Annotated in this window: 91 protein-coding genes and 1 riboswitch (1 of these 92 running past the window's edge); of the genes, 28 read left to right on the top strand and 63 right to left on the bottom strand. The window is 40.4% G+C overall.

The window, feature by feature from the left end:
• Window positions 1-218: 218 nt before the first annotated feature.
• On the bottom strand, window positions 219-794 hold the full coding sequence (locus L2672_RS10470) for a GNAT family N-acetyltransferase (RefSeq protein WP_248995802.1): 576 nt from the start codon (window positions 792-794) through the stop codon (window positions 219-221).
• Between the two features lie 169 nt (window positions 795-963).
• On the opposite strand from L2672_RS10470, the gene L2672_RS10475 reads away from it, so the two are divergent.
• The 4 genes from L2672_RS10475 (at window position 964) to L2672_RS10490 (ending at window position 9,105) form a co-directional block, all read left to right on the top strand.
• The gene (locus tag L2672_RS10475) at window positions 964-2,160 is read left to right on the top strand and encodes an efflux RND transporter periplasmic adaptor subunit (protein WP_248995803.1); all 1,197 of its coding nucleotides are present in this window, start codon (window positions 964-966) and stop codon (window positions 2,158-2,160) included.
• Window positions 2,161-2,162: 2 nt separating this feature from the next.
• Window positions 2,163-5,345: an efflux RND transporter permease subunit gene (locus tag L2672_RS10480; protein WP_248995804.1), complete on the top strand. Its 3,183-nt coding sequence runs from the start codon at window positions 2,163-2,165 to the stop codon at window positions 5,343-5,345.
• 128 nt (window positions 5,346-5,473) lie between these two features.
• On the top strand, window positions 5,474-6,271 hold the full coding sequence (locus L2672_RS10485; protein WP_248995805.1) for a LysR family transcriptional regulator: 798 nt from the start codon (window positions 5,474-5,476) through the stop codon (window positions 6,269-6,271).
• A 119-nt stretch (window positions 6,272-6,390) separates the two neighbouring features.
• The gene (locus tag L2672_RS10490; RefSeq protein ID WP_248995806.1) at window positions 6,391-9,105 is read left to right on the top strand and encodes a bifunctional acetate--CoA ligase family protein/GNAT family N-acetyltransferase; all 2,715 of its coding nucleotides are present in this window, start codon (window positions 6,391-6,393) and stop codon (window positions 9,103-9,105) included.
• 460 nt (window positions 9,106-9,565) lie between these two features.
• Here L2672_RS10490 and L2672_RS10495 read toward each other — a convergent pair whose 3' ends face one another.
• Window positions 9,566-9,982 (bottom strand): VOC family protein, encoded by a 417-nt coding sequence (locus L2672_RS10495; RefSeq protein ID WP_248995807.1) that lies wholly within the window; start codon window positions 9,980-9,982, stop codon window positions 9,566-9,568.
• 113 nt (window positions 9,983-10,095) lie between these two features.
• Between L2672_RS10495 and soxR the strand changes: the two genes are divergently transcribed.
• Window positions 10,096-10,533 (top strand): redox-sensitive transcriptional activator SoxR, encoded by a 438-nt coding sequence (gene soxR, locus L2672_RS10500; RefSeq protein ID WP_248995808.1) that lies wholly within the window; start codon window positions 10,096-10,098, stop codon window positions 10,531-10,533.
• A gap of 271 nt (window positions 10,534-10,804) precedes the next feature.
• Here the strand turns inward: soxR and L2672_RS10505 are convergent, their stop codons facing one another.
• The 8 genes from L2672_RS10505 to apbC form a co-directional block, all read right to left on the bottom strand.
• Complete coding sequence (locus L2672_RS10505; RefSeq protein WP_248995809.1) at window positions 10,805-11,596, bottom strand: TatD family hydrolase; 792 nt, start codon at window positions 11,594-11,596, stop codon at window positions 10,805-10,807.
• Window positions 11,597-11,640: 44 nt separating this feature from the next.
• On the bottom strand, window positions 11,641-11,967 hold the full coding sequence (locus tag L2672_RS10510; protein WP_248995810.1) for a PilZ domain-containing protein: 327 nt from the start codon (window positions 11,965-11,967) through the stop codon (window positions 11,641-11,643).
• Window positions 11,968-12,041: 74 nt separating this feature from the next.
• Entirely contained in the window at window positions 12,042-13,055 is a 1,014-nt protein-coding gene (holB, locus tag L2672_RS10515) for a DNA polymerase III subunit delta' (protein WP_248995811.1), read from the bottom strand.
• Between the two features lie 21 nt (window positions 13,056-13,076).
• Window positions 13,077-13,709 carry a dTMP kinase gene (gene tmk / locus L2672_RS10520; protein ID WP_248995812.1) on the bottom strand — a complete coding sequence of 211 codons (633 nt, stop codon included), beginning with the start codon at window positions 13,707-13,709 and terminating at the stop codon, window positions 13,077-13,079.
• Complete coding sequence (gene mltG / locus L2672_RS10525; protein ID WP_248995813.1) at window positions 13,706-14,716, bottom strand: endolytic transglycosylase MltG; 1,011 nt, start codon at window positions 14,714-14,716, stop codon at window positions 13,706-13,708. The genes tmk and mltG overlap by 4 nt, the downstream gene beginning before the upstream one ends.
• Window positions 14,717-14,764: 48 nt before the next feature.
• Complete coding sequence (gene pabC, locus L2672_RS10530; protein WP_248995814.1) at window positions 14,765-15,589, bottom strand: aminodeoxychorismate lyase; 825 nt, start codon at window positions 15,587-15,589, stop codon at window positions 14,765-14,767.
• A gap of 33 nt (window positions 15,590-15,622) precedes the next feature.
• Window positions 15,623-16,261 (bottom strand): uridine kinase, encoded by a 639-nt coding sequence (gene udk, locus L2672_RS10535; RefSeq protein WP_248995815.1) that lies wholly within the window; start codon window positions 16,259-16,261, stop codon window positions 15,623-15,625.
• Between the two features lie 10 nt (window positions 16,262-16,271).
• Window positions 16,272-17,402 carry an iron-sulfur cluster carrier protein ApbC gene (gene apbC / locus L2672_RS10540; protein WP_420833152.1) on the bottom strand — a complete coding sequence of 377 codons (1,131 nt, stop codon included), beginning with the start codon at window positions 17,400-17,402 and terminating at the stop codon, window positions 16,272-16,274.
• Between the two features lie 142 nt (window positions 17,403-17,544).
• Between apbC and metG the strand changes: the two genes are divergently transcribed.
• A complete protein-coding gene (gene metG / locus L2672_RS10545; RefSeq protein WP_248995817.1) occupies window positions 17,545-19,617 on the top strand; it encodes a methionine--tRNA ligase in 2,073 nt (690 codons plus the stop codon).
• A 167-nt stretch (window positions 19,618-19,784) separates the two neighbouring features.
• On the opposite strand, the gene L2672_RS10550 is transcribed toward metG, so the two are convergent.
• From L2672_RS10550 to L2672_RS10565, 4 genes are read right to left on the bottom strand one after another with little or no spacing between them, the layout of a single operon-like run.
• Window positions 19,785-19,961 carry a Trm112 family protein gene (locus L2672_RS10550; protein WP_248995818.1) on the bottom strand — a complete coding sequence of 59 codons (177 nt, stop codon included), beginning with the start codon at window positions 19,959-19,961 and terminating at the stop codon, window positions 19,785-19,787.
• Window position 19,962: 1 nt separating this feature from the next.
• Window positions 19,963-20,979, bottom strand: a complete 1,017-nt coding sequence (lpxK, locus tag L2672_RS10555; RefSeq protein ID WP_248995819.1) for a tetraacyldisaccharide 4'-kinase — start codon at window positions 20,977-20,979, stop codon at window positions 19,963-19,965.
• Window positions 20,979-22,781: a lipid A export permease/ATP-binding protein MsbA gene (gene msbA, locus L2672_RS10560; RefSeq protein ID WP_248995820.1), complete on the bottom strand. Its 1,803-nt coding sequence runs from the start codon at window positions 22,779-22,781 to the stop codon at window positions 20,979-20,981. The genes lpxK and msbA overlap by 1 nt, the downstream gene beginning before the upstream one ends.
• A 36-nt stretch (window positions 22,782-22,817) precedes the next feature.
• On the bottom strand, window positions 22,818-25,520 hold the full coding sequence (locus L2672_RS10565) for a ComEC/Rec2 family competence protein (protein ID WP_338055591.1): 2,703 nt from the start codon (window positions 25,518-25,520) through the stop codon (window positions 22,818-22,820).
• Here L2672_RS10565 and L2672_RS10570 point away from each other — a divergent pair.
• The gene (locus L2672_RS10570; protein ID WP_248995822.1) at window positions 25,464-25,967 is read left to right on the top strand and encodes a DUF2062 domain-containing protein; all 504 of its coding nucleotides are present in this window, start codon (window positions 25,464-25,466) and stop codon (window positions 25,965-25,967) included. The two genes, L2672_RS10565 and L2672_RS10570, sit on opposite strands and share 57 nt — an antisense overlap.
• Before the next feature lie 88 nt (window positions 25,968-26,055).
• Here L2672_RS10570 and lolE read toward each other — a convergent pair whose 3' ends face one another.
• Genes lolE through L2672_RS10585 form a run of 3 tightly spaced genes read right to left on the bottom strand, consistent with a single transcriptional unit; the run spans window position 26,056 to window position 29,247 of the window.
• A complete protein-coding gene (gene lolE, locus L2672_RS10575; protein ID WP_248995823.1) occupies window positions 26,056-27,303 on the bottom strand; it encodes a lipoprotein-releasing ABC transporter permease subunit LolE in 1,248 nt (415 codons plus the stop codon).
• A complete protein-coding gene (gene lolD, locus L2672_RS10580; RefSeq protein WP_248995824.1) occupies window positions 27,296-28,003 on the bottom strand; it encodes a lipoprotein-releasing ABC transporter ATP-binding protein LolD in 708 nt (235 codons plus the stop codon). The genes lolE and lolD overlap by 8 nt, the downstream gene beginning before the upstream one ends.
• Complete coding sequence (locus tag L2672_RS10585; protein WP_248995825.1) at window positions 28,003-29,247, bottom strand: lipoprotein-releasing ABC transporter permease subunit; 1,245 nt, start codon at window positions 29,245-29,247, stop codon at window positions 28,003-28,005. Before L2672_RS10585 ends, lolD begins: the two co-directional genes overlap by 1 nt.
• A gap of 156 nt (window positions 29,248-29,403) precedes the next feature.
• Here L2672_RS10585 and L2672_RS10590 point away from each other — a divergent pair, with 156 nt between their 5' ends.
• From L2672_RS10590 to L2672_RS10600, 3 genes are read left to right on the top strand one after another with little or no spacing between them, the layout of a single operon-like run.
• A complete protein-coding gene (locus tag L2672_RS10590) occupies window positions 29,404-30,000 on the top strand; it encodes a hypothetical protein (RefSeq protein WP_248995826.1) in 597 nt (198 codons plus the stop codon).
• A 29-nt stretch (window positions 30,001-30,029) separates the two neighbouring features.
• Entirely contained in the window at window positions 30,030-33,554 is a 3,525-nt protein-coding gene (gene mfd, locus L2672_RS10595; RefSeq protein ID WP_248995827.1) for a transcription-repair coupling factor, read from the top strand.
• The gene (locus L2672_RS10600; protein WP_248995828.1) at window positions 33,544-34,560 is read left to right on the top strand and encodes a peptidoglycan binding protein CsiV; all 1,017 of its coding nucleotides are present in this window, start codon (window positions 33,544-33,546) and stop codon (window positions 34,558-34,560) included. The genes mfd and L2672_RS10600 overlap by 11 nt, the downstream gene beginning before the upstream one ends.
• Window positions 34,561-34,629: 69 nt before the next feature.
• On the opposite strand, the gene nagZ is transcribed toward L2672_RS10600, so the two are convergent.
• A complete protein-coding gene (gene nagZ / locus L2672_RS10605) occupies window positions 34,630-35,652 on the bottom strand; it encodes a beta-N-acetylhexosaminidase (RefSeq protein WP_248995961.1) in 1,023 nt (340 codons plus the stop codon).
• Window positions 35,653-35,851: 199 nt separating this feature from the next.
• Between nagZ and L2672_RS10610 the strand changes: the two genes are divergently transcribed.
• From L2672_RS10610 to L2672_RS10635, 6 genes are all read left to right on the top strand, one after another.
• Window positions 35,852-37,228: an L-serine ammonia-lyase gene (locus L2672_RS10610; RefSeq protein ID WP_248995829.1), complete on the top strand. Its 1,377-nt coding sequence runs from the start codon at window positions 35,852-35,854 to the stop codon at window positions 37,226-37,228.
• A gap of 144 nt (window positions 37,229-37,372) precedes the next feature.
• The gene (locus L2672_RS10615) at window positions 37,373-38,119 is read left to right on the top strand and encodes an HAD-IIA family hydrolase (protein WP_248995830.1); all 747 of its coding nucleotides are present in this window, start codon (window positions 37,373-37,375) and stop codon (window positions 38,117-38,119) included.
• Between the two features lie 143 nt (window positions 38,120-38,262).
• A complete protein-coding gene (locus tag L2672_RS10620) occupies window positions 38,263-39,966 on the top strand; it encodes a M28 family metallopeptidase (RefSeq protein WP_248995831.1) in 1,704 nt (567 codons plus the stop codon).
• Between the two features lie 345 nt (window positions 39,967-40,311).
• A complete protein-coding gene (asnB, locus tag L2672_RS10625) occupies window positions 40,312-41,979 on the top strand; it encodes an asparagine synthase B (protein WP_248995832.1) in 1,668 nt (555 codons plus the stop codon).
• A gap of 277 nt (window positions 41,980-42,256) precedes the next feature.
• Window positions 42,257-42,913: a nitroreductase family protein gene (locus L2672_RS10630; RefSeq protein ID WP_248995833.1), complete on the top strand. Its 657-nt coding sequence runs from the start codon at window positions 42,257-42,259 to the stop codon at window positions 42,911-42,913.
• A gap of 291 nt (window positions 42,914-43,204) precedes the next feature.
• Window positions 43,205-44,104 (top strand): LysR family transcriptional regulator, encoded by a 900-nt coding sequence (locus L2672_RS10635; RefSeq protein WP_248995834.1) that lies wholly within the window; start codon window positions 43,205-43,207, stop codon window positions 44,102-44,104.
• A gap of 26 nt (window positions 44,105-44,130) precedes the next feature.
• Here L2672_RS10635 and L2672_RS10640 read toward each other — a convergent pair whose 3' ends face one another.
• From L2672_RS10640 to L2672_RS10685, 10 genes are all read right to left on the bottom strand, one after another.
• Complete coding sequence (locus L2672_RS10640) at window positions 44,131-45,432, bottom strand: putative metalloprotease CJM1_0395 family protein (RefSeq protein ID WP_248995835.1); 1,302 nt, start codon at window positions 45,430-45,432, stop codon at window positions 44,131-44,133.
• Window positions 45,433-45,504: 72 nt separating this feature from the next.
• On the bottom strand, window positions 45,505-45,789 hold the full coding sequence (locus L2672_RS10645; RefSeq protein ID WP_248995836.1) for a flagellar basal body rod C-terminal domain-containing protein: 285 nt from the start codon (window positions 45,787-45,789) through the stop codon (window positions 45,505-45,507).
• A 95-nt stretch (window positions 45,790-45,884) separates the two neighbouring features.
• Entirely contained in the window at window positions 45,885-47,003 is a 1,119-nt protein-coding gene (thiH, locus tag L2672_RS10650; RefSeq protein ID WP_248995837.1) for a 2-iminoacetate synthase ThiH, read from the bottom strand.
• 2 nt (window positions 47,004-47,005) lie between these two features.
• Window positions 47,006-47,785 carry a thiazole synthase gene (locus tag L2672_RS10655; protein WP_248995838.1) on the bottom strand — a complete coding sequence of 260 codons (780 nt, stop codon included), beginning with the start codon at window positions 47,783-47,785 and terminating at the stop codon, window positions 47,006-47,008.
• Window positions 47,786-47,787: 2 nt separating this feature from the next.
• Window positions 47,788-47,991, bottom strand: coding sequence for a sulfur carrier protein ThiS (gene thiS, locus L2672_RS10660; RefSeq protein WP_248995839.1), 204 nt, complete (start codon window positions 47,989-47,991; stop codon window positions 47,788-47,790).
• Between the two features lie 3 nt (window positions 47,992-47,994).
• Entirely contained in the window at window positions 47,995-48,798 is an 804-nt protein-coding gene (locus L2672_RS10665) for a HesA/MoeB/ThiF family protein (protein ID WP_248995840.1), read from the bottom strand.
• Window positions 48,795-50,513 (bottom strand): bifunctional hydroxymethylpyrimidine kinase/phosphomethylpyrimidine kinase, encoded by a 1,719-nt coding sequence (locus tag L2672_RS10670; RefSeq protein WP_248995841.1) that lies wholly within the window; start codon window positions 50,511-50,513, stop codon window positions 48,795-48,797. The genes L2672_RS10665 and L2672_RS10670 overlap by 4 nt, the downstream gene beginning before the upstream one ends.
• Entirely contained in the window at window positions 50,513-52,501 is a 1,989-nt protein-coding gene (gene thiC / locus L2672_RS10675) for a phosphomethylpyrimidine synthase ThiC (RefSeq protein ID WP_248995842.1), read from the bottom strand. The genes L2672_RS10670 and thiC overlap by 1 nt, the downstream gene beginning before the upstream one ends.
• Window positions 52,502-52,824: 323 nt before the next feature.
• Window positions 52,825-52,924: riboswitch (TPP riboswitch) on the bottom strand.
• 57 nt (window positions 52,925-52,981) lie between these two features.
• Window positions 52,982-53,869, bottom strand: a complete 888-nt coding sequence (locus L2672_RS10680) for a dihydrodipicolinate synthase family protein (protein WP_248995843.1) — start codon at window positions 53,867-53,869, stop codon at window positions 52,982-52,984.
• An 11-nt stretch (window positions 53,870-53,880) separates the two neighbouring features.
• The gene (locus L2672_RS10685) at window positions 53,881-54,657 is read right to left on the bottom strand and encodes an aldolase (protein WP_248995844.1); all 777 of its coding nucleotides are present in this window, start codon (window positions 54,655-54,657) and stop codon (window positions 53,881-53,883) included.
• Between the two features lie 125 nt (window positions 54,658-54,782).
• Here L2672_RS10685 and L2672_RS10690 point away from each other — a divergent pair, with 125 nt between their 5' ends.
• The 3 genes from L2672_RS10690 to L2672_RS10700 all read left to right on the top strand — a co-directional run bounded on the left by L2672_RS10690 (window position 54,783) and on the right by L2672_RS10700 (window position 57,377).
• A complete protein-coding gene (locus L2672_RS10690) occupies window positions 54,783-56,252 on the top strand; it encodes an aminotransferase-like domain-containing protein (protein ID WP_248995845.1) in 1,470 nt (489 codons plus the stop codon).
• 122 nt (window positions 56,253-56,374) lie between these two features.
• Window positions 56,375-57,112 (top strand): 3-deoxy-manno-octulosonate cytidylyltransferase, encoded by a 738-nt coding sequence (gene kdsB, locus L2672_RS10695; RefSeq protein ID WP_248995846.1) that lies wholly within the window; start codon window positions 56,375-56,377, stop codon window positions 57,110-57,112.
• A 49-nt stretch (window positions 57,113-57,161) separates the two neighbouring features.
• On the top strand, window positions 57,162-57,377 hold the full coding sequence (locus L2672_RS10700) for a DUF2897 family protein (protein ID WP_248995847.1): 216 nt from the start codon (window positions 57,162-57,164) through the stop codon (window positions 57,375-57,377).
• Window positions 57,378-57,489: 112 nt separating this feature from the next.
• Here the strand turns inward: L2672_RS10700 and L2672_RS10705 are convergent, their stop codons facing one another.
• The 7 genes from L2672_RS10705 to thrS form a co-directional block, all read right to left on the bottom strand.
• Window positions 57,490-57,909, bottom strand: a complete 420-nt coding sequence (locus tag L2672_RS10705) for a hypothetical protein (protein ID WP_248995848.1) — start codon at window positions 57,907-57,909, stop codon at window positions 57,490-57,492.
• Between the two features lie 123 nt (window positions 57,910-58,032).
• Complete coding sequence (gene tsaB / locus L2672_RS10710) at window positions 58,033-58,740, bottom strand: tRNA (adenosine(37)-N6)-threonylcarbamoyltransferase complex dimerization subunit type 1 TsaB (RefSeq protein WP_248995849.1); 708 nt, start codon at window positions 58,738-58,740, stop codon at window positions 58,033-58,035.
• 41 nt (window positions 58,741-58,781) lie between these two features.
• Window positions 58,782-60,761: a DNA repair helicase YoaA gene (locus L2672_RS10715; RefSeq protein ID WP_248995850.1), complete on the bottom strand. Its 1,980-nt coding sequence runs from the start codon at window positions 60,759-60,761 to the stop codon at window positions 58,782-58,784.
• 135 nt (window positions 60,762-60,896) lie between these two features.
• Window positions 60,897-61,256 (bottom strand): 50S ribosomal protein L20, encoded by a 360-nt coding sequence (rplT, locus tag L2672_RS10720; RefSeq protein WP_011637486.1) that lies wholly within the window; start codon window positions 61,254-61,256, stop codon window positions 60,897-60,899.
• A gap of 18 nt (window positions 61,257-61,274) precedes the next feature.
• Window positions 61,275-61,469 (bottom strand): 50S ribosomal protein L35, encoded by a 195-nt coding sequence (gene rpmI, locus L2672_RS10725; protein ID WP_055023949.1) that lies wholly within the window; start codon window positions 61,467-61,469, stop codon window positions 61,275-61,277.
• A gap of 89 nt (window positions 61,470-61,558) precedes the next feature.
• Complete coding sequence (gene infC / locus L2672_RS10730; protein ID WP_248995962.1) at window positions 61,559-62,101, bottom strand: translation initiation factor IF-3; 543 nt, start codon at window positions 62,099-62,101, stop codon at window positions 61,559-61,561.
• Window positions 62,102-62,104: 3 nt separating this feature from the next.
• Window positions 62,105-64,033: a threonine--tRNA ligase gene (gene thrS / locus L2672_RS10735; RefSeq protein WP_248995851.1), complete on the bottom strand. Its 1,929-nt coding sequence runs from the start codon at window positions 64,031-64,033 to the stop codon at window positions 62,105-62,107.
• 327 nt (window positions 64,034-64,360) lie between these two features.
• Here thrS and L2672_RS10740 point away from each other — a divergent pair, with 327 nt between their 5' ends.
• A complete protein-coding gene (locus tag L2672_RS10740) occupies window positions 64,361-64,561 on the top strand; it encodes a CPXCG motif-containing cysteine-rich protein (RefSeq protein ID WP_248995852.1) in 201 nt (66 codons plus the stop codon).
• A 24-nt stretch (window positions 64,562-64,585) separates the two neighbouring features.
• Here L2672_RS10740 and L2672_RS10745 read toward each other — a convergent pair whose 3' ends face one another.
• Window positions 64,586-65,200, bottom strand: coding sequence for a riboflavin synthase subunit alpha (locus L2672_RS10745; protein ID WP_248995853.1), 615 nt, complete (start codon window positions 65,198-65,200; stop codon window positions 64,586-64,588).
• 29 nt (window positions 65,201-65,229) lie between these two features.
• Between L2672_RS10745 and L2672_RS10750 the strand changes: the two genes are divergently transcribed.
• Window positions 65,230-66,576: an MATE family efflux transporter gene (locus tag L2672_RS10750; RefSeq protein WP_248995854.1), complete on the top strand. Its 1,347-nt coding sequence runs from the start codon at window positions 65,230-65,232 to the stop codon at window positions 66,574-66,576.
• 43 nt (window positions 66,577-66,619) lie between these two features.
• Here the strand turns inward: L2672_RS10750 and L2672_RS10755 are convergent, their stop codons facing one another.
• From L2672_RS10755 to L2672_RS10775, 5 genes are all read right to left on the bottom strand, one after another.
• Complete coding sequence (locus L2672_RS10755) at window positions 66,620-67,399, bottom strand: ThuA domain-containing protein (RefSeq protein ID WP_248995855.1); 780 nt, start codon at window positions 67,397-67,399, stop codon at window positions 66,620-66,622.
• Between the two features lie 49 nt (window positions 67,400-67,448).
• Entirely contained in the window at window positions 67,449-67,760 is a 312-nt protein-coding gene (locus L2672_RS10760; RefSeq protein WP_248995856.1) for a GMC oxidoreductase, read from the bottom strand.
• A 7-nt stretch (window positions 67,761-67,767) separates the two neighbouring features.
• Window positions 67,768-68,166 (bottom strand): FAD-binding protein, encoded by a 399-nt coding sequence (locus L2672_RS10765; protein ID WP_248995857.1) that lies wholly within the window; start codon window positions 68,164-68,166, stop codon window positions 67,768-67,770.
• 29 nt (window positions 68,167-68,195) lie between these two features.
• Window positions 68,196-68,729 (bottom strand): gluconate 2-dehydrogenase subunit 3 family protein, encoded by a 534-nt coding sequence (locus L2672_RS10770; protein WP_248995858.1) that lies wholly within the window; start codon window positions 68,727-68,729, stop codon window positions 68,196-68,198.
• 144 nt (window positions 68,730-68,873) lie between these two features.
• Complete coding sequence (locus tag L2672_RS10775; protein WP_248995859.1) at window positions 68,874-69,644, bottom strand: IclR family transcriptional regulator; 771 nt, start codon at window positions 69,642-69,644, stop codon at window positions 68,874-68,876.
• Between the two features lie 217 nt (window positions 69,645-69,861).
• On the opposite strand from L2672_RS10775, the gene L2672_RS10780 reads away from it, so the two are divergent.
• Window positions 69,862-70,617, top strand: coding sequence for a phytanoyl-CoA dioxygenase family protein (locus L2672_RS10780; protein WP_248995860.1), 756 nt, complete (start codon window positions 69,862-69,864; stop codon window positions 70,615-70,617).
• Window positions 70,618-70,682: 65 nt separating this feature from the next.
• A complete protein-coding gene (locus L2672_RS10785) occupies window positions 70,683-71,789 on the top strand; it encodes an NHL repeat-containing protein (RefSeq protein WP_248995861.1) in 1,107 nt (368 codons plus the stop codon).
• Window positions 71,790-72,926: 1,137 nt separating this feature from the next.
• On the opposite strand, the gene L2672_RS10790 is transcribed toward L2672_RS10785, so the two are convergent.
• Window positions 72,927-73,730, bottom strand: coding sequence for an alpha/beta hydrolase (locus L2672_RS10790; protein WP_248995862.1), 804 nt, complete (start codon window positions 73,728-73,730; stop codon window positions 72,927-72,929).
• Window positions 73,731-73,780: 50 nt separating this feature from the next.
• Window positions 73,781-74,890, bottom strand: coding sequence for an alcohol dehydrogenase catalytic domain-containing protein (locus L2672_RS10795; protein WP_248995863.1), 1,110 nt, complete (start codon window positions 74,888-74,890; stop codon window positions 73,781-73,783).
• Between the two features lie 35 nt (window positions 74,891-74,925).
• Between L2672_RS10795 and L2672_RS10800 the strand changes: the two genes are divergently transcribed.
• Complete coding sequence (locus tag L2672_RS10800; protein WP_248995864.1) at window positions 74,926-75,777, top strand: AraC family transcriptional regulator; 852 nt, start codon at window positions 74,926-74,928, stop codon at window positions 75,775-75,777.
• Between the two features lie 35 nt (window positions 75,778-75,812).
• On the opposite strand, the gene L2672_RS10805 is transcribed toward L2672_RS10800, so the two are convergent.
• From L2672_RS10805 to L2672_RS10845, 9 genes are all read right to left on the bottom strand, one after another.
• A complete protein-coding gene (locus tag L2672_RS10805; protein WP_248995865.1) occupies window positions 75,813-77,117 on the bottom strand; it encodes an NAD(P)/FAD-dependent oxidoreductase in 1,305 nt (434 codons plus the stop codon).
• Window positions 77,118-77,138: 21 nt separating this feature from the next.
• Window positions 77,139-77,447, bottom strand: coding sequence for a 2Fe-2S iron-sulfur cluster-binding protein (locus L2672_RS10810; RefSeq protein WP_248995866.1), 309 nt, complete (start codon window positions 77,445-77,447; stop codon window positions 77,139-77,141).
• Between the two features lie 44 nt (window positions 77,448-77,491).
• Window positions 77,492-78,682 carry a cytochrome P450 gene (locus L2672_RS10815; RefSeq protein WP_248995867.1) on the bottom strand — a complete coding sequence of 397 codons (1,191 nt, stop codon included), beginning with the start codon at window positions 78,680-78,682 and terminating at the stop codon, window positions 77,492-77,494.
• A 198-nt stretch (window positions 78,683-78,880) separates the two neighbouring features.
• Window positions 78,881-81,229, bottom strand: a complete 2,349-nt coding sequence (locus tag L2672_RS10820; RefSeq protein ID WP_248995868.1) for a beta-galactosidase — start codon at window positions 81,227-81,229, stop codon at window positions 78,881-78,883.
• Window positions 81,230-81,331: 102 nt separating this feature from the next.
• Complete coding sequence (locus tag L2672_RS10825) at window positions 81,332-84,790, bottom strand: TonB-dependent receptor (protein ID WP_248995869.1); 3,459 nt, start codon at window positions 84,788-84,790, stop codon at window positions 81,332-81,334.
• 979 nt (window positions 84,791-85,769) lie between these two features.
• Window positions 85,770-88,139 carry an alkaline phosphatase D family protein gene (locus L2672_RS10830; RefSeq protein WP_248995870.1) on the bottom strand — a complete coding sequence of 790 codons (2,370 nt, stop codon included), beginning with the start codon at window positions 88,137-88,139 and terminating at the stop codon, window positions 85,770-85,772.
• An 87-nt stretch (window positions 88,140-88,226) separates the two neighbouring features.
• Window positions 88,227-89,339, bottom strand: a complete 1,113-nt coding sequence (locus tag L2672_RS10835; RefSeq protein WP_248995871.1) for a glycoside hydrolase family 117 protein — start codon at window positions 89,337-89,339, stop codon at window positions 88,227-88,229.
• A gap of 16 nt (window positions 89,340-89,355) precedes the next feature.
• Window positions 89,356-90,285 carry a sugar kinase gene (locus tag L2672_RS10840; RefSeq protein ID WP_248995872.1) on the bottom strand — a complete coding sequence of 310 codons (930 nt, stop codon included), beginning with the start codon at window positions 90,283-90,285 and terminating at the stop codon, window positions 89,356-89,358.
• A gap of 26 nt (window positions 90,286-90,311) precedes the next feature.
• Entirely contained in the window at window positions 90,312-91,922 is a 1,611-nt protein-coding gene (locus L2672_RS10845; RefSeq protein WP_248995873.1) for an MFS transporter, read from the bottom strand.
• Window positions 91,923-92,560: 638 nt separating this feature from the next.
• Here L2672_RS10845 and L2672_RS10850 point away from each other — a divergent pair.
• Window positions 92,561-94,957: a beta-galactosidase gene (locus tag L2672_RS10850; RefSeq protein ID WP_248995963.1), complete on the top strand. Its 2,397-nt coding sequence runs from the start codon at window positions 92,561-92,563 to the stop codon at window positions 94,955-94,957.
• Window positions 94,958-95,296: 339 nt separating this feature from the next.
• A complete protein-coding gene (locus tag L2672_RS10855) occupies window positions 95,297-95,914 on the top strand; it encodes a GntR family transcriptional regulator (RefSeq protein ID WP_248995874.1) in 618 nt (205 codons plus the stop codon).
• A gap of 447 nt (window positions 95,915-96,361) precedes the next feature.
• On the opposite strand, the gene L2672_RS10860 is transcribed toward L2672_RS10855, so the two are convergent.
• The 8 genes from L2672_RS10860 to L2672_RS10895 all read right to left on the bottom strand — a co-directional run bounded on the left by L2672_RS10860 (window position 96,362) and on the right by L2672_RS10895 (window position 109,222).
• Window positions 96,362-97,138 carry a SapC family protein gene (locus L2672_RS10860; protein ID WP_248995875.1) on the bottom strand — a complete coding sequence of 259 codons (777 nt, stop codon included), beginning with the start codon at window positions 97,136-97,138 and terminating at the stop codon, window positions 96,362-96,364.
• Between the two features lie 12 nt (window positions 97,139-97,150).
• Window positions 97,151-98,812: a tryptophan halogenase family protein gene (locus tag L2672_RS10865; protein ID WP_248995876.1), complete on the bottom strand. Its 1,662-nt coding sequence runs from the start codon at window positions 98,810-98,812 to the stop codon at window positions 97,151-97,153.
• A 119-nt stretch (window positions 98,813-98,931) separates the two neighbouring features.
• Window positions 98,932-101,697: a TonB-dependent receptor gene (locus L2672_RS10870; RefSeq protein ID WP_248995964.1), complete on the bottom strand. Its 2,766-nt coding sequence runs from the start codon at window positions 101,695-101,697 to the stop codon at window positions 98,932-98,934.
• 531 nt (window positions 101,698-102,228) lie between these two features.
• Window positions 102,229-104,601 (bottom strand): beta-galactosidase, encoded by a 2,373-nt coding sequence (locus tag L2672_RS10875; protein ID WP_248995877.1) that lies wholly within the window; start codon window positions 104,599-104,601, stop codon window positions 102,229-102,231.
• Between the two features lie 231 nt (window positions 104,602-104,832).
• A complete protein-coding gene (gene aldA / locus L2672_RS10880) occupies window positions 104,833-106,284 on the bottom strand; it encodes an aldehyde dehydrogenase (RefSeq protein ID WP_248995878.1) in 1,452 nt (483 codons plus the stop codon).
• A gap of 2 nt (window positions 106,285-106,286) precedes the next feature.
• The gene (locus L2672_RS10885; protein ID WP_248995879.1) at window positions 106,287-107,051 is read right to left on the bottom strand and encodes an SDR family oxidoreductase; all 765 of its coding nucleotides are present in this window, start codon (window positions 107,049-107,051) and stop codon (window positions 106,287-106,289) included.
• Window positions 107,052-107,078: 27 nt separating this feature from the next.
• Window positions 107,079-108,101, bottom strand: a complete 1,023-nt coding sequence (locus L2672_RS10890) for a zinc-dependent alcohol dehydrogenase (protein ID WP_248995880.1) — start codon at window positions 108,099-108,101, stop codon at window positions 107,079-107,081.
• An 11-nt stretch (window positions 108,102-108,112) separates the two neighbouring features.
• Window positions 108,113-109,222: a mandelate racemase/muconate lactonizing enzyme family protein gene (locus tag L2672_RS10895; protein WP_275975023.1), complete on the bottom strand. Its 1,110-nt coding sequence runs from the start codon at window positions 109,220-109,222 to the stop codon at window positions 108,113-108,115.
• A gap of 224 nt (window positions 109,223-109,446) precedes the next feature.
• Between L2672_RS10895 and L2672_RS10900 the strand changes: the two genes are divergently transcribed.
• Window positions 109,447-111,444, top strand: coding sequence for a CRTAC1 family protein (locus L2672_RS10900; RefSeq protein ID WP_248995881.1), 1,998 nt, complete (start codon window positions 109,447-109,449; stop codon window positions 111,442-111,444).
• Between the two features lie 112 nt (window positions 111,445-111,556).
• Here the strand turns inward: L2672_RS10900 and galK are convergent, their stop codons facing one another.
• Window positions 111,557-112,708, bottom strand: a complete 1,152-nt coding sequence (galK, locus tag L2672_RS10905) for a galactokinase (protein ID WP_248995882.1) — start codon at window positions 112,706-112,708, stop codon at window positions 111,557-111,559.
• A gap of 20 nt (window positions 112,709-112,728) precedes the next feature.
• Entirely contained in the window at window positions 112,729-113,778 is a 1,050-nt protein-coding gene (locus L2672_RS10910) for a UDP-glucose--hexose-1-phosphate uridylyltransferase (protein ID WP_248995883.1), read from the bottom strand.
• 311 nt (window positions 113,779-114,089) lie between these two features.
• Between L2672_RS10910 and L2672_RS10915 the strand changes: the two genes are divergently transcribed.
• Entirely contained in the window at window positions 114,090-115,127 is a 1,038-nt protein-coding gene (locus L2672_RS10915; protein ID WP_248995884.1) for an SMP-30/gluconolactonase/LRE family protein, read from the top strand.
• An 83-nt stretch (window positions 115,128-115,210) separates the two neighbouring features.
• On the opposite strand, the gene L2672_RS10920 is transcribed toward L2672_RS10915, so the two are convergent.
• Window positions 115,211-115,343 carry the end of an NADH:flavin oxidoreductase/NADH oxidase family protein gene (locus L2672_RS10920; RefSeq protein ID WP_248995885.1) on the bottom strand. Its footprint extends 1,172 nt past the window's final position, so 133 of the gene's 1,305 nt are visible here — the last part of the coding sequence; its start codon lies off the right edge, out of view; the stop codon is at window positions 115,211-115,213.

Genomic DNA, 115,343 nt, shown 5'->3' on the forward strand with positions numbered 1-115,343 from the left:
CTCGAGGATGACGTATAAGACCAACTGTCATTACTCAATGTGGCCAACCGTCATTCCGGCAATGCTTGTGGGCCGGAATCTGCTTGCATTAGCCAAACTGCAGATCCTCGATAAAAGATCTCGAGGATGACGTATAAGACCAACCGTCAGTACTAATAAGCCCAGCCGTCATTCCGGCAATGCTTGTGGGCCGGAATCTGCCTTTATAAAACACCCCATTAGAGCTCTTTTTGGTAAAATACACTTTCAAAATCACCTAGTGGATCATGAAAGATTTCTTTTTTTAAGAAAGTCATGCCCAATTTTTCCATCACCTTCAAAGAAGCAATATTCTCTTCATCTGCAATGGCGGTGATAAATTCTACTTCATCTTGTGTCGCCATTAAGTCCACTATGGCTTGGGCCGCCTCAGTAGCAATTCCCTGCCCCCAAGTGCAGTGTTTAAAGCGCCAGCCAATTTCAAGATTATTAAGTAAACGGTTTTGATTAAAAAAGTACATAGGACGAATTAAAATCCAACCTAAATAGTCATTCTCTAAAGACGATGACAAACCTGCCATATCTTTAGCACTAACTTTCCATAAGCCATGGCCTTTTTGAGGATTATAATATTGCTTAAACCGTGGCATAAACACATTTTCTATTTGTTCCATAGTGGTTTTCTTACCACCGTTAATATACTTGGTTACCGCAACATCTTGGTCTAATTCAAAAAGTAAAGATTGATCATTTAACGTCAACATAGACAAGGTTAAACGTGATGTTTCTATTACTTGTGGAATAGTTTGGCTCATAAGTCACTCTTTTATTAAAATTATATTTTTGTGATAAATTGACACACAAGTTTACACATTGAAGCAACATCGCAACAACAATTACATTATTATAAGCTTAAAATGAATCAAGCTAATGAAAGTTAGTTAGAAAAAGTGTTTACAACCTTGCATCTACAGAGGACGTACCGTGGCCACAAAAAAACAAATCTTTCTACCAATACTTGTACTAGGGTTAGGTATTGGAGCATTTGTAGGTATTTCTGCGCTGAAAAAGCCACCAGAAGAAAAACCTGCACTAGATACAACGCCATTAGTTTCTGTAGAAAAAATACAATTCAAGCCCATGACATTCAGTGTATCGTCATACGGTGTTGTTAGTTCAAAATACAATACTAATTTGGTGTCTCAAGTCAACGGCGAAATAACTTATCTATCTGATAAATTTGTGAAAGGTGGCTTTGTCAATGCCGGTGAGATTTTGGCTAAAATTGATGCCAGTGACTATGAGTCAGACTTACTTGACGCACAAGCCAATATTGCGTCGGCACAAGCAGCCTTAGTGCAAGAAAAAGCCAATGCCAAAGTGGCTGAGCGTGAATGGGCCAATATTAGTAACGGCACTCCTACTGATTTAAGCTTGCGTAAGCCACAATTAGCCCAAGAAATTGCCAAATTAAAAAGTGCTGAAGCGGGCTTGCACCGTGCGCAACGCAATTTAGAACGAACCATCATTCGCGCTCCATATGATTCCTTAATTGCTAGCCGCGATATTGGCTTAGGTTCTTATGTCAGTAAAGGTACATCAATAGGTTCGTTGTTAAATACTGATGTTGCTGAGGTTCGTCTACCGCTTGCAGATAAAGAAATTCAATATCTTGAAGAAAAAGGCTTAAATGCGTCAGTGACGCTTGTGGGCAATTTTGCAGGCAATAAACACCAATGGAAAGGCACCATTGTGCGCAGTGAAGGTGTAGTAGACAGCAAAAGTAGAATGACCTATTTAGTTGCAGAAATTGCTGACCCTTACGGTCTAAAATCAGATAAACGTGAATTACGCTATGGGACCTATGTCACTGCAACAATAAATGGTTCTAATGCTGGTGACGTTACTATTGTACCTCGTCATTTAATTGTAAATAGTAAAGTTGCCATTATGGATGAGCAAAAAACCTTACGTTATAAAGACGTGACCATGCTCAGACAAGACGGTTCTAAAGTTGTTATCTCTGACGGGTTAGAAGACGGCATGTTACTCATCACCTCTGCACTTGATTATCCCATTGAAGGAATGAAGCTTGCGCTTCCAGAAGATAAAGTCCTTCAAAAAGAGCCCGCCTCAACTGAACCAGAACAAACCACTATTGCTATGGGTAGTGAGGATTAATCATGGAAGATACCAATAAAGGCCTAATTGCTTGGTTTGCGCGTAATTCAGTTGCCGCAAACCTGTTGATGATTATTATCTTGTTAGGAGGCTTACTAACCGCTAACACTATCAGGAAACAATTTTTCCCTGCGGTTGAGATTAACTGGATCGAGTTTAGTGCCGTTTATTCAGGCACTGCGCCACAAGAAGTTGAAGAAGGTATTACGGTAAAAATTGAGCAAGCTCTCGAACGTGTTCAAGGCTTGAAACGAGTGATTACTTATTCTAACCGAAATATGGCCAATGGTTATTTTCAAATTGAAGATGAATATGACCCTCAAGTTGTATTAGAAGAAGTTAAATCTGAAATTGATTCAATTTCTACCTTTCCAGCAGGGATGGAACCACCAAAAGTCGAGCGCATTAAAATTCGTCAAGAAGTCATGTATTTAAGTTTATACGGTGATTTAAGTCAGCGACAATTAAAAGACCTAGGTGAGAAAATTCATGATGAAATGATGCAATTGCCCGGGGTTAATATTACTGAATATTATGGCGGTTTAGCCTATGAAATTAGTGTCGAGGTCAGTAAAGATCGACTCAGAGAATTTGGTTTAACCTTTAATGATGTTGCCGAGGCTGTTCGCGGATATTCACGTAATATGTCTGCTGGCCAAATTAAAGCTGAAAATGGCTACATCAACCTTAGAGTAGAAAACCAAGCTTATGTTGGGTATGAGTTTGAAGATTTACCTCTTCTAACTTTAGAAGACGGCACCACGATTTTAGTGGGCGATGTCGCTACCGTAAATGATGGCTTTGAAGATGGCATTCAATACTCTAAATTTAACGGTAAAAACTCAGTCACGTTTTTCATTGGTGCAGCAAGAAATCAAAGTATTACCGATGTTGCTGCAACTATTCGCAATTACGTAGAACAAAAACAAAAAGCACTGCCACAAGGGGTTAGTTTTGAACCTTGGGTCGATATGACCTACTACCTTGAAGGTCGTTTAAACTTAATGCTGGACAGCATGAAAAGTGGTGCCATTTTAGTTTTCTTAATGTTAGCGCTGTTCCTACGTGTTCGACTTGCTTTTTGGGTAATGATGGGATTACCGGTTTGTTTCCTCGGTACTCTTTTATTTATGCCAATGTCATTTATCGATGTCACCATTAACGTGATTAGTTTATTCGCGTTCATTTTGGTACTCGGTATCGTGGTTGATGATGCCATTGTGATGGGAGAAAGTGCCCATACAGAATGCCAAGAAACCGGCCAGAATATAGACAGCGTTATCCGCGGGGTAAAACGCGTGGCCATACCCGCAACCTTTGGCGTATTAACAACTATCGCGGCATTCTTACCCATTACCCTTGATGACGGGCCTTCTAGTGCTTTTGGCCAAGCCATTGGTTATGTGGTTATTTTATGTTTGTTGTTTTCATTAGTGGAATCAAAACTAATTCTGCCCTCTCATTTAGCGAATATGAAACAACCTAAAGTCGTTCAACCGGGTTCTAAAAATCCTTTAGACTGGTTACGTAACGGTGTTAATTTTATTCAAGCTAAGGTTGAAAAAGGCTTAAGTTGGTTCATTGGCCATATTTACCGCCCTAGCCTTACGGTTGCCTTAAAATATCGTTATACCGTGATTATGATTTTCATTAGCCTAATCATGATTTGTGCAGGGTTATATGCAGGTGGTTTAGTGCGCTTTATCGGCCAACCTAAAATTCCCCATGACTTCCCTCGAGTTAAAGTTGAAATGAATGTTGATGCGTCGGAAAAAGCCACCCTAGATGCCGCATTAGCCATCGAGTCAACCCTATATAACGTTGATAAACAACTGGTCGAGCAATATGGGCAAGGCATGATTGCTGAGATGCAAGTTGACCTTCGTGGCCGCACCAGTGCTGAAATCATGACAAAATTAGTTGAACCAGCATTACGCCCAATTAATACCTTTGAAGTAGCTGAATTATGGCGTCAACAACTCCCATTAATACCTGGGGTTAAATCATTTACCATTCAAGACAGTTTATTTGGTGGGGGTCGTGAAGACGGCGACATTAGCTTTAGGTTAGAAGGTAAAGATGAGCAGCAATTGGTGGCAGCCTCTTTAGCGTTAAAGGAAAAACTTAACTCTCTCAAAGGTGTCAGCGACGTTAACGACAGTCGCCAATCTAGCGCTAAAGAAGTTCAGTTTGCCCTTAAACCTTTAGCCCATAGCTTAGGCTTAACCTTGGCCAATATCGCTGGGCAAGTGGGGAATAGTTTTTATGGTTTAGAGGCTCAACGTATTATACGCAATGGTGAAGAAATTAAAGTGATGCTTCGGTACCCAGAGGAACAACGTAACTCTATTGCTTTAGTTCAAGACGTGTTAATTAAAACCAGCCAAGGTGCAGAGCTACCTTTATCTGAAGTAGCTGAAATTACAGTAGTTCAAGGGGTGAATAGTATCCGCCGTGAAAACGGTAACCGTACTATTAATGTATGGGCATCGGTTGACGCTGAACAAGCTGAACCCTTTAAACTAGCCAAGAATATTCGCGATAATTTCATTCCTGAATTATTAGTAAAATATCCTAGAGTGCGCAGTGAAGTATCGGGCAGCATTCAAGAGCAATTAGACAGTGCAGATACCCAGTTACGTGACTTTATTGTTTCAATGCTGGTGATTTATAGCTTATTAGCAATCCCACTGCGTTCATACCTTCAACCCATAATGATCATGTCGGTGATCCCTTTTGGGGTTATTGGTTCAGTGTTAGGTCATATCATTCTAGGAATAGACCTTAGTGCCCTATCAGTATTTGGCATTATTGCCGCTGCAGGTGTTGTGGTCAATGACAGCTTGGTAATGGTCGATTACGTTAATAACTCCCGTAAAAAAGGCATGGCGATAACCGATGCGGTACTTAATGCCGGCTGCCGACGGTTTAGAGCGATCATGCTAACTTCATTGACTACCTTTATCGGCTTGGTGCCCATTATGTCTGAAACCAGTATGCAAGCGCAGATGGTTATCCCGATGGCCGTATCATTAGCATTTGGGGTATTGTTTGCAACCGTGGTGACGCTATGTCTGATTCCATGTTTATATATTGCCATTGAAGACAGCAAAAATATGATGGGTAAGCTGTTTGATATGTATAAGCCTGCGAAACACACCGATGACATTGCACATACGCACTAATGGCTAAGCTTTATTAAACCTAGTTAAGTAAAATGCCAGCAGTTTTGTTGGCATTTTTATTTCCGCACTTTGGCTTTTAAAATACCTAGTATAATATGGGTTATCACTATAGTTAACATTGTGTTCCCATGGATTTAAATGCCTTAAGTGTATTTGTTACGCTTTACAAATCAGGCTCTACTCAACGTGCAGCAGTTATTCTTGGCCGCTCGCAATCATATGTATCGAAAACATTAGCACAATTACGACAAGATCTAGGTGACCCTCTTTTTATACGCACCGCCAATGGTTTTCAACCCACAACTTATGCCATTCAAATAGCACCTAAAATTCAATTGGCCATTGAACAAATAAACTCAGCACTAGAACCTGAAAAGTTCAATCCCATGCACATTGAGCATATTTGCATTCATGTTGTTGAACCCATGTTGGTAATTATAGGAAAGTCACTGGTTGAAACTATAAGAGAAAAAACTAACGCAATCATTGAACTTCGCCACTGGCGCAAACAAAGTAATGCTCTATTAATTGATGGTACTGTTGATATTGGAATTCACGGACTCAAAGAAAGACCACAACAGTTATACCAGAAAAAAATAGCTCAAGGCAGTGCGACATTATCAGGTAATTTGGCAGGCGAGTATGTAAAACTACTTGTTGAAGACTATAACGAACACATCGAACTTCATAAATCTACTGACCATAAGTTAGATGCGACCATACTTGTCGATAATTATGTTGTGTTAAATCAATTGCTAGAGCAACATTATACCTATAAGTTTCAATTGCCTAGTGATAATGTTAAACAAGAGATTGGGGTAGATATCGCATTAATTTGTAATGCTTCGCGACGTCACGAACAAAAAATCAAATGGCTATCCAATATTTGTCAAAATGTTATTCAACAAGCCATCCAAAAACCTTAATTTTGTGAGTTAAAACAAACGAATTGACTATCAATAGACTGATGAAATGTATCATACTGAATAATTAAATTTATCATTAAATAGCCTGTGCATCACCGTGTGTTTAAAAGGAGTAAGACATGAGTCAACGTAGCATTCTGGCAGTATTTAAACCTAAATCTGTAGCGGTAATTGGTGCGTCTGACAACCCAACGCGTGCGGGTAGAGCTATAATGCGTAACTTACTCACAGGTGGTTTTTCTGGCCCTATTATGCCCGTCACACCAAAATATACTGCCGTTATGGGTGTTCTAGCCTACCCGAGTATTGAGTCACTTCCAGTTAAACCTGACCTTGCCATTATTTGTACCGCGGCGCATCGCATCCCATCTATTGTTGAACGTCTAGCGCAATTCGGCTGTAAAACCGCCATTATTATGGCCAGCGGAATGGCCGATTTAGTCGACGATAATGACAACAACCTGCTTTATCAGACTCAACAGCATGCTAAACGGTTTGGCATGCGCATTTTAGGCCCAAACAGTTTAGGGATGATATTACCCAGCATAGGACTTAACGCCAGTTTAGCCCATGCAAGTGCCCAGGCCGGTAAAGTCGCCTTTGTGTCACAGTCAGCTGCCATTTGTACCACAGTGTTAGATTGGGCCAATAATAAAGGTATTGGCTTTTCCTGCTTTATATCCTTGGGCGATGCTTGCGATATAGATTTTGATGAATTACTTGACTACCTTGGCCGCGATAGCCGTACAACTGCCATTATGTTGTATATCGACTCTATCAAAGATAAACGCCGTTTTTTATCTGCTGCTAGAGCTGCGTCTAGAAATAAACCCATATTTGTTATTAAATCAGGCCGAAGCAATGAAGGCTCTCAAGCGGCTAAGTTACATACAGGTGGTATTCAAGGAAACGATGCCGTATTTGAAGCGGCTTTTCGCCGCGCGGGTATGTTAAGAGTGAATGACTTGATTGAACTGTTTGCAGCAGTAGAAAGTTTAGCCCATGCCTCGGTATTAAATGGAGAACGTTTAGCCATCATGAGTAACGGTGGCGGCCCTGCAGTATTAGCGGCTGATGAACTTATTCTGAAAGGCGGTAAATTAGCCACTTTGTCAGCCGATGTGACTTCATCATTAAACGATATTTTACCTAGCACATGGTCTAAGCAAAACCCAATTGATATGGTGGGCGATGCCGATGCAAAGCGTTATGCTAATGTGCTTAATGTACTGATGAATCAAGAAGATATTGATGCGATTCTTATTTTACACTCACCCTCTATCATGCAACAGAGTGAGTTAATTGCGCAGAGTATTATTGATACCTATTTACAGCATCCTAGAAAAAACAAGGTTAATATTCTTACTAATTGGAGTGGTGAAGACTCAGCCTACTTGGCTCGTAAACAATTTAATCAATCTAGCATACCCACTTACCGAACACCTGAAGGTGCTGTGCGGGCATTTATGCATATGGTTGAATACCGTCGTAACCAAAAATTACTTCAAGAAGTTCCGCAGTCAATTCCTGAGAATATCCCCACCGATAGCGTTACCGCCCGAAAACTATTGCAACAAGCTCAACAGAACAACCAGTTGGTATTAGGCACTAATCAAGTGAGTCAGATTTTAAAAGCCTATGACTTAACTACCATCGAAACCTGCTTTGTCAGCAATATTGAAGATGCGGTTAACATTGCCGATAAGGTTGGCTACCCAGTGGCGTTAAAGATTCAATCACCCGATATTCAATATAAGTCAGATGTTCACGGCGTTATGTTAAACCTCACTAGCGCCGAAGACGTTCATCAAGCGGCGCACTCTATTATAGAGCGAGTACATCAAGTTAATCCGCAAGCAAAAATAGAAGGTTTAATCATTCAAAAAATGGCATTAACCGCAGGCGCGCAAGAAATACGCGTATCCGTTATTAATGATCCGGTTTTTGGCCCTGCAATTTGTTTAGGCGAAAGTGCAACTGAGTGGGACCCCACTAAAGATGCCGCTGTAGCCTTACCACCACTAAATATGGCCCTAGCCCGTTACATGGTGATTCAAGCCCTAAAAGCTAACAAACTACGCGATCGACATTTACCATTAGGGCTTAACATGAATGCACTGTGTATTATGTTAACCCAAATATCACACTTAATTATCGACTGCCCTGAAATAGCTGAAATTGATTTTAACCCCATATTAGCCGCCGGAGAAAACATCACATTGCTAGATGTTGATATGCGATTACACCCAGCAGGCGCAGATAACTCGCAACGTTTAGCCATTTTACCCTACCCTAAAGAACTTGAAGAAACCCTGACCTTAAAGAATGGTCTGCAAGTCATGCTAAGGCCAATTTTGCCTGAAGATGAGCCAAAGCATATGGACTTTGACAACGCCTTGTCTGACGAAGACCGTTATAAACGTTATTTTGGAGTGAGATCAAAAATGACCCATGAAGAAATGGCGGTGTTAACTCAAATTGACTTCTCAAGAGAAATGGCATTTATTGCCACCACAAAGCTTGAAGACGGGCAAGAACTCACCTTAGGTGCTGTTCGTGCCTCTACCGACCCTGACAATACTGAAGCTGAGTTTGCCATGGCGGTTCGTACCGACTATCAAGGTATTGGTTTAGGTAAAAGATTATTGGAAAAATTGATTCATTATTACCGACATAACGATACTCCGGTATTAACAGGGTTCACCATGTTTGAAAATAGAAACATGGCAAACCTTGCTAAATCTTTAGGATTCGATGTGAGTTTTGATATGGACGAGCACTTAATCAAAATGCATATGGAGTTTAAGCCTCAAAACACACATGAAGATTGTTAAACTTTAAACAAAGCAGACCCTCGATAAAAAATCTCGAGGGTGACGGGGTGAGCGTCATTCCGCTAACACTTTTGAACCGGAATCTGTTTTATACTTGTTATTGAGCAACTCATTTAAGCTAAAAACTCAAACCAGATCAGACCCTCGATAAAACGTCTCGAGGGTGACGGGGTGAGCGTCATTCCGGTAACGCTTTTGAGCCGGAATCTAATTTATACTTGTTATTGAGCAACTCATTTAAGCTAAAAACTCAAACCAGATCAGACCCTCGATAAAAGATCTCGAGGGTGACGGTGTGAGCGTCATTCCGGTAACGCTTTTGAGCCGGAATATGTTTTATACTTGTTATTGAGCAACTCATTTAAGCGAAAAACTCAAACCAGATCAGACCCTCGATAAAAAATCTCGAGGGTGACGGGATAAATGTCATCAATTATACTCAGTAACACCTGTCATAATCTTATTTATACTGATTACGTAATGCAGGTATATCACTGAAATATTGTACAAATTCAACTTCCATTCCATCAGGGTCGATAAAATAGGCGCTTTTAGCATAAGGTTCATTACCGCCCCACACCCTTACTTCAAACCCGGCTTTATTTAACCTTTCAACTAATGACGATAGGTCATCGACAACATAAGCAAAATGCGCCACTCCTAAGGTTAATGACGTCAGATCTCGGTTTTCGCCAGTACCAGGTTCATTGAAGCTTAAATATTGATAATCGTCGCCAAAATGAACCCAATTACGCGGTTTTCCATACCACTCTGACTGTCCTTTACCACGAATTGTCCAGTGCGGCATGGCTGCTTGATAAAACGTTAATGTATTAGCAATATTTTTAACCACTATATTCGCGTGTTCTAAATGCATTCCTTTATCCTTAGTAAAATCAACACAGACACAGCATAAAACCTCAAGTTAACTTGAGGTAAAGTATTTTTTGAATTATTTTTAAAGTTAATAATTCAATACGGGAGATAACCATGCTGCAAGAGTACGATTTAACAGTGGGACAAGTGGCAAAACGCTGCGGCATAAAGGTATCCACCCTGCACTTTTATGAGCAAAAAGGCTTAATTAAGTCGTTACGAAATAGTGGTAATCAACGCCGGTATCAGCGAGATGTGCTAAGAAGAGTGGCCATTATTAAAGCAGCACAACAATTTGGTATCAGCTTAATAGATATACAAACAACCTTTGCCCAACTGCCAAATAAACGCACACCAGATAAAGATGATTGGCAGCAACTTTCGCAGCAATGGCGAGCTAAATTGAATAAACAAATTGCAGCAATGGAAGATTTACGTGACTCACTTGATGGATGTATTGGCTGTGGGTGCTTATCGATGACGAGCTGCCCTTTGTATAACCCTGACGATAATTTAGCAGATAAGGGAACAGGAGCGGTATTATTGAAATAATATTGTCAGCGTCATTATTGTCAAGTCATTGATAATAAGTCATTAAATAGCCAAATAATAAAACAATTAAAATAAAAGAAAAAAATCGCACAATAATTCGCCAAATTTGTAATCTGTGCCTATAATTTATTCAGAGATTAGTTCTCAACTCTAGCGCACGGCTCGTAAAGAGCCATTTCCCTAGACCCAAAACAATTGGATTGTTTTGGGTCATTTTTTTTGGGTGTTTATAGTCAAAACCGCATATAAATCTATAGCGGACAGCTAGTAATCAGCTTCTGCCAATTATTTTTGCTGCATCTTTGAATAAGTTAAAGAAGTTTTCAGAAGTATAATCGGCTAAATCTTGATACTTATCACCACGTAATTCAGCCACAAACTCTGCCACATCACGCACATAAGCTGGCTGGTTTTCTTTACCACGATGCGGAACGGGCGCTAAATAAGGAGAGTCTGTTTCAACTAATAATCTATCTTTTGGTACTTTGCGAATGACACTACGTAATTCACCCGCATTTTTGAATGTCACAATACCTGAGACTGAAATATAGAAACCTAAATCAAGTGCTGCTTTGGCCATTTCCCATGTTTCTGTAAAGCAGTGCAATACTCCGGCAACTTTATCGGCATTACCCGCTTTTAACATAGCTATGGTATCTTCACGGGCATCGCGGGTATGAACGATTAGCGGTTTATTAACTTCAACTGCTAAAGCAATTTGTTGCTCAAAACATTGCTGTTGGAGCTGTTTGGTTTCATTGGCATAAAAATAGTCTAACCCTGTTTCACCAATGGCAACCACTTTAGAGTCAGTTGCATATTGCTTAATTTGGCTGACATCTAAACCGTCTTGAACATCTAGAGGATGTACACCAGAAGACAAAAACACGTTGTCAAACGCAGCGACTTTTTGTCGCATCTGCTCAAAGCCTTGCTGGCGTACATTAACGCATAACAAGTAATCCACACCTTGGGCTTTTGCATTGTCCATAATGGCTTGCAAACTAGCTTGATCAGGGGCGGCTTTGAGGCGGTCTAAATGACAATGTGAATCTATTAACATAATAAATGATGTAGGTTATCAAAAGGATTGCAGAGCATACAGAGCTACATTGTACAGGTCAAATCACCGGAAGATAATTCTTGTGCTAGTAACTTTTCAATATGATGTTTATGGCTTTCAGGATCGGTTTTAATTTTAATTCCAATGCCAGCAGGCCGCCCGCCGGAGGCTCCAATAGGGTTAATCCAAACAACGCTGCCACGAAACTCATTAACTTGGCTGGTGTTTGGTAAGCGATAGGCAATCGTTAGCTCTTGACCTAAAAAGTGGCTCTCTGTGGTTGCCACAAACAGCCCTGCAGGCTTTATAAACGGCATGTAGGCACGATAAAGTTGATGCAAAGTATCGTAGTTAACCACCAAATCGACCATAGTATCTCTTAATTCTCTAATGAAATGATAAGCAAATGATGCAGTTACTGTTAGTTATAGTATACGCTCATTTCTTAGGTTAATGCTAGCACATGCTTGAATTGCAAAACATATTTTTGACACAAGGCTTGAGTATTCACATTTGCAGTGGTGGACAGCTTATGACTCATTGCCATCACCTCGCCTGCTAATGCAATAATTCGAGATTGAATCAATGGATTTAACCGTGCAGACTTGTCGGAGCTATCTGTCAGATTGATATTACTTTTTACAACATATTGTCTGAGGTACAAGTATAGAACCTTTAACGCATCTATCAATTGTAAATCGGTTAACTTCAATAAACTGTCATGTAAATGACCAGATTGAAGGCTTTTCGCCCAGTCTTTACGGTAATCGAGCAACTGTTGATAATGATTAGTTTGCAGGCTTTCTGCTAGTTTAATCGGCCCGCCGACAACACTCAAACACCAAGTCACATCATGGCGCTTTCCCTGTTCATCTGCGGCTGGTAATAAATTCTGAGCTTCTAACCAGACTAAAATTTGTTGCTTTGAGGGAGCTTTGAACGCCACTTTTTGACATCGACTGGTTATCGTCGGCAGTAAGTTAGCAACGGTATCGGTTTGCAATAACAGTAACGTGTCTTCGCCGGGTTCTTCTAAAGTTTTTAATAAAGCATTGGCAGCAGCAATATTCATTCGCTCAGCATGTTCTATTATTGCAACCCTTGCTCCAGACTGTTGAGCAGTATGGGTTAACGACTGACAAAGTTGACGAATTTGATCAACCTTAATTTGTGCACCGTCACTTTGAATACGATGTAAATCAGGATGGTTACCAGCATCACACAACAAACAGGCTTTACAATGACCACAAGCTCCGCCTTGAGTTTTATTAATACACAAAGCAGACTTGGCCATACTGTTAACTAACGCAACACCACCTAATGCCATATCTACGGCAATAAGCTGCGCGTGACTATGCTTATTTTGGCAACATAAATGACAAAACTGTTGGTATGGTGCTACTAACCACGGATATTGGCTTATATCTTGTGCTGAGATGTTGGCTGATTCATTTGTCACGCTTTTTGTTGGCCTTTTTATTTATTCATTAACTAACTGTTGGGTTAATTTCTGACGAATATCTTGATGCACTTTTTCCATAGTCTGACTGGCGTCGATAACGATTATTGACTCATCTTCTGCCGCATATTGTAAAAACGTGGCACGTGCCCGTTGAAAAAACGCAATATGCTGTTGTTCAATTCTGTCTAGTTCTCCGCGGGCAGAGGCACGTTGTAGCCCAAGTGACGGCTCTATATCTAAATACAAAGTCAGATCAGGCTTAAACCCTTGTAAACTCGCGTCACTAATTGCCTTAACAAGTGGCATCAGTCCACGTCCACCACCTTGATAAGCCAGTGAAGAAAGATTATGTCTATCCCCTAACACCCACTGACCTTCTGCTAATGTAGGCTTAATAACGTTGGCGATTAATTGGGTTCGTGCAGCGTAGAATAGCAAGCACTCAGCTTCGTCACATAGTGGATCGGATTCGTCTGCAATTTTCACCAAATCACGCATTTTTTCAGCCAAAGGCGTTCCACCAGGCTCACGTGTGCACACAGGGGCTTGACCAGTATGTTGCTCAATAATGCTATGAACAAGTTCTATGGCACTTGATTTACCCGCACCTTCTAACCCTTCAATGACAACAAATTTTCCTTTTTGGCTCATTTTCTGTTTCTCTGATATTGGTTCACGGCACGGTTGTGTTCTTTAAGCGTTTTTGAAAAAACATGACTGCCGTCATTTCTGGATACAAAGTATAAATAATCTACTTTAGCCGGGTTGGCTGCTGCATATAAAGACGCTTTACTTGGTGCAGCAATAGGGGTTGGCGGCAAGCCATTAATTCGGTATGTATTAAACGCTGTTTTTTCTAAAATGTCTTTACGAGTAATATTACCTTTGTATCGATCACCCATGCCATAAATAATGGTCGGGTCAGTTTGTAAACGCATCCCTTTTTTTAAGCGATTATTAAACACAGCACTCACCCAATCTCGTTCAGAGTTTTGTGCGGTTTCTTTTTCAATGATTGAAGCAATAATTAACAACTCATAGGGTGTAGATAGCTTTAAGTCTGGGTCACGTTGTTGCCATGCTTTGTCTAGGTGCTGTTGCATCATATTGTAGCTGCGCTGCAGCATTGAAAACATATCTTCATCAGCACGGTAATGATAGGTTTCAGGAAAAAACTTTCCTTCTGGTAACCCTGAATTATCACCATTGGCTTCTAACACTTTAACAAACACATCTGGTTCAAACTCCATGTGTGGCAATTGTTGTAGTGTGGGGATCCACTCTTTGATCGTTTGCCCTTCAATTAACGTTACCGAAAAACTAACTTCTTCACCACGGGTAACCCGAGTAACAAAATCCACTAACTTATCTTCGGGCAATATTTGATACAAACCCGTTTTGATCTGCCCTAGTTTTGGCTCTAATTTAACTAAAAAACGGGTTTTCCAACTGTCAGTGATCAACCCTTGCTCTTCTAACTGGCGGGTTAATTTCACCAAAGACATACCTGGTTCAACCGTAAACGAGATCGGTTCAGCTAAGGTAAGAGGTTGTTGTTTATAGTCTAGAATATCTTTGGCATACCAATACATCGCCAAACATAATAAGGTGAAAAGAGGAATAGCACACGCTAGAATTCGAGTTATCAATGTTTTCATAAATATTATTTTTTATTGTCTTTTTAATAAGTTATTGGCTTATTTGATTTATAAGTTTAGATGTTCAACAACTTGTGGTGTCAATTCCCAAGGCACAAAAGCTTTATCATCAATTCGTTTAATATTAATCAAGCCAATTAAGCTATTCGAAATTAAAGCACTGTCCATACAGGCTAAATCAGTATAACTCATTGGAGTAATATTAATTTTACAACCTAAAGCCAGCATTTCATTAATCACCGCTTGACGCATAACACCACTCACACCGGCACAAGATAATGCAGGGGTATACACTTCATCCTCTTTTACAAAAAAGATGTTAGCCATAGATGATTCGACAATGAGATTATCACTATCTAGCACCAACCAATCGTCAATCCCAGCAGGCAACGGCGCAGATTTAATCAATACTTGCTCTAATCTATTTAGGTGTTTCATCCCTGCTAGCAAAGGTTGTTTGGCCAATTTAACTGACGAGCTAGCCAAGTTAATTCCCTGTTGTTGCCATTGCTGATAATGTGCTGGAATATCATGTACTGATGTAACTTCTGTTATCGTAGCTTCAGTTGGAGCTTGATAGCCTCGGCCACCAACTCCACGGGATAACAGCAATTTTATACAGTGATTGGGGTATTCGCTAGCTAATTGAAGTAGATGTTGTTTGAGTGGTTTTGAAGGTTGCCATTGTATTCCTAAACGAAGGCAACCTTGCTGTAAGCGCGATAGGTGTACATCAAACAACGCAATACCAGACTCATTAATCGATGCTTGACATGTTCGCATGGTAGCAAACATGCCATCACCATAGGCTAAACCGCGATCAAATGGGTTAACAGTGCCCGCTTGTTGTTGATTTACCCAGACTAATGCCATTGAATATCCTGCTTCAGTGAACGAATTATACGTTTATTTAGCTAATAAGTGCTGAATACGCGCTTTTAGAATATCCGTCGCGATACGGTTTTTACCGCCACGAGGAACGATAATATCAGCATATTGCTTTGATGGTTCAATGAACTGTAAAAACATAGGACGAACAGTTTTTTTGTATTGTGAAATCACCGACTCCATTGTACGGCCACGTTCAGCCACATCACGGGTCAATCTGCGTAAAAAACAAATATCTAATGGTGTATCCATAAATACACTGGCATCCATTAAGTCACGCAATTTAGGGTCAGTGAGTAACAAAATGCCTTCTAAAATAATCACCTTTTTAGGCTGCATAGCTAAGGTTTCAGCCATACGAGTATGCTCAGTATAACTATATTTAGGAATATTAACCGCTTGGCCTTGTTTAAGCTGTTTTAAATGCGTGGCTAGCAGTTGATGATCAAGCGCTTTTGGGTGATCATAATTAGTTTGAACACGCTCATCCATGGTTAAATGTGATTGATCACGATAATACGCATCTTCATTAATCACACCAATTTGATTAGTACCTAAATCACGACATAGCTCTTGAAATATAGTGTTTGCAATTAAACTTTTGCCCGACGCAGAAGCACCTGCAATACCAATAATCACACATTGTTGAGAGTTCATAGCCTAAATCCTACTCGTCGTCTGAAATACTAATTGAAACAGTGGGTTTAACTTGTTGCAGTGCAAGCTCTGCCCCTAACTTACGGGCAATTTCACGGTAAATTCCAGCAACTTCAGATTCTGGCTCTTTGACAACACATGGTGCACCCACATCCATTGATTCACGGATATTGATATTTAAAGGTAATGCTCCTAGTAAAGGCACATTGTAGCGCTCTGCAATTTTGCTACCACCATGAGTACCAAAAGGATGTTCTTTATGACCACACTCAGGACACAAATGGAAACTCATGTTCTCTACAATCCCCAATACAGGAATTTGCACTTTGTTGAACATAGTGATGCCTTTTTGTGCATCTGCCAAAGCAATATCTTGCGGTGTAGTCACAATAACCGCACCACTCACAGGAAACTTCTGTGAAAGTGTTAATTGAATATCACCTGTTCCTGGCGGCATATCAATAATTAAATAGTCTAGTTCAGGCCATTGAGTTTCGTTTAATAATTGCACTAACGCCCCGGCAGCCATAGGCCCACGCCATACAGCAGCTTCACCGTCACCTAACATAAAGCCAATTGATTGAGCCGCAATGCCATGAGCATGAGCTGCTGTCATAATCTTGCCATCAGGAGATTGTGGTCTGAAATTGGGGATACCTAACATTAGCGGAATAGATGGACCATAAATATCGGCATCTAAAATACCCACTTCAGCGCCTTCAGCTTTCAACGCTAAGGCTAGATTAACAGCGGTGGTCGACTTACCTACCCCACCTTTACCTGATGCAACCACAATCACTTGTTTAACATTGGTAATTGGCGCAACAGAAGTGATGGCAGAATACACTTTAGGTTGAAAGTCAATTTCACATTCAACTTCATCAATGGCATCTAAAACGGCAAGTTTTTTAGTGATATCCATTACGGTATCACGGTACAGCGTTTGGCATGGGTATGGGTAAACTAACCCGAGTAATAATCTTTTGCCTTCTATGGCTAATTTAACAACACAACCAGCGGCGACAAGGCCTTTATTAAGATAAGGATCTTGATGGGCATCAAGAATAGATAACACTGGTGCTAATAATTGTTCATCAAGTTGATAATCAGGATAGGAAATAGACAAAAGCGGGGCTCCCATTGGCAAATTTCAGCAAGTGTACCAGATGTTAGCTTAAATTTAGCTATTTATGAGCCATTTTAATTGATGTTTTGGTGAAAATATTGCTTTTTTCGGTTAGTATCAGGGCAATATTTTTAGCGTAATTCGATGTTGAGAAAAAATGACACTATCACAGCGTAAAATTCTGGTTACCAGCGCCCTTCCTTATGCTAATGGCCCAATTCATTTAGGTCATATGCTTGAATATATCCAAACAGACATATGGTCTCGCTATCAAAAGCTTCGTGGCCACGAATGTTATTACATTTGTGCAGACGATGCCCACGGCACGCCTATTATGTTAAAGGCTCAACAATTAGGAATTGCGCCTGAAGAAATGATTGCTCAAGTTCAAAAAGAGCATCAACAAGACTTCGCTGACTTTAATGTCAATTTTGACAATTTTCACAGCACCCACAGCCCTGAGAACCGTGAATTAGCTAGCAGTATTTATTTAAAGCTGCGTGACGGCGGTTATATCAAGTCAAAAACTATCTCTCAGCTGTTTGATCCTGAAAAGTCGATGTTTTTACCAGATCGTTTTGTCAAAGGAACTTGCCCTAAATGTAAGTCTGAAGATCAATACGGCGATAACTGTGATAATTGTGGTGCTACTTATAGCCCAACAGATTTGATTGACCCTAAATCAGCGGTTTCAGGTGCTACGCCTATCATGAAAGATAGTGAGCACTTTTTCTTTGACCTACCGGCCTTTGAAGGCATGTTAGGCGAATGGTTATCTTCAGGTGCTTTACAACCAGAAATTGCCAACAAGTTACGTGAATGGTTTGACCAAGGCTTACAGCAATGGGACATTTCTCGCGATGCGCCTTACTTTGGATTTGAAATCCCTGACCAACCTGGCAAATTCTTCTATGTATGGCTAGATGCCCCAATCGGCTATATGGGTTCATTTAAAAACCTCTGTGACAAACGTGGCGACATCAACTTCGACGAGTTCTGGAATGTAGATTCTACTGCCGAGGTATATCACTTTATTGGCAAAGATATTGTCAATTTCCACGGTTTATTCTGGCCAGCTATGTTACATGGCGCGAACTATCGCCAACCAACCAGCGTATTTGCTCACGGCTATGTCACTGTTAATGGTGCAAAAATGTCTAAGTCTAAAGGGACCTTTATTAAAGCCCGTACTTACTTAGATAATTTAGACCCTGAATATTTACGTTATTACTATGCGGCTAAACTCAGTAGCCGTATTGACGATTTAGATTTAAATCTTGAAGATTTTGCCCAACGTGTTAATTCAGATCTTGTCGGAAAACTGGTTAACCTAGCATCAAGAACCGCTGGTTTTATTAGCAAGCGTTTTGACGGTAAATTGGCAAAAATTGAAGACAATAGTTTAGCTGAAACCTTTTTAGCCAAACAAGACGAAATTGCCGAGTTTTATGAAAGCCGTGAATACGGTAAAGCCATGCGTGAAATAATGGCATTAGCCGATATTGCTAATGGTTTTGTAGCTGACCAAGCTCCGTGGCAGTTAATCAAACAAGAAGACAAGCAGCAACAAGCGCATCAAGTATGTTCTATTGCATTAAATTTATTCCGAATTTTGGTTACTTACTTAAAGCCAGTACTACCAAGATTAAGCCAAGACGTAGAAGCCTTCTTACAGCTTGAATTAACCTGGAATAACCTAGCTATGGATATGGCTGGTCACGAAATTGTCCAGTTCAAAGCATTAATGCAACGTGTTGACTTAGATAAAGTGACCGCTATGGTTAATGATTCAAAAGATAACTTGCAACCGAATCAAGCGCCTGCAAAAGCGTCTAAAAAGGAAGCTAAAGTAGCTGATAAGCCACAAAGTACAGGTAACCCATTAGTAGACGATCCTATTAGTGAAACCATCGCTTTTGATGACTTTGCCAAATTAGACTTACGTATCGCACTTATTGCTAAGGCAGAGCATGTTCCCGAAGCTAATAAGTTACTTAAACTACAATTAGATTTAGGCGGCGAAACCAAACAAGTCTTTGCTGGAATTAAGTCAGCCTATGCCCCTGAAGATTTAGAAGGCAAATTGACCGTTATGGTGGCTAACCTTGCCCCACGCAAAATGCGCTTTGGTATGTCTGAAGGCATGGTATTAGCCGCAGGCCCAGGTGGTAAGGATTTATGGATTCTTGAGCCACATGAAGGTGCTCAACCTGGTATGCGTGTTAAATAACTTAATATCCGTAGCTCAGGTTAAATAACTCGCGCTTAAATAACCTGAGCTGAAATAACAAAAAAGCTGCAATCATTAGATTGCAGCTTTTTTTATGGTTTATATTGTCATTAACTGTTTGAAAACCAGCACAAATAAAGCTTAATCATTCACAAAGATGAAAGCAGTTATTCTGCAACTAAGGTTTCAGCACGGTTTTCAAGCAACACCGGAATACCTTCTGTAATGGGATATGCTAATTTATCAAACTTACAAATGAGCTTTTGGGCTTCTTTATCAAACTCCAGCTTACCTTTACACACTGGACAAGCCACAATATCAAGTAACTTTTTATCAAAAGCCATGTTAGTTTTCCTTTTTACGTTGAATAAGTTGAGTCACACGACTCATAAACTGATGATCAAATTCTTTACTTAGCTTCGCATTTACTGGCAAATACCACCAGTTTTGTGATGCAAATTCGCGACATTTAACCGCATCTTTTTCTGTCATTAATAATGGTGACTGTTTTGCTAGCGCATTTAATGTCTTTGCTTGATACGCTTGATGATCTTCAAATGCAACCGCCTTAACAACATTAAAACCCTGTTGAGTTAAACTATCAAAAAATCGTTGCGGGTTACCAATACCTGCTATGGCAACACATTCATCATCAAAATTGGGCGCGACAAATTCGGTCGCTAGATCAGTATTTACCGCTTGCAGTGGTGCAGGTTCTAACAACATTAGCTGTTCATTCATATTATTGTCGGCAACTAGCGGGCCACCATTATTGATAATCCAATCAACTGAGTTAAGCCGCCACAAACCTTCACGTAATGGTCCTGCGGGAATTAAACACTCATTACCATAGCGTCTTGCGCCATCAACTAATGCAATTTCTAAGTCGCGCTCCAAGGCATAATGTTGTAGGCCGTCATCACAAATAATCACATCAACATTAAAATCATCAATAAGCTTTTGAGCAGCCAAAACCCGCTGACTGCCCACAACCATAGCGACCTGAGTACGCTGATAAATCATTAACGGTTCATCACCCACTTCATCAGGAGTACTCGAATTTGTAACCGCTCTAACACCAGTACCAGAACTGCCATAACCACGGCTAACGACACCCGGTTGCAAACCATTGGCTTTAAGTAAGTTGATTAAATGAATAACGGTTGGAGTTTTGCCACTGCCGCCAGCGGTAATATTACCCACTACAACAACAGGTACAGACAGTTGTGAGCGAGTTTTCAGCCCTAGGCGAAATAATAATCGTCTTAGGCTGGTAATTACTGCAAACAGTGCAGATAAAGGTAACAGCAGCCATTTAAGCCAATGTTTGCCGTACCATATTTGGTTAACTAACTTTTGCATCAGCTACCAAACTGCATCTGATATAAGTTAGCGTAAACTCCCTGCTGTTCAATCAAGTCGCTGTGTACTCCGCGCTCAATAATTTGTCCTTGATCAATCACCAAGATTTCATCTGCCGACTCAATGGTTGATAAACGGTGGGCAATAACCACTGAGGTTCGATTGTGGCGTAAATTGTCTAAACCTTGTTGAATGGCTTTTTCAGATTCAGTATCTAATGCTGAGGTGGCTTCATCTAAAATTAGCACGGGTGCATTACGTAAAATGGCACGTGCAATGGCAATTCTTTGACGTTGTCCGCCAGACAATAACACGCCATTTTCACCCACTTGAGTATCAAGCCCTTCAGGTAAAGCTTCAATAAACTCCATTGCCGAGGCAAGTTCAGCCGCTTGTTCAATTTGCTCACGAGTCACTTCACCTGGGTAGGCATAAGCAATATTGTTAGCAATTGAGTCGTTAAACAAGGTCACTTGTTGAGATACTAGTGCAACCTGTTCACGCAGGTTTTTCAATTGATAGTCATAAATACTGGTGTTATCAAGCTTAATATCACCTTCTTCTAACCCTTCATAAAAACGAGTAATTAAGTTGGCAATGGTGGACTTACCTGAACCTGAACGGCCAACTAAGGCCACTGTTTTACCTGATTTAACGGTAAAATCGATGCCATTAAGGGCTTTCTTATCTTGTTCAGGGTAGCTAAAGTTTACATTTTCGAAGCTCAAATCGCCTTTAACACGATCAACTTTATGGGTACCTGTATCTGACTCTGCTGGAGTATCTAATAATTCAAAAACCGTAGTACATGCTGCAATACCACGCTGGAATTCAGCATTAACTCGAGTAAGGTTTTTAATTGGCTGCAACATTGCCATCATTGCGCCTAGAATAGCGGTAAAAGTACCAGCGGTTAGTTCTGACTGCATGCTATCCCAACTTGCTGCATACAACACAAAAGCCAATGCAAATGATCCAATAATCATAATCAGAGGTTGGCTAACAGACTGTGCCACAGCAAGCTTCATATTCTGATGGCGGTTTTTATCATTCACTTGATAAAAACGTTTGGTTTCAGTTTCTTGACCACCAAAGGACAACACATTCTTATGGCCTTTAATCATTTGCTCTGTGGTTGCTGTTACGCCACCCATTGCTGACTGAATTTGTTTTGAAACTTTACGGAATCTTTTACTCACAACACTGATCACAACCCCCATTAAAGGGCCTATGACTAAAATACACAGTGATAATTTCCAAGAGTAAAAGAACATAATGGCTAACATGCCAAGAACGGTCATAGAGTCTCTTACAATGGATATCAAAGCACTACCCGATGCTCTGGCAATTTGTTCAGTGTCAAATGTGACTCTAGAAATAAGATTACCGCTGTTTTCACGGTCGATATAGCTCACAGGAAGTCTAAGATAATGTTCAAAAACCTGTTGGCGCATATCCATAATAAGTTTGGCACTCATATAAGATACGCAATAAGTTGACACAAAGTTGGCAAAACCGCGCAAAGTGAACATGGCTATCACCACAAAAGGCGCCATCTTCATAATATCGTTGTCGGTATTAAACCCACCGTGTGTGGGAATATCAACCCCAGCAACATTAGTGGCTGAGCTTGCAAAGCCTTGGTCGATAAAAGGTTTAATAAAAGCAATAAAACCGGCGTCAACTGCGCCATAGGTAATGAGCCCCAACACAGCCATAAAAAACATCGACTTCATGGGTAACACATAAATCATTAAGCGTTTAAATACGCTCCACATTTCATTATCAGATGGTGACGACATTAATAATATTCTTTACTGACAAACATGAACCACATTCTACTCTGCTTTAACAATCTCACCAAATCTAAACAAACGGTTATACCAAAATGGAGCCAGATCACGGCGATAACTGCTCACATGATAACCATCTTGATTAAATTTAATACTCAATTGCCCAAGCTCGCCCGTTGTTAGGCAGGTAATTCCTTTTGCTTGATAACGATCTAACACCTGCTTTTTAGGGAAACCATAGCGATTTTCAAAGCCAGCATTAATAATAGCTAACCTTGGATTAACTGCAGCAATAAAAGCCTCTGTCGATGACGTTTTACTGCCATGATGTGGCACAAATACAATATCGGCGGTGATTTTTTGAGCATGCTCAAGCAAATTAAATTCACGTTCAGACTCTATATCTCCAGTGAGTAATATATCTGTTTGTTTCGATTGCCCTGTGGTTATCATGCCGCTATAGGTATGATTTATGGCCAGTTTCACCACACAAGATTGATTGTTACTTTTATCTGACTGTAAATTGTCATTTAATACTGTCACGGTAACATTGCCCCAGCTTATTGTTCCCGCAGTACAAGGGCTTATGGTCAATTGAGGATAGTTTCTCAATTCAGGCGTTTTGCCAAGAATTCCATCCGAAATGATGTGCGTTGTATTAAAACGCTCGACGATATCTTTCACTCCTCCACTATGATCATTATCTAGATGGCTAACTATTAAGTAATCTAACTGCTGAATACCTTTGGCATCTAAAAAGGGTAAAATGGCTCTTTTGGCATAGCTGAAATCACCAAAAGCCGCCCCCGTATCGTACAAAATAGCGTGCTGCCCTTGCTGAATAACAATTGCACTCCCTTGGGCAACATCTAATACATGTAACTCAACCGTAGTAGCATAGAATGGACTTGCTAATTCATCTGCAAAACTGTTTGTCACATAAAATGTGGCTTGCAGCATTAAAGGTATATTGAGCAACACCACAGCCGCAAGCCTTGCTAAATCATAGGTATTTTCGTTTGCAAAATTTGAATAACGACCGCCAAACAATAATCTGTATACCTGCTTAAAGAGTGTGCTAAAGCCACCTGCTAACTGTATTAATACCACAGAAAATAATGAATACATTATTGCCAAAACCCACGCCTCACTTATCGGCAATATCGGGCTAGTAAATTGTTCTGCTAGACTTAACAACTCAACAAAAGGGCTCAACAACTGATCGGGTAGGTTAAACAACCATTTAGAATAGAATAAAGATAGTGCACTGAACCAACCCAAGAAGGGAGATAGCAATAAACCAATAATCAAACACATCATAGTCACAGGAATCACTAGCACACTAAACCAAGGAACCGCAAAAAGATTGATCCAAATACTATTAAGTGACAGCGTACCAAATAGTACTATTTGCAGTAGCCCTAGCCCTAACGAAAGACGCCACTGCACCGCCCATAAGCTGCTAATAAAATTTATTAGATTAGCTTTAACCTGCAACCATTTTGTAGATGAACTGCCTAACCGATGACTAGCGTGTGGCGGTACTGTTACTAAGTGTTTTGTTGTTTTGAATTCGGCATTATCAATAACGCTAAATATGATCATTAAAGCAATAAACGACAACCAAAAACCGCCACTTAACATTGCAAATGGATCAACTAACAACACTAAAAACATCGCATAAACTAATTTTTGCCAGGCACTATGATGATGCTTTAGTAAACTAAATGCTCCCCATATAAGTAGCATAAATAAAGCGCGCTGTGTCGATACTGCATAACCAGATAAGTAGGCATAAAACCAAGCTGCAGATATAGCACAACAAAGGGCAACCCAGTGTCCCAATCGACCTTGATGGACATTTAACGTCCTTAATAAACACAAGCTCCAGCGAGCTTTTAATAAGATAAATTGAGTAGTCCAATAGAAAAGCCCAAAAATGACCGATAAATGTAATCCCGATATAGCAATTAGATGACCCGTCCCCGTTTGACGGAGTTGCTGCCATCTCTCAGGTGAGATCAGGCTTTTATCACCAAACATTAATGCCAAAATAATAGCTTTGTTTTGAAAATCAGCTAAGTAAGATGTAAATTGATTTAGCCATAATTGTCGAAGAGTCGGCTGATAATCGACTAAATGACCTCGTTTTATACGGCCTTTAGCTTGAATATGTCGATTTATATAATAGCGTTGTTGATTAAACCCACCTTGGTTCATAATGCTAGTAATGGGCTTCAATTTGGTTTCAATTTGCCATATCTGACCCACTTTAACTTGCGGTGGTTGTTGCCAAGAGAGCCTGAACTTATCCCCTATAAAATCAGCGTCACGAGTTTGCTCAACATTGACTTTGTTTAATTTTGATTCAGTTACTTCAACATCTATACTTATCCAGTCGCGGTTAACACTAACAAGTGATATTATCTTCACGGTAAATAGGGTGTTGCTTGTAGGTATGTCATTAAGTTGAAAAGTTGACGTGTAAAAATAAACACTCATCCAAAACGTAGCCAAAAGCGCCCCACTAAAAAGTGGTGCTTTTGCCAAAAGAATTAACGCTAATATTAAGCCAATTGGTATCCACCAATTTGGTAACATTGCCGGCCAAAATAAAGCGCTTAGGCAAGTAATGCAAAAGCCAAAGACGAATCCATTCATCGGTACAAGATAAGTCAGAAACAGCATAAAATGCCAAAGAAAATAATAGAAAAGTTTATGCCAGATCCAAAAACACTTAAAAATCATAAGTATTTAAAAGTGTTTGGTACCCTATTAGAAAAACCCAACTTATGGTTATTAAATAGAAAATCTGCCCCAGGTGCATTTGCAGTTGGTTTGTTTGTTGCCTGGTTACCTATGCCTTTTCAAATGGTTGCAGCCGCCGGACTGGCAATATTTTTCAATGTTAATATTCCCGTTGCAGTTGCACTAGTTTGGCTCACCAACCCGGTCACTATGCCCTTTATGTTCTACGTTGCTTATTTGCTTGGTTCTAAATTGATGGGGTTACCTAGCCAACACTTTGAGTTTCAACTAGATTGGCAATGGATTGAAGCCTCTATTCACACCATTGGCCCACCCTTTTTATTAGGCTGTTTGGCATTAGGGGCTATATCGTCTTTGATTGGTTACTTTGTGATTCAAAGCTTATGGAAATATTCTATCCTGTTCAAATGGCAAAAGCGTAAATAAAAACACTAAGTAATGGCTATATAAAAAGCAGTGTTAACTAACACTGCTTTTTGTTTTTCAAACCCCATCAGATACTTTCAAAATGAGTTTATCGACCTGCTAGTGCTGTTGCTGGTGATATTCTTGTAGCTTTATAGGCTGGGTAAATAGTTGCTAGAAGGCTCATTATCAATCCAATAAAGGTCACAAATAACACATCATGTAATAGCACTTGAGAAGGTAAAAAGTCGATAAAGTAAATATCTGAGTCGAGTAACTTTATCCCCAATAATGTCTCAACGCTTTTCGCTAGTGCGCTTAAATTGACAGCGGTTACTACACCAATGACACCACCAATGGTACAACCTAACAAACCATTCAAACCACCTTGCATAATGAATATCAACATTACAGCAGATCGCTTTAAGCCCATGGTCATTAAAATAGCAATTTCTGAAGCTTTATCGCGAACCGCCATCACTAAGGTCGACACAATATTAAAACACGCCACCGCAATGACTAATGCCAACGCGATATACATCACCATTCTAACAAGTTGAATATCTTGGTATAAATGCCCCTGGGTTCGTGTCCAGTCATTTATATACAAATATTGACTTTGAGCATAGCCCAGATCACGTGTGGCGCTTGGCGCCTTAAACACATCATCAACATGCAACCTAACCCCTGTAACACCGTCACCATATGCCAATAATTCACTTAAATAGCTAATGGGTACATAAGCTTGGCTTGCTTCAGTTTCACCGCCTATATCATAAACACCTGATACAACAAAACGATGGCTTTTAGCGGCGCTTAAACGGGTGCTGTTAGAATCAGGGGTATACATTGATAAGGTATCACCCACCGATAATTGCAGTTTGTTTAATAGACTTCGACCCAACACAATATGGTTGTTATTTCCTTGCAAAGACTGCCAAGCGTCTGGCTGCATATATTGTTTAAGTGTCGACACCTCAGTTTCAAATTCAGTATCAATACCGTTGACAACAATGCCCTGAAAACCACCGGGACGTTGAACTAACCCTTGTAACCTTATAAAAGGCGCAACCCCGGTAATCTCAGGAATGTTATCGGCCATATCAGCAATAGACTGCCAATCATTAATGGGCTCGTTAACTCCCACTAATTCACCGTGTGAGATGACGCCTAATAAACGACTTTGCAATTCTTTTTCAAAACCGTTCATGGTAGACAAAGCAATAATCAATACCGCAACACCGAGTGCAATACCGGCGGTAGATGCAAAAGAAATAAATCCAATAAAGCCATTACCATTACTTTGGCGAGCACGATAAAAGCGCCAACCAATTAGAAAAGGAAGCCATTTACTCATGCGATTGATTTACCCTATTTTGCAGCACACCATCTTTCATGGTGACTTGACGGTCCATTTTAGTGGCTAGTTTATGATCATGGGTGACCACCACAAATGCGGTATTAAATTGTTGAGCTAATTCTTTAATCAATTCATATACAGTTTCAGCACTGGTGGCATCTAAATTACCTGTGGGTTCATCAGCTAACACCAGTTTCGGATTATTAATTAATGCTCTTGCAATGGCGACGCGCTGTCTTTCACCACCCGATAATTGAGCCGGAGTATGATTAAGCCTATGCCCTAGGCCAACTCGCTCAAGTAATCCTTGCGCTTTATCTAAAGTTTGTTGTTTATTTTTACCTTGAATAAACGCCGGCATAGCCACATTTTCAATGGCGGTGAACTCAGGTAAAAGATGGTGAAATTGATAAATAAAGCCTAAATCTTCATTCCTCAACTTCGCTTGTTTTGCTGAAGACAATTGATAAATATCAACGTCCTGAAGTAATACCTTCCCGTTACTAGGCGTATCTAAGGTGCCCATCACATGCAACAAGGTACTTTTTCCTGAACCTGAACTACCAACAATAGCCAGTTGTTCACCTTCATAAACGGTTAACTCAACCTCGTTGAGTACCTGAGTTGTCACTTCGCCATCATTAAAATGCTTACTGACTTTATTTACGGTGAGTAATATTTGCTTATTTGTTGTCATTATTCATATCTCAATGCATTTGCAGGCTCGACTCGGGCAGCCCTTAACGCAGGGTAAATAGTCGCTACAAGGGTAATTAATAATGTGCCCAGTACAATTATGGTCAACTGACTAATGGAAAGCTGTACTGGCAATGATTGCCCAGCACCTAAAATTGATACGCCTAGGGTATTTAAGATTTCATTAACGTTCAACGTTAATATCACACCTACAACAGTACCCAAGCCTAAGCCAAGCAACGCATTTAAAGAACCTTGTACTATAAAAATGTTCATTACCGCGCTGGTCGTTAATCCTTGGGTTTTTAGTACCGCAACATCGGTAGTTTTATCGACTACCATCATCACTAATGCCGAAACGATATTAAAAGCGGCTACCGCAACAATTAAACTCAGCATTAAAGACATCATGTTTTTTTCCATTTTCACCGCAGAAAATAAATGACCAAAATCGGCGCGCCAATCTTTAGTTTCAACAGGAAGTTGTTGGCTTTCAAGTAACGATACAATGTCAGATGAAATACGTTCTACATCAAATGGGTCTGTTAGATATACTCTTAACTCATCAATAACTTGCGGGTTTTTACGCATAAGTCGTTTGGCATCTTCATAGTGAACATATGCAACCGAAGCGTCCACCTGCGAGCCCATCTCAAATACCCCTGCCACAACAAATTTACGCTGGCTCGGCACAGGCCCCAACGGCGAGTAAACAACGCCTTCAGAGCTAAGTAATCTAATTTTATCGCCAGTTCTTACCTGTAGATTTCTAGCAAGCTGGCTTCCTAATACAATATGATAATCACCCGCTTTAAGTGAGTTAAACGCATCAGAATAACTATGGTCGACAATACTCGATAAACCGTTTTCTAACTCTGGAAATACGCCAATGACCTGTGCAGCACCTAAATTAGCATTAGATTGCAGCATCGCCTGTGTACTGGTACTGGGAGTCATTCCTTTAATACTGTGTGTAAGATTCACATCGTCTATTAATATTTGAGTATCTTGTTGCCAATTTTCAAACCCTTGTGGGTTAACCAAGGTCAATTGCGGCACAGCACCTAATATACGTTGTTTTAACTGCCCTTCTAGACCATTCATCACAGAGCTAACAATAATTAACGCCGCCACGCCTAAAAAAATACCCGACACAGCAAAAAGCGTTATAAAAGACGCAAATGCATTGGCTTTTTTAGCGCGCCAGTAGCGATAGCCTACAAAAAAAGAAAATCCAAAATTCATATAAATGGGTCATCCAATGCCGAGTTTACGGCGTATATTGGTTATTATTATGTCAAAATGACATTGATTGCACCGCTGAAAAAGCGAATGACTTGCTAAACCATCAAGTTGCGCACGATAATAGGGGTATTAGTTTGATAAATAAAGAGGCAAACCTTGATAAACGATAGCAATTCTTACTTTAGTGTGCCTCATCAATTTAATGTTTACCTAACAAAGTGGGATGCTAATCAACCCATCCCAGACGACAATCAACTCAGACAGATGCAATCTACTGGGCTTAAACTGTTGTCTGAGGTTAAAGCATTGGAAGCTAGCTGTTTATTGCAATTAAGGCAATTAGATACAGAAACCAAAGCGATTGTAGATTTTTTGAAGTTACAATCTCGAAAAGTTGACCTGGTTTTACAGCATGTTTTAGAAAAAGAAACTCAAACAGGCCAAGCTTATCAGGGATTTCAATTTGGCGGCAGTGGATTAAGTATTTTTTCACCGACTGAGCTTAACGAAGGAGAGTTATTTAGCTGCCATATTTATTTACATGCTGAAGTTGTCGCAGTGCTGTGTATTTGTGAAGTAGTCAGTGCCAAACAAATAACCTCAAATGTTGATGACACGAATGAACAATGGCAAATTGAACTCGCATTTGCTCAAGTTCTAGATGAAGATGTTGAACAGTTAGTTAAAGCTAGCTTAAATGTACAACAAAAAATGCTTAAACTGCGTAAGCAACAGCGTAACGATAATCTGTAAGTTTTCTCAATAACAAGTTAATCAATTCAATGAAGCAATTTAGTGTAACTGCCCCACCTAGTGTCAAAAAAGGTCAACAACAGCAAATACTTGCCACTTTAGGCGGTGTCTCACAAGCTGTGGCCATTAGTCATTTAGTTAACCAACATGCTGGCACTAGCCTAATTGTCACTCACGACACGCCTAGTGCGCTTTCACTTGAGGCAGAACTAAGCTACTTATTGGCACAATCTGCAATTAATGTATGCTTATTTCCAGACAGAGAAACCTTACCTTACGACAGTTTTTCGCCACATCAAGACTTAATTTCTCAACGTCTCGAATCATTAGCACAAATTAGCCAAAACAATCACAACGTGGTTATTGTGCCCGTTAATACCTTAATGGTTAAACTGCCACCCAAGTCGTTCCTAACTGCGAATGTACTCATACTAAAAAAAGGCGATATTTTTAGTCTAGATCAAGTCAGAAAGCACTTAACCGATACCGGGTACCATATTGTTGATCAAGTTTATGAACACGGCGAATTTGCCATTCGAGGATCGATCATTGATATCTTTCCAACAGGTTCAAAACAGCCGTTACGCATTGAATTATTTGATGATGAAGTTGAATCAATTCGCTTTTTTGATGTAGAAACCCAACGTTCAGGAATGACCCTAGAACACATTCGAATGCTACCGGCAAAAGAATTTCCAACAGACAATGCATCAATAGAAGGTTTTAGGCAAAGATATCGCCGTCACTTTGATGTGATTTCCAAAGAAGCAGAATCGGTTTATCAACTTGTTAGCCGTAATTTAATGCCTGCGGGCATTGAAAACTATTTGCCGCTATTTTTTGATGAAACCGCAACGTTATTTGATTACCTGCCCAGCGACAGCCAATTAATTACCATTGGGGATATTGAAAGCGCAAGCCAGCATCATTTACATGAAGTACATAGTCGTTATGAAGACAGACGTGTCGACCCATTAAGACCGTTACTGCCACCTAAAGAGCTATTTTTACTTAATGAACAGTTATTTACTGCTTTTAAGACAATGGTACGCACTCAGTTTGTTCAGCAACAAACCAGCAGTGACGAAAATGAACCATCAGCCAATAAATTACCTAAAGCAGCACTTCTTGCTAAAGCGTCAGCCATTGAAGATATCAATGCGAACCATAAATTAAAGCAACCTCTACAAGCCCTACAGCAATACAGCACTCACCACAGCCAAATGCTATTTGTTGCTGAATCAGAAGGTCGTCGAGAAGCATTAGTAGAATTGCTTGGCAAAATTGATATCAAGCCAACAGTTTTTAAGCACTTTAATGATTATCTATCTGCTAAAGAATTTGTTGGGCTTATTGTTTCACCTTTGTCAAAAGGCTGTGAGTTAGATCTTGGCACTAAAGGCAACGTCAGTATCATTTGTGAAACTGAACTATTTGGCCAACGAATCTCTCAGCAACGACGTCGGGATAAACAAAAGCAAGTAAGTTCAGACGTACTGGTCAAAAACTTAGCCGAGTTAAAAGTTGGCCAACCCATCGTTCACCTTGAACACGGTGTTGCCTTATATCAAGGTTTAGAAACCCTAGACACGGGGGGCTTAGTCGCTGAATATTTAAAGTTAGAATATGCTGGAGGCGACAAACTTTATGTGCCGGTATCATCACTACATCTAATCAGTCGCTATAGTGTTGGCAATGATGAAAATACCCAATTAAATAAATTGGGGAATGAAACATGGGCGAAAGCAAAGAAAAAAGCCATTGAACGTATCCGCGACGTTGCAGCAGAATTATTAGATGTATATGCCAGAAGACAAGCCAGACCCGGTGAAGCGCTTAGCTTAGATCAAGAAGAATATGCCATGTTCTCACAAGGCTTTCCTTTTGAAGAAACCGTCGACCAAGAAAGTGCTATTCATGCCGTTCTTGCTGATTTACAAGCACCAATGGCGATGGACAGGCTGGTATGTGGCGATGTTGGATTTGGTAAAACAGAAGTGGCCATGCGCGCTGCATTTGTCGCCGTTAATGCAGGTAAACAAGTGGTGGTATTAGTGCCAACCACCCTACTTGCTCAGCAACATTTTGAAAACTTCAAAGACCGTTTTGCTGATTGGCCAGTTGTGATAGAAGTTATGTCACGTTTTAAAACCGCTAAAGAACAAAACCAAGTCATTACAGAGCTAAGCGAAGGTAAAGTTGATATTGTTATCGGCACCCATAAGTTACTCACCTCTGAAGCCAAGTTTGATAATTTAGGTCTGCTAATTATTGATGAAGAGCACCGTTTTGGTGTGCGTCAAAAAGAAAAGATTAAAGCATTACGTGCCAATGTAGACATTCTTACATTAACGGCCACCCCAATTCCACGAACCTTGAACATGGCTATGTCGGGTATGCGTGATTTATCTATTATTGCCACGCCACCAGACAAACGTTTAGCCGTTAAAACCTTCGTACGTGAATACGATAAAGCCACCGTGCGTGAAGCCATTCTGCGTGAGATTCTACGTGGTGGCCAAGTGTATTATTTACACAACAACGTTGAAACCATTGAGAAAACCGCTGACGATATTAAAGACTTATTGCCCGAAGCGAGAGTAGTGACTGCCCATGGGCAAATGCGCGAACGCGATCTGGAAAAAGTCATGTCAGACTTTTATCACCAACGCTTTAATGTATTGGTTTGTACGACCATTATTGAAACCGGTATTGACGTGCCAACAGCGAATACCATCATCATCGATCGCGCTGATAAATTTGGTTTGGCTCAATTACACCAATTAAGAGGTCGTGTGGGACGTTCTCATCATCAAGCTTATGCCTATATGATGACCCCACACCCTAAACGTATGACGCCAGATGCCCGTAAGAGACTAGAAGCCATCGACGCATTAGAAGATTTAGGCGCAGGCTTTATGCTTGCAACACAAGACTTAGAAATTCGTGGTGCAGGTGAATTACTGGGTGATGAACAAAGCGGCCATATTTCTAAAATTGGCTTTAGCTTGTATATGGAGATGCTTGAGTCGGCAGTTAAAGCCCTTAAACAAGGTAAAGAGCCTTCATTAGCCAATATGATGAGCGCCGTATGTGACATTGATTTACGCATTCCCGCGCTGCTGCCAGATGATTACGTTAGTGATGTTAATATGCGACTATCATTGTATAAGCGTATTGCCAACTGCGATTCACAAACGATGATTGACGAGTTAAAAGTAGAGTTTATTGACCGGTTTGGCATGTTGCCCGACCCAACAAGAAACTTATTAGATGTTACGTTATACAAACATCAAGCAACAGCACTTGGATTACACCGAATTGAAATGCACGCTAAAGGTGGCAGCATAGAATTTAGTGAGCAACATAATATTGATCCAATGTTTATCATTGATTTATTACAAAAGCAGCCACAAATTTATCGAATGGATGGACCAAATAAGTTAAAGTTCACCATACCAGCTGAAACCAGTAAAGACAGACTCGCGTTACTAAAAACTTTACTCGAACAGCTTGAAAAACATCAAACTGGAGAACGCAAGAGTGCTTCGTAACTTATTATTATCTGCAATAACCTTAAGTGCGCTATCTATTTCAACTTCGGCCTCAGCTAAAACGTGGTTTGAAGTAGAAGTGTTTATATTTGAACGCCAAACAAATGTAACCGAACAGTGGCCAAATACTCCTGCGCCACAAATTAATGAGCGTGCAATAGACTTAATTACCCCCGTTATTAGCACCGATATTTCTGGCGTGGCTTCTGGTTTAAATAGCTGTATTGGCTCTGATTGGTCAACAGACAATCCTTCTGATTGTAACGACCCATTATCCAGCAATACGGTTAGAACTCACCCAAGCAACGTGCCGTTTTCTATTGCAGCCGATAAACCACAACAAGCCTACTTGAACGATAAAGTGGTGTTATTATCTGAAAGCCAAAGTAAGTTTGCCGAAATTATTAAAGCTGTCAGTCGAGAAAGAAATGTTAAGCCAATGCTGCATCTTACTTGGCAGCAAGATATGCAATCGAAAAGACGCACCAAACCCATTCGAATTTTTGCAGGCAAAGACTTTTCTGACCAATTTGAATATCACGGTCAACAAATTGTAGAAAAGAACGATTCTCTGCCAGATGTTCAATTTTCAATGAACGACTTCTCAAATTTTGGTCAATTTATTGAACCTCAACACGTTAAGCCTGTATGGGAAATAGATGGCACAATAAACATTTATTTAAGCCATTATTTATACATTGAAAATGATTTAGCCTTAAGAAAGCCCATACAAAAGCTTGTTGAAAATCATTATAGTGAGTTCAATGAGTTTGATGCGGTAAATACCCAAGTAGAAAAGACGATGCAGCCTTTTTTACAGTCTATTCCATTAAAGCAAAATCGTCGTGTACGCAGTGGAGAAATTCATTACTTTGACCACCCACAAATGGGAATTGTGATGCAAATAAGAAAGATGGCACAACCCACCATGTCCAGACCGATTGATTTAGGCGAGGCTTCCGCTGAAACCTCAACTAATCTACCGGAGAATAATTTCAACTATTAGCCTCTGCAGAATACAGGATGACGGCTCAGCGCCGTCATCCTAGATATATTGCACAGTTTAACCAAGTTATTAATTTAGCTCAGCCGCATTGATTTTTTTTGTTAATTCAATGGCGTTCAGCCACCTAGACTCTTGTTCTAGTGCATTCATTACCACAGCAACTTGAGGCTTTAACGTTTTTGCATTGGCAAAAGGTTCAGTTTCGGGCCACTGGAATTCATTCAACAACGTTGCCACGCCTGCGGGGTCATTGCACACTAAAATCATATCGCACCCGGCAGATAATGCGGCTTGGGCGCGTCCTACATAATCACCGGCAAAACTTGCGCCTTTCATACCTAAATCGTCAGAAAAAATCACCCCATTAAACTGTAATTGTTGGCGTAAAACCGTTTGTAACCAGTACTCAGAAAAACCAGCAGGTTGATCATCTATTTTGTCATAAACTACATGTGCTGGCATCACTCCATTTAACAACTGTTTGTCGATTAACTGTTTAAACGGCAGCATATCAAATGACTCTACTTGCTCTCTAGTACGACTATCTACCGGCATTGCAATATGTGAATCAGCCGCAACACTACCGTGCCCTGGAAAATGTTTTCCCACAGCAGCCATACCCGCATCATTCATGCCTGCGATAAAGCATTCAGCTAACTGACTAACAACTTCAGGGTCAGCACTAAAACTGCGCTTGCCAATCACTTCACTGATGCCATTAACATCTAAAACTGGCGCAAAACTTAAGTCGATATCACAGGCTAAAAGTTCAATGGCCATTAAATAACCACATTCTTTCGCCCATACTTTTGCTAATGCAATATCATTTTTTGCTGCGGGTAAAATATCCCCCATTGCTGGGATATGAGTAAATCCTTGGGTGAATCGTTGTACTCGACCACCTTCATGATCAACCGCAATTAATAGATCATTGCGAATTTTTCGCAGTTGTTTAATTAATAAGACCAATTGCTCTTTAGTAGCAAAGTTCCTCGAAAAAAGGATAACGCCGCCTACTTGCGGCTGTAATAATTGTGCTGTTTCTGTATCCGACACGGTCAAACCCGCAAGATCCATCATTAAATAACTCAACGGCATACCTCAATACTTTTGGCCAATCACTCAAGTAAAATAAGCTAGGCTAATCTGAAAAAATAACATAAGAAAAACTAATGAACTGTAATAACAAAAATATGGGATACTCTATCAAATATACGAGTATGACCTACACTCTTGTTGATTATACTCATGAATAACAAAAACAATAAACGACCAGATAAAGGTTAATTCAATGATTAGCGTATTTGACATGTTCAAAATTGGCATTGGTCCATCTAGTTCACACACTGTCGGGCCAATGAAGGCTGGCAAGATTTTTATGCAAAATCTTGCTGATAAAAATCTTTTAGCTGAAACTGATGAATTGCAGGCTGAACTATTTGGATCTTTAGGCCAAACCGGTAAAGGTCATGGTACAGGTAAAGCCGTTATTTTAGGTTTGATGGGAGAAGACCCTGAAACCGTAGAAACTGACAAAATTGATGCAATTTTGGAACAGGTTTCAAGCGAGCAAAAGTTAACCATCTCTGATGGAAGGCAGGTTAAGTTTACCCGTGAAAGTGGCATCACCTACCATAGAAGAAAGTCATTACCGGCCCATGCCAATGCGATGACTTTATACGCTCTATCAAACGGGCAAATTATTTATCAGCGCACTTATTATTCAGTGGGTGGCGGCTTTATTTTAGATGAAGATGAAATTACCCAACGTAACGCCTCTCCTGCTACCCCAATAAAAGAAGCGCCATATGACTTTAATAGTGCCAGCCAATTACTACAACTTTGTTGTGACAATGGGTTAAGTATCTCTTCGTTAATGATGGCAAATGAATTAAGCATTGCTAACGAAGATGAAGTAAAACAAGGTCTTTGGCATATTTGGCAAACCATGAAAACCTGTGTTGAACGAGGTTATCAAAAAGAAGGTATTTTACCTGGAGGCTTAAAACTCCGTCGTCGAGCGCCAGCGTTATATCGTCGATTAAAAGCTGAAGGTAGAAACAACGTAGACCCACTTACCGCAATGGATTGGGTAGACTTATTTGCTTTATCAGTGAATGAGCAAAATGCGGCAGGTGACCGAGTTGTTACCGCACCAACCAATGGCGCCGCGGGAATAATTCCTGCCGTATTGTGTTATTACGATACCTTTGTTCAAGAAGTGGATGAAGATGTATGTGTTCGCTACTTATTAACCGCAGCGGCTATCGGCATTTTATATAAAAAGAATGCTTCAATTTCAGGTGCTGAAGTGGGCTGCCAAGGTGAAGTGGGCGTTGCTTGTTCAATGGCGGCAGCAGCATTAACTGAAATCATGGGTGGCACTGTTGAACATGTCGAAAATGCAGCCGAAATTGGTATGGAGCATAACTTAGGTTTAACCTGTGACCCTGTGGGTGGTTTAGTGCAAGTACCGTGTATTGAGCGAAATGCAATGGGCGCAGTTAAAGCCATTAATGCTTCAAGAATGGCATTACGTGGCGATGGTAACCACAAAGTCTCATTAGATAAAGTCATCAAAACGATGATGGATACAGGTAAAGATATGCGCAGCAAGTATAAAGAAACGGCTAAAGGCGGTCTTGCTGTAAATATTGTTGAGTGTTAGAAGCTTAATCTTTATAAACCGTTTAATGATTAAATTCATAATGCCAGCCTTGATGGGTTGGCATTTTGTTTTTAAAAACGTTGCTTTATTGCTGTTTAAAGCATTATATATGGCTAATGACTTTATATAAGGAAATAAACAACGATGAAAAATATTATTTGTGATATTGATGGTGTATTACTTCACGATAACAAGTTAATTCCTGGTAGTGATAAGTTTATTCATCGAGTACTCGAGCAAGGTAACCCTTTAGTTATATTAACTAATTATCCTGTTCAAACAGGAAAAGATTTACAAAACCGTCTAGGAGCCGCAGGAATAGACGTACCTGAAAGCTGCTTTTATACCTCAGCCATGGCAACAGCAGATTTTCTGAAGCATCAAACAGGCACTAAAGCTTTTGTCATTGGTGAAGGTGCCCTCACCCATGAGCTTTACAATGCCGGTTTTACCATTACCGACATCAACCCAGACTTTGTGATTGTGGGTGAAACCCGTTCATACAATTGGGATATGATTCATAAAGCCGCCAGATTTATTGCCAATGGTGCACGCTTTATTGCCACAAACCCTGATACTCACGGGCCAAACTATAGCCCGGCTTGTGGTGCATTATGTGCCCCGATTGAACGAATTTCAGGCAAAATGCCTTTCTACGTTGGTAAACCATCATCATGGATTGTGCGATCAGCACTTAATCATATCCAAGGACATTCAGAGAATACCGTCATTATTGGCGACAATATGCGCACCGATATCTTAGCAGGCTTTCAAGCAGGTTTAGAAACCATCCTAGTAACGAGTGGCGTGAGTCAAATAACCGATATCGACAAAGAGCCGTTCAGACCAAATCATGTATTTGCTTGCGCAGGTGATATTGATGTGGTTTAACCTTATCAAGAGTTTTTGTTTATAATTAGTCTCATAAGTATTTACATTAGGTAACATTTTTACTCAAAAGCTCTCTTGAATTAGAGAGCTAGCTTGCTCATCATGTCTTGGAAGTTCATCAAAATAATAACAATGGAATTCCCATGAAGCAGTTTTATCCCCTTTGTACTACCGCTGTCATCGTTGGCGCATTAACCGTTACCGCCTGTAATCAAAATAATCAGCACCCAAATCCAGATTCTCAGCAATCTAATTCTGCAGTCATTAGCCAAAATGGCAATGACACGCTAGTCACCTTTAACGAACAACGTTTTCGTGAAGATATAAAGCAACTTGCCTCTGATGAGTTTGAAGGCCGTGCACCAACCACCCGTGGAGAAAAACTCACTATTGAATATCTCACCAAACAGTTCTCTGAAATGGGCTTAGAAGGCGCCAATAATGGCAGTTTTTTACAAGCGGTCCCAATGGTGACTTATACCGCAAGCGAAGATCAAACTATTAGCTTAGCTGATATCCCGATGCAATATAGAAAAGATATCGTACTCAGCAGTCGTCATAACCATGAAAAAATTGACATAGCCAATGCTCCATTAGTATTTGTTGGATACGGGATTGATGCTCCGGAGTATCAATGGAATGATTACAAAGATATTGATATGAAAGGTAAAATTGCAGTCATTCTAGTTAATGACCCAGGTTTTGCCCACCCAGAGGGTGATAAGTTTAATGGTTTAGCCATGACTTATTATGGTCGCTGGAGTTATAAGTTTGAACAAGCAACCCGTGCAGGAGCATTAGGCGCCATTATCATCCACGACACCAAACCCGCCTCTTATCCTTGGTCTGTTGTTGAAAATAGTTGGACCGGGCCACAACAAGACTTAGTACTCAATACCGACGAAGCACTTAATCGAATTCAGGTTGAGGGGTGGATGACTTTAGATGCCGCCAATAGCCTGTTCACCAAAGCTGGGTTATCTTTACCCACTTTAATGGAGCGTGCTGCAGATCAACCCGTTAATGTAGAGCTTAACCAAACGGCCTCAATATCTTTTACTAATAAGACTGAATATTCGGATAGCTATAATGTGGTCGCCACCTTGAAAGGTAGCTCTCAAGCAGAAGAACATATTCTCTATACCGCACATTGGGATCATATTGGTAAAGATGAAACCAAAGCTGGCGATCAAATTTATAATGGTGCACTCGACAATGCTTCTGGTACTGCTGGCATTATGGAAATAGCCCGTCAATTCGCTGATGCAGCCAAAAATGGCAACCCACTAAAACGTTCACTCACTTTTGTGGCAACAACGGGTGAAGAGCAAGGGTTATTAGGTTCACGTTATTATGCCGCAAACCCTATCTACCCTTTAGAGAAAACGGTGGCGGTATTCAATTTAGACAGTACCAACATCTATGGTAAAACCAAAGATTACACTATAATTGGTAAAGGCCAGTCTGAGTTGGAAAACTATTTGATTGATGCGGCAAAACAACAAAACCGCATCGCTATATCTGAAAAGAACCCTGCCTCTGGAGGTTTTTTCCGCTCAGACCATTTCAGTTTTGCTAAATATGGTGTTCCAGCGGTATTTGCTGGTGGAGGTAACGAGCCTTTAGATGAAGCAACGGCTGAATATAAAGCGCAAATGCAACAAACCATGAAAGGGTGTTATCACAACGTATGTGACCATTACCAAGAATCATGGGATTTATCTGGGGCATTACAAGATTTAGCCGTCTATTACCATGCAACAGAAGCACTTGCTAATAACCAAGACTGGCCAGGATATTTTGCGGCATCTGAGTTTTACCACTTAAGACCTGCAAAATCTGAATAGCAATGTCAGTCCGCTAAAACGATAGCGCCTTTTTAAAGCCCATTCACATGGGCTTTTTGTTTAAAAAACCAGCTGACCCTAAGATATTTTCAACAACTCAAACTTCATCATCCCCATTGAAAAATCAACAATATTTCGCCACAAATACGCTAATAAATATGAATTCCTCAATTATTAACGAATATCAGTAAACATTCTTTATTTTTAAAAACATTAAAAAGGATAATTCCCATAAAAAAAGCCCATTTAATGATGTTTAATCAAAAATAACACTTGGATGATGAACAAAATGCTGGCAAAGTAGATTCCAGATAAAGATTAATTAAATGTTTTTGGAGCAGTTTTATGTGTTCAATATTTTCAATTTTAGATATCAAGTCAGATGCAAGTGAACTTCGTCAGGTTGCACTTGAAATGTCAAAACTGCTTAGACACCGTGGCCCAGATTGGTCAGGTATTTACGCTGACGACCGCGCTATTTTAGCCCATGAACGTCTAGCGATTGTTGACGTTGACCATGGTGCACAACCTTTAATAAGCCAAGACGGCAACATCGTTTTAGCCGTTAACGGTGAAATCTACAACCACAAACAATTAAAAGCTGAGTTAGGTGAGAAATATCAGTACCAAACAAACTCAGATTGTGAAGTTATCTTATCGCTATATCAAGAATATGGCGTTGAATTTCTAGATAAATTAAACGGGATTTTTGCCTTTGTTCTTTATGACAAAACTAAAGATGCGTTTTTAGTTGGCCGTGACCATATTGGTATTATCCCGTTATATACAGGCCATGATGCCGCGGGTAACTTTTATGTTGCGTCTGAAATGAAAGCCCTTATGCCGGTTTGTAAAACAGTTGAAGAATTTCAGCCTGGACAGTACCTCTATTCAAAAGATGACAAACCAAGCAAATATTATGTTCGTGACTGGATGGAGTTCAGCGCCGTAGAAGAAAACCCTGCAAGCGTTGAAGAACTTCGCGATGCATTAGAAGCCGCAGTAAAACGTCAGTTAATGTCTGATGTACCTTATGGTGTTTTATTATCTGGCGGGTTAGATTCATCTGTAATTTCAGCTATTACGCAAACTTTTGCAAAACATCGTATAGAAAATGACGGTGAGACTGGCGCATGGTGGCCACAACTGCATTCATTTGCAGTAGGTCTTGAAGAGTCTCCAGACTTAAAAGCCGCGCAAAAAGTGGCTGATGCAATTGGTACCATTCACCACCCAATTACTTACACCTTCCAAGAAGGTTTAGATGCCATAAAAGAAGTTATTTATCATCTAGAAACTTATGATGTGACCACCATTCGTGCAGCGACGCCGATGTACTTAATGGCACGAAAAATTAAAGCCATGGGTATCAAAATGGTGTTGTCGGGTGAAGGTGCTGACGAGTTGTTTGGCGGATATTTATACTTCCACAAAGCACCAAACGCTCAAGCTTTCCATGAAGAATTAGTGCGAAAATTAGATAAACTGCACTTATTTGATTGTTTACGTGCTAACAAAGCTATGGCCGCATGGGGATTAGAAGCACGTGTACCATTCTTAGATAAAGAGTTTATGGATGTTGCAATGCGCATTAATCCTGAAGCCAAAATGTCTAAAGACGGTAAAATAGAAAAACATATTCTTCGTCAGGCGTTTGAACACAAGTTACCTAAAGAAGTTGCTTGGCGTCAAAAAGAGCAATTTAGTGATGGTGTGGGTTACTCTTGGATTGATGGTTTAAAAGACCATGCAGCGAAACATGTTGACGATGTTCAACTTGCGAATGCCAAGTTCCGTTTCCCTTACAACACCCCTGAAACCAAAGAAGCGTACTTCTATCGTTGCTATTTTGAGGAATTTTTCCCACTACCCACGGCAGCAGAAACTGTACCGGGTGGTAAATCAGTCGCATGTTCTACGCCAGAGGCATTAGCATGGGATGAAAGCTTACAAGGAATTATTGACCCTTCAGGACGCGCCGTAAGAAACGTGCACGAAAGTAGCTATCAATAAACACGTTAAACTCGCTACTTTTTATTGCCAACGCCCTTTTAATCAAAGGGCGTTTTTGATCCTAATCAATGAGTACAGCCAACTCGCGTATTAAATTTTGACCGTGATGGCCGATTATCAATTATTATTTGATAATAATTCAAAAAATATCCTATATATCATTTACTGCCAAAAAGTTATCATACTAACATGAACAGAGTATTCACTCTAAATGCGATTTTACAACTTAAGACACCGCTAATATCAGCCTGCTTTTTACTTTTTTGGAATACAAATTATGACACATCCTATTATTGCTGACTTGCAAAAACGCTATACCACTAAACATTATGACCCAACAAAACGTGTATCTGCTGAAGACATGGCTGTTATATGTGAAACCATGCGTTTGTCTGCATCTTCAATTAATTCTCAGCCGTGGAAATTTATTGTCATAGAAAGCGATGAAGCAAAACAACGTATGCACGATACATTTGCGAATAAGTTTCAATTTAACCAAAAACATATTAAGCAAAGCTCACATGTCATTTTATTTGCACATAATCCCAAATACACCAGAGATGACTACGCAAAAGTAGTCGATCAAGGTATTGCAGACCAACGCACCAAGCCAGAAGATCGAGAAACGGCATTTGGTGGTTTTGCTTTTGCAGAAATTAATACTGATGAAAATGGGAATACCGCGTCATGGACTAAAGCGCAAACCTATTTAGCCTTAGGTAACACGCTCCACACACTTGCAAGACTAGGTATTGACTCCACTACGATGGAAGGGGTTGATAGTGAATTAATCAGTGAAATTTTTTCAGAAGAACTAGAGGGTTATGTCTGTGAGGTGGCTTTGGCCATTGGTTATCATCATCAAGATAGTGACTACAATGCCAAGCTACCTAAATCGCGACTCACTAAAGAGCAAGTGATTAAAACTATTTAAAATTAATTCCAAATTATTAATCGGGCAATGGTGTTTTTAATGCACTATTGCCCTTTTTTCTTTGTCATTGTTTGTATATATTTGAAATGTATCTCATTAATATTTAGTAGTATTTTTTTGAGAAGATATCGGTTTAATAAAACTATTTAGAAACAAAAAATCGATTGTTTAATTTGATTTGTCACTGACAATAACCATCAAAAATCAATTTAAAATTATCACAATAAATAACCCGTTATCTGTTCAAAAATGTTCGAAAATTCATTTAACTGAATGATAAGAAGGCTCACAATGTCACAAGCAAAGTCAACATTAGAACAATGGCGGATATTACAAGCTGTTGTTGATTACGGTGGGTACGCCCAAGCAGCTCAGCAGTTGAATAAAAGCCAGTCTTCTCTGAATCACGCTGTGGCTAAATTACAGCGTCAATTAGATATACAGCTACTTGAAGTTAGAGGCAGAAAAGCATATTTAACTGAGCAAGGTGAAGTAATGCTTCGTCGTTCACGACATTTAACTCAATCTGTTGATGAGTTAGAACAATTAGCTTCTAATCTGGGACAAGGTTGGGAACCTAGCCTCACAATAGCAAAAGAAATCATTTATCCGACAGAAACATTGGTAAATGCACTCAAAGCATTTATTCCTTTCAGTAGAGGCACTCGTGTTAGTGTTGTTGATTCGGTCATATCTGGTACACATGATTTAATTAATCAACAATCGGTAAATATCGCAATTTGCGCTACCCCACCAAAAAGTCATTTAGCTCAACCATTATGTGAAGCAGAATTTGAATTAGTCTGCCACCCTATGCATCCATTAGCCCACCTTCAAACTATCGATGATGAAAAGCAATTAGCTCAATATCTCCAAATTGTAATTAAGGATACCGGCATTAATGCGAATCAAGATACCGGTTGGTTAAAATCAGAACAACGCATAACTGTTTCAAATTTTCATGAAGCAAAAGTATTGATTGCACGTCAAATTGGTTTTTGTTGGATACCTAACTTTTTAGTTGAAAAAGAGATAGAATCTGGTGAGTTACATCGATTAAAGTTGCATGGTAGTCATAAAAGAAGAATCACATTAAATTTGATTGTGCCTAACAGAGATAGACAAGGCCCAGCATCTAAGTTGCTAGAAAGCTTGATTTTATCGCAACATAACATAGCCACACTCAAATAAAGGCCATAGCAGTGAAACAATTAACACTATACAGTTAGGTTTAATGAAGTGTGAGTATTTTCATTAGTAGAGTCCGCTTGATTTGATTGATACGCCAAAGTCGCAATGGGCATTAAAGGCTTATCTGTTTCTGTTGACTCAATCATTTCCTGTTTAAAGCGAACTTGTATTAATGAAGGCTGTTGCGATTCTGCTGCCTGCTGATATGGCGCTAACTGAGACTCTTGAAAGCCCTGAAATTCATCATTAGTTTGTTGATAAGTGTTAGCGAGCTCATTAATAGATTGATTATCATCTGCACTAAAAACCTTATCTTTACGTAATTCAGCTAGCTCTGCTTTAGCTTGATTCATTTTCTGCACTGCCTCTGCAGCCACTTTAATATCGGCACTAGATGGTTGAACGGGTGCCATTGCAGCGGCATAAACCTTTTGCATTTTATTGTATGTGGCTAATGGATCACCTTCTATCACGCTAACATCAATTTTTACCTCACCTTCAACGGCATATCTATTGCCATCAGGGCCTTTTTCATAAGTGTAGGTAGGTGATTGCGCAAACATGCCCCCGACAGCTTTATGGGCTTGTTCATGTTGCTTCACTTCCATATCTCGGGCAGATAATTCAGAAATGATCTCTTGTTCTATAGCATCAATTTTTTGTTGCTGTTGTGAAGTTTCCTTTTCAGTTTGTCGCTCATCGTCTTGAGAGTCTTGCGCAATATTTTCATTTTGGATTTGAGATGATTGTTTATCAATTGAGTGTGTAACTGACTCGGTAATATTGTCAGTTTGGGCCGTTGGTGACAATTCATCTACCGTTTGATTCACTAATGGTTTACTAACCGGGTTATTAGCATTAATTGAAAAACCTGCCGACGTATTATTGACCTTAGAATTGTTAATTTGAAAAAGTGATGAAGGCGGAAGTGTCGCTTGATCAGAAGCATTAAATTTAGCTTCAAACTGCGTATTATGTTCTTCACTCTGCATCGCTATTTGAAGCGGGTTTAAAGCAGAAATATGTCCTGGCCCTGTTCGTAAACTTAAGCCTTCAGTTAGGCTAATATTATTGGGGGTAGTTTTGACAGAAGTCGAGTTAATCAGGGTATTTTGACGAACATTATCAGTAACTGATTGAGAGGTTAATTTGGCATTCTGACTTGTCGTCGCCATTGAATAAGCAACATTATTTCGAATAACAGGAGAAGTTAACCCTTTTTTTGAATCAGGGGCAATAGCTAAGTCTACTCTAGAGGATTGAGTAGACGTAGGCCGTTTGATTGAAACCTGCACGGCCATGGGGTTCGAAGGTTGTCGAATATCCATTTTTAACCAAGCGATTGATTGTATAAGGATTAACTTACACTTCTAGCTTAAGGTTTAAGGTTTAAGGTTACATTACACTTCTATATCAATAATACTGCCGACAGTATTATCAGCAGCTTGAATCACTTTGGCTGACGCTTCACCTTGCTGAACTGATTCAATTGCCGAGACAATAGCCTCATTTTTATCTACCGACTGGGTAGACTGGCTACTTAAAGTCACTGTATCTTCTTGAACCGTTGGCGTAGTTGAAGCCTGCGTTTCTGGTGCTGCAACCGCTGTTGTCGCCTGAGCCAAACCTTGTTGTGAGCTTTGTAAGCCTTGAACGCCAGATGAATAAGCAGATTGAACATTCATAATTTAACCTTATTTGTACAGCTAAATGATAGCTTGATTATGGCTTATTTGGCGTAAAATGTACAGGTTTTAACCAGCACTCAGTAGGTTGTAAGTTAGCATGAATGGGCGGTCCACTCGCCTTGCCAATCTTTAAACACAGGGTTAAAGCCTTGTTTTTTCATCACTTCAACCATTGTTTCTACGGATCTTTCATCACTTATTTCAAATTGATCTAATTGCGAATTCGGTTCAACATATCCCCCAGGTTGCGTTGAACTTCCCGCGCTCAAATTAGTGATGCCTAGAGGGAGAAGATTCTCTCTTAACTCAGGAGTTTCTCTGGTCGACAAACTAATATCTAGCTGGTGATTTAACAATCTAAAGGCACAAATTAATTGCACTAAGCCCAAATCCGTCATCAATACTTTTGGTTGAATACCACCGGTACAAGGTCGTAATCTTGGTAATGAAATGCTATAACGAGTTTGCCAATATTTTTGCTCTAAATACGCTAAATGATGCCCCATTAATAGCGCGTCTAATCGCCAATCATCTAACCCCAACAGCACTCCCAAGCCAACTTTCTCAACGCCCGCTTGCGCGGCTCGGTCTGGAGTATTCAATCGATAATTGAAGTCTTGTTTTTTACCACGAGTATGGTGTTTAGCGTAAGTCATCGGCTGGTAGGTTTCTTGGTATACCATAACGGCATCTAAACCTTGACTGACTAATGTTTGATATCCGACAGTAGTTAAAGGCTGTACTTCTAACGCAAGGTAATTAAAGTGCTGTTTGATCAAAGGCAGCATTTTTGAAAAGTATTCAATGCCCACTTTAGTTTCATGCTCACCTGACACTAATAATATTGAGTCAAAACCCCGCGATTTAATCACCTTAATTTCTGCTAAAATCTCAGCTTCATTTAAGGTTTTACGCTTAATTTTGTTGCTCATGGTAAAACCACAATAATCACATTCATTCGCGCACAAATTTGATAGATATAACGGTAAATAAAGCCCTAAATTCGAACCAAACCTTTGCCGAGTTAACTGTGCTGACATTTGCGCCATGGTTTCAATATAGGGCACTGCAGCAGGTGACAACAATGCCATTAAGCTTTTTAAGTTACCTGTAGGGTTTAACAGTGCCTTTTCAACATCTTTAGCGGTTGAGCTGTATAACGTTAACGATAGATCAGCAATATCCAACTGGTTGAATTGTGTTGAAAACATAATTAACCGCCTGTAATCGAGGTATTCAAAAAGCCGGTCAATGGACTGGTATTGTTCGCATTTGTCGTTACATCACCTAACCCAGCAAGATACGCTTGCCTGCCACTTTCTACTGCTTGTTTGAAACATTTCGCCATAATTTCTGGTTTAGCACTGCTGGCAATGGCAGTATTCACCAACACCGCATCAGCGCCCATTTCCATTGCCCTACAAGCTTGTGATGGTGCGCCTATTCCTGCATCAACCACAACAGGCACATTAGCTTGTTCAATAATGATTTTTAAAAATGTTTCGGTCGCTAAGCCCTGATTACTGCCAATCGGACTCCCCAAGGGCATTAAAGCGGCACAACCAACATCCTCTAACTTTCGACATAAAACCGGATCAGCATGAATATAGGGCAGTACAATAAACCCTTTATCACATAGTGCTTTAGCTGCTGTCAGTGTTTCAATAGGATCAGGCATAAGGTATTTAGGATCGGGATGGATCTCTAACTTTATCCATTTTGTCGCTAACATCTCATGGGCTAATTCTGCAGCAAAAATAGCTTCTTTAGCATTTCTTGCCCCTGCGGTATTAGGAAGTAGCTTAACGCCTAATTGCTGTAAAGGCGCTAATATGTCATCTAACCCCGTATTAAAGTCCACTCTTTTCATTGCTAACGTCACTAACTCTGATTGTGACTCTTTAATTGAATTGAGCATGGTTGTTGAATGATTGAACTTACCTGTTCCTGTAAATAGCCGTGATGAAAATTGATGACCGGATATCGTTAACATGATTAGCCTCCTGCTACCGCTGAAAAAAACTCAATATTGTCGTTAGGTTGGCACACATACTCATGCCATTGACTCCGCGGAATTATTCGTTGGTTAACCACTAATGCAACACTGTTATGGGAAATACCTTTGTTATCTAATAATTCAGTTAAAACAACATTGGTATTTATATTTTCTAATTGTTGGTTAATCGTAATTTGAATCATTTATTAAGCCTCATGTTCACCCATGTTGCTGGGTTTATTCTGGCAAACTGGACATTGTTCATCTTTAGTCATGGCCACTTTAGACCAGGAAAAACCTTTAGCATCAAAACGATGTAGCACCCCATAATCTTGATATCGACCCGATAAATAATTTAACACGGCTAAGGCTTGCATAGATGCCAGCACGCCCACAGCAGGCCCTAAAACGCCTGTGTGCTGACATGAGTTTTCAATGTAGGTATCTGCAGGGTACAGGCAGTGATAACACCCGTGTGGCATGACAAAATTACAATCTTGTTCAGGTATCAACATAAAATATTGACCATGATCAGCTGAAATTGCAGCACTCACTAATGGACACCGATATTTAATCGCTAACTTGTTGATTAAATGACGAGTATTAAAGTTGTCACTGCAATCAATAATCATATCGACTTTATAATTGTCCAAAACGGTTTGATGATTTTCGTCACTAACAAATACTTGCTTGGCAATAATACGTCCATCAGCATTTTTAGCCTGTAATTTAGCCGCCGTTACTGCGGCCTTATTTTTACCAATGTCATGATGATCAAATAAAATTTGTCTGGGTAAATTTGACGGATCTACCACATCGCCATCGAATAGATACAGTTGCTTCATTCCTGATGCACTAAGATATTGAGCGACTAATTGCCCTAGCCCACCCAGACCAATAATCACTACAGAGGCATTCATGACAGCTTGCTGTCCATATTCACCAAAATCAGCCAATAACATTTGTTTAGAGTACTGAATGTATTGTTGATCGCTTATCCCTAAACTCATACTGACTCCTGCTTAGTAAAGTGGTCACATACTTGTTGCCATTTAGTTTCAAGGCGTTGATACGCTTGCGAGGGATCAGTTGACTCTGTTACTGCCCTGACAACAGCTACACTGTCACATTGAGTGCTGGCTATCGTTGCTAGCCTTTGCTCATCAATCCCACCTATGGCGACGGTGGTGAAATGCCCTTTTAATAAAGTGGCATAACAGCGTAGTTTGTATATGCCTTGTGGCGCTGAGGGCATCTGTTTGGTTGTGGTAGGGAAAATGTGTCCTAATGCGATATAAGATGGCTTTAATTGTGCCGCAAGTAAGATTTCAAAATAGCTATGGCTTGATAAACCTAACGCTAAATTATGACTCGACAATGCTGCTAAATCCGCAGTTAACGCATCCTCTTGCCCTAAATGAACCCCAAAAGCTTTATGCTCTATCGCTAATTCCCAGTGGTCATTTATAAATACTTGAGCGTTATACTGGTTACCTAAGGCGACAGCTTGCTGAATTTTTTCAGATAACCAAGATTGAACCGAAACACCTTGCTGTGATTTAGGTGATAACTCAGCATCTGGTTTTAACCTTAACTGTGCCGTTTTGCAGCCAGCCTCTAGCAACTCTCTCAATATCTCTATTGATGCTACCACTGGATATACCGTGATAGGCGCATGAAGCGGCCTAAAGTGTAATAAAGATAAATCCCTTTCGATTTGAGTCGCTAATTTGTCAATATCTTCAGTAGCTAAGCCTGTAGCATTGATAATATAAGGCATAGAAACTAATGTGTTCGGCCACCCCGTTCTACCTAGGCAGCCTGAGCCAGCACCAATGTTAATACTGTGGTTTAACCCTCGGCTAACATAAGCTTTGGCCAGCACAACGGCATCATGCAATACAAACTCATTGGCGACGAAGCTGGCAATCGCTGAAGATAAAGTACAACCACTGCCGTGGTGATTCTGAGTTGCAACCCGTTCACTTTTAAGGATAAAAACCCCGTCGTTATGCTCTGCACTGCCACCAGCAACGTGTTGGGTAATATACATATCAATCGCGTCATTACCTTGCCAATTAGCATCACCACCTTTTGCTAGCACGTTACAATTAAACTGTTTCGCAATAAATCTCGCCAGTTGAACCATATCCGATAAACTGTTTGGTTTATCGATAGCTGGCAAACTGGCATACGATTGGCTGGAAGTTAAAGCGCAGTTCAAGGCGGATTTTGCTAGCGGATATAACTCATGTTGATTCGGTGTGACTAAATCCACCAGCGGTAATAATGGCGCAAAATTCAATGGTTGTTGGTTTAGCTTGTCACCACTAGATGCCACCATTACTGGGTCGAGCACCACCAGACAATTTCTCTGTTTCAACCTTTGTTCATGCTCAGCTTTAAAAGAGGTTAACCATGCCGCGATGGTTTCAACTTGTTGTTGATTCGCTATCAAGCCAATTTTAATGGCGGCTGGAAACAAGTCATTGGCTAAAGTATTTAACTGCGCCAACAGCATTTGATTAGACACTGGTTCAACCAAGTCCACCTGTGCTGTATTTTGCGCGGTTAAAGTCGTGATCACAGAACAGCCATGGCAACCGAGATCTTGAATGGTTGCCAAGTCAGCCTGAATCCCTGCACCACCGCCACTGTCAGAGCCAGCAATTGTCCAAACAATATTTGTCTGCTGCTCAACATGAGCATCACACAATACCGGCATTACTCAGCCTCCTCTGCCAGCTGTTTTTCATGGTATAACTGGCTACCTGTGGCTTTAAACTCGGCAGACTTTTGTGCCATTTCAGCAGCGATCTGTGTTGGGTCAATGTCACTGGTATAAGACTTATAAGTCACATCTGATACTAATTCGACATTTATAGAAGGTTGACTTTCAAGCGTTTTCGCTTCAAGACTTGCGGCATAGTCTCTAACATCTTGCGTTATTTTCATCGAACAGAACTTGGGGCCACACATAGAACAAAAGTGCGCTACTTTGGCAGACTCTTGTGGAAGAGATTCATCATGGTATGCCCGTGCTGTGTCAGGGTCTAATCCAAGGTTATATTGATCTTCCCATCTAAATTCAAAACGTGCTTTAGATAAGGCATTATCACGAATTTGCGCACCTGGATGCCCCTTGGCAACGTCTGCAGCGTGGGCTGCAATTTTATAAGCCATTAAACCCTGTTTAACATCCTCTTTATTGGGTAAACCTAAATGTTCCTTAGGGGTGACATAGCAAAGCATGGCCACGCCATACCACGCCATCATTGCCGCACCAATGCCGGAAGTGAAATGATCATAACCTGGTGCAATATCTGTGGTTTGGGGGCCAAGTGTGTAAAAAGGCGCTTCGTCACAATGGGCTAACTGCTTCTCCATATTGACTTTAATCAACTGCATCGGCACATGTCCAGGCCCTTCAATAATGGTCTGAACATCATATTCCCAAGCGATTTTAACTAATTCACCAAGAGTTTCTAACTCAGCAAATTGAGCCTCATCATTGGCATCGGCAATTGAGCCAGGACGCATACCATCGCCCAAAGATAGAGACACATCATAAGCGGCACAAATTTCACAAATTTCACGGAAGTTTTCGTATAAGAAACTTTCTTTATGATGACTAAGGCACCACTTGGCCATTATGGAACCACCACGAGAAACAATCCCCGTTAATCGTTTGGCGGTCATCGGTACATATCGTAATAATACCCCTGCGTGAATCGTAAAATAATCAACACCTTGCTCGGCTTGTTCAATTAACGTATCGCGGAACACTTCCCAATTAAGATCTTCGGCAACCCCGTTCACTTTCTCAAGGGCTTGGTATATTGGTACCGTCCCAATGGGTACTGGAGAATTGCGTATAATCCACTCTCGAGTTTCATGAATATAGCGTCCGGTTGATAAGTCCATTACTGTGTCAGCACCCCAACGGGTAGACCACACCAATTTTTCAACTTCTTCCTCAATTGAAGATGTCACGGCAGAATTACCGATATTGGCATTAACCTTCACCAAAAAGTTTCGGCCAATGATCATCGGCTCTGACTCAGGATGATTAATATTTAAAGGAATAATCGCTCGACCACGGGCAACTTCACTTCTTACAAACTCGGGGGTAATTAATTGACCTATTTGGGCACCAAAAGCTTCACCCTTGGCTTTTTGAGTTAATATTTCATCAGACACCTGCTGGCGTGCCATGTTTTCACGAATGGCAATATATTCCATTTCAGGAGTAATAATCCCTTGTCTGGCATAGTGCATTTGGGTAACGCGTTTACCCGATTTGGCTTTACGCGGCGCAATTAACGCATCAAACCTGAGATGATCTAGGCCGTCGTCGGCTAAACGTTGTTGGGTAAAGTTAGAGCTGGCATTAGATAATTGTTCTGTATCATTGCGTTCTTCAATCCACGCTTGTCTGACTTTCGGCAAACCTTTTCTAACGTCAATTTCTGCATCAGGATCAGAATAGGCACCCGCACAATCGTACACTTTAATCGCTGGGTTTGCTTCAAACACGGGGTTATCGGCATCGCCATTCACTAAGGTATCCGTTTGTTTGATTTGTCGCATAGCAACCTGAATATCTTGTCGACTACCAATAAGGTAAATTTTTTCAGAATTTGGATGCTGTAACGGTTTTAAGTTATCAATAAATGCTTGTGCGCTTTCACGCGTTTTTCTACGATTTGACATGAGCAACCTCTATTAAAAATTTATACCCATTACAATCAATAAGTGCTCAGAAATAGCGTAGAAAAAATGCTTGATAACAAGGCAGATTTTTCAATAAGTAGTCGTTCTACAATCAAAAATTCTAACGCCGTTAGCGAGTATTTTAACAAGCTAGAATGAACAGTTTTGATAACAATTGGTATTTATATAGTTGCTTGTCTGGAGAATATGTTGAGGACGAGCCAGCAAAGTTTTGCGATACAAAATCTTTGCTGAAATAATCACTTTTAAAGGGGGGTATCGTATCAGTTTCGAACGATATCACTATTTTATATTGGCTATAAATGATTATATTGCTTGTTTCCTTCGCAGGTTTTAGCCTGATCAGGTTCAACGGATCCCGAATTAACGGTCTCAGCCATAATGGCACTCCGACAAGTTCAAAACACAATATACTGATTTACTAATTTATAACAAGTCCAATCAGCTAAATAAGCCTTTTTAACCACCTCTAACAAATTGATGTATTAATGCTTTTAATTGAGTCTGTTGTTGCTCAGTGATATCTCCTAAGGGTTTTCTGGCTAAACCAACATCACGGCCTAATAGTTTCAGCCCTGCTTTAACAACCTTGGGAATACCCACGCCGACAATAAAAGTTAATGTTGGAAGTTGCTGATAAAATAAAGTTTGAGCTTTATTAAGTTCACCAGCTTTAACCTGCTCATACAGATGTTTAGGCGCAACACCTAAAAGATTAGGTGCAGCGGTACACCAACCACTAGCCCCTGCACATAAAGCCTCTAACGCCAGCGTATTACAACCATTAAAAAACGGTAACTTGCCTTCAGATAACAATTTGATTTTGTGCATTCGCTGAATATCACCGGTGCTTTCTTTCACCATGGTCACATTAGGGATTTGATGGAACATTTTAACCAACAGTTCAGGGCTCATATCAATACCACTGGTCGCAGGATTGTTATAGGCCATAATTGGAATAGAAATAGCATCTGAAATGGCTTGATAATAATCAAACAATTCTAGTTCAGTTAATTTCCAATATGACACGGGAATAACCATTACAGCATCTGCACCAACTTGCTGTGCAAAGCGCGCATTCTCAACTGCGGCTTCAGTGGTTAACTCAGAAATACCTACAATAACAGGTACTCTTTTATTGACCTTTTTAACAGTATACTCAGCAACTTCACGCCACTCTTTAGTACTCAAGTAGGCACTTTCTCCGGTACTACCTAATGGCGCAATAGCGTCGCTTCCTTGCTCAAGTAAACTTTCCAAAGACAAACCTAACGCATTAAAGTCTATATTTTTACCATCTTGAGTAAACGGGGTTATTGGATATGAAATGATTCCTGATAAGTTCATTGTTCTATTCCTTAAATACAATTTGGGTGATTTTTAAGCGCTTGTCTTGCGTAGTAGGCAAAATTAACTTTGTTACGTTTATCCGTTGATACCCAATCATGCGCTTCACGGGCTAAATCTGCGGGTAATGGTTGTACTTGACCCGCTGACATTGCCAACAATTGCAGCTTTGCAGCTCGCTCAATCAAAATGGCTAAATTACATGCTTCTTCAATAGTTTCACCCGCAACTAATTGACCATGATGCGCTAAAAATACCGCGCGGTTATTACCTAAGGCTTTCGAAATTAATATTCCCTCTTCATTACCCACAGGTACACCAGGCCACTCGCTAACAAATGAGCAATCTTCATATAAACCACAGGTATCCATTTGCGAAATAATTAGCGGAATACGTAACATCGCCAGAGCAGCGATATATGTCGGGTGGGTATGAACAATACAGTTCACTTTAGGGTGTTGTTTATATATCCAGGTATGAAATCTGTTAGCAGGATTGGCCATGCCTTTACCGTCTAGTGGCTTTAAATCTAAGTCCACTTCAATTAAGTTATCAGCCGTTGTTTCATCAAAACCCAAACCAAACTTTTGAGTAATGAAAGTATCACCAGCATCAGTTCTACATGTAATTTGCCCTGCTAAACCAGAGTCATGGCCTTTATCAAATAAAATACGACATGTCAGGGCTAACTTTTCTTTGTAGGTTAAGTCAATGTTTTCAAGCACGGAGTTCATACTTGTTTGAGCACTTAACATTAGCTCGGATTTAGATAGTGACGCAGTCTTCATGAATGTTCTCCCAAATGATATGAATTGCTTTGCTGAATCAGCCAGCTCATAATACGAACCAATTGGACCACTAATAACATCCAGTTATAAAATAAATACTGGTCCAGAGGCGGGAGGGAGCAAATATGCTCAGGCCATGGGAAACGCAATTTTGGTTAGAAGAGAGTGACGATACATTACATTCAAGATTATTAAACAGGCTATTACAAGACATTAAAGACGGTCGTTTACCTGCAGGTTCACCACTACCCGGCTCACGTACATTAGCGAAACAACTCACCGTGAACCGGAAAACAGTTCAGGGGGTTTATAACGAATTAGAAGCCCAAGGGTGGGTAACCTCCAAACTTCGTCGTGGCACCTTTATTGCGGATGTTTTACCTGAAAAAAACTTATCTAAATCTCATCAAGCATTACTTAACTTAACGGATGAAGCCCCCGTAACCTCAAGCTTATTCACCGGTTTATATAACGATTCATTACCGTCAACAAACATCCCGCATAATGCCAACGACGGTAGCCCAGATACTCGCCTCATTCCTTATGAAGTACTTGCGCGAGCATACCGAAGAGCGTGTATTACACTCAGTAGAAATGCATACTTAGGTTATGGCGACCCCAAAGGCAGTTATGAGCTTAGAAAATCTATCCATACTATGCTGTCGGGCGATCGATTCATGAAATTAAATGTAGAAGACATTTGCTTGGTTAGAGGTAGCCAGATGGGGCTATATTTAACGGCATGTGTTTTACAGCCACAAAAAGGCGTGATTATTGTAGAAGAGCTTTGCTATCAAGCAGCTATAACAACTTTTGAAGCTAAGGGCTTTGATATTATTCGCTGTAAACTCGACCAACAAGGGCTAGTGATAGACGACTTAAATAACATATTATCGACTACAAAAGTGGCCGCCGTTTATGTAACCCCACATCACCAATATCCCACTACGGTATGCCTCCCCATGAACAGGCGTTTGCAAATTTTGCAACTGTCTAAATCACATCAATTTGCCATAATTGAAGACGATTACGATCATGAGTTTCATTATGAAAACCGCCCTATTCCCCCTCTAGCCAGTTTGCCAGGAGCTGAGAACGTCATTCATATAGGCTCACTTTCTAAAGTGTTTGCGCCAGGGTTAAGGGTGGGTTACATGGCAGCACAGAGGCCTTTTATCGATAAAATTGCTCAGCAAATTATGTTGATTGACCGCCAAGGCAATACCGTAACTGAATATGCTATAGCTGATTTAATGGAATCAGGTGAAGTGAAAAAACATATCCGAAAAGCTTGCAAGCTATATCAACAAAGAAGAGATTTTGCCGTCAGTGAATTTAAACGTGTTTTTGGCAATAAAGTCACCTTTAATGTTCCCTCTGGAGGGCTGGCATTATGGGTCAATTTATCACCAATGATAAAGCATCTTGATGCAGATAACCTTATAGATTGGAAAGATTCATCGGCCAACTTTTACTTCTGTCCTCGTGAACATACATTACATTTAAGATTTGGTTACGGTGCGACAAACAATCACGAAATAACACAATCAATCAAAGCATTACAAGTCATGTTATTGAAGATAGAGCAAGAATAATAAATAAAACTTGCTTACAAGATGCGGAATAACTAAGGGCATGGTATATAATGCACATAAATTTAATACTCAACCCCGCACTGATATTTTCGCGTGGTTTCTAACAAAAATAGGTTTCATTAATGTCTGTTATTTTAGTAATTCCTGCTCGTTATGGCTCGAGCCGTTTTCCTGGTAAGCCACTGGCTTTAATCAATGGTAAACCTATGATTCAACACGTGTGTGAAAGAGCCGCTTTAGCTAAAGGCTTAGATAGCATATATGTTGCCACTGACGATGACCGAATCAAAAATGTCGTTGAAGGTTTTGGCGGTAAAGTGGTGATGACACACCCAGACCTAGCCTCTGGTACAGACAGAATTAATGATGCTATTAACCAGCTTAAATTAGCCGATGACGACCTGATCATCAATGTGCAAGGTGACCAACCGTTAATTGACCCTATTACTATTGAACAATTGATTACCTTGTTCCAACGCCATCCCAATGAGTTTGATATGGCAACCTTAGCGGTAGAGATTACTAACCCCGCTGAAATTAATAGTCCAATGCATGTTAAAGTCGTATTCGACAATAGCTTTAATGCATTATATTTTTCGCGTTCAAAAATTCCTTATGGCCGAGATACCGACGACTACCCTGTTTACAAACACTTGGGAATTTATGCCTATTCTAAAAAGTTTATCAATACCTATGCAGCATTGCCGTTAGGTCGCCTTGAGAACCTTGAGAAACTAGAGCAACTTCGAGCATTAGAAAACGGCTATAAAATTAAATTAGCCATCAGTGCATTTGACTCAACAGAAGTCGACACACCAGAAGATATTCGTAAATGCGAATTACGTTTAGCGGTCGACTAATTAGCTGACACCGAGTCAATTTCACAATGCAACAAATGGGAGCAACAACATGGATTTATCAGGCTTTGAAGTTTGGATAATCATTATTTTGGTCGTGGGTGTGATTGCCAGCAACCTAGCAGTACTCAAATACAGCGCCAAATTTAAGATGCCCCATTTAGGTGATCATAAAGATAAAAGTATTGGTGCAGAAGAAACTGATTCTACTGAGGCTAAAAAAGCCGACTCTGGTTCTGATTCTAACGCTGGAACTGACACTAAATAGACTTGGTTAGTAGTGGCTATAAAAAACAAACAGGCTTACAAAAGTCTGTTTGTTAACTGCTAAAATGAAATCTTTAATGCTGTATTTGGAATCAATATAGCCTTGCAAGCTGCTACACAAATACATCTATTCCGACCATTTGCTGAATTTCATCTCGTTTAGCGGCATGTTGAGTCATTAAATACATATTAATTGCGCCTTTATTGCTGGCACTGTCAGTTTCATATTCAACATTTGCACGTTCTGTTAATGATTCTGGCACCATTAATGTGCTATTAAAATCTTGTTCAAACTTAGCTTGATGTTTGAATAACCCGGACTCTTCTACCGCTTGTTCACGCTGTTGTTGAGTCAAGTTTGACTCAGTCTCTAATCCAATAACGCTTTCATTTAGAGAAACAACTTTGAGGGGGCGATTCAGGGTAATAGAAGCGGCAGACTCAATTACCCGGTTTCCTGCAACAGCATCAGCTAACGAAGTTTTCATCGTCAATGGAAAATGTTGAGCTATATGAGATGCAGGTATTTGCATAATCTTCTATAGATTGAAATGAATTTAATCGTTAAATTATAGACAATAAAGCCGCTTTAGTACAAAAGAGGCTAACAATGTATATTTTGTTCGCCTCAAACTGGGTGTAACCTGCCGAGAATATTACTCTCTACCCGGCAGTTTTTTCCATGTAACGGTATCACGTAAATAAACAGGCGCTAAATCATCAACACTGGTGTGTTGTTCATGACTTACACCAAATTGTGCCAGTGTTAACATTGCTTTGGCATCAGGGTACTTTACCGCCTGCAAAGGTAGAATATTGCCACTAAGGTTGAGTAAATCTGGATAAGCATCAAAACCTGTGCCACAAGCCACTATTTGCTCATTAGTATCTAATGCAAGTTCAATATTATCTGGTGCGCAAACTTGCTCAACACCAACCAAGGTGGCAATTCCATTTACGTTAGTAAACTGGCCAACATAAACTTCATTCATGCGGGCATCAATAGCACAAAATACTTGTTCAGCTTGATGTTCATCAATTGCCATTTGCGCCATGGCAGCCAGAGTAGAAATTCCAATTACGGGTAAATCTGCCCCTAAGGCTAACCCTTGAGTCATGCTGGTGCAAATTCGAATACCGGTAAAACTGCCTGGACCACGTCCGTAAGCAATAACATCAAGGTCAGTTAATTTAATATTTGCCTCTGCCAATACTTCATCAACCATAGGCAATAAGCGTTGGCTATGTTCACGAGGAGCATCTGCAATGCGATTATAAATTTTTCCGTCTAACGAAAGTGCTGCAGAACAAGTCTCGGTACAAGTATCTAGCGCTAAAACACGTAATGGAGTATGAAATGTCATTTTTAAACCAGCTAAATCTAATAAATTGCCGCTATGATAACTTATGAGATCTGTTTTAAAAAGTGTAGAGCGGTATCTAAATCACGTGTACGGTACATTGGCGGTAAAGAGTTAACAAATGCCTCACCATAAGGGCGATTAACGATACGGTTATCGCATAAAATAAGTACGCCCAAGTCTTTTTCATCACGAATTAATCTACCTACTCCCTGCTTTAACATAATCACCGCTTGAGGTAATGAAATATGGTTAAATGGGTCAAGGCCTTGTAATTCGGCATTCGCTGCACGCGCTTTATATAATGCATCATCAGGCGAAACAAACGGTAATTTGTCGATAATCACACAACTGAGTAATTTTCCTCTAACATCAACACCTTCCCAAAAACTGGCTGTTCCTAAAAGTACCGCGTTACCTAAGAGTCGATATTTATTTAATAAACTTTGTTTGCTGCCTTGCCCTTGCACTAACAATGGATAATTCACTTTGCGGCTCAGTATCGTGGCAACTTGTTTCAACATGCTATGACTCGTAAACAAAATAAAAGTACGGCCTTTGGCTGCATTAATTGCTTGGACACACACCTCAACAAATTGATTGATACTATTCTCGGTTTGCCCAGCTTTACCTAAATGCCTTGGTACGCAAAACATTGCTTGTTTGGGGTAATCAAATGGACTGTCTAAAATAACTTGATGAGATGATTTTAGCCCCATCTCATTGGCAAAGTGGTTTAACTGGCGGTTAACTTGTAAAGTTGCAGAGGTAAAAATCCAGCTAGTATCATGGGTAAATAATTGCTGACATTGTTTCGCCACGTTAATTGGCATCATTCTTAGGGTAATATAGCGCGGTCCATAATCGACACTATAGGCAGAGTGGTTATCTTGACATTCAAAATATGTTTTCAAGCGCCCATTTAATGACACAAGCTTCTCGAATGCTTCGTCTAACTCATCAAAACGTCCTATATGATGAGTTAATAATAATTCCAATTCAGTTAAGTTTTCATGTAATTGCCATGAAGTCACAATCAATGATTTAGTGGATAAAACCTGACGCCAATCAGTATAATTGGCTGAATAAAGTTCGTTATGCCATTGCGATAACTGCACTAACGCACGGTTAGCAAGGTGTTCAATTTGAATGCTGTCCCGCACTTGCTGTTTATGAACGGTGATAAGGTTATTTAATAAACTCTCAATTTCTCGGCTATTTATTTGCTGACCGAAATAATTAATACAGATATCAGGCACTAAATGTGCCTCATCAAATATAACCACATCTGGATCAGGTAATAACTCAGCAAATCCGGTATCTTTTAACAATCTATCTGCGAAAAATAGATGATGGTTTACCACAATAACCTTAGCTTCCATGGCTTTAAGTCGAGCTTTACGGGTAAAACATTCATTGTAAAAATCACATTTTTTACCGGTACAACTTTCTTTGGTGCTGACTACTGATGGTAAAACAGAGGAATCTTCTGAAACTGCTGTTAAGTTACCTATATCACCATCTTTGCTTAATGCCGCCCATTGATTAATTTTCAATAAATCATCTAATGCCTGCTCACGATACTGACTGGCATATTGCATCTGTTTATCTAACCGCAATTGGCATAAATAGTTATTACGCCCTTTTAATAACGCTACCCGCGGTTTTACGTCCAGCATATTGAGTAATGCGGGTAAATCTTTTACAAACAATTGCTCTTGTAGGTTTTTACTCCCGGTACTCACAATCACTTGCTTACCACTTAGAATAGCTGGAATAAGATAAGCGAAGGTTTTACCCACACCTGTACCCGCTTCTAGAATCAGATTTGATTTTTTTGCGATTGCTTCACTAACATACATTGCCATGTCAGTTTGACTCTGACGGCTGCTATATTGATGCACATGTTTAGCCAATGCACCATTAGGGGAAAACTCATTAATAACCAGCTTGGTTAAATTGGCCAGCCGAATCCCTGAATCAGTTGAGCCTTGAGCGGCAGAATGTTCGATTTGCGTCGACATACCTGTCCTGGCGCTGGAATTAAGTGGCTTTCTTTTCAATGTTCAACCGTTGGTATCTATAATTGCAGGGTTATTTTAACTTGAGATATAAAAAAAGGAACCCGAAGGTTCCTCTTTATAAAGCCGACTAACTAATTACTTAGTTAAAGCTTCTTTTGCTTTTTCAACTAAAGTTGCAAAAACAACTTTGTCGAATACAGCGATGTCAGCCAAAATCTTACGATCGATTTCGATAGACGCCTTTTTCAGACCGTTGATGAAACGGCTGTAAGACAGACCATTTTGACGAGAAGCCGCATTGATACGTGCAATCCAAAGTTGACGGAATTGACGTTTCTTTTGACGACGGTCACGGTAAGCATATTGACCAGCTTTAGTTACTGCTTGAACAGCAACACGGTAAGTACGGCTACGAGCGCCATAATAACCTTTAGCTAACTTAAGTACTTTCTTGTGACGAGCACGAGCGGTTACACCACGCTTAACTCTAGGCATTGTTCATCTCTCCTTTAATTAAGCGTATGGTAGTTGACGTGCAATTGCTGGCACATCAGACTTAGCAACTAAACATTTAGCACGTAAGTGACGTTTACGCTTAGTGCTCTTCTTGGTCAAAATATGACGTAAGTGTGCTTGTTTACGCTTGAAACCATTAGCGGTTTTTCTGAAGCGCTTTTGTACACCCTTGTCTGTTTTCATTTTAGGCATTTCTAAAACTCCGCATTGGGACGTTAATAAAACGTAAGGCGAGCGAAGTCCTCAAAAAGAGTCTTCGCTACTTTTAATTGGTTGCCCTACTATTTCTTTTTAGGTGCGAGAACCATCACAGCTTGACGGCCTTCCATTTTAGGGAAAGACTCGACAACAGCATGTTCTTCCAAATCAGCCTTGATACGGTTCAAAAGATCCATACCTAGGTTTTGGTGGGCCATTTCGCGACCACGGAAACGCAGCGTAATTTTCGCTTTGTCCCCATCTTCTAGAAAACGAATCAGGTTGCGTAGTTTTACCTGATAGTCGTTTTCATCAGTGCCAGGACGGAATTTAATTTCCTTAACCTGAACCTGTTTCTGCTTCTTCTTTTGTTCCTTTTGCGCTTTCGCTTTATCAAAAAGGAACTTACCGTAGTCCATTATGCGACAAACTGGAGGCTCAGCATTTGGGCTGATTTCAACTAGGTCTACACCTGCTTCATCAGCTACATTCTGTGCTTCTTTGATGCTAACGATACCAATCGACTCACCATCTAAACCTGAAAGACGTACTTCTGGTACACCGGTGATTTCTTCATTGATTCTATTAGGCGCTGGTTGTCGCCCTGCTGCTCTTTTGATCTTTATGACCTATTCCTCCAACAATTTGAGACTACGGAGCGAAATTTGTTGATGTATCTTGGTAGCAAAATCTTCTATTTTTAGCTTACCTAAATCGATACCATCACGTGTACGCACCGCGACTTCCTTATTTTCCATTTCTTGATCACCTACGACCAATAAATAAGGCACACGTCTTAGAGTGTGTTCGCGTATTTTAAAGCCTATTTTCTCATTCCTCAAGTCTAAAGATGCACGAATGCCCTGATCTTTGAAGAATTTAACAACTTCTTCCACATATTCTGACTGTTTATCGGTAATATTCATAACAACTACCTGCATTGGAGCAAGCCAAGTTGGGAATTTACCCGCATATTCTTCAATCAAAATACCTAGGAAGCGTTCTAATGAACCTAAAATAGCACGGTGAATCATTACCGGTGTTTGGCGACTATTGTCTTCAGCAACATAAGTTGCCCCTAAACGTGTTGGTAATGCATAATCTAATTGTACAGTACCGCACTGCCAAGCACGATCTAAACAATCATGTAATGTGAACTCAATCTTAGGACCATAAAACGCCCCTTCGCCTGGTAATATTTCAAATTCAATATTATTGGCACGAAGTGCTTGTTTTAATGCTTCTTCAGCACGATCCCACATATCATCGTCACCAATACGTTTTTCAGGACGTGTTGATAATTTAACGACAATATTTTCGAAACCAAATGTTGCATATGTGTCATATACCATTTGGATACATGCACTCACTTCTTCTTGCACTTGTTCATCAGTACAAAAAATGTGTGCATCATCTTGGGTAAAGCCACGGACTCGCATTAAGCCGTGTAAAGAACCCGATGGCTCATTACGGTGACAACAACCAAACTCTGCCATACGTAATGGCAAATCACGGTAAGACTTTAAGCCTTGGTTAAATATTTGCACATGACCTGGGCAGTTCATTGGCTTAACCGCATACTCACGGTTTTCGCTGTTGGTAGTAAACATGGCTTCTGAGTATTTATCCCAGTGACCACTACGTTCCCACAGCACACGGTCCATCATTAATGGGCCTTTCACTTCTTGATAAGTGTATTGCCCTAATTTTTGACGAATGAACTTTTCAAGTTCTAAGAATAAGCTCCAACCATCGTTATGCCAGAACACCATACCTGGTGCCTCTTCTTGCATATGGTACAAATCTAATTGCTTACCAATTTTACGGTGGTCACGTTTAGCCGCTTCTTCTAAACGGTTTAAATGTGTTTTAAGTGCTTTTTTGTCTGCCCAAGCTGTTCCATAGATACGCTGAAGCATCTTATTGTCTGAATTACCACGCCAATAAGCACCGGCAACACTCATTAATTTAAAGTGTTGGCAAAAACGCATGTTTGGAACGTGAGGTCCACGACACATGTCAGTGTATTCTTCGTGGTGATATAAAGCAGGGGTAGAATCTTTACTGATGTTTTCATCAAGAATAGCAATTTTATATTCTTCACCGCGCTCGCTAAAGGCATCACGCGCTTCTTGCCAGCTGACCACTTTTTTAACCACATCGTAGTTTGTTTTTGCTAATTGAAGCATACGCTTTTCTAATGCGTCGATATCTTCTTGTGTCAGCTTATGGTCTAAATCGATGTCATAGTAAAAACCATTGTCGATAACTGGGCCAATTGCCATTTTGGTTTGTGGCCATAATTGTTTAATCGCATGACCTAATAAATGCGCACAAGAGTGACGAAGAATTTCAACGCCTTCTTCATCTTTAGCCGTGATGATTGATAATTCCGCATCGGTAGAAATAATATCGCAAGCATCCTTCAGCTCGCCATTTACGCGACCAGCGATACACGCTTTAGCTAAGCCAGGACCAATGTCGGCGGCAACGTCAAGAGTTGATACGGGGTTAGCAAACTCACGTTTGCTGCCATCAGGCAATGTAATAACAGGCATGAAAATTCCTTATCCAGTGGTGACCCACACGTAGGGCCACTTGGTCAAATAATAAAAGATAGCTTTTTTGCAATAACACCACTTTAAAATGAAGACAGTACAAGAGTCTTACTTACTCAAACATAATGCGTTTTTGATAAAGTATGATATCCAAAAAAGTAGCCGCCAATTGTATGTGACATCCACTACAACAATCAACCTTTAAAGCGGTATTTCACCACGAGAATTAAATTTAAAAAACATACTTTGCAATTGAAGATGAACCTCAATCCATAGACTATAATTTATACAGAAAGGTTGATTTTAGAGCGTTAAGGAGTGTTTGCCATGAGACTCATATCTAAGTCGATTAGCTGTCCACATTGCGGCCATCATCAACACGTCACCATTGATACCAGTGCTGGCGATCAAGAATATTACGACGACTGCCGAATCTGTTGTAACCCCATTCACATAAGAATGCATGTAGACGACAACAGACGTACAGTGCAATTATTTATTGATACTGACGATGAACAGGTTTATTAGCCTTTAGCAATCCACTCATACTGGCTATGACAATTGCTTTTTAGCTAATATTCTTTCTACTGTATCGACAATCACTTGAGTTTGGCTATCAATCTCAATATTCATTTTATCGCCCACGTGATAGTGGCTAATATTCGTCAGTCTTAAGGTTTCAGGTATGAGATGCAACATAAAGCCACGCTCTGTTAATTTGCCAACAGTTAAACTGCAACCATTAACCGCCACAAAACCTTTATAAAAGATGTAATCTCGCCATTTAGTGTCTACTGCAAGTTCTAAATCATAATGTTCATCAGTGTGACTCACTGTTATCACTTGGGCTTGAGTATGAACATGACCTGATAAAATATGCCCACCTATTTCACTGCCAAATGTTAATGAACGCTCAATGTTAACAAGATCACCTTGTTTGATATTATTTAGGTTAGTGAGCTTTAATGTTTCTTCCATTACATCGAAGAAAACTTTATCATTCTCAATCTTTGTAACCGTTAAACAAACACCATTAGTCGCTACACTAGCACCGGTTTGTAATCCAACGGTAAACTCTGGTTTTATTGCAATTTCAAAACGTTTCAATCCAGCTTGCTGTTGAATCGACACCACTTCGCTGGTGGTTTGAACAATTCCTGTAAACATAATACATTCTCGTTGATGATGGGCACCATATGAACAATACCGGCTTTCAAGCCAAGCGATTAATACAGTTGGCTTTACCTATTTTAATTGCACAAATAACCCAAACCATGATGGGATTTATCGACACCGTTATGGCTGGTCGTGTCAGTGCAGTTGATATGGCAGCCGTTGCCGTTGGCACAAGTTTATGGCTGCCTGCCATATTATTTGTTCAAGGTTTATTAATGGCATTCACACCTGTATTTTCGCAGCATCATGGTGCAAATAATCAGCAGGTGATCCCAAACCTACTCTTCCAAGCGGGATATATTGCCATAATTGGTGCCGTTGGTGTGATGATATTTTTATCTTCATCAAGTTACATTTTACAAATGATGGATTTAGAGCCGCAACTGCATCATTTAACTGTGGGATATATCGATGCTATTTTATGGGGAGCTCCTGCATTTGCCTTGTATCAGGTATTAAGGGGGTGCAGTGAAGGCATATCATACACGTTACCGACCATGGTCATTGGCTTCATCGGACTTGCAGTGAATATTCCAGCTAACTATTTATTCATTTATGGTGGCTTTGGCATACCGGCGATGGGCGGAGCGGGTTGTGGTGTAGCCACCGCTTTAGTTTTTTGGGCCATGTTTATTGCCATGATTATCTATATGCAAATACATAAACGATTCGCAGAAATAGCGCCGTTTAAACAATTTTTTGCGCCGCATTTATCAACCATGATTTCAATGGTGAAGCTGGGGTTTCCTATTGCAATGGCGCTATTTTTCGAAGTTAGCTTATTTGCAGTAATAGCATTATTTTTAGCGCCATTAGGTGCCAACGTGGTGGCTAGCCATCAAATTGCACTAAACTTTTCGTCCATTGTATTTATGTTGCCGTTATCTGTCGGTATCGCAGCATCTATTCGTATTGGCTATTATTTAGGTAGAGAAAGAACCGATATAGCCAAATTAGTCACCTATGTCAGTTTAGCTATTTCACTTTCATTGGCTATGATGACGGCAATTTTAACTGTGGTATTTAGAGAAGAGATTGCCCTACTTTATAATGATAATCCTGAAGTAGTTGCTCTTGCTGGCAGCTTGATGCTTATGGCGGCGTTGTATCAAATATCAGACTCAATTCAGGTTGTTGCGGCAGGTGCATTACGTGGATATAAAGACACTCGCAGCGCCTTCTATATCACACTCTTTTCGTACTGGTTTATTGGTATGACACTAGGGTATGTATTAGCCTATACAAACATTATCGTGCCGCAAATGGGTGCACATGGATTTTGGATTGGATTAATTGCGGGCTTAACCTCAGCGGCTGTGTTATTTGGTTGGCGTCTAAAAGTGATTCAACAACGTTTACAACACTAAATAACTGGGTGCCGTTAAACTTCATTATTAACGGCACTTTCTCCTACTTACTCTTTAAATAAACCTTTGCCGGTAGCAGCCCATTAATACCACCATAAAGATGATGCAAAAAAATGGTGTCTTGATAAGTCGCTGGTAAATGTCCCAATGCAGTATAAAATGACCGTCCACCATCAAACTCTTGATACCACGACACAGGGTGGAAATCGCCCATGCCACTGACCTTTACATCTCCCCATTGAGCAGCAGGCTCGTAGGTCGACTCGTCAACGGATAAAATATATTTCAAGTTTTTAGAATATGGCTCGCTAAAATAGTAATACTCGTCTGTCCATAAAAAGGAATCTGGCAACATTGAGCTTCCCGGAAAATCACTTGGTACAACATTGACTTTTGCGGTTTGAATTGCAGGATGGATAACAAACATTCTCCCTACTAACTGCGTGTACCATGGCCATTTATATTCAGTGTCAGAAGCGGAGTGTACCCCGACAAAACCTTTACCAGATTGAATAAACTGCTCCATCGCATTTTGCTGCTCATCATTAAGTACATCACCCGTAGTATTTAAGAAAACAATTGCGTCAAAACGTTTCAAATTTTCAGGGTTAAATTGATTGGCATCTTCATGCCATTCATAATCAAAGTGATGTTTTTCAGCTAACACCTTCACAGCGTTCACTCCCTCTAAAATACTTTGATGATGCCACCCTGCTGTTTTAGTAAATAACAAGACGTTAAATTGTTTGGCTAATAATGTCGGGCTATTCAAAAGCGTCAAGCTAAAGCCAATAATTAACAAAAAATGACCAGACCAAATCATACTATTACCTACCCTAAATAATGCTATTTAACCGCAATGTTTTAATGGGTTAAAGTAACCCAGCTTTTAACTGTTTATCGGCATAATCAACTGCTCTTGCGGTAAATGCCATAAAGGTAATAGATGGATTAACGCACGAGGTTAATGAAAATGCTGAGCCATCGGTTACAAATAAATTTGCCACTTCATGACATTGATTCCATTTATTAAGGTATGAGGTTTTAACATCGTGACCCATGCAACATCCTCCCATTTCATGTATAGCCCCTCCAGGAGGTGCATATCCTTCAAATCCTTTAACATCTTCAAGTCCCGCGGCGGTTAATATTTCAACCGCCGTTGCGGTCATATCATCTACCATGTTTATTTCATTTTGCTTTAAAGTCTTGTTCGCACCAACGGTAACTTTGTCTGCCCCAAATTAATGATTTACCTCCTACTTTAGCACTGCGATACCAAATAAATGGTTGTTTTTGGATATAGGGGTTTTCAAGATCATTAATTAAATGGTGCTTAGTAAAGTCACTATAGATGTAGATATTTTTCTGAATGTGCTGCTGTAATTTAAACTCTTGTAACACTTCCCCTCTAAAAGGCATTTGCCAAGGCGCTAACCCTTCCGTTTTATATTTACCATGTTCAATAGGTTCTCCACGGTCCAAAACCAACGTTTTATAACCTTTCTCACAAAATTCTTTCGCTGCAATCCCACCGGACATGCCTGAACCCACGACGATCACATCAAAATCCATATTATGCGCTTTCATACTTATTCCTTTAAATTAACCTTAAACTGTTAAAACCAAACACCGCCAACTTCGGAGAGTTTAAGTTCCTGATATGGCCCGGGAATGGGATCGAAGTTTAACGCCTGAGTCGCGCCAATTTTTGAAGTGTAATAACCAATCACAATCAATTGTTTAAGCTTGCGATAGAATGTACTTTGCTCAGAACCTTGGTACATATCACGATCAAGTATCTCTATTGACTTAACTTGTTGATTGGCTGAAAGATCTAAAAAACTTGGATTAGCATTAAGTAAATTATCAAACTGGCCAACAAACTTCATTCGTTCATCAGGGGTCATAAAATGATGAACGTAATAGTCAACATACAAGTGAGCTTCAGCTTGGCTAGCGCTGGGTGTATCCGTATGCGGAATGATGATGTCACCAATTAATTTAATACATTCAAGTTGTTTTTCAGTAAATTTTGCCTTGTAGGTTCTATTGTCTAACTCCGATGTTGCTGCAACAACCATGCTCTCAATTGACACAACACTACAACCTAAAACAACGGAAAGGTTGATTACAAATTGACGTCTATTCATACCAGTACCATCCATGAAAGACAGATAAGAATTCAGAAAGTATTATTAACTATCTAACAGCAATTCTTAAAACCTTGCGTAATGACTAAGTGTTAATACCATAACGTCAACATTGTTTATTGTCTACAATATTGCCGTTGTGTTTTATTCCGCAATTAGCTTGGTAATTTGACTGGCTGTTTTAAAAAGTGATTCAAGCAGGTCATGCGAGCTATTCAATCCATCGGTTTGCATTTCAAAAGTGGACATACTTAAAGCCGCAATAACCTTTGCATCTGGTTGGCCAATCAGTACGGAATAATCTTTTACCCCTGTCAATAAACTATTATGCTGCGCAACAAAGCCTGCTTGTCTTATAGTTGCTAACTCTGTGGTTAAATGACTTCGTTCAGATGCCCCCATGCGGCAAAATGTCTGATCATGCTCTATTAACATTGTTTGCACTTCGGCATTACTATTTGCCAGAAGTAATTTTCCCGCTGTCGATTGGCTTAAACTAAACATTGCACCTTCAGCAATACTTAAGTGAATGGCACTGGTGCTTCTAGCATAAACAATTACCATTGCTTGGCTTTGATACAGCATGCTTAAATAGCAAGATTGACCAGTACTTACGGCTAGATCTTCCATATGTGGCAACGCCGATTGTCGAACACGATCAATGGGCGAAATATTTCTAGAAAGGTGATACAACTTTAACGATAATTCATATCGACCTGTTGTGGGATGACGTTGAACATAACCCCGCTTTTCCAATCCAACAAGCACTCTATAAATTTCATTTGGGCCACGCCCTACACCCGCCGCAATCTCACTTTGGCTACAAGGCATTGCATTACCAACCAAAAACTCAAGTATATCCAACCCTTTATCTAACGCGGGTACAGCATATTTTTGGCTCGTTTTATCTTTCACTTTAGTTCCTTTATTTTAAGATTCTTATATGAATATAAAAAATTTTTCAGCGTCAAAAAACACTAATAAACTAGATAAAACAGTTGCTTAACTAAACCTCAATATATTCATATATGAATGCAATATTTTTATATAAATTGTAGTTGAAATTATCAGCAATACCAGCAATCATTGTCAACAATAAACATTAATCAAGATGGGTTAAGGACAATAACTAATGACAATAACCGCCGAGCAAATTACCCAATTTAATCAAAACGGCTATTTGATTATGAAGAGTTACTATTCTCAGGAAGAAATTTCACGTTTACAACAAGCTGCATTTAACGATGATTCATTGTATGAGCGAGCTTGGGATAAAAAAGATGCACAAGGCGCTGTAAGTAAAGTCTGTTTATGGCAAAAAACCGGTGACGACTTTTACAGCATGTTTTCACGCGGTAGACGGTTAGTCGAAGTATGCGAAACACTCATTGGCGAAGAGGTTTACCACACCAGTACCAAAATCATGATGAAAGAGCCTTTTGTGGGCGGCGCATGGGAATGGCATCAAGACTTTGGTTACTGGCACCGCGACAACTTAATGCTTTATCCCAAAGCGATAAGTTGCATGATAGCCATTAATAAAGCGACCCCTGAAAATGGTTGCTTACAGGTGTTAAAAGGCTCACACCACTTGGGCCGTTTAGACCACAACAAAACCGGTGACCAAAAAGGCGCTGCTATAGAGTTCGTTGAAGAAGCGATGAAATATCACCCCCTAGTTAATGTGGAACTTGAACCTGGTGACGTATTATTTTTCCACTGTAATTTACTGCATAAGTCCAACCAAAACCGCTCTTCAGAGCCACGTTGGTCGATGATCAGTGCCTATAATGCCATCACAAATCAGCCCTTTAAACCAAATGAAGCGGTTTATTATCCATTAAATCGAGTGGACGATGACGCTATTATAAATTGGAAAGCCAGTTAATTTTACCGAACAGTTCTTTTATTTACCGCTCAATTTTTTGAGCGGTAACATCATATGAGAAAATCATGCTTTCAAAATCATCTAATCAAACTGCTGTTCTCACGCAACATGCTTTACCTAAAAATGGAAAAGACCCTCACGGTAAAATAATTGGCCACGGTGAGTTTACTTATTTAATTGATGCAGATTGGGGCAAACTTGATCCGAATAAATACCCCATCGAAAACTGCCATGGTTTTGCTATGGATGCCAAAGGGCGCATCTTTATGATCACCGATAATCCTCGCAATAATATTTTAGTTTATAGCCAACAAGGAGAATTACTGGATGCATTCAGCAGCCAATTTCCAGGTGGTCATGCAATAAAAATTGTTAAAGAAGGTCAGCAAGAATTTATTTATGTAGTAGACAGTGGCTGGATAGTCAATCGCCAATGGGACGGTAAAAGTGTCGACAAATGGGATAGTCCTTATAACAAAGTCATTCCACAAAGTGGCTTTGTGGCAAAAATGACCCTAGACGGCAAGCTTATCTATACTATTGGCCATCCACAAACATATGGGGTGTATAAACCAGAACAGCCTTTTCGCCCAACCGATATAGCTATCGCCCCCAATGGTGATTTGTATGTCACCGACGGCTATGGCAGTGACTTTTTACTACATTACGACAAGCAAGGTCAGTACATTAATCATTGGGGCGGTCATGATAATAAAGATTCAAACTACAACCTCCATAACACCCACGGTATTGAAATAGATCGGCGTGACAAACAAAATCCCACTTTAATTGTAAGTTCGCGATTTGAACAATGCTTAAAGGTATTTTCATTAGCTGGAGAATTTATCAATAAAATTGATACAAATGGCGCTTATATTGGCGGGCCAGTTTTCAAAGACAACTTATTCTTCGCTCCGGTTTGTTGGTCACATGTCAATAACCATAATGCCGACAACACAGGTTTTATCAGTATCTTTGATCAAAACAATACTGTAATAGCCAATTTGGGCGCAACACAACCAGAGTACATTGACGGTCACTTGCAACCCATGCAAAGCACTGAAGATGTATTTAATCACGTACATTGTATTTGTGTCGATCAGGACAATAACCTTTATGTAGGACAGTGGAATGCTCAGCAAAGCTATCCTATGAAGTTGATAAAACAATGATTTATCAAACGCATTCCAGCAATGTCTCATCACACGTCATTCCGGCAATGCTTTAAACCGGAATCTGCTTTTACTGCCACAATCCAAAAGCAGACCCTCGTTTAAAGATCTCGAGGGTGACGGGGTTATCGTCATTCAGGCAATGCTTTAAGCCGGAACCTGCTTTTACTGCCACAATCTCAAAAGCAGACCCTCGATTAAAGATCTCGAGGGTGACGGGTAGTAAAACCCTCAAATGTGGCGGGGTTATCGTCATTACTGCGACGCCCCACCACACGTCATTCCGGCAATGCTTTTGAGCCGGAATCTACTTTTACTGCCACAAACCAAAAGCAGACCCTCGAGTAAATAACTAGAGGGTGACGGGGTTATCGTCATTACTGCGACGCCCCACCACACGTCATTCCGGCAATGCTTTTGAGCCGGAATCTACTTTTACTGCCACAAACCAAAAGCAGACCCTCGATTAAAGATCTCGAGGGTGAACGGGGATATCGTCATTACTGCAACGCCTCACCACACGTCATTCCGGCAATGCTTGTAAGCCGGAACCTGCTTTTACTGCCACAATCTCAAAAGCAGACCCTCGATTAAAGATCTCGAGGGTGACGGGTAGTAAAACCCTCAAATGTGGCGGGGTTATCGTCATTACTGCTACACCTCACAACACGTCATTCCGGCAATGCTTTTGAGCCGGAATCAACTTTTACTGCCACAAACCAAAAGCAGACCCTCGATTAAAGATCTCGAGGGTGACGGGGTTATCGTCATTCCGGCAGTGCTTTTGAGCCGGAATCCGCTTTTACTGCCACAAACCAAAAGCAGACCCTCGATTAAAGATCTCGAGGGTGACGGGGATATCGTCATTACTGCAACGCCTCACCACACGTCATTCCGGCAATGCTTGTAAGCCGGAACCTGCTTTTACTGCCACAATCTCAAAAGCAGACCCTCGATTAAAGATCTCGAGGGTGACGGGTAGAAAACCCTCTAGGTTGGCGGGTAGGAAAATCTCAATTGTGACGTATTAAAGATCTCGAGGGTGACGTGTAGAAAATCCTCTAGGTTGGCGAGTAGGAAAAACTCAATAGTAACGGCTATGAAAACCTTTAGGCTAATACATATAAATTTCAGGCATTATTGTGCTTGTTCTATATTGGCAAAAAACTCAAACGTCTTCGCCACATGCAGATGCCAATACTCCCAACTATGTCCACCATCAAATATTTCAAATGTATGGTTAATATTGGCCGTAATAAGTTGCCTTACTAATTGGCTATTAGCAGTAAAAAGCGGGTCATCTTTACCGCAATCTAATCTTAACGGTACTAATGTCGATTTATTATCATTTAATGTAGTGAACACATCTCCACCATAATTATCAGTGGTTTGTTGCAATGCACCCAATGTCTTACGGTCTACAAAATCAGTGAAATCTTCAATATTGGTAATTGACGAATGAGCAGATATACCGCTAAACACTTTAGGATACTTCGCTCCTAGCCGTAATGCGCCATAGCCGCCCATTGATAAGCCACAAATATAAATATTTGATTTATCAGAACACATAGGTTGAGTATCAATAACTGCGGAAATGACATCTTCAACAACCCAAGATTCATAATCAGCATGATTAAATGGTAAATAACCACTGCCTTCAAAATGGCCTCCATCTGATGGCATTACCAGCACAAACTCATTTAAGCCTTGCTGACGCAGGTTTTGATAAACCTGCTCTACTTGACCTAACTGACTCCACACCCAGTGACTTCCATATACCCCGTGTAACAGTATGATAATTGGCACGTTTGTACTCTGTGTGGCTTGGCAATAAACACTAATATCGCCTCGGCCATTCAGGTGGCTACTATAAGCCGTAATCGTGACAAAATTATCATCGCAGGAATTAAGAGGTGAAACTTCTAAACGATTGATTGTCATTAATAATTCCCTACAAAATAATAATTAAACCGTAAGTTAGATTGGTTAAGTTAGTCATCAAACACGATAACGCCTTTGGCAATCCGTCCTGCCAACATGTCGTCGAAACCTTGTTGTAATTCGGCTAATGAATAGGTTTTCGTTACCAACTCATCTAGTTTCATTTTACCTGCATCGTACAATTGAATAATTTGGCCAAAATCTCGCTTTGGGTTGCACTGTCCATACAGTGGATTGATATAAATTTTGTCCCATTCAAACAACTCACAATCAAAATCAATTTTTTGCTCAATACCACTGACCTGCACGGCTACACCGGCACTTCTAATTAATGCCAATGGAGCTGAACCTAAAGCTGGAACGGCGGTACATTCAAAGCCATAATCGGCACCACGGCCTTGTGTTAAGGCTTTAACTTGAGCAACCATTTCAGTCAAGTTAGGGTCATCTTTACTGGCCACAATGATATCAGTAGCACCAAATTGTTTAGCTTGTTGCAAACGAGATTCTGACAAATCAATAGCAATGATTTTAGCCGCCCCGGCAATTGCCGCACCTTGAATCACATTTAAACCCACTCCACCACAGCCTAAAACCGCAACAGTAGAACCCGCTTTTACTTTTGCAGCATTAACCACTGAGCCATATCCGGTCATTACACCACAGCCAACAATACTTGCACTGGGGAATGGTATATTACTGTCAATTTTTATCACCGCGGCTGATTTGACTATGGTGTATTCACTCATGGTGCCTAAATGAAATGAGCGGCTTAAACTATCACCATTATGTTGGCATCCTTGCTCATGGGCATGTCCGCATAAACCATCGCCCGTTACAGGGCTATTAACCTCACAAATATGTAAGTTACCTTCTTGGCACTGAAAACATTCACCACAAGGAATTGCCCAATTCAAAATCACTTTATCGCCAATAGCTAAGCCAGTTACATTGTCACCAAGTTCGACTACAGTACCCGCCCCCTCGTGGCCAATGATGAACTTCTTATTCCAAGTTTGAATAGAGTCCAAATCGGTATGGCAGATACCCGAGGCATGTATTTTTATTTTTACTTCGCCTGCCTCTGGCTTACCTAAGGTTACGGTGTCAAAAAAGAAACCTCCTTTGCCGTCTGCAATTGCAGCCTTTGCCTTGTACATGTAAACTCCTAATTGTTAACAATAAGTATAAATATATGAAAAAACCAACAAGTTACTGCGAACCCTATTGCTTAAAAGATGGCTGCGACTTTGAAATCCATTATGTGAGTCATTTGCATCATGATAGCTACACATGCTTTTTGCATTTTCATCAAGTGCATGAGTTCATTTTTTTTGAACAAATAGATGGCAGTTACTTCTATCATCAGGGAGAAAGCCTACTTGCTGATTTTGAAGCCGTGTTCACGCCATCAATGGAAAGCCATAACTTTGTACTAAACCCACGCCCCAAATCTTGGTATATCGTTCAATTTATGCCTGAACTCCTCAATGACCCATCCATAAACCAATTTACTGAGATACTAAAAACCGGTTTGCATTTGCAATTTTCCACTGAGGTACAACAAAAAATTCATCAATTACTGGGTTGGTTATTGACTGAATTTAACCAAAATCCCCAAAGCCATACCTGCAAACAATTGTTCAATAGTCTTGTGACCGTAGTGTGCGAATATGGCAAAAGCAGTTTAACCAGCAAGCAAACTCCGCTAAATGTCTCAAATAGCTACCAAAAACTGGCGCCATTAATGGCTAAATTAACTCAACCCACGGCGATAAATTTGTCGTTAGAAGAGGCAGCCAAACTATGTCACCTATCACCGTCTTATTTCTCTAGAGTATTTAAAAATCACTTTAGAGTGGCTTACTCTGATTATATGATCCGCCACAAGCTCTATAATGCTGCCAGGTTATTAGGACAAACGACTACGTCAGTCACTGATATTTCTTATGAATTAGGCTTTTCCAGTTCGTCATATTTCATCAAGCAATTCAAACAACACTTTAATGTCACCCCGCATCAGTACCGCAAACAATTAGCCCACTGAACTATTGCGCTACCGACCATTCAACAAAGACAGTGTTAGCTAGAAACCGCTAAAAACAAGCTTTCTTTAGATAACGCATCACCACTTTGCAATGCCGTCTTATCAACTAATAGATTTTGCTTTATCGCCTGCGTACCCAGCACATAAGCTTTGGTATAATTAACCGCTTCTACGCACAGCAATTTATCCGCTTTAAAATACCAAACTGAAAACTGCTGGGCTGACTCTTGTTTCACAACAAGTTCATCATAGCCTTCAGACAAACCAACAATTTGTAATTTGCAATCATATTGATCTGACCAAAACCAAGGAACTGTATGCTGAACAGGCTCACCTTGAGGTAATTTCCCCGTTAAAAACTGTGCCGCAAGCTTGGCTTGGTCAACGGCATTTTGAACTGACTCAAGCCGAATCCATCTTTGATACAGTGAACTAAACTGTTGAGTGCAATCACCAATAGCAAAAATATCTTCATTAGATGTTTGGCAAACCTCATTCACTTTAATGCCTTGCTCAACGTCAACACCCGCCTCAAGCGCTAATTGGGTATTTAACCTAACGCCCACGCCAACAATTATGAAATCGGCACAATATTCAGTGCCGTCACTACACACCACAACTTGCTTGTGAGTATTTTTATTAGCGAGTGGCTTAACTTCAATTACGTCTTTATCTGTCAGTAATTCAACACCTTTATTAAGATGTAATTCAGTTAAAAAGTCAGACATTACAGCTGAGGTTACTCTAGACAATATCCTCGGCTGCTTTTCAATTACGGTGACTTTGGCACCCATTGCGATAAAAGATGACGCACTTTCAAGCCCAATATAGCCACCACCAATAATCACCACGTGTTTATCTACACTATTAATCAGCGCAGCTTTAATCGCCTGTGCATCGGCATAAGTGCGCATGGTAAAGATTGAGCGATTATTGAGAGAATCATTCACTTCTAAGCCTGAAATAGGCGGAATAAAGGCTCGACAGCCTGTGGCTAACATTAATTTGTCATAATGAATACATTGACCGTCATCAAGAGTGATCTGCTTGGTTAAATGATTAACAGCAGTCACCTTATTGCCAAGTTTAAAATCAATATTGTGGTCGTTGTAGGCTTTCTCAGCTTTTAAAGGTGTCGACTTCAACTCTGCTGATTGCAACGTTTTTTTAGATAATGGCGGCCTGTGATACGGTAACTCGGGGTCACTGTCTATTAACGTGATACTGCCAGTCCACCCTTGTTGACGCAGATTAAAAGCAAAATTAACCCCTGCATGACTGGCACCAACAATCACTACAGCACCATTGTTAGAATGAAGCTCTTCAGCTGAAAATTGCATGGTTTAACCCTTTAATTGATATTAGTTTGCAACGACAAAAGTCATTCCATCAATTTGATCAGACACGTCAATTTGACAACACAAGCGGCTGTATTCGGTAACCTTGTCGTCTAACTCCAACATATCGCTTTCAACTTCTTGTGCAGCACCTACTTTGTCAAAGTCTGCTGGGTCTACATAAATATGGCAGGTAGCACACGAACAAACACCGCCACAATCACCATCAATACCCGCTACACCGTTTGCCACGGCTAACTCCATTAAAGAGCCACTGTCGCCTTCTACTTCCATTGAGCCGTTGTTTTGAGTCACAAAAATCACTTTAGCCATGGTTTAATCCTTTATTGTTGGTTTTAGTTTTATTGCGTTATGCGTTATTTAGCCGTCAGGCTAACTTCAAGACGGTTAAAGCCCACTTTGCGTGAAAACTCGCCTAACTGTTCAATGTTTTCATCAGCGCTAACAACATTAATATCAGCCACTTTATTTGCCAGTGTCAGCACCAGTTGCCTTAAAATTTGCCTTGCGTGTGTTGCTCCTAAACAGTTGTGATGACTAAAGCCAAAACTCACATGAGGATTGATTTTGCGGTCAAAGTCGACAGTGTTGGGGTTGCTAAACACGTTTTCATCTCGATTGGCAGAGGCCCAGCACAATGACACCCGGCTATCTGCTTTTATGGCATGTTCACAAACAGTTGTATCTTCAGTGGCAACACGACCCATTTGGGTTAAAGGAGAAAAATAGCGTAATAATTCTTCAACGGCTCGGTTAACAATATCTGGCTCGTTAGCAATTCGCTGTAAATCACTGATGTTTTCACTAAAGTAAGCAATGGTATTCGTAATGGCGTTAATAACCGTATCTCGACCACCTGCAAAGGTTAAAATCATCACACCTTTAACTTGTTCCTTGGTCAGTTTTTTGCCGTCAACTTCCGCATTTAGCAGTACCGAAAAAAGGTCTTCTGTGGTGGGAACACTGGGCCTTGTTTTAGCCATTGTTTTATCAATTTCAGCGTCAATGTAGTCATATAAAATATTGGCTTTATCTGCATCTAAGTTACTGGATTCACTTCTAAATACATGTGTTCCCCAGTCAATCCAAGTTTGTGCCCTATCCATTGAAGTATTTAGTAGCAAAGTCAAGGCTTTTGACTGTAGCGGCAAAGCAAAACTAGCCACAATATCAATAGCGTTCTGCTGTAAAGCATGGTCAATGGTGTTATCAATTATCTGTTGTAACTTAGCTTGGTAAGCATTATCTAATGGACGTTTAAACCAAGGGTTAAGTAATTGTCGAAAACCAGTATGTTCAGGCGGGTCTAACTCGAAAGGGATTTGACGTGTATCTCTAATCGCCACTTCTGAAGGAATGACAATTCTTCCTGGGGTTGAGCCAGATTGAAAAGTAGTACAATTATGTGCAACTTTGCGTAATTCTTTTAAACCCAATATCATCTTTACTGGATCGTTTTGATCGTCCATATCCCCTAATCCAGAGGTAGAGCGCTTTTGTGAAAATGCATCGTCAAACTGGCTTATTGCTTTAGGTTTAGCTTTCATTGTTGCCTCTTGTTATTGCTATGGCTTAAATGTAATAACTTGTTAACATCCTAGCGTGGCAATAGGCGGCAAAATACACATATCACATGTAAAAGTATCACTTTTATGCTTTTTATTGTCATAACTGGTGAGGATTTTGAGCCATAAAAAAGGGCTAATGCTACTTAGCCATTAACCCTATACTTCAATCAAAATGAGTTAGTCTTCTAACCTTTGCTGATACATGGTTGAAGTTACCTCTTTAACCGCATCAATTAATTGCGGGTAAGGCGTATCGGTCACAGTAACAAAACCAATGTTGGCATTTTCACCATCAAATGCTCGGCCAGTTAGCGGCTCGTCAACATATTGAAACCAGTGCGCGCCTACCATATACGGTTTTTCTAACACACTTTGCATGTACTTTTTGTACTTATTGGCTCTATCCTGTTGACCGCTGGCATGAACAATTCCTGGGTTGAACAGGCCTGAACCATCAGTACTGCCAATATGAAACTCACCAATTACCACCGGTAAATCAACCTTTTCTAGAAACAGCCAAAAGTGCGGTTGCATACCTTCTTCATAAATATTAAAACTCAATACATCAGAATATTTTAGCGATGCCTTAATAATTTCATCCGGCATTCCCCAATTCGCCATTCTGGCGCCCATATATAGATGATTAGGCATTTTATCCGCTAAGGTGTTGTGCACAACTTTAAAGTATTGCTCACCTAAAATTTCTAATAAACTTGATAAATCAGCTACTTGAGCCTGGCTAAACTGGCTGAAGCTCACTCCTTGGTTAAGAGTGTCCCAATCACTAATCTCGGTTTGCCAAGCAGTATTTAACTGCTCAATTTTGGTATATTTTTGCTTTAAAAATTCACTAAAGGCTTTTTTAGCTGGGCTTTCAGTTACGCTTTTAGACAAGGCATCTAATATAACGCCGTAGCGTGCTTCTACAGAGCCTTCTCGCTCACCCCAGCTTTTTTCATTATCAATAAAAATACCTGCACACCAGGGTGAGTCTTTTACAGACTCTGAAATCTCATCAATAGTCACTTTAGCGCGGCGGGCAAATTCTGGGTCAAAAGGATCAGGCATTAGGCCCCAATGATTTACTGAACCAGACAGGGTTTTAAACTCACCAATAATCCAACCATTGGCAAAGTATGGCACTTGTTTAGCCGCATAAAAAGCCGGGTCAACCCAGTTACCAAATGAAGTGAAGCCCCAATCTTTCATTCGAGATAATGTGACTTCATGCCATTTAGTAAGGTATGCGCCATCAGGTTGATTACCGTATTTACGCTGTAAATTGGCCTGATAAAAACTGTAGGTTTCACCATGAGGCATTGCCCCTTTATGGGTTGAGCGGCGATAACTATAGTGTTTAGCTAATGGGTCTGAATATTCAGGTAACCAGTTAAACATATTGTGGCGTAGCGGTGACGCAACGTAACGGCTATCTTTAATCGCTTGGGCAATTTGCACTGTCCCCATTGAGTCTTCAGGAGTAGTTTCATTCGGGTCACGATATCGTACGGCATCATCTTTATAATCAATCCCCGTTAAAGTCGACATGTTAGCCATTCGCACATTAGCTGGCCCATGGGAGAAAAACACATGCCCTTCAGGGTCAACCATCCACCACTTACCGTCTACTTTTTCAGTTCTAAAAAATCCAGTGGCGGTTAACTTAGGCCCTTTAGTATACCCACCGTATATAGAACGATTTGGCATCCCGGTTGACGCATCAAGTTGAGCAAGCTCCTCTGCCGTTTGCTGTGCTAATTGCTCATCGGAGGTAATTTTTAACGGGTAGTCAATAAGCGCATTTTGACCATATTGATCTACAATGTTTTTAAGCCATTGTGGATCAGGCTCTGGGTTTGCCCTAATGCGGATATCTTTAATTTGTATTGAGCGATTTTCTAATAAACCTATGGTGAAAAAGTTCAAAGCGGCAATTTGAGTTAAGTCAACATTATCGGCACGCCACGAACGCCAAACCATTAATAGGTCATCGGTTTTCCAAGGCATCGCATCGCCCCAAAAACCAGCTTCAGTATCGGCTTCTACTCCGTTTAACGGAAAAAATACTGTGCCCTTATATTGAGGCGCAATACTGATTGAACGGCTTTGATATTCCCCTTGCTGATTTTCAACAGACAAGTAAAAGTGAACCGATTCATTTTGCGGGTTCACCACATCAAACGCTAAGTTATAGCGACTTAATGATGATAAATCCCAAGGCTGGTGTGGTTTTATGGTTAGTTTTGAAATGTTCTCTTGAGCTGAAAAATTAATCTGTAAATGGTCTTTTTCAATGGCACTTTTAGCAGTGGTATTTTGTAACCAACCTTGCGGTTCCACCGAGGTGAAATCCACCAAAGTCATCAAATTGGCCTCTTGATGACTAGCAGGGTTATTAGGTTCAATTTCAGATGTTGACAGCTCTTTTGCCGTTATCAGTGACTCAGGTGATGCGGCTTGCTGGCAGCCTGCTAAAGTTAAAGCACCTAACAATAACGCATTACGATAAACAAATGGGACGTTCATATTACCCTCCTTGTCGAAACTTTCTGACATAGTAATGGTGGTTAATCCATAAAATAATCATAAAAAAGGGCCACTAATGTGACCCTATAACGAACGATGTGATTAGAAGTTCATACGCGCATTTAAGCGGAATGTGCGACCTGTTTGATATTGATAAACCGTACGAGAGTCGGTTGCATTACCATCAATTGGACTACCTTCATCAAGTACCTCTCCATTCACATTTAAGAAACGGCTAGTGTAATATTGACGCACACCTTCATCAGTTAAGTTAACTGCTTGAAATGAGAAAGTAACAAAGTCATTCAGTTTATAACTTGCTGAGAAATCAAGCGTTTGACGACCTTCTTCCCACAAAGAACCCGACTCCCAAGAGCGTTGGGCTAACTGGTCTGAGTTACCACGGTAAGATAAGCGTAATTGATGACCGTCTTTTTCCCAGAATGCCGTTAGGTTATAACTATGCTCTGGCGTATAAGCAACCTGCAATGAAGGCAACTTCACTGAATCATCAATTGAAGATACCTCCTGATCATAAGCACTATCTTGGTAGGTATAGTTAGTTTGGATACCAAAGCCTGATAACCATCCGGGCAACATGTCAAAAGTTTGCATGTATTGCAGCTCAACCCCTTTAATGGTTGCACCTTTACCATTTTTGATACGGGTTGTTTTAAACTGAGCACACATTTGCTCTAAGTCACCAGAGTACATCCAGTCTTCTCTGAACTCATCACTACCCTGAAAACGCTTTGGCATACATTGTTCAAGACTGTCTTGACCAGCAACCAACACTAGATCATCTGGGTTATATGTTTCGCCTTCAGTTAAGCCTACATCACGAAGGTCATCCATATATGTGACTACTGTTTCAGACTCTTCAAAGTTAGTCATATCTTTGTAGAACAAACCGGCTGATAACAAACTTGTTTCGTTGAAATACCACTCATACGATAAATCAAAGTTGACAGATTCAAGCGGATCAAGTTTAGGCGACGTCAACGTAATGGTGTTATTACGGTTATATCCACCCCATTGAGTTTCGCGCACTTTAAAACCAGGACGAAGTGAGTCAATTTGCGGTCTTGCCATTGTTTTAGAAGCCGCAAAACGTAAAATGGTATCGTCCATCAATGCATAGTTTAAGTTAAGGCTTGGTAAGAATACGTCATACTCATGTGTACCCGTTACTCCAAATGTACGACGACTTCTATCTTCTGCCACTAACTGACCATTTTCATCTAACTGGCGATCGCCATAGACATAATACTTTTCAGTTGAAATATCACTATGACGCCACAACCACCAATCTGATTCATTTGGATTACCACGAACCGCATTAGGGTCAAAACATGGACCTTCATCTGGGCGCGCAACATCATCACTTAAGTCACTTGTCCCAACAGTATCGTAACCATTACCATCAACACGTCCCCAACGAGCTTCTGCGTTCCAATCAGTACCATAAAATGGAATGCCACTACATTCTGGCAGGCTAGAATCACGCAATTCAGCCAATTTGAAAGGGTCCATTAATCGGCCAACGTTACCTGGATCAAAGGCAAACTGCACACCTGACGAACCAGAAGTATCTACAGTAGTTTTAACATAACGGACACCAAGATCACCTGTTAAACGGCCATCAACTAAGTCAAAATTCGCTTTTACATATGTGGCAAAGTTCTCAAGTTCTGCTGAGCGAGTATTTGAGTCGTCAGGGGTAAAACCAACCACAGGCGAGCCTAAGGCTAAATCAAATGCCTTGAAAGCTGAAAAAGTTGTCCAGCCATCTGTCACTGAATCTCTGCCATAACCATTGCTAGACATGAAATCATCAACTGGGAAACCTTCATCTGTGGCAAACAAGTCACCACTTAATGAATTTAAGCCATCATTTAAAACTGTTGGAGCCCCGGTGTATGGATTATTGATAACAATACCTTCGCCAACACTATTGAAGCCATTTTGTTGATCATCAACATATTTTTCACGCTCAGAGTATTTAGCACCAAACTCAATACTTCTTAATGGGCCAACATCTAATACCCAGTCAAAATCAACAAAGGCTGACTTTTGTATATCTTCAACTGCCACAACAGAGCGATTTAAGAAAGTTAAATGCTGAGCATTTAATTCATCCGCGTTAAAACCAGTAGTTGAATAGTTATCCCAAACATTTAATGGGTCACCAAACTCATTGTTAGCACCAAAATCAATTAAGCCACTACCATCAACAATAGTACATGGGCCATTAGTACAGTCGTAACCTACTGGCTCTATGTCTGTTGCAGGCACATTTTTAATTAACCAGCGGTTAATATTGCCATAGTTTTGCAAGGCAATATAAACTTGGTTTTCAGGAATACGCTCAGACTTTGAATACCCCAAACCGGCTTCCATAACAAGGTTGTCAGTAATGTCATGACGCACATCAAATGATACTACGGTGTTTTCTTCTTCAAACTTATTTTCAGACTGGCTTAAGCCGCCATCGCCAAAGCGGTTCAAGTATTTAGTAAATGTATTGGTTTTGGTGTCAATGGTATGCCAACTTGCTTGCGGGTCACTCCACTGTGACGGGCCGCCACCTAAACCAGGGTCAACCCCTTCTATCATGTTACCTTGCTGGCCACTTCGCACTTGAACACCATGCATCGAGCTTTCAAATTTTTGCTTGGTGTAATTAGTATTAAGATTAAATTCGGTAGAATCTGTAGGCGCCCACTGTAAACCTAAGTTAAAGTTCATGCGGTCTACATCATTGTTATACAGCTCGTAGCGGGTATTTTTATTAGTCAGACCCCAAACGTCTTGTACTTCATTACCGTCTGTATCGGTTGCTAAATGAGAAAACTCAGACACCCAATTATCAGCAGTATATTGATCTTTACGATAAGAATTTGTTTCTTTAACCGCTGTAAAGATAACCCCGAAGGTGTCATCTAGTAACTTTTCAGAAACTGTGCCTGAAACCTTGTAGTTATCATCATCCAGTAAATCGTTATAACGACCTTCAACCGTTACAGTTCTAATTTTATAATTTAAATCTAACGGCTTGTTAGTGATCAAATTAATGTTTGCACCTAATGCCCCTTCTTCATGGTCAGCACTGGGTGTTTTTACAACTTCAATTTTAGATAAAATATCTGAAGAATACTGCGATAAGTCAACGCTTTGGCTAAAGTCTGTTGAACCTAACTGCACACCGTTCATGCTGATATTGTTTTGCTGAGAATTAGCACCACGAACAGTAATACGTGAACCTTCACCGTCAACTGATTGCACCGTCACACCCGTTACACGAGATAATGCATCAGCAATATTTTGGTCAGTAGATTTACCAATATCTTCAGAGTTGATTGAATCGGTTAAGTTTTCTGAAAAGCGTTTGTCATTAATCGATTTTTTTAAACTGCTTTTTAAACCCTTAACCTGAATCACTTCAATTTCATCAGTATTAGCATTTTGGTCATTTTCTTCTGCCACAACTTGCATAGACATTGCGGTTAGCAAAGCAAGGTACACAGAGCTGTATTTATATTTGGACGTTTGAATTGGCATGTTACTCCCCCAAGAGCGTTTATGTTTCTGCCGAAGCAAAGCTGCATAGGTTAATTTTTTGTTGCAACTTAGTTTCAAACATTACTAACGCATCGAACCTGTGTCAACATAATTTTGTTAACAATATTCAATTTATTTTTTATTATTTTAATTGTTATCAAATTGTGCCTATAGCTTTAAAGTCAGACTCAAACACAACAGAAATAAACTTAACCTTCTGATTTTTATATACAGTTTTTAGTATAAGTTTGATTTTAACAGATGAACCATTGTAACAATATTGTTAATTACCTTGCGAGGAAAAATAAGGTTTTTGTTAATTTTTGTTGAATTAATCATACAAAAACAATCCAAAACTCCCGATATCAAGCTGGCGTAATAGTGACGAATAAAAATAACTAAAAAATCAAAAAGCAGATCCTCGATAAAAGATCTCGAGGATGACGAGCTTTGTTGTCATTCTGGTGACGCGTTAGTTAATGCTATTCAGGTAAGGGATCATTACTCATTCCGACGCTGTACAGATAACGCCATTCTGGTGGGGTTCATTCGTCATTCCGACAACGCGTTAGCTAGAGCCATTCCGACGATGTAGCAGATAACGTCATTCCAGTAATGCGTAAGCTTACGTCATTCCGGCAACGCTTTTGAGCCGGAATCTGCTTTACAAACGAAACAAAAAGCAGACCCTCGATTAAAGATCTCGAGGGTGACGAGGTTTGTTGCCATTCTGGCGGTGTACTAGATAACGTCATTCCGGCAACGCTTTTGAGCCGGAATCTACTTTACAGATGAAACAAAAAGCAGACCCTCGATTAAAGATCTCGAGGGTGACGGGTTTTGTTGTCATTTGGACGAATCATTCGTCATTCCGACAACGCGTTAGCTAGCGCCATTCCGACGATGTAGCAGATAACGTCATTCCAGTAATGCGTAAGCTTGCGTCATTCCGGCAACGCTTTTGAGCCGGAATCTGCTGTTAGGCCTGTTCAAATTTATGAATGTAAGGCCAACCAGGGAATTGCTTACCTTTGCTTGGGTCGGCATTCCACTCCCAACATTCAAACTCAAATTGTTGGGCTTTATGGTCAACCTTCACAATCCCGTAGCCTTCGCTTTTCAATGAGCGGTCAGCCAAAAAGTTACTCCATGAATTATTGGTTTGTTGCTTAAAGTCATCATAAGTCACTTTCGGATTTGCCACAGCTAACACGCGCATTTTATTACCAAATATGTCGGTAAAGTTGCCGGTATTAGGGTCATTATTAAACTGGTTATCCAACTTACCTAAACCTTCAAACCAACGTTGCCAGAATGCAGCTGCTGCAGGGCCAGCAAAAAATAGCGGTCCATCATCAAAGGTATCAAGCCCTTGTTTGGCCATCATTGGTAAATGTTGGTCGCCACAAATTACCACGGCACCGGCGTCTTTAATCAGCTTAACAGCACGGGTTCTACCATCAGGTGGATAGCCGTTTGAGTCGTAATCTAATAGTGGTTCTAAGTTACTCTTGGTTTGAGGTGATCCCCAAATAGAAGAGGCAATACAAACTTTAGGCAACCCTTTGTCCATATCAGCCCATGCACGCAAAAACTGCTCTTGACGATGACCTAATAACTCTCCCTGAGTGTGTAATGGATTGATATTAATATTACGTCTTGATTTGAACTTTCTATCTTCAACCAACGCAAAGCTAACGCCACCATAAACAAAGGCACCATAAGTAACCGGAATATCGTGATCTATTGGCGTAGGGTCATACGCATCTGGGTTATGACCATGCTGCATACGATAAACCATTTTAACCAGCGCTTTGGTTTCCATATAGCCGCCGTCTTCTTCAGTGCGTTTTTCGCCCTCAAGTACCACGGGGTCTCTACCGCCTACTCCCCACAAATTGCCTTGTAAAACATCGTGGTCATCGGCTAACAATATCGACGGTTTATTACGAATTGAATCTCTGAATGTCCAGTACCATAAGTACCAGCGATACAACATATCTAAATGAGAATCAGGTCGGCCTCGCCATACTTGGGTAGGCGTAGCTTCATAATATTGATCACCACAAAACACATACATATCGGGTTCATGACTATCACAATTATCGACTAACTCAGTATGCGGGAATAAAATGTTTTCAGGACCAAAACGACCTAACAACTTTTCTTGTTTCAAGCGCGTTTTGTAGTGTTCAATATCTAATGACAAGTTGGTGGCCACTAAACAAGAATATAATGCAATCGACAACGGCTTAGACTGACCAGGGTCTTTCAATATTTGACCTTGGTAAAGCACAGCTGCCTTGCCGTTTTCATGGCTAACAACACGGTAATCATATTGTTGCGTGTTATCCCAACCTTCTACTCTAAATTGAATCACATAACCCGGTTCAATTTGTGAATCAGTAGATTGCCATTCGCTGTTTGATGATTGTCGATAATCAAGTGTCACGTTGCGGTATTCATTATCAGCAACAGGCATAAATTGTGCGCTTAGCTTTAATACCGATTTATTCAGGCTATGCATACAACCAATAACCGGCCCTAATCCTCTGTCGTCGAATTGCGAGAGTTTTTCACCACCGGACTGAATATCTTCAAACGCCCATCTTGCGCCGCTTTGTTTAGATGGCATTGAAGACAACAACATGACTCCGCCAAGTAGCTCAGAACCAGGCACACCAGTACGAACAATAAAGCCTAATTCTTTGTTGGTTTTACTGTCTATGGCCACTAAACGGACATCAAAGTTATTATTTGATACTGGGTCAATATGGCAATCTAGAATAATTTCACGGTCATGAAGTTGGCCAATGTTAACGGTATTGGTTCTAACCACTTTTTCGAATGCCAGCGGTTTATTGGTGTCAGAAAAGTCTCTAAAACTTAGCTCACCTTTATCATTAATGACCGCCATAAAGCCGCCATTTTTACCTGAAGCTCGCTGAATTAATGCACTTGCACGGTAATCAAGCTGGTCTGCGCCAGCCCCTAATAAAAAGCCACAAAAACCGGCTTTAGTGGGCGTTAAATTACTGACTTTAGCTTTAATACGTGCTGGCTTTGGCGCGTCGTTGAGTTGGCGAGTTAAAATAGACACTGTGCGCATTTCAAAACCACGATCACCGCGAATACATTCAATTTTGCCTGCATTCAAACGCCAATCTTGCAAACGATTACCCCAAAATGCTTTCCCAAGCCAAGGGCGTAGAACATTACTTGGTAATAATTCAATGGGCGCAGTTTGCGTTAATGAGCGTCTATTAGCTGCAGCTCTTGCTGCTTGTGTCGGAAACAGCATGCTTCCTGCTGCCAACGCCGACAGCTTTATAAAACTTCGTCTATCCATAACTACCTCATTTTTTATTTTAATTAGCCACTTACATGAATTACATAGTTAAGTTTTCAACAACAAGACCTAATAATTAAACGCTGTTTAGTTACTATTTTGAAAAGTGCCAGCATCCAAGATTTGTCTTTTAATCTTGAAACGGCAAATGTAATTCCAATTCCAACTGGTATCATATTTATGACATAGTCCCCAAGACAGCCCTGGCTTTTGAGCACTTGGGCCATTAGGGTCAAGCTGTGGGTTAATTAATGCAGGGTCTCTAAATAAGCCAATGGCTTCAGGTGCACCTTTAATGTGAGCTTTAATGTCAAAGTTAATGCCGTCTGGCGCAAACTGAATGGTATTTTTTTCTGGGCCATCGGTAGTTAATAATGATGCAATACCGCCTTCAAAATTCCACACCACCACTTCATGTCCACTATTTGAGATTGGATTGTATTCAGACTTGGTATAAGGGCCTTCAATATTGTCTGCTATGGCAACACCATGTTTGATTTCACGGCCACCAAAGTTCATGCCCTCGCCCATGGTTTCACCCTTGTAGTACAGGTAAAACTTTTCATCAAAAAACACTAAACAAGGGTCATGCACTTTGTGACTGTCAAAGCTGCCTTTTGACTTCACCTGAAAACGGTTATCTTCATCACCAAGCCACTCACCATCTTTACTTGGACTTAAAATAGCTTGAGGTGATTTAGCCCAAGGGCCGTATGGTGAGTCAGCACTTGCCAATGCAATTTCTTCATATTGGCGGTTGGTATAAGGGGTTTGTACAGTTTGATAAACTAAATAGTAGCGGCCTTGATGGCTGAATACTTCAGGAGTGAATATCGCTCGGTCATCATAAGCACCGGGTTCTCCTCGTTGAATTGCTGGCCCTTGCTCTTGCCATGTTTCGCCATCTGCTGATGTTGCATGCCAAACTTCGGTTAAGTCCCATGGAAACACTTTGTCTTCAAGATTGTCAGAGCCAAAACCTACGGTTTCTCCTTCTCCCTTGGTGTACCAACAATGATATAAGCCATCAATCAGTAACACTGAAGACGGATCACGGCGGATCACCCCTTCTTCAAAAGCAAAATCCCCTTTTAATGGCGACACATCAAACTCAACCATCCAATCTGAATTTTTATTATCATATCCACGTTCAATTGCACGGCGACTGGCTAAACTAAGCTTAGGTTGCTTGTCATTCATAACGTTTCCAAAATGTTTATTGATTAATTAAAGCGTTGTAATGAGTTTGGGGTAAAATAGCGCCTTTAAATTGCACCACTTCACCCGCAATAAAACAGGCCTTATTAATGGCTTGCTCAATATTATGGCCAACGGCTCTAGCCGCTAAATAAGTACCAGCAAATGAATCACCAGCTGCCGTTGAATCAACTTGTACTGGCGCAGGTTTAAATGGAATATGAGCCACCATTTCGCCAGTTGAATATCCGTAGGTCCCCTGCTCACCAGCTTTTACTATGACTTCTTGCGACCCTAAATCAGTACAAAACTGACTGATTTGCTGGGCCGTTTGTTGATTAAACAAATGGCTATGTTCTTCAATACCCGGTAGCGCAATATCACATCCACGATAAGCTTCAATAAGCCAATGGGTTGCATGGTCAACATCACGCCACATGGCTTGGCGATAATTAGGGTCAAATGCCACTTTAACGCCCTGCTGACGTAAAATTGCCAAACTCGTCATAAGCTTGGCTTTATCTGAGTCAGATAAAATACCTAATGAAATTCCACTGTAAAAAATTAACTCTGCGCTGCTTAAATGGTTAACAATGTCATCGACACTCTTTTCACTCAGCATTTGCGTGGCTGCAGAGTGTTTACGCCAATAACTGAAACTTCTTTCGCCATGCTCATCAACATTAATACTGTAAACACCAATGGTGGCATGGTTTAGTTGGAACACTTTGCTGCTATCAACACCCTCTGAATGCCACTTTGTCGTCATATCGTGACTCATTGGGTCTTGGCCAATGGCGGTAAAAAACTCGCATGTTAATTGAGGAGCAAAACGTTTGGCGTAAACCAGTGCATTGTAAGTATCTCCAGCGTAACCTTTAATGAATTGACTCTCACCATGGGGAATCAACTCCATCATGCATTCGCCAATGGCAACAATACTTTTCATCTGTGTTCCATTTTTACTCGAACTATTCATGACTCAATAGCCGCCTTTTTCGGCATCGCTTTTTTAAAGCTTTTACTGCTCAAATAGGCTTCAATTTCTTCAATAGTTTTATTTTTAGTTTCAGGCATGATTTTGTACAACATGACAAAACCAATAACCCCAAAGCAGGCGTACATTAAGAAAGTGAGGTCAGCACCAAAGTGACTTAACTGCCAAGGGAAGAACTGTTGCACTAAATAGCTAACAATACTGGCTATAAACGCAAACACGGGAATAGCAATACCACGAATATGGGTTGGGAATATTTCAGAAAATAACACCCACATTATTGGCCCAATTGAGAAATGGAAAGCCGCAATAAAACCAATAATACCGCCAATAATTAAGGTTGCATCAATAGTTACCGCGCTTTGTAACAACACACTTTCATGCACTTTGGCTTCAGATAAACCAATTAACCCTTCCAGTGCATCTTTAAATTCAACATCGTTGTCGAAGCTCACATTAGCCAGGCTACTAATATCAGCAATATTTAAGCTTTGATGCAGTTGATTAATCACTTCAGGAGAAAGCATATAAACTGCGTTAGCAAAACCTAAATAACAAGCAAACAAACTGAGTGTTGCTAAGCCCAAGCCATAGATCACTAAGGGTCTGCGACCCACTTTATCAATTAATAAAATGGCAATTACCGTGAATACAATACTAACCAAGCCTAAAATGGTTGCTTGAAAAAAGGCCGCATCGGTTCCAATACCTAACTGTTCAAACACCGTGGGAGCATAAAACATAATGGCATTAATGCCGGTAGTTTGTTGCACAACGGCAATAGTGAACGCGATTAACATTGCCATGCGAATATTTGGCTCAAACAAGCCTTTCATCGAGGTAATAAACGATTCATTTTTTACATGGCTAGCTAAACTTTTACGAATATCATTAAGCTCTGCTTCACATTCTGTGGTTTTATTAAAACCGTTTAAAATTACCGCAGCCTTATCAACCTTGTCTTTCATCATTAACCAACGAGGGCTATGTGGAATACCAATTAACAGTAAAAACCACACAACTGCAGGTATAATTTCAACACCTAACATCCAACGCCAAATATTTTTATCGTTGATGCCCATCAGCTGGCTCAGCGCTGAATCTGCTCCTAAAAGCGCCAATAAGCCGTAATTAGCAAAGTAAGCTAAAGAAAGGCCGATAACGATATTAATTTGAATCATGGAAACTAACTTTCCACGTAATTTTGAAGGGGCTATCTCACCAATATACATTGCTGCAACCGATAAAGAGGTAAATGCCAATCCACCAATAAATCTAGCAAATACAAGACTTTCAAAACTAGTCGCCATTACTGAAGCAATAGCTGAAAAGATATAAGTAAAAGAAATCAGTAATAAGGTTAACCTGCGGCCAAATCGGTCACACAAGTGCCCTGTAATCATTAACGCGAACAACACCCCAAAACCTGGTGCACTCACAACTGTTCCTACTTCAAGTTCAGATAAGCCAAACTCTGCGGTCACAAATTTAATTGTGCCAGAGATTAAGGCAGCGTCTAAACCAAAAATAAATCCACCTAGCGCCACGACTAAGGCACAATAAAATACATTGTATCTTTTTGGACTCATGCGATTACTTCCATATTATTGTTTTTATCAGTTTCGAACTGACTTATGTGAGTTAACAGCGTTAACAATCAAGAGTCTGATAGCAAATTGGCTTAAATATTAATTAAAAGTTATTTGGCTTAATGACTCTGCATTTACTGTGACATATCTATTGAGTGGCCCCATACCACTTTGCCTAAGTACATAAGCAACAACCCAGTCACAAAATATCAACAACACATTACCACCAAGCACAATCTACACGCAAGCATTGTTAACAATTTACCAAATATAATTTATATTATTCTGCCTAAACACAAAGCCAATCATACAAAAAAATACAATGTAAACAGCATCATGACATGAGGTAATGAATAATACCACGCCTGTAATACTGCTAATTATTTTAAAAACGGATATAAAAATTGACAGTTAAATGATTGCAATAGCAAAAGATAGGATGTAGATTGTTAACAAAATTACAGCGAGACATTAACGTTTGTCTTTTCTGTACAAGGTTGTGGTAGGTATAGCGCAATAAACTGATATCGCAATTAACTTAGCCTAATGTACATAAGCTAAATGAAAAGCCGTTCATACAATAAAAGCTAGAGATTATAACTATGACAAATGCAGGCAATATAAGTGGTACACATTTAATGACAAGTGATCCTATTCAATTGACACATAAACCGCAAAAGCACACAAAAGGTAAGCTTTTATTAGTTTCAGCAATTTTAAGCTGCTTGTATGGTTGTCAAAATGAACTGGATAGCAGTGTTACGGAAAAAAGCACTAGTGAACAAATTAATTCTACTAGTAACCAAGATGCTGCAATAGTACAAACGCTATATAGCTTCGACCATGGTTCTGATCTAACAGAAGTAACACTCAACAACGCGCAATCGAGTGTGAATGCTGACGGCCTAAATATCGAATTTCAATCTGCTGAAACTGGCTACGCAAGCGTGGTATTTCAACCTAAAAAACCATGGGATTGGAGCAGTTTAGAAGACTTTAATATTGCATTTTCTATGGCCAATAAAGGCAAGCACAGCGTACAACTTTATTTAGATATGACTGATATCGACGGCGCGACTTATACCCGTAGTTTAAGCGTACCTATTAGCTCAACACCTGAAACCTACTACGCCAAAATGTCGGGCCACGATTTAGGGACTCCTGAAGGCGATGAAAAAGTAGAACTGAATTTTCATTCAGGTTTACGTTCAAATCCCGATACATGGGAAAGTAATGAACATCAATTTACTTCGTTATGGGGTAAAAAGAACTTAAACCTGAAAGGTATTGCTAAAATAAGCTTATCTGTTAAAGGTGTTATTTTTGATAAAAGCGTGATTATTAAAGATATAAAAGTTCGTCAAAACCCAGAGTTTGACCAAGAATTTTTAACTAATATCGTTGATAAATATGGACAAAATGCCAAAGCTGATTTTGCCGGTAAAGTGCATAACGACCAAGAGTTGATTAGCCAACGAGACACTGAATTAGCAACATTAACCGGCCAGCTTCAACCAGAGCGCAGTAAGTTTAACGGTTGGCTGAATGGCCCTAAATTACAAGGGACAGGCTATTTTAGAGCGGAAAAAGTCAATGATAAGTGGTCATTGGTTGACCCTGAAGGTTACCTATATTTTGCCACCGGTTTAGATATCATTCGCTTATCAAATTCATCAACCATGACAGGCTATGACTTCGAACAACAATATATTGTTCAACGCGCAAAAGACGAAGTAACCCCAGAAGACTCACAAAAGCTAAATCGTGTTTCAGACCAAGCCATTTCCAGTCGCTTTAAAGCATCTGATGTTCGAGCGGGTATGTTTACGTGGTTACCGGATTATGACGAACCACTAGGCAAACATTTTGGTTATCGTAGAAGCGCCCACTCAGGGCCTTTAAAACACGGTGAAACCTACAGCTTTTATGCCGCAAACCTTGAACGTAAATATGGTCAGCAAGGCCAAGATTATATGCAGTCGTGGCGCGATGTAACGGTGGATCGTATGCTTGATTGGGGATTTACCTCTTTAGGTAATTGGACTGACCCAAGCTATTACGACAACAACAAAATTCCTTACTTTGCTAATGGCTGGATTATTGGCGACTACAAAACCGTATCCAGTGGCAATGACTTTTGGGCACCCTTACCGGATGTGTTTGACCCTAAATTCAAACAACGCGCCTTTGCCACCGCGCAAGTGGTAGCAGAAGAAGTCCGTAACAACCCATGGTGTGTTGGGGTATTTATTGATAATGAAATGAGCTTTGGACGTTCTGAAACCACAGAAAGCCGCTACGGCATTGTGTTACACACCTTAAAACGTGACGCAGCAGAAGTGCCTACCAAAGCAGAGTTCAGCCGTCTGATGAAACAAAAATATGTCAACATTGATGCGTTAAATAAAGCATGGGATAAACAAATCCCTAGTTGGAAAGCATTTGATGAAGGCATTGACTCATCAATCAATAACAAACAACAAATAGCAGATTACGCCGATTTATTAGGTGCTTATGCAGAAAAATACTTCAGCACAGTAAATGATGCCTTAGCTGAGCACATGCCTAACCATATGTATTTAGGTTCTCGATTCCCTGACTGGGGTATGCCAATTGAAGTAGTTAAAGCATCAGCAAAGTATGTCGATGTCATTAGCTTTAACTCTTATAAAGAAGGCTTAAACCCTAAGTTCTGGTCATTTTTAGATGAAATCGATATGCCAAGTATTGTAGGTGAGTTCCACATAGGCGCGAAAGACTCTGGTCTTTATCACCCAGGGTTAATTCACGCAGCAAACCAAAAAGATCGCGCAAAAATGTATCAAGACTATATGAAATCAGTCATTGATAACCCTTACTTCATTGGTGCGCATTGGTTCCAATATATCGACTCACCTATTACAGGCCGAGCCTATGACGGCGAGAATTACAACGTTGGCTTTGTCACCGTTACCGATACACCTTACCCATATATGGTTGAAGCGGCTAAACAGTTACACAGTGAGATGTACCAACAACGTTTTGGAAAACAGTAAGTTTTTTTGATTGAGGCTTACTTATCCCCAGAGTAAGTCTCAAATTTTATCCAACCACATATTGGTTGATTGATATCTGGTTAGGTCTCCAGATTAGCCCTAAACACATATTTGTGACAGAAATCAGTAAGGACTCCACCTTATTGAATATTGTTAACAATTTAACGTGTTTAGGGTGTTTTTTTATAAAAATAAACGCGAACTAAAAAATTTAGCACTATTATTCAGCTACTTAACAAATTAAACACTGTATATTTTTAACAATATTACATTTGACAATTGTATTATTAAATCTAAATCTCTAGAATGTATACATATTATGAACACATTGGGACTCTTATGGCGACTTCAAAACCAACAAAAATCCTTTCGGTAAAAGATCAAATAGCAGACCAACTTCGCTCAGATATTATTTCTGGGGATTTAGCACCCAATACTAAATTAAACGAACAAGAGTTAGCTAAACGCTTTGGCTTATCACGTGGACCCATTCGTGATGTGATTTTGCAACTTTCTAAAGAAGGCTTGTTGATTTCAAAAAACAACTGCGGCGCCTCTGTAAATAGTGTTTTAGAGCCAAAATTACAAAAGTTAATGATTAACTTACGCCGTAACATTGAAGTTTACGCCATTGAAAGTTTGAAAAATAATCCATTAACAGCAGAAGACTTTGCTCAACTTGAGTCTATTTTGAATGACTTACAAAGTGCCTTTGACCGTGAAGATTTCACTGAAGTGACTAAAACTGATATTTCATTCCACAACTACTTGATTCATAAAGCCGGTGGAGAAGATTTAGTTAACATTTGGTACCCATACGTTATGCGTATGCGCCTTAACTACAAGCGCATTACAACCAGCTCAGAATGTGTTGATGAACACAAAGGCATTTTGCAAGCATTACGCGATGGCGACATTAGCAGTGCAGTTAAGGCCATTAAAGCGAATATTAAATAGTATTAGCTAAAAGCAACATAGCTATTCCGTCAACCTTGAGATATTTCTAGCCGTCAGCCTCGAAATATTTCTAGTCGCCAGCCTCGAAATATTCCTAGTCGCCAGCCTCAAGATATTCCCACTCGTCACCCTCGAGAGCTTTTATCGAGGGTCTGCTTGTAATTGCACAAAAAGCTAGATTCCGGCCCACAAGCATTACCGGAATGACGGTTAGTAGGCATCGTCGGAATGGCTACAACCCAAACCAGACTGACGGTAAACCCCGTCACCCTCGAGATATTCCAAGTCGTCACCCTTGAGAACTCCCCACCCGTCACCCTCGAGATCTTTTATCGAGGGTCTGCTTTTAATTGCACAAAAAGCTAGATTCCGGCCCAAAAGCATTACCGGAATGACGGTAAACACGTCACCCTCGAGAGCTTTTATCGAGGGTCTGCTTGTAAAGCTTTAAGCCTGAGAGTTTCTTAATTGAATCAGCTTTTGAATTTGTCCCATTGACGCCATCATTAAATGACACGCTTGTAAGTAGCCGTTCTGATGAAACTGGGCTAACAAGTCGCCGCTTAAACTGGCGAGCTTTTTCTCGTTAATTACATACAAACCATCAAAGTTTTTCGTTTCTGTTTCTACCTTAGCGTCTTCAGAGTGGCTTTCACCTTCGGCGCTAATTTTATTCAAGGTCACATTAAGTTGTATTGCTTCTATTAAGTCATTATCAGCTAACACTTGAATAAAGTGCTCTGTACGTTGAATGCCCTGAGACAGCTCAAACACCATTTTACTCATTGAGGTTAAGTAACTTGTAGGCTGTTTTTTATCATCAAATAATGCTTGGGCATTTTCATCGTCTGCGGCCTGTTTAACTCGCAAACTGTCCATATCAATGGTGAGTACGGTATTTTCCGCACTAGGGGTATCTGTAGCCTCACCTATTCGGCCAACCATAAAAGGTTGTCTGCGGATATGTAGCGGTATGTACTGACTCTTCCAGCCATGGTCAGTTAAAAATAAATTCTCTCCGGGTTCAAAACCCAATAAAGCATGTAAACCGAACTGCCCCGTGTGGTTGTTTTTTAATAAACAACAAGGAAACTCAAGCATTAGGCTACGCAGCTCATCTGCAATCACAGGAACAAAATGAATATTTTCTCCAAACTTTTTGCCATGCCCGGTACAAACTTTAATATTTTTATGAGTATTGCTATCAATAATGACGTTATTCACGGTTGCTCCTTTTTATACTCGTTGTAAACCGTATTGTTTTATTAAATTAATAAGTGCTCTATTTGATACCAAGTTGTGCTGCAATTGCGCGGTATCTTGCGCGACTTTGTCAAACACCGCTGTCGCAGCATCCTTTGCCTGCGTGGATATTCCCCAATGTGGTGCCTGTGTTTTAAAACCCATACCATAAAGCACATATTGATAACTGGCTGCTGGAAACACTTCTGTGGCATGGGTAAAGTCATTATCACTAGGCAGTTGATATCGCCATAACTCAAGCAAGGTTTGCAGGCTTTGCGGTATGGTTTTAGGGTCGCGATTATCTACCCAAAATGGGCTGTCGTTGCGTTGGGTTAACATGTAGTGCAGCTTTAAAAAATCGATAATGCGATCCCAGCGATATAAGAAGGTTTGATTAAAGCGCTCGGCAACAATATCCATGCAAGCGCGATTAGCGGGTAGTTGTTGGGCAATCATATTGGCTGATATTTCTACCAACAATAAAGCTGAAGCCTCTAGCGGCTCTAAAAACCCTGCTGACAACCCCACTGCGACACAGTTTTTATGCCAAAACTTTTCTCTATGCCCTGGGTTAATGTCAATTTTGCGAAACGTTAATTGCTCCACATCCGCCACTGTTGGTGAAAGGTATTGTTTTAGTTGCTCAGTGGCAGCTTGTTCAGAAATATACTTGCTAGCGTAAACATGCCCAACTCCACGGCGGCTTGATAGGCCAATATCCCATATCCAGCCTGCGGTTTGTGCGGTTGAAATAGTGTGTGATGCGATAGGGCTATTCTCGTCCTCATAGGGTACTTGGACTGCTATAGCGCTATCGACAAACAAAATATCTTGGCAACTTTTAAAGGGTACTTGGTAATGCTCGCCCAGTAATAAAGACTTAAACCCGCTGCAGTCGATAAATAAGTCACCGTAAATGTCGCTATGTTGCTTAGTGGTGAGGCAGCTAATGTCCCCACTGTCATCATTACTAATACCAATAACGTCGTCGACAACATGGTTAACGTTTAATTGATTTATACAGTGTTGTTTTAAAAATTCTGAAAAACATCCTGCGTCTAAATGATAAGCGTAATTAGCAATGGCATCGTACTCTGCTGTGGTAATTAACTTTGGCGCTAAGCCTGCTTCACATATGGCTTGCTGAGGGCTTAACAGCATTGAAAATGATTGTTGATCTGCTGCGTTATTAGAATGACTAGAATGCGCCATATATGGAAATTGAATGGCTTGCCAATAGGCACTGACATCATCTTGCCCTGCACTTTCAGGCAGCATTAATGGGTGATAATAAAAATCATCTTTTTTACCCGTTACCCATTGGCAAAATTTTGCGCCTTGCTTAAATGACACATGACATTGGCGAATAAAATCTGTTTCACGTATTCCCATGTTTTTGAGGGTTCGACGCATAGTCGGCCAAGTCCCTTCGCCCACGCCAATGGGGGCAACATTGGCTGACTCAATTAGGGTTACCGAGAAGTTTTTATCATGCTGCTTTTTTAGTTTGGCAGCTAGGGTACCTGCGGTTATCCATCCTGCGGTGCCGCCGCCAACAATCACTATATTTTCAATAGGTTTGGTTGGATTAGTGTGTAACTGCGTGTCGATTGGTTGGTTGTCGAGACTGTTATTATTAATCGTTTTCGACATAATTAACTCCAATTCTTGTAATAATTTAGTGAATCCCCACAAGCAAAAAAGGCTGCTACAAAAATGCAGCAGCCATTGGCTTGTTCAGCGAATAAAACAACCCGCTTGATACTTCATCATTAGAACTTGGCACTCACGCCAAATGTGAAGCGAGGACCGTATTGTTCAGCAGACAATAACTGCTCTTCAAAGCGGCCAAAACGACGCACAGTTTCATCAGTTAAGTTAATACCATCAAGCGACACAGTTACCGTGTCGTTGATATCGTAACTTAAGCTCATATCTAACTGACCGTAAGCTTCTGTGAAGGTGGGCTCATTGCCAAGCGCTAGCAAGAACTCATCACGCCAGTTATAGGCCAATCGTGCTTGAAAACCGTAGTTTTCATAAAATGCCACTAAGTTACCTGAATCACTCAAACCGGTAAGTGCAATAGTTTGGTCGAAGTTATATGGGTCAAATGACTCATCGCTATCCACAATAGTGTAGTTGGCAACCACACCAAAACCACTGTCGGCAAACATGTATTGAGCATTAAACTCCCAACCATCAACTTCACGGTTTTGTAAGTTGTCAGGGGTTGCGACTTCCCAAGTAATTTCAGGGTCAGACGCTTGGCCTAAACACGCAGGGTTTGGAGTATCAGAACTATCAGGACAACCTGGACGAGGGTTTACACTTGGGTCAGTTAATGGCTGTCCATTTACATCGTTAATGGTACGGTTTTCAGTACCGGCACCAATAAAGTTTTCAACAAACTTTTTAAAGTAACCAACAGACGCAAAACTGCCATCATCTGAATACCATTCAAACGATAAATCAAAGTTGTCAGAGGTAATAGGTAATAAGTTTGGATTACCCTGTGAAGCGTTAAATGGTCCACCTGGACGCGCATTCACGTTAGTTGCAGGGAACATTGCACTAATACCCGCACGCGATAATGTACGACCATAAGAGAAACGTGCCATTAATTCATCGGTGACTGAAATATTAAAATCAAAGTTAGGCAAAATACGCGTGTATGAACCCGTTAACTCTTCTGAGGTTGCCGTGTCGTTATAAACTGGACGAAGCTCTTGAGCATGACGATAGTTCATAGCAATAATGCCGTTTTGAACAGAATATGCCGTTACGTCAGTATCTTCGTAACGTACACCCACGTTCATTTTCACCGGCATGTCATGGAATTCAGTATCAAAGTCAAATGACACGTAAGCGGCAAACGTTTCTTCATTCACCCCATTGGTTTTAATATTTGGCTCAGCAAATTTTCCTTCGCTTTTAACAATATCAATAAATTGATTAACGTCATATTGCGAAATATATGGGAATAACTGGTTGGCTCCAGGGAACTGATCAGCAGTATTTCCTAGTGGAATAAAGCCTAAATCTAAATCAGTTAATGGCACGTCAACAAACGAGAATACTTCACTTAAGCGTGTATCAACACTGTAATCGGTATTCATCACACCAAAGTTGATTCTAGTTAACGACGAATCAATAGATAAATTCTCCCATGTACCGGCAACACGGTATTGCTTGATGTTGTTATCCATCGAGTAGCCACGTTTTTGGTATAAGTCAGAAACAATATTATCTTTGTTGTAAGCGCCACCTGGAACATTTGAATCATCAACAATAATAGATGGAATATCACCAACAAAATCAGCACCAATTAATGCCACTGACCCTGAAGGATTTTTCAAGTTAGCTAGAGTTTCAGCAGTTTGACCATCTGGGTTTGATTTAGAGGTTGAATCATGAATATCCACTTCAAAACTTAATGTATCCGTGGCTTGCCACTCGATATTAAAGCCAATCGAGTCATTTTCTTTCTGCTGATAGTATTCCCAAGCCCAAAAGTTTAACTCATCATCTTGATCGCGAGGGTTCCATAATGTGCCGTTGGCATTAGCGGTTCCGCTTGGATTATCAAACCAAAAAGCAGAGCGGTTTGTGTAGCTGGTCTCTTCTAAACGCGACAAGGTGTAATCTAACGTGGCGACTACACTGTTAATGGGCTGAAATTGTAGAACCGCTTGGGCATTTTGACGAGTACGCTCAGTATCAAAATGTTCAGTTTTAGCTGTCCAAGGTGTCCAAATAGCTTGTTCAGGGTTACGACTGGTATCAATGCCACTTAAATCAACATTATCACGACTACGGTTTCTTACCCAACCATCAGTACCCACAACATCAGCATGACTATCACGTTCAGCGTGCGATAGCGATAATAAAAAGCCTACTTTATCATCCGCAAAGGTTTGGCTTATCATGCCTGAAATTTCAGGTGTCACCGAATCGCCTTTTTCAACACTGGTATCGTAAATGCCTTTACCGGTAATAAAAGCGGTAAAGCCGTCATAATCGAATGGGCGAGCAGTATTAATATCAATTGTTGCGCCAATACCACCAGATGTAATTTCAGCATTACCTGTTTTATAAACATTTACACCTGAAACACTTTCAGCAGCAATTTCGCGGAAGTTAAAACTACGTGAAACCCCAGCTGATTGTAACGCTGATGAATTTGGCATTTGGCGACCATTTAGTGTCACCATATTAAATTCTGGACCAAAACCACGAACGGTAACCTTATTACCCTCGTTGTTGGCACGGTCAATTGACACACCAGCAATACGCTGCAGCGACTCGGCTAAGTTAGTATCGGGTAACTTGCCTATATCTTCTGCGGTAATAGCATCAACAACACCATTAGAATAGCGTTTAGTTTCTGCAGATTTAGTTAATGCACTACGAATACCCTTAACCTGAATAACTTCTACTTCTTCAGTAGCGGGAGCTTCCTCTGCTTGTACCCCAACACTCGCCGCAACTAACATTGCACAATAGATAGTATTAAATTTGAACGTTTTATTTTTCATCATGAAAAAACCTTCTTGTAATGAGTTCTGTTCCCCCCAATCCGTTCAAGAGTTCGTTGATACTGAGTATTAACGGTTAAAACGTGAACGGATTGTTAACAATTTAGCTACTTTTTAACCGGTATGTCAATGGTTTTTTGATTTAAGTTAATTGTTAACAATGATGAGCAGGTAGGGATTCATACAAAGTCATTCAAAACCAGACCCTCGACAAAAGATCTCGAGGGTGACGTGTTGGGTTATCGTCATTCTGGTGACGCTGTAACTAACGTCATTCCGGCAGCGCTTTTGAGCCGGAATCTGCTTTGCTAAATACACAAACAAACCAGACCCTCGATTAAAGATCTCGAGGGTGACGGATTGGGCTGTCGTCATTCGGCTAATACTGAAGATAACGGCATTCCGACAACGCACACTACACCGTCATTCCGGCAGTGCTTTTGGGCCGGAATCTGCTTAGCTAAATACACAAAAAAAAACAGACCCTCGATTAAAGATCTCGAGGGTGACGTGTTGGGTATTACAGATGGGTTATTGTTCACCAAAACGTCGTTGGTAAAGTTCACGATTAACCACTTTGGCGGCTTCTACTAATTCAGTGTATGGCTGGTCTGTAACAGACACAAACCCAACGTTATAGTTTTCACCATCATAAGCTCTACCGGTTAATGGTGAATCGATATATTGGAACCAATGTGCGCCGACAAAGTATTTGTTATCAATGACACTTCGCATGTAGTCTTGATACATCACTCCCCTATCTGCTTGTGATTGAGCGGGTACAAGCCCTGGGTGTAATAAACCTGAGTCAACTGCGCCATTGTGAAATTCACCAATAATGCTGGGGCGGTCAACCTCATCTAAAAAGCGCCAAAAGCCTTTATCTATGCCTTCGTTGTAATAGTTGTAGCTCATCACATCGGCATATTTTGCTGCTGCAGCGCGTACTTCAGGGGTCATGCCCCAACTGGCAAATCGTGCACCCATGTATAAATGATTTGGCATGTATTGCTTTAAAGTCGTACTCACCGTTTTAAAATATGCTTCTGCATATAACGACAACAGCATTGATAAATCGGCTTCGATGGCTGTATTTACTTCTGGTAAGTCAATACCTTGAGCTATTTCATCCCAAGATAACTGCTGTTGCCATGCGCGGTTAAGTGACTCTATGGTGGAATACTTATCTCGCAAAGCTGCAACAAATGCTGCTTTAGCAGGACTTTCGTCCGCTGAGCGAGTTAAGGTGTTGATAACAATTCCATATTGTCCTTTAAGTGAGTTCATTGTCCCCCAGCTTTTCTCATTATCAATAAACACCCCAACACACCAAGGGTTATTATTTACTTCAGCGGCAATTTGGGCGATGGTCGCTTTAGCACGTGCGGCAAAAACGGGGTCGAAAGGATCGGGTAACGGGCTCCAATAATCATTGCCACTGCTAACGGTTTTGAAGTCACCAATAATCCAACCATTAGCAAAATAAGGTAAACGATTCATTTGGTAATACCCAGGGTCTACCCAGTTACCAAATGAGGTAAAGCCCCAACTATGCATCCGGTTAATGGTAATATCTTTCCATTTTTCAAATAATTTTTTAGGGTCATTTTCGGCAAATTTACGCTGTAAGTTTGCCCGATAAAAACTAAAAGTTTCCCCTGAAGGAACCGGTCCAGTATGAACACTACGACGGTAACCAAAGTTCTGCCCCAATGGTTCATCATAACTGGGTAACCAACTAAACATATCACTGCGAAGCGCTGACTCGAGTTTGCGACTGGGTAAAGCTTGATGATCAACTTGGTTTAACCCTAATGAGTCTTCAGGCGTTAAATCAGTGGCTAACTTAATATTGATTAACGCAGGGTCAAAATCATAACCAGTGATGGTTGAGGTATTTGCCATGCGAATATTGGCAATACCATTTGAAAAGAACAAATAGCCTTCTGGGTCAACTAACGTCCATTTATCTTGATACTTATCAACTCTAAAGTAGCCAGTTGCCTCCAATTTGGGGCCATCAACCCAGCCGTTAAATTGACTTCTATCAGCCAATCGTGGCGCTTTTTTAAGTTGGGCTATCTCTTGTGCGCTCCGTTGCTGTAATTGTTCAACCGAGTTCACTTTACCGTTGAATGCTTGTTTAGCGTTTTGACCAAATTGATCCACCAAGCCCACTAAATAATCACTGATTACCGCTTTAGGCGTAATTAAACGCACATTATCAAACGAAAGATGTTTATCAACTAACGAGCCGCCAACCTGAAATTCAACAGCAGTTATATGGTGTAAATCTAAGTCTTTTTTACCGCCCCGCCATTCAATTTGTTGGTAGTCTGTGAGCCAATATTTTGGGTTTGAACGAATACCGGTATTTTGGTCTAACTCATCACCACTTAACACGATGTAATAGGTTTGAGAGGAAGACGCCGGAATAACCGTGCTGCGTGATTGATGGTCGTTTTGGTCAAACGCTTTTACATAGAGTGGCGTTGATGCATCTGCATGGTTGGTAATGTCTACCGCAATGGCAACATTTTGATGACCGCTGACATCCCATGGTGATGTCGCCTTTAACGTAATATTTGCTTTATAGTTAACTTCAGATTGAAAGTTAACTTCAAGCACGTTATTGCTGTCGTTTTTCACTTGGGAAAATTGCGCATTTTTAGCAATGATGTTTTGTAGCTGTTCAGTATTTTCGAAGTCAAACAACATGCGCTCAAAATTGACGTTATTCGCCTGAGAAACAACAGTCTTTACATTTCCAGAAACCTTGTCCGATTCGGTTTCTGTAGAGCTATGAGTATTGCATCCCAATAATGTCGATACGCCCCCTAGTAACAGTGAACCGCAAAAGATACGTACTTTATTTGAAGCGTTATTTGAAATTTGTACAGGCATATCGCCTCCTGCAATATGGTCAGCAAAAACGACTACGCTGATAATGATTAACAAATAAGTAATGGTTTAGTCATTCTTAACTGGCTTTATGAATACTAAATTACAGCTGCAACAACTCACCGCACTGGCTTGCCACTGCAAACTGTTGTTAATAAGGAAGACAAGAGAATTAATTAACTTCAAAATTGAAGCCTTGAGGAGAGTCCTCAAGGCTTAATACCAATTATATTTCTATTCGGCTTCGTTCATATAAACGGTTTTCTTTTCAACGTATTGCTCGAGGCCATACTTACCGTCTTCACCGCCCATACCACTCATTTTCCAACCGTTATGGAAACCTTGATGCTGTTCACCTAAGCCTCGGTTAACGTACACTTCACCCACTTCCATTTCAGCAATTGACTGGTGAATATAAGCTAAGTTTTTGGTGTATAAATATGCCGACAAGCCATATTCACTGTCGTTGGTGTAAGCAATCGCTTCATCAATTGAACTAATTTTGATGATAGGTAAAACTGGCCCAAATGTTTCTTCATGCACCAGAATATTGTCTTGCTTAACATCGGTGATCACCGTTGGTTCGTACCAATGTCCGCCTTCAAAACCTGCGACATTAGCCACTTTACCGCCGGTAGCTAAAGTTGCTCCTTGTGCAAGACTTTCTTGAACTAATGTATCAATATTTTTGATTTCATTGGCGTTTACTTTAGGGCCCATGTCTGTTGCTGGGTCCATTGGATCACCCACTTTAAGGGCTTTAACTTTCGGTAAAAACTTGTCCATAAAGGCACTGTAAATGTTTTCATGAACATATAAACGCTCGGCACAAGTACATACCTGACCACAGTTTGCAAAACGCGCTGTAATGGCATCATCAACAGCTTTATCAAGGTCTGCATCTTCCATCACAATAAACGGCGCTTTACCACCAAGCTCTAACATCACAGGCGTTAAATGCTTACCTGCGGCTTGATAAATAATTTGCCCTGCACGTGTGCTACCCGTCATGGTGATTAACTGAGTAATTTCACTTTCACATAAGTGCTGGCCAACCACTGAGCCTGTACCATTTACAATATTCAGCACACCAGCAGGAATACCGGCCTCGTTAGCTATACGCCCAAGTTCTAATGTGGCTAATGGTGTTTCTTGTGTCGGCTTAATAACAATACTGTTGCCTGTTACCAACGCAGGGCCAATTTTTCGGCCTGCTAATGCTAATGGAAAGTTCCATGCCGTAATGGCAACAACTACACCTTTTGGCACTTTATGGATGTAAATTTTTTCGTTTTCATTATCAGATGGCAGAATATCACCTTGCAGCGTTAATGCATTATCACAAGCATATTCTACAAATGTGGCGGTAACATTCACTTCCATCTTTGCCACTTCTAACAGCTTGCCTTGTTCTTTAACTAACAATTCGGCTAAACCATCTAAATTGTCGCGAATACCCGCGGCAAATTTACGTAAAATTGTTGCTCGCGCTCTAGGCGTTAGTTTTGCCCACGCTTTTTGAGCACTTTGTGCCACTTCTAACGCATCTTGTGCATCAGCAACACAGCCTTCAGGGATTTCACCCACCAAGCTTCCGGTACTAGGCGAAAATACTTTAATGACACCCTCTGCTTTTGACGGTACATACTCGCCATTGAGGAAGTTAACGTTGTTTCTGACTTGCATGGCTATCTCCCCATCCATCCGCCATCAACCAGTAACACACTACCATTCATGTAGTCTGATGCCGCTGATGCTAAAAATACTGTTGGTCCTTTAAAGTCATCGGGAGTGCCCCAACGGCCTTGTGGAATACGCTCTAAAATTGATGCAGCACGTGCTGGGTCATTGCGCAATGCTTCGGTGTTGTCTGTAGCAATATAGCCTGGTGCAATGGCATTAACATTAACCCCTTTACCTGCCCATTCATTAGCTAGTGCCTTAGTTAACTGGCCAATAGCGCCTTTACTGGCTGCGTAACCGGGTACGGTAATACCCCCTTGGAATGTAAGTAATGACGCGGTAAATATGACTTTACCTGAGCCACGCTCAATCATTTTTTTACCAAACTCGCGGCTGATAATAAATTGCGAGTTTAAATTAATGTCGATAATTTTGTCCCAATATTCATCACGGTGCTCTGCTGCTGGCTCACGTAAAATTGAGCCGGCATTGTTCACTAGAATATCAATAACGTCATGTTGTGCATTTACTTGCTCAATAAAAGCATAAACACTGTTACGGTCAGAAAAGTCACACTGATAAGCAGAAAATTTACGGCCGAATGCAGTAACCGCTTGCTCAACCTCAGAGCCACTTGCCGCTAAACTGGCCGAAACACCAATAATATCGGCACCGGCTTCAGCTAATGCTTCTGCCATTGCTTTACCAATCCCACGGCTACAACCCGTAACCAGTGCAACTTTACCTGTTAAATCAAATTTGTTTTGCATAACTATTCCTAAATTACAGCGCGATAATTATTGTTGTTCACATGAAACTAAGGCTTTCATGCCTATAGGATTATTGTCCATACTAGCAAATGCATCGCCAATATCAGATAACTTACTGATTGAAGTAATAAAAGGTTTTAAGTCCACTTTACCCGATGCCACTAAATCTACCGCCATTTCAAAATCAGCATGTTCGTAAACACGTGCTCCAAGTAGCTCTAACTCTTTCCAGAAAAATTGGAACAAATCGACTTGAGGCTTTTGAGAGTGAATAGCCACCATACAAATACGCCCACGAACAGCAGCCACTTGTACCATGGCATCAACAGCGGGTTGCACACCTGAAACCTCAAATACCGCATCGGCGCCTTTTTGATCAGACCATTGCTTCACAAACTCGGCAATGTCATCTGTAATTGGATTGATAGTGTCAATGCCATATTGAGCCGCAAACTGACGGCGGTTTTCGTTAGGCTCAGAAATTAACACATGTGCACCTAATGACTTAGCAACTAATGCAACAAGCTGACCAATTGGGCCACCGCCTAACACAACAACATGCTCGCCTGCAGTAACACGTGCGCGGCTGATGTCATGACAAGCCACCGCTAAAGGCTCAATTAACGCACCTTGTTGTAAATCAACATTGGCAGGTAATTTATGTAAGGTACGTGCTTTTACTGTCCATGAATTTTGGAATGCACCTGGAGTATCAATACCCATAAACTTAAGGTTATGGCACACATGAGAATGGCCAGCATGACACGCAGGGCAATCACCGCAGTAATCAAGTGGACGAACAACCACACGTTCGCCTACTGAAAAACCACTGACATTTTTACCGACTTCAGCAACGGTGCCTGAAATTTCATGTCCAATGGTATGTGGAGGATTAACACGTGCATCCATCACACCATGGTAAATATGCATATCTGTGCCACAAATGCCCACAAAGCCGACATTAATTCTTACTTCATCGTCTTTAGGTGGAATAGGTGAAGTTTCAATAATGCTAAATTGTTTATTACCAATATACTGTGCCGCTTGCATATGTATGTACCTTATGACTGAAGAATTAAATAGGGATTTAGTAGGGTTTGGTCAAATTCAACGCCAGTGCCAATCAGATCTGGCACACAAGCTTTACCGTTTTCAATTTGAAGAGGACGGGTTGTGTATTGATCAATAGGGAATGAGTGAACTTCTAAATAGCCAGCGTTTGGCTGAGAGGCTAATAACGAAACATGTAATTCATGCATACCATGGCTACATACTGGTAAGTTATTGGCATAAGCCAATTGAGCCACCTGTAACCAACCAGTGATGCCGCCAATATTAGAAGCATCTGGCTGTAAAAAGCCTAATTTTGATTGAGCAATTGCGTAAGTAAACTCATGAATAGTATGTAAATTTTCGCCCATAGCTAACGGAATATTTGTCGCGTCAGAAATTTTGGCGTAACCAAGATAATCGTCTGGAATAGTAGGCTCTTCAAACCATTTAATATCGCAATGCTCTATAGCGCGTGAAAATCGAATAGCTTGTTCATGAGTTAATGAATAATTCGCATCCACCATAAAGGTCACATCTGGGCCAATCAGGTTTCTAACGGCTTCAACACGACGTACATCTTCTTTATAGTCAGTTTTACCCACCTTAATTTTAACGGCTTGGAAACCTCGGTCGATGTAACCTTGAATATTGTCGAGTAACTTTTGCTCTGAAAAATTCAGATCAATACCTCCAGCATAACAGTTCACACGTTGGCTAACACCGCCAGCAACTTTCCACAAAGGTTGGTTAATTCGCTTACACTTTATGTCCCATAATGCGATATCAACGGCTGAAATAGCAAAACTGAGCAATCCACCGCGGCCAACATAATGAAAGTGCCATTGTAGTTGATCCCAAATACGGTATATTTCAGTACTATCTTGCCCTATCAATAGTGGCTTCATTTCATCATTCAGCAATGAAAATATTGCCCTCCCACCTTTGCCGCCTGTATAGGTATACCCTACACCTTCGAAACCATCAGCGGTTCGAATACGCATTAGAATTAATTCAAAATGGGTATGGTCACCATGCTTAGCGTCTGAAAGTACTTCAGCTAACGGCACTTGATAGTACTCAACATTTATCGCTTCAATTTTTGTCATTTCATTAGTCATAAGTAGACTCGCCACCAAATATGATTTACGGTTTATTGTTAACAATCTACACTTACATTTTTTCAATGTAAAGCATAAGTTAAAATTTAACAGACGATTGTTAACAGTAGTTTCAAACATCAAACTGGTTTTTGATGGGGAATATTTTTCTAGATATTTTTGAGTAACGGTTTACTAACCACTGACCTTTGTTTATTGTTAACAAAATAACAGTGAGGTTACTTATGATTAACAAACGGATTAATAAACCCATTATTGCCCTTAGCCTTTTTACCGTTCCTGCTATTGTAGCGATAAGTATTCAGCATGTTTTGGCAGCACAGCCTGTCATACCTTTGTTTAAAGAAGTTACTGCACAAAGTAAGCTAAGTTCTTTTCCTGCTTGGAAATATGGCGGACCAGCAACAGTTGACTTAAATAGAGATGGTCAATATGACTTATTGCTAACCAATCATGACCAATGGCCGACCCAATTATTTTATGGGACGAATAAAGGGACTTTTACCACAGGACCACACTTGCTTGGTCAAGCTGATGTTCATGGAATTTCTGCCGCTGATTATGACCAAGACGGACAAGTAGACATTATTATTACCTTAGGTGGCGGCAATGGGACTAAACCTCAACCGCCACGCTTATTCAAACAGCAGCAAGGTAAATTTATTGATGTAACCCAACAAAGTGGGCTAGCAAATATGGGCGCAAGAGGACGCTCTGCCCGATGGTTAGATGTTGATAACGACGGTGATTTAGACTTGATTCAAATAAACGCCGAAAAAATGATTACAGAAGATGTACCGCGTAATTTACTATTTATGAATCAGGGCAATGGCCAATTTAGCTATCATTCGAGCCCTTTATTTGAAGACATAGATGCCGAGAAAATTTTAGTAAGCCAATTAAATGATGATCAATATCCAGATTTAATTACCTTTAATGCTTATTCCCCCCTTCAAATATGGTTAGGAAAAGCCAACGGCCAATATGAAAATGCCACAAAACACTATTTACCGGCTCACTTGCAAGATATTGGCTTTGTTACTGCGGTAGCCCAAACTGACATAGACAACGACGGCGATACAGACTTATATTTAGCCCGAGGCAAGTCTTACTATCAAATAGCAAATAATGCGCTTTCTTTTGATAAAACAACCAACCGCCTAGATATTCGTGATGAAGGCAATAAAAGCCAAGACGGCATTAGTTTTACCAGCCAAGGCCCTATTACATTAGCAGACTTTTATCATTTCCCTCGTGGGCCAAAGCTTATTAAGTTACCCGTGTTTATCGGCCAACATCATGCTCGTATCGACCCACCTAAAAAATCCATTACCTTGACCCCAGAATTAGCCAAAGGCAAACCGACAATATCTGAGTCAGGCTGGTACATTTATTATGTGGGTCAAATTGAACAAGGGGCAAATAAAGGCCAGCATCAATGGCGGCTAGATTGGAAGCTAAACGAGAATCTAGCATGGGACATCAGAGCGTCCATAACAGGCGTGACCGCTATTCAACCTGATTGGCAGCCTCAAGCGTTAGGGGTTGACGACATATTACTGGTTAATGATAACGGCCACTTTGTAGACGCATCGTCTAGGCTTCCAGCCCAATCTAAGGATAATAATTGGGGCGTGATCAGTGCTGACTTTGACAATAATAGCTACTCCGACTTTTTTGTGTATCGATTTGGTGAACTGAATAAACGAGTCGAAGATATATTACTGCTTAATCATCAAGGCCAATTTACTCTCGTTGAAGGCCACGGAGCTACGGCATTAGGAACCCAAGCGCATGGCGATATGGGTACGGCATTTGATATTGATCAAGACGGTTTTGTCGACATTATTAGTGGTGACGATGATAACGGCCAATGGCATGTGTTTAATAACCTAGGCGGTAATGCACAAGCCGACAGTGCTAAAAACAATTTTATTAAGGTGAATGTAGGTTACAGCACAACCGGTATTGACCCAATAGGGGCAAAAGTAGAGGTGGAATATCATCAACAACCCACCACTCAACCCAAAGATAAAATCGACAAACAAGTCTTTACTGTGGGCTCTGTAAGCGCAGCACATTCGCAAAGTTTGATGAACATCGCTCACTTTGGTTTGGCTAAAGCCAATCAGGTCAAAACAATCACAGTGACATGGCGAGATAACAGCCAATTACAACAACATAATATTGCCGCGGGCCAGTGGATTAAAATGGGAAAATAATCGGCTAACCCTTTGGAAAACTAGTAAAAAAATCGCCCGATAACTTTACGGTTATCGGGCGATTTATTCATAACTTAAAAACTGCGCACTAAGCTCTAAGCATACAGTTCAACTAAAGCTGTTGTGCGCCTTGCTCAGCAGTACAAATGAAAATTGATGCCGTTAAATTACTGCGTTGAGTGTATTGCGCATTAACCGCCTCAACCACTTGTTCAATCATGTTTTCTGGCAATATTGAAACAACGCAGCCACCAAAGCCACCACCTGTCATTCTAACGCCACCTAAGTCCCCTACTGCCGTTTTCATAATGTCCACCAGCGCATCTACTTCAGGTGCGGTAATTTCAAAGTCATCACGCATTGACGCATGCGACTCGGCCATTAAACGTTGTAAAGCGGGCATATTATTTTGACGAAGCGCTTCGGCTGCATCTAGAGTGCGTTGATTTTCGGTAATAATATGCCGAGCACGTTTGGCGGTAATAGGGTCAAGCCCAGGTTTACGCTGTTCAAACTCACTAAAACTGACATCACGTAACGCTTTTACCCCAAAAAAGGCGGCAGCTTCTTCACATTGCTGGCGTCGAGTATTGTACTCACTGTCAACTAAGCCACGCTTTTTATTAGAGTTAATAATTAAAATTCGCCAATTATCAGGAATCATTACAGGCGCAGTTTCTAATGATCGACAATCAATTAACAAGGCATGGTCTTTTTCCGCCTGAGCAGAAATCAACTGATCCATAATGCCGCAATTACACCCTACAAACTGGTTTTCAGCTTGCTGAGCATTTAAGGCAATATCTTGTGGTGTCAGCGGTAAATCGAATAACGACGTAAACGTTAAGCCAATAACCACCTCTAATGCCGCAGAAGAACTTAACCCAGCGCCTTGTGGCACATTGCCGCTCACCACAATATCTGCACCATTAAATGTTAAGCCTCTTAAACGTAAGTGTTTTACCACACCCCGAATATAATTGGCCCATGTTTGGGTGGATTGACTAATATTGTCGTCAATTAAAAACTCATCTTCAGCATTGTCATAATCAACAGAAATGACTCGAACACGATTATCTTCACGGGGGCTAGCGGCTACAACTGTGGCAAAATTAATCGCACTTGGTAACACAAAGCCATCGTTATAGTCAGTATGTTCACCAATTAAATTCACTCGTCCTGGAGCCTGAAAAACATGGCTTGCCTGATAACCAAATGCATTATAAAAGGTATCTTTTACTTTATTTATCAACTCATTATTCATAGTAAGCTACCGTATATAAACTAGTTAGATTTATAATGAACCGCAGATACGCTTCTTAAACGTTCAGCAGCCTGTTCTGCGGTGAGATCGCGTTGCGACTCAGCCATCATTTCATATCCCACCATAAACTTACGTACCGTGGCAGAACGCAATAAAGGCGGTAAAAAGCTACCGTGCAAGGTCCATTCAGGATGCTCTGCCCCATCAAATGGTGCACCATGCCAGCCCATTGAGTAAGGAAAAGAGCAATTGAATAAATTGTCATAACGAGTGGTAATTTGTTTAACAATATCAGCAAGGCTAACTTGCTGCTGCGCTGTTAATTGAGTCATTGTTTGAATAGAAAAACGCGGTAATAACAATGTTTCAAATGGCCACGCCGCCCAATAAGGCACCACTATGGCCCAGTCATCATTGCTAACAACAACACGAGTTTGTTCTGCTAATTCACGTTCAACATAATCCGCAAGTAAATTACTGGTATTTTCTGAATAATAACGATTAAACGCATTATGTTTCTTTTGCGCTAATGTGGGTAATTGATTTTGAGCCCAAACCTGACCATGGGGATGAGGGTTTGAACAGCCCATCACCGCACCTTTGTTTTCGAATACTTGCACCCATTGATAATGCTTCGATAAATCATCAGTTTGCTGTTGCCATGCTTGAACAACATCAGTGAGTTCTGCAATTGATAATTGGGGCAATGTTTTACTGTGATCAGGCGAAAAACAAATTACTCGGCTCACACCTTGCTCGGTTTTTAGTTTAAATAACGGATCATTTTGTTCGAACTCAACGGTATCTTTTTTCAATGCCGCAAAGTCATTTTCAAATACGAATGTTTTAGTATATTTAGGGTTAACCTCGCCATTAATTCGCACATTACCTGCACATAAATAACAGTCTGACTCATAAGCATTTTTATCTTGTTCATCTACTTTTTCAACTTGACCTTGCCAAGGTCTTTTAGCTCGATGAGGAGATACAAGCACCCATTCATCCGTCATAGGGTTATAACGTCGATGAGGATGCTCTGTTGGGTCAAATAGATTATTATCTTGCTGCATGATTACCTTCTTAAAATTATCAATTAAACATAAATCTTGTAAAACAAGGGGTTAATTAAGCAGCAAACATGAGGCTCTTGTCCTTATCCCCTGCTATATATAATTAACCAATACGCTCCAGCACCGGCAAATTCAATTCACTATTCAAAAGTGATCTTATTGTGATAAGTTATCACAGACCAACAACATTGTTAACAATTAACTTAATGCAATTATTGCTATCCGCGAAATAATGAGTATCGGTATAAACACCGCAACACAATAACAGATGACGATAGGGTATTAACAAAAGATAAAATAGGAGAGTTTTAATGTTTAAAGGGATATTTATTCTAATAAGCTGCTTATTTTTAACGGCTTGTAGTGCACATACAAGCACCATTTCATCCAACGCAGCCCAAATTAGCAAGCTCGAACAAAAGACAACACCTAAAAGAAAGAATGCTGAATCAAAGGCTGATGTTTATCAAATATACTCACCTGAAGCACTAACCATGTTAGATACCAACCAACCAATTAACGTATTAGCCAGTGGATTTGAATGGGTTGAAGGCCCTGTATGGTCAGTTAAAAATAACGGGTTACTCTTTTCTGATATTCCACAAAATAAAGTCTACCTGTATCATCACCAACATGGGTTAACTGAATATTTAACTCGTAGTGGGTTTTCAAATGGATTAGTGATTAGCCCAGACAATAAGCTAATTTTAATGCAGTCTCGCAGTCGACAAATTGCAAAGATGCTCAGTGAATTACCCCTGCCGCGAAGTGAATATGAAGTGCTAGTGAATCGCTACCAAGGAAAGCGATTAAATAGCCCTAATGACGGAGTGCTAGCCAGCAACGGCAGCTTATTGTTTACCGACCCACCTTATGGTTTAGCAGGCAAACTAAATGACCCCGCAAAAGAGTTGAGTTTTCAAGGCGTTTATCAACTCGACAAAAACAATAACCTGACTTTAATTGACGACAGTATTGTTTACCCTAATGGCATAGCCCTTTCAGCCGATCAACGTACATTATATGTTGCCGCTTCAGACCCTAACAAACCGGCATGGTATCAATACCAACTTGATGAAAACTTGCAGGTTATTAATAAGAATGTGTTTTATGAATTAGCCGCTATTAATGAAAACTCACACGGTTTACCAGACGGCCTAAAAATACACCCAAGCGGGATTATTTTTGCTACAGGGCCAAAAGGCATATTTTTATTTAATCCGTCAGGGGAATTACTGGCCAATATCAACTTACCTAGTATTGCAGCCAATGTCGCCTTTAATGCAGACTACTCAATGCTTTATATAACAGCCCATCACCAATTATTGGCAATCAAGCTTATAAAGTAACCATAGTTTATTGCCTCTAGCACTTAGTATATTGCCATTAACAGAACTTCGCTAAAACGAAGTTCTGTTAAATACCTTATCGTCTATGCCCTGCGTTTTTTAAACGCATAAATACCCGCACCCAAGACACTTTTAAATACCACACCCAATGCGCTTAATTTAGGGTCTGTTTCTTTACCCGCTGCAATACGCCACATTTGATGTTCATACCATACC

Origin of the sequence: Shewanella gaetbuli (assembly GCF_023284065.1) — a bacterium.
GTDB classification, from domain to species: Bacteria; Pseudomonadota; Gammaproteobacteria; order Enterobacterales; family Shewanellaceae; genus Shewanella; species Shewanella gaetbuli.

What these genes read in the sequence shown, in the direction of transcription:
- msbA (WP_248995820.1), bottom strand. Translation starts at nt 22,781, where the DNA reads ATGTCGTCACCATCTGATAATGAAATGTGGAGCGTATTTAAACGCTTA.
- L2672_RS10855 (WP_248995874.1), top strand. Translation starts at nt 95,297, where the DNA reads ATGGCGACTTCAAAACCAACAAAAATCCTTTCGGTAAAAGATCAAATA.
- L2672_RS10765 (WP_248995857.1), bottom strand. Translation starts at nt 68,166, where the DNA reads ATGAAAGCGCATAATATGGATTTTGATGTGATCGTCGTGGGTTCAGGC.
- L2672_RS10825 (WP_248995869.1), bottom strand. Translation starts at nt 84,790, where the DNA reads ATGCCAATTCAAACGTCCAAATATAAATACAGCTCTGTGTACCTTGCT.
- L2672_RS10610 (WP_248995829.1), top strand. Translation starts at nt 35,852, where the DNA reads ATGATTAGCGTATTTGACATGTTCAAAATTGGCATTGGTCCATCTAGT.
- L2672_RS10665 (WP_248995840.1), bottom strand. Translation starts at nt 48,798, where the DNA reads ATGAGTTTAGGGATAAGCGATCAACAATACATTCAGTACTCTAAACAA.
- L2672_RS10505 (WP_248995809.1), bottom strand. Translation starts at nt 11,596, where the DNA reads ATGTTAATAGATTCACATTGTCATTTAGACCGCCTCAAAGCCGCCCCT.
- L2672_RS10885 (WP_248995879.1), bottom strand. Translation starts at nt 107,051, where the DNA reads ATGCAAAACAAATTTGATTTAACAGGTAAAGTTGCACTGGTTACGGGT.
- lpxK (WP_248995819.1), bottom strand. Translation starts at nt 20,979, where the DNA reads ATGCAAAAGTTAGTTAACCAAATATGGTACGGCAAACATTGGCTTAAA.
- tmk (WP_248995812.1), bottom strand. Translation starts at nt 13,709, where the DNA reads ATGAGCCAAAAAGGAAAATTTGTTGTCATTGAAGGGTTAGAAGGTGCG.
- pabC (WP_248995814.1), bottom strand. Translation starts at nt 15,589, where the DNA reads ATGGCATTAGTCTGGGTAAATCAACAACAAGCGGGCACTGTTAACCCA.
- lolD (WP_248995824.1), bottom strand. Translation starts at nt 28,003, where the DNA reads ATGACAACAAATAAGCAAATATTACTCACCGTAAATAAAGTCAGTAAG.
- L2672_RS10755 (WP_248995855.1), bottom strand. Translation starts at nt 67,399, where the DNA reads ATGATTTGGTCTGGTCATTTTTTGTTAATTATTGGCTTTAGCTTGACG.
- L2672_RS10705 (WP_248995848.1), bottom strand. Translation starts at nt 57,909, where the DNA reads ATGCAAATACCTGCATCTCATATAGCTCAACATTTTCCATTGACGATG.
- L2672_RS10785 (WP_248995861.1), top strand. Translation starts at nt 70,683, where the DNA reads ATGCTTTCAAAATCATCTAATCAAACTGCTGTTCTCACGCAACATGCT.
- mltG (WP_248995813.1), bottom strand. Translation starts at nt 14,716, where the DNA reads ATGAAAACATTGATAACTCGAATTCTAGCGTGTGCTATTCCTCTTTTC.
- L2672_RS10795 (WP_248995863.1), bottom strand. Translation starts at nt 74,890, where the DNA reads ATGTACAAGGCAAAGGCTGCAATTGCAGACGGCAAAGGAGGTTTCTTT.
- L2672_RS10740 (WP_248995852.1), top strand. Translation starts at nt 64,361, where the DNA reads ATGAGACTCATATCTAAGTCGATTAGCTGTCCACATTGCGGCCATCAT.
- thiC (WP_248995842.1), bottom strand. Translation starts at nt 52,501, where the DNA reads ATGTCAAATCGTAGAAAAACGCGTGAAAGCGCACAAGCATTTATTGAT.
- L2672_RS10850 (WP_248995963.1), top strand. Translation starts at nt 92,561, where the DNA reads ATGACAAGTGATCCTATTCAATTGACACATAAACCGCAAAAGCACACA.
- L2672_RS10760 (WP_248995856.1), bottom strand. Translation starts at nt 67,760, where the DNA reads ATGGTAGATGATATGACCGCAACGGCGGTTGAAATATTAACCGCCGCG.
- L2672_RS10565 (WP_338055591.1), bottom strand. Translation starts at nt 25,520, where the DNA reads ATGATTTTTAAGTGTTTTTGGATCTGGCATAAACTTTTCTATTATTTT.
- L2672_RS10790 (WP_248995862.1), bottom strand. Translation starts at nt 73,730, where the DNA reads ATGACAATCAATCGTTTAGAAGTTTCACCTCTTAATTCCTGCGATGAT.
- L2672_RS10875 (WP_248995877.1), bottom strand. Translation starts at nt 104,601, where the DNA reads ATGCCTGTACAAATTTCAAATAACGCTTCAAATAAAGTACGTATCTTT.
- L2672_RS10835 (WP_248995871.1), bottom strand. Translation starts at nt 89,339, where the DNA reads ATGAATGACAAGCAACCTAAGCTTAGTTTAGCCAGTCGCCGTGCAATT.
- L2672_RS10915 (WP_248995884.1), top strand. Translation starts at nt 114,090, where the DNA reads ATGTTTAAAGGGATATTTATTCTAATAAGCTGCTTATTTTTAACGGCT.
- L2672_RS10570 (WP_248995822.1), top strand. Translation starts at nt 25,464, where the DNA reads ATGCCAAAGAAAATAATAGAAAAGTTTATGCCAGATCCAAAAACACTT.
- L2672_RS10890 (WP_248995880.1), bottom strand. Translation starts at nt 108,101, where the DNA reads ATGCAAGCGGCACAGTATATTGGTAATAAACAATTTAGCATTATTGAA.
- L2672_RS10805 (WP_248995865.1), bottom strand. Translation starts at nt 77,117, where the DNA reads ATGCAATTTTCAGCTGAAGAGCTTCATTCTAACAATGGTGCTGTAGTG.
- L2672_RS10810 (WP_248995866.1), bottom strand. Translation starts at nt 77,447, where the DNA reads ATGGCTAAAGTGATTTTTGTGACTCAAAACAACGGCTCAATGGAAGTA.
- udk (WP_248995815.1), bottom strand. Translation starts at nt 16,261, where the DNA reads ATGAACTCTCAACAATGTGTGATTATTGGTATTGCAGGTGCTTCTGCG.
- L2672_RS10800 (WP_248995864.1), top strand. Translation starts at nt 74,926, where the DNA reads ATGAAAAAACCAACAAGTTACTGCGAACCCTATTGCTTAAAAGATGGC.
- L2672_RS10745 (WP_248995853.1), bottom strand. Translation starts at nt 65,200, where the DNA reads ATGTTTACAGGAATTGTTCAAACCACCAGCGAAGTGGTGTCGATTCAA.
- L2672_RS10630 (WP_248995833.1), top strand. Translation starts at nt 42,257, where the DNA reads ATGACACATCCTATTATTGCTGACTTGCAAAAACGCTATACCACTAAA.
- L2672_RS10910 (WP_248995883.1), bottom strand. Translation starts at nt 113,778, where the DNA reads ATGCAGCAAGATAATAATCTATTTGACCCAACAGAGCATCCTCATCGA.
- L2672_RS10480 (WP_248995804.1), top strand. Translation starts at nt 2,163, where the DNA reads ATGGAAGATACCAATAAAGGCCTAATTGCTTGGTTTGCGCGTAATTCA.
- tsaB (WP_248995849.1), bottom strand. Translation starts at nt 58,740, where the DNA reads ATGACATTTCATACTCCATTACGTGTTTTAGCGCTAGATACTTGTACC.
- thiH (WP_248995837.1), bottom strand. Translation starts at nt 47,003, where the DNA reads ATGTTTTCAACACAATTCAACCAGTTGGATATTGCTGATCTATCGTTA.
- L2672_RS10510 (WP_248995810.1), bottom strand. Translation starts at nt 11,967, where the DNA reads ATGGTCGATTTGGTGGTTAACTACGATACTTTGCATCAACTTTATCGT.
- L2672_RS10845 (WP_248995873.1), bottom strand. Translation starts at nt 91,922, where the DNA reads ATGAGTCCAAAAAGATACAATGTATTTTATTGTGCCTTAGTCGTGGCG.
- lolE (WP_248995823.1), bottom strand. Translation starts at nt 27,303, where the DNA reads ATGAGTAAATGGCTTCCTTTTCTAATTGGTTGGCGCTTTTATCGTGCT.
- mfd (WP_248995827.1), top strand. Translation starts at nt 30,030, where the DNA reads ATGAAGCAATTTAGTGTAACTGCCCCACCTAGTGTCAAAAAAGGTCAA.
- soxR (WP_248995808.1), top strand. Translation starts at nt 10,096, where the DNA reads ATGCTGCAAGAGTACGATTTAACAGTGGGACAAGTGGCAAAACGCTGC.
- L2672_RS10655 (WP_248995838.1), bottom strand. Translation starts at nt 47,785, where the DNA reads ATGTTAACGATATCCGGTCATCAATTTTCATCACGGCTATTTACAGGA.
- L2672_RS10900 (WP_248995881.1), top strand. Translation starts at nt 109,447, where the DNA reads ATGATTAACAAACGGATTAATAAACCCATTATTGCCCTTAGCCTTTTT.
- L2672_RS10635 (WP_248995834.1), top strand. Translation starts at nt 43,205, where the DNA reads ATGTCACAAGCAAAGTCAACATTAGAACAATGGCGGATATTACAAGCT.
- L2672_RS10640 (WP_248995835.1), bottom strand. Translation starts at nt 45,432, where the DNA reads ATGGATATTCGACAACCTTCGAACCCCATGGCCGTGCAGGTTTCAATC.
- L2672_RS10820 (WP_248995868.1), bottom strand. Translation starts at nt 81,229, where the DNA reads ATGAACGTCCCATTTGTTTATCGTAATGCGTTATTGTTAGGTGCTTTA.
- L2672_RS10865 (WP_248995876.1), bottom strand. Translation starts at nt 98,812, where the DNA reads ATGTCGAAAACGATTAATAATAACAGTCTCGACAACCAACCAATCGAC.
- L2672_RS10750 (WP_248995854.1), top strand. Translation starts at nt 65,230, where the DNA reads ATGAACAATACCGGCTTTCAAGCCAAGCGATTAATACAGTTGGCTTTA.
- L2672_RS10685 (WP_248995844.1), bottom strand. Translation starts at nt 54,657, where the DNA reads ATGAAGACTGCGTCACTATCTAAATCCGAGCTAATGTTAAGTGCTCAA.
- aldA (WP_248995878.1), bottom strand. Translation starts at nt 106,284, where the DNA reads ATGCAAGTCAGAAACAACGTTAACTTCCTCAATGGCGAGTATGTACCG.
- L2672_RS10490 (WP_248995806.1), top strand. Translation starts at nt 6,391, where the DNA reads ATGAGTCAACGTAGCATTCTGGCAGTATTTAAACCTAAATCTGTAGCG.
- L2672_RS10690 (WP_248995845.1), top strand. Translation starts at nt 54,783, where the DNA reads ATGCTCAGGCCATGGGAAACGCAATTTTGGTTAGAAGAGAGTGACGAT.
- apbC (WP_420833152.1), bottom strand. Translation starts at nt 17,402, where the DNA reads ATGGGAGCCCCGCTTTTGTCTATTTCCTATCCTGATTATCAACTTGAT.
- L2672_RS10870 (WP_248995964.1), bottom strand. Translation starts at nt 101,697, where the DNA reads ATGAAAAATAAAACGTTCAAATTTAATACTATCTATTGTGCAATGTTA.
- L2672_RS10700 (WP_248995847.1), top strand. Translation starts at nt 57,162, where the DNA reads ATGGATTTATCAGGCTTTGAAGTTTGGATAATCATTATTTTGGTCGTG.
- L2672_RS10815 (WP_248995867.1), bottom strand. Translation starts at nt 78,682, where the DNA reads ATGAAAGCTAAACCTAAAGCAATAAGCCAGTTTGACGATGCATTTTCA.
- rplT (WP_011637486.1), bottom strand. Translation starts at nt 61,256, where the DNA reads ATGCCTAGAGTTAAGCGTGGTGTAACCGCTCGTGCTCGTCACAAGAAA.
- asnB (WP_248995832.1), top strand. Translation starts at nt 40,312, where the DNA reads ATGTGTTCAATATTTTCAATTTTAGATATCAAGTCAGATGCAAGTGAA.
- L2672_RS10770 (WP_248995858.1), bottom strand. Translation starts at nt 68,729, where the DNA reads ATGAATAGACGTCAATTTGTAATCAACCTTTCCGTTGTTTTAGGTTGT.
- thiS (WP_248995839.1), bottom strand. Translation starts at nt 47,991, where the DNA reads ATGATTCAAATTACGATTAACCAACAATTAGAAAATATAAATACCAAT.
- L2672_RS10840 (WP_248995872.1), bottom strand. Translation starts at nt 90,285, where the DNA reads ATGAAAAGTATTGTTGCCATTGGCGAATGCATGATGGAGTTGATTCCC.
- L2672_RS10550 (WP_248995818.1), bottom strand. Translation starts at nt 19,961, where the DNA reads ATGGCTTTTGATAAAAAGTTACTTGATATTGTGGCTTGTCCAGTGTGT.
- L2672_RS10485 (WP_248995805.1), top strand. Translation starts at nt 5,474, where the DNA reads ATGGATTTAAATGCCTTAAGTGTATTTGTTACGCTTTACAAATCAGGC.
- L2672_RS10715 (WP_248995850.1), bottom strand. Translation starts at nt 60,761, where the DNA reads ATGTCGACGCAAATCGAACATTCTGCCGCTCAAGGCTCAACTGATTCA.
- metG (WP_248995817.1), top strand. Translation starts at nt 17,545, where the DNA reads ATGACACTATCACAGCGTAAAATTCTGGTTACCAGCGCCCTTCCTTAT.
- L2672_RS10780 (WP_248995860.1), top strand. Translation starts at nt 69,862, where the DNA reads ATGACAATAACCGCCGAGCAAATTACCCAATTTAATCAAAACGGCTAT.
- L2672_RS10670 (WP_248995841.1), bottom strand. Translation starts at nt 50,513, where the DNA reads ATGCCGGTATTGTGTGATGCTCATGTTGAGCAGCAGACAAATATTGTT.
- galK (WP_248995882.1), bottom strand. Translation starts at nt 112,708, where the DNA reads ATGAATAATGAGTTGATAAATAAAGTAAAAGATACCTTTTATAATGCA.
- L2672_RS10830 (WP_248995870.1), bottom strand. Translation starts at nt 88,139, where the DNA reads ATGGATAGACGAAGTTTTATAAAGCTGTCGGCGTTGGCAGCAGGAAGC.
- L2672_RS10495 (WP_248995807.1), bottom strand. Translation starts at nt 9,982, where the DNA reads ATGCATTTAGAACACGCGAATATAGTGGTTAAAAATATTGCTAATACA.
- thrS (WP_248995851.1), bottom strand. Translation starts at nt 64,033, where the DNA reads ATGCCTGTTATTACATTGCCTGATGGCAGCAAACGTGAGTTTGCTAAC.
- L2672_RS10470 (WP_248995802.1), bottom strand. Translation starts at nt 794, where the DNA reads ATGAGCCAAACTATTCCACAAGTAATAGAAACATCACGTTTAACCTTG.
- L2672_RS10620 (WP_248995831.1), top strand. Translation starts at nt 38,263, where the DNA reads ATGAAGCAGTTTTATCCCCTTTGTACTACCGCTGTCATCGTTGGCGCA.
- L2672_RS10680 (WP_248995843.1), bottom strand. Translation starts at nt 53,869, where the DNA reads ATGAACTTATCAGGAATCATTTCATATCCAATAACCCCGTTTACTCAA.
- L2672_RS10645 (WP_248995836.1), bottom strand. Translation starts at nt 45,789, where the DNA reads ATGAATGTTCAATCTGCTTATTCATCTGGCGTTCAAGGCTTACAAAGC.
- L2672_RS10585 (WP_248995825.1), bottom strand. Translation starts at nt 29,247, where the DNA reads ATGAATTTTGGATTTTCTTTTTTTGTAGGCTATCGCTACTGGCGCGCT.
- L2672_RS10615 (WP_248995830.1), top strand. Translation starts at nt 37,373, where the DNA reads ATGAAAAATATTATTTGTGATATTGATGGTGTATTACTTCACGATAAC.
- rpmI (WP_055023949.1), bottom strand. Translation starts at nt 61,469, where the DNA reads ATGCCTAAAATGAAAACAGACAAGGGTGTACAAAAGCGCTTCAGAAAA.
- kdsB (WP_248995846.1), top strand. Translation starts at nt 56,375, where the DNA reads ATGTCTGTTATTTTAGTAATTCCTGCTCGTTATGGCTCGAGCCGTTTT.
- L2672_RS10895 (WP_275975023.1), bottom strand. Translation starts at nt 109,222, where the DNA reads ATGACTAATGAAATGACAAAAATTGAAGCGATAAATGTTGAGTACTAT.